This window comes from Mesorhizobium shangrilense (assembly GCF_028826155.1).
Lineage (GTDB): Bacteria > Pseudomonadota > Alphaproteobacteria > Rhizobiales > Rhizobiaceae > Arvimicrobium > Arvimicrobium flavum.
Map to the genome: position 1 here is coordinate 3136322 of NZ_JAQGPN010000001.1, position 115343 is coordinate 3251664.

Below are 115343 nucleotides of genomic sequence, written 5' to 3' on the forward strand. Positions count from 1 at the left end.
CTTGCGGATGGGGATCGGCGCAGACGGCGTGCTGACCGGCTACACCGAGAATTCCGGCTATTCGATCGTCGGCTCCATGAACGAAGACGGCAAGCGCGTCTTCGCCGCACTTGGCGGCCTGAAAACAGAACCCGATAGGGCGGAGGAGGCGCGCCGCGTGTTCGACTGGGTGCGCAAGGGCTTCACGAAACGCGAGATGTTTGCAACGGGCCAGCCGGTCGGGCAGGTGCCCGTCTATGGCGGCGCCCGCTCCACGATCTCGGTGAGAGCAAGCGGTGCGGTGAGCATCCTGACGCCGAATGAGGGCCAAGGCGACCTGGCGGCGCGCATCGTCTACCAAGGACCGATCGTGGCGCCGGTGGAGGAGGGGACCCCGATCGGCGTCCTCCGGGTCACAGCAGGCGGGCAGGTGACCATGGAGACGCCGGTCTTCGCGGCGGAAGCGATGGGCCTCGGATCCCTCCACCAGCGGGCCTTCGACGCCATCGCCGAACTCGCCGTCGGCTGGCTGCGCAACCTGTGACGCAGGAAACGTCGACGTGGACGTTTCGGCTCCGGCTGGATAGAGAGTGACCGGCAGGATCTGAATGGCTGAACCGGGTTTCTTCATAACGTTCGAAGGCGGCGAGGGCGCCGGCAAGACGACCCAGATCGCGCGGCTGGCAAGCAAGCTGCGCGAGAAGGGGTACAACGTCGTCGTCACGCGTGAGCCGGGCGGGTCGCCCGGCGCGGAAGCGGTGAGGGCGGTACTCCTGTCGGGCGCCGTCGAGCCGTTGGGTGCTCGCATGGAGGCCGTGCTGTTCGCCGCCGCACGGCTCGATCACATCGAGCAGGTCATTCGTCCGGCCGTCGAACGCGGCGCCATCGTGCTTTGCGACCGCTTCCTCGATTCGTCCCGCGTCTATCAGGGCGTGACCGGCGGCGTGGATCGCACTTTCATGGCCGAACTGGAGCACGCCACGGTGAACGGCTCCATGCCCGATCTCACCCTGGTTTTCGACCTGGATCCCGAAGTCGGGCTGGGACGCGCTTTCGTTCGACGCGGCGACCACACGCCCGATCGTTTCGAGAAGGAGGGGCTGGCCATCCACCAGGAGCGGCGCCACGCCTTCCTGGCCATTGCGGCGGCAGAGCCCGAGCGCTGTGTGGTGATCGATGCGGGGAGGGATGCCGCCTTGGTCGAGGACGACGTCACCGATGCGGTCTTTGCGGCCCTGACAGAGCGCTCGATAAAGTCGTTGAACGACGTCGCAGGGGTCTGACATGGAACGTTTGGCCCCCGAGCAGCACGATAGCCTCGACGAGACGCCGGATCCGGCGGAGAGCACGGTGCTGTTCGGCCACGAGCCGGCATTGCGAGGGCTGATCGCCGCCTACAGGGCGGGCAAGCTGCCGCATGCGCTGCTTTTCGTGGGACCGCGCGGCATCGGCAAGTCGACACTTGCGTTCCATCTTGCCCAGTACCTGCTGCGCTTCCCGTCGTCGGAAGCCGCGCCTGACGCCGTCGCCAAGCCCGATCCGGCCTCGCCGCTGTTCCGTCAGGTCGCCAGCGGCGCGCATCCCGGCGTGCTCCACCTCACGCGTCCCTTCAACGAGAAGACCAAGGCCTTCAAGTCCGTTCTGACGGTGGACGAGATCCGCAAGATCAACCGCTTCCTGTCCATGACGTCTCATGACGGGGGCTACCGCATCGTCATCGTCGATCCGGCCGACGACATGAACACGAATGCCGCCAATGCCTTGCTGAAAAATCTTGAAGAGCCGCCGGCAAGAACCCTGTTCATACTGATCGCCCATTCGCCCGGCAGCCTTTTGCCAACCATCCGCTCGCGATGCCAGGTCGTGCGCCTGCACCCGCTTGACGCGGAGGATCTGGCCCGGGTGCTCGAGAATGCGGGAATGCAGGTCGTTGCCGATGCACAATCTCGCGCGACGCTTGCCGCGCATGCCGGCGGCAGCGCCCGTCAGGCGATCCTGCTCACGCAGTATGGCGGCCTGGAGATTGCTGAGGCGCTGGACAAGATAGCGAGGGCGCCGAAGATGACGCCCGCAGAGGCACACAAGCTGGCGGACGCCGTGGCCGGCAAGGATCAGGCCATCCAGTTCGGCTTGTTCAACGAGCATGTGCTGGAACTGCTGGGCGATGCAGCGAGCGCGGCGGCCCGGGACGGGGATTTGATGCGCGCCAGCCGCCTTTCCGACGCGTGGCGCGATTTGCGCATTGCGATGGACGAGGCGGACACCTACAATCTCGACCGCAAGCAACACGCACTGAACATGATTTTTCGCCTGAACGACACGTTTCGAATGTGAAGCCGTTCGCGGCTCGGGATGGTAACCGCCGTTCCGATGCGCTATGCCCCGCACCAATTCACAGCATTCCGAACGGCTTTCCCATGTCCCGCGACAAGTTCTATCTCACGACGCCGATCTTCTATCCGAACGGCAAGCCTCATATCGGCCACGCCTACACCGTCATCGCGACGGACGTCCTGGCCCGCTTTCAGCGCCTCGACGACAAGGATGTGTTCTTCCTGACGGGCACGGATGAACACGGCCTCAAGATGCAACAGAACGCCGAGGCCGAGGGTATCACCGCGCGCGATCTGGCCGACCGCAACTCGGCGATTTTTCGCGAACTCGCCAAGGCGCTCGGCACCTCGAACGACGAATTCATCCGCACCACCGAGCCCAGGCACTACAAGGCGAGCCAGGCGATCTGGGAAAAGATGGCGGCCAATGGCGACATCTATCTCGATAGCTATGCAGGCTGGTATTCCGTCCGCCAGGAGGCCTATTTCGATGAGAAGGAAACTACCGTCGGCGAGGATGGGGTGCGCCGCGAGCCGCTCGGCTCCCCGGTCGAGTGGAACGAGGAGCAGACCTACTTCTTCAGGCTCTCCGCCTATCAGGATCGCCTGCTTGCCCACTACGAGGCCAATCCCGATTTCATCGGGCCGGCGGAGCGCCGCAACGAGATCATCAGCTTCGTGAAGTCGGGCCTGCGGGACCTTTCGATCTCGCGCTCGACCTTCAAGTGGGGCGTGCCGGTCCCCGGCGACGAAAAGCATGTCATGTACGTGTGGGTGGACGCGCTCACCAACTACATCACGGCTGCCGGTTATCCTGATGAAACTGCAGACAAATGGAGTTTTTGGCCGGCGAACATCCACGTCATCGGCAAGGATATCGTGCGCTTCCATGCGGTCTACTGGCCGGCGTTCCTAATGTCCGCGGGCATCGAACTGCCGCGTCGCGTCTATGCCCACGGCTTCCTGTTCAACCGCGGGGAGAAGATGTCGAAGTCGGTCGGCAACGTCGTCGACCCCTTCGCGCTGATCGACCACTACGGGCTCGACCAGGTCCGCTACTTCTTCATGCGCGAAGTGCCCTTCGGCCAGGACGGCAGCTATAGCCACGAGGCGATCGTCAACCGCACGAATGCCGACCTCACCAACGACCTCGGCAACCTGGCGCAGCGTTCGTTGTCGATGATCGCCAAGAATGTCGGCGGCAAGGTGCCGGCCAAGGGTGAGCTTGCCGCACAGGACCGAGCGATCCTTGAACAGGCCGCCAATGCGCTTGACGCGGCACGCAAGTCGATGGCCGACCAGCAGATCCATGTTGCGCTGGGCGCGATCTTCGCCGTGGTGGCCGAGGCAAACCGCTATTTTGCGGGGCAGGAGCCCTGGGCGCTGAAGAAGACCGATCCCGCCCGGATGGAGACGGTGCTGTGGACGACGGCGGAAACCGTGCGCCGGGTGGCGATCCTCACCCAGCCGTTCATCCCGGCGTCCGCAGCCAAGCTGCTCGACCTGCTCGCGGTCCCTGCGGACAGGCGCACCTTCGCCAACCTCGGCGAGGCGGATGCGCTCGTGTCCGGGGATGCCCTGCCTGCGCCAGAGCCTGTCTTCCCTCGCTACGTGGAGAAGGCGGAGGCGGAAGCCTGAGCCGATGCTGGTCGACAGTCACTGCCATCTGGATTTTCCGGACTTTGCCGAGGAGCGCGCTGACGTGATTGCCCGCGCGGTTGCCGCGGGCGTGGCCCGCATGGTCACCATCTCGACGCGGGTGCGCCGCTTCCAGCAGATACTCGCGATTGCTGAAGCGCATGACGAGGTTTTCTGCTCGGTCGGCACGCATCCGCACAATGCGGCCGAGGAGCTCGACGTGACCGTAGGCGAATTCGTGCGGCTCTCGCAGCACCCGAAGGTCATTGCGATCGGCGAGGCCGGACTGGACTTTCACTATGACAAGTCGCCCCGCGACGCCCAGGCACAGGGATTCCGTACGCACATCGCAGCGGCGCGCGAGACCGGCCTGCCGCTCGTCATCCACGCACGCAACGCCGATGACGAGATGATCCGGATTCTGGAACAAGAGAGCGGAAAGGGGGCCTTCCCGTTCGTCCTGCACTGCTTCTCGTCCGGCCGACGCCTCGCCGAGGCCGGCGTGGCGCTGGGAGGCTACGTGTCGTTTTCGGGCATCCTTACCTTCAAGAACTCCGAGGATATCCGCGCCATCGCCAGGGATTTGCCCCAGAGCCGTCTGCTGGTCGAAACGGACGCGCCCTACCTCGCCCCGCCTCCGCATCGCGGCAAGCGCAACGAACCCGCCTATGTCGCGCAGACAGCTGGCGTGCTCGCGGAAACGATCGGCGTTTCGACGGACGAGATAGCGCGGATCACGACGGAAAATTTCTTCCGCCTTTTCAGCAAGATGCCTAAACAGGCTGAAGCAGCGGCATAGGACGTGACGGATACCCTGCGCTTCACTATCCTTGGCTGCGGGTCGTCTCCGGGGACGCCGCGCGTCAATGGCGATTGGGGCGCATGCGATCCTGCCAATCCACGCAACCGCCGCACCCGCTGCGCGGCCATGGTGGAGCGCGTCTCGGCGCGTGGGGTGACGCGCGTGGTCATCGACACCGGACCGGATTTTCGCGCACAGATGCTGATGGCCGGTGTCGCCCACATCGACGCCGTGGTCTACACCCACCCGCACGCAGACCATATTCACGGTATCGACGATCTGCGCACCTTTGTGCTCGAGCAGCGGCGGCGCATGGACATCCACGCAGACGCCCAGACTCTCTCAAGGCTGATGGAAGGCTTTGCCTATTGCTTCCGCAAGCCCGAAGGCAGTTCGTATCCGCCGATATTGACGGCGCACGAGATCGACCCCGGCAGGGCCGTGGTGGTCGAAGGGCAGGGCGGTCCCCTCGCCCTTGAGCCGCTGCTGCAGCGCCATGGCGAGATCCACTCGCTGGGCTTTCGCATCAGCGGTCTGGCCTATTGCCCGGACGTCAGCGCCTTTCCGGATGCGACGCTGGCCCGCCTTGGCGACCTCGACGTACTCATCATCGACGCCCTGCAGTACAAGCCGCATCCCAGCCATTTTTCGATGGCCGAAGCGCTCGACTGGGTGGAACGGCTGGGACCCAAGCGCGCGTATCTCACGCACATGCATGTCCCGTTGGACTACGCGACGGTTGATGCGGAAACCCCGCAGCACGTCACACCGGCCCATGACGGGCTGGTGATCGAACTGCCATACGCGTCGCAGGCATAGGCGACGCCAGCGCAGTCAAGCTTCGGCTTAGGCGTGGCTCTCAGTTCCAAAGAGTGCGGTTTCGGTTCTGTAGCTGGGTGAGTGAGTTATCAATTGCCCCAGCATTCTGGGGAATGTAGCGCAAGGGTCGTCGTATCGCTGTTGCATCAGAGCTATATCGAGGTTTGTTGCTTACGCTGATCTGCCGCCTCGCAACAGACAGTACGCATGTAGCATACGGTCAAACGGTGTCCTGTTGCGACCTAGCGGTACTTTCCGGGTCGGCCTTGCAGTGTAGAAGGTTCCGACTGTGCAATGGCCGCCATCAGGCGCCACGCTGACGGGCGACTTTGGGGCCGGCAGCGGACTGACGGCTTCCGGTGACTGAAAAGCGAATACCAGACGTTCAACCCGACGGCGGATAGGGGCTTGAATTGGCTAAGCGTACGTCCGTAAGGCGTGGGAGCTACCGCCATTCCGCCACGAAACAGGGTCTTGACGATGCATCCTCCAAGGTGCGAATAGAGCGCGAGATGGCGTCCTTACTCTTCGCCGCCGTCTACCATGTGCTGAAGCTGCGGCTCGATCCGATCCGGCAAATCAATGAGGATTGTCTCTGGTTTGCCCAGATGCAGGTAGCTGATCGCACTGGAGTTCGCGATCGCGAGTTCTAATATCCGTTCGAGATCTGCTTTCGGAACGCCGCTTTCCTCGTACATTCTGAGAATTTCAGCGAAGGGGGCCGCATGATTGCCATTGATAGCCGCGTTCCCGCGGGACCCAACATCGTGATAGATCGCCTCGTTGATAGGATTTGCATTATCGAGGGAGTGGTAGAAATCGCTCAAGCATGCGGATCATACCGGAGACAATCTCTAGCCAAGTCAGCGATCGTTGTCGAAAGTTGATGGCAACTCGACGAAGGCCGATATGCTGGCATGCGTGCGCGGCGGAAGTGGATATTGTCCCTATCGCGCAAGGGTTTAGCCTATCTGAGTCCTGTGATTGCCACCTTAGCACCTGGCGCCGATGGTTCGGAGGACAGAGGGCTGTGCTGACAGCCATTTAGGTCCGGTGGGAAGGCGAAGCCTCGACCTCCAACACGAAGTGGACGACGTTTACTTCGATGTCGCCGGTCATTTCTCGCGTCGCGAGCGGGATGCTATGCTTGGAGACGTGATGCTTGCGAGCTCCCAGCTCTATGGAACCGGCTCGGTCCTGGCCGATTTCGGCGAGCAATGCGGTCGATATTCTCGTGCTCCAGGTCGGGGCGTCGTGATCGACGACATAGGCGACCATGCCCCCATACGAAGAAATCGTGTAGGGATTGCTGGCGTCATCGAACCGTTTCAGCCCCCGCGGCCCGAGATATTCCGCCTTGATTTCGCGCTCATTGAGTACGGTCTTGGCTTCGATGCGTAAATCAAGTTCGGATTCCCGCATCAAAATGATCGTGTAGTCGGTGGGCTTGGCTTGCTTGCTGATGCCGGGATCCAGGGGTCGCGGGGTCTCGCAAGCTATCGAGATGTGGCGGAGATCGACGTCGCCATCGGCGGGGTCGGAGAGTGCTTGCTGGGCGCGGCGATAGGCGAAAAGGTCCGCCAAGGCACGGCTCACCGCCTCTTCTTGCGGGATCCCGGTCTTGCCCTTACGGAACCAGTCTTTTTTCGCTTCGTATTTCGCCCGCCTGAGCTTCAGTTCGTCGGCAGCGACATGAAGGCCCCCTATGGCATTGCCGAGAAACTCCGCCCACTCAGCGCTCTGTACGGCACCCAATGTCGAGCGGCTCACTGGACCCAACTCCGAAGAGATCGCCTTAGGGTCGCGGCATCGGTAACGGCCTGGTCGATTGTCCATGCGCTCCTGACAGAAGTCTTGAAGATATAGGCTCCATCGCCGTCCACTGTCGGGACCACTACCGCGTTGCCGATGAAGCCGTTACCCATCGACGGCTGAACGGACTCCTCGCGGCGTATTCCGAACCGGATGCTAATCGGAAAGACCTCGCCGTCTTGTGCCTTGATGTCGACGCTCATGGGCAGGCTCTTGCCGACCGCCGCCCGGAGCTCGGACTGCAAGCGATCTACATAGCTGCGGCGCGTGGCTTCGCTTACGTTCCTTTGACTACCTTCCGGGCACTGGGCGTTGGCGAAATATTGCCGGAAATCCTTGAATTCAGAGAAGGCGGCCTTGAAATCCTTGCCGGCACCCATGGCGTCGAGGATATCCGTGTCAACCTGAGTCGACTTGCCCAATGCTAAGAACTTCTCGTCCGACCAGTCCGTGAATGGGCAAGGAATTGCCAATAGGTCGTTCTTCTCGAAGCGAGCCTTATCCATAAGGTAACTGGCGCCGTATATCGACGCGAAGTACCGCACTACGCCAGAATCGATAAAGGCACGGAACGCCGCTTCGAACCCGACAGGAAAGGGTATGCTCTTGGCGAACTCGTCCGCTTCCATCGCCACTACCTGGCTTTTCCTCACGATCACGTTGAAGGTAGATGGATAGAGCACCGGTTCGCTGAAATAGAGCGCCTGGGCCATGCTGCGCGGCACAAGAATGACCTCGCCGGCAAAGTAGCCCCTGAATTTCGGCGTTACCTTCCGCAACTGAGCTTGCGTCAAAGCCATGATCTGAACAGACTTTTCCGATCCTTCCGCTACCGGACGGCGTGAAACACCGGCATCCTGGCCACTGCGCCCTTTTCCCATCGCAAGATCCGAACGTTCCAGAAAATGCGCCAAGGTCTTGTCGTTGAAATTGGACCAAACCGTCAGGGCGTCATGCATGCGGCGATCGAAGTCGCTCAGGATGGCTTGGGTGAACCATCCGCTTTTGCCTGCCCCGAAATCCTTCGCCCTGTGGTATTGAATCTCGGAATCCGAGGCTAGGAGGCTCCAGACCTCGTTCGTTCTGCCACCGGGCAACGAAGACAGAAGCGGGCGGTAAACCGCGACTTTGTCATCGGCGTTCGGCTCGCGGTTCGTGACCACGACCACGCATGCGGAGGCTTCCACGCCCGGGAACAGCTTCCTGCGCAGATGGAACAGGCTGCCGATCCAGCGCAACGTCGTCCGACTTCCGATCGCGTGCGCGAACGGGCCGGCCAACCGACCGATGACCGACCGGGCCGGAAGGATCATGGCAACAGTCGCCTCGTTAGCGGCGAGCTTGAATATGGCGAGCCAGAAGAAAAGATCCGACAACCTCGCTTGACCGACAGGCACCTTCGCAAGGCTCAATGCCATCCGGAAGTCCGCGACGCCGGCACTTTCTCCGCCGCGACCCTGATCCCGATTAGTACGATCCTTCTGGCCGCTCGACGCCGACCATGGCGGATTGCCCACAACGTGGGTGAACTTGCGGCCGAGAAACCTGGTGGCAAACGCGCTCTCGGAAACGACGTTGTCCGAAAGGTCCGGCAGGAATTTTTCGTCGCCTGCTGCCTCTACCAGCTCGTCTATCGTCGCTCGGCCGACATAGTCCAGCAAGGTCAAGTAAAGGCTGAAGCGACATACGTTCGCGGCCTGTGCGTGTAATTCGACGCCATGGATGCCCTTGAGCAACAGTGCCTTGGCCAGCCGGATGTCCTGGGGCTTCCAGCCGTCGCGAGGCGTGTACCGTTCCATCAGTCGCCGGAACGCGCCGACCAGGAATAGCCCCGATCCGGCTGCAGGATCGACCAATTCGGAGTCGGAAGTGATCGGGACGACCGCCTCCACCCGATCCAGTACGTGGTCCACCAGGTGCGGTGGGGTATAGAATACGCCGTCGTCCCGCTTCTGCTTAATGTCTTCGATCTTGATGAAGCGTTCGTAGATGGCCGAGATCGTCTCCGTGCGCAGGATCGAAAAGGACACGTTGAAAAAGCTGTGTTGGATACCGCCGGCCGTGATGGTGTCGCCGCAACGCACCACCCGATGGACCAGCCGGCAAAGGCCATCCGTCACTAGGTCGCGCTGATCGTCTTCTATCTTAAAGACACTGCCGTTGATGGCGCCATCGACGATGTCGAAAGCGGCCAACGCATCGCTTGAGGACCACGCTCCGTGGACCTCGTCATTGGGATTTTCGGAAAAGATGGCTTCGACGAAGAGCGGGAGCGACGGGGTGTCGTTGCCGGCCAGCTTCCGAGAAAGCCAGGCCGGTGCAAGAATGCCACGGTCTGCCAGCACGTATGTGTAGAGGAACTTGCCGATTACCGCGTTGATCAGGTTCTGATGCCCTTCCAGGGCGGGAAAATTCTTCTGGGCCAGCACGTTCAGCGCTTCAATGGCATCGACCAGCTGATTGTCGACACTAGAATCCCGATGGATATCAAGGTCGCGCCAGGTCAACGACGACGCGATCCGGTTGGCGCTGTAGTACAAAAGGGCGGCGGGCAATTCCGCAACCGTTCCGGTGAGCCGCACCTTGATAGGGTCAATATCGGGCGACTGGAAACCACCGCAGACAAGCACTTCGTCCGCACAGACGATCAACAGGAATGGCACGACCCCCTGGCTCCATACCGCTCGACGCAGGTGAGCCACTTCGTCCGGAGATTCGGCACTGGCGAGATACACGATGGGCTTGAGCGACGCTGGCCGAAAACCGTCTTCGAGCGCGAAAACGCCGTGGATTTTCATGGCACTCAGGGCTTGCCTAACGACATAAGGAAGCGTCGGATGCCGGGAAAGGTCGGCCAATTCGAAATATGTCTGGCGCTGCGAATAGCCCAGCAGGTCGCGAACCGCCGTGAGGCGGTCGTGCGTTTCGGGCTGCATCGTGACCTGTTCGCTCAATTCCCTCAACCCTATGGAACCCCACGGCACTTCCACGTAACGCACGGTACTACGTCTAACCTTTTGAATCTATTAAGAAATTAAAGAAACTGAAAGCTCAGCGGGATCAATGACTTAGCGAGGTCGACACAGGTCGGAGCGGGGTGTCGATGCCATTGCCGGGGGATGCCACGATTCTGTCGAAAAAAGTTCCCTTTTTGTTTTGCCTCTGCGACCGAATAGTTGAGTAGGCATCCGGTCAGATGGGGCATCAAGACGGCTGCTTCTGGGTGATAGCCTTGATGGTCAGTACGACGGATATGCGGGCGCGTTGCTGACCGGCAGTTTGGGGGCCGAGAACGGACTGGCAGCTTCTGGCACCAAGAAAGCGATAGCTGTCATTTCATCCACTAGAACCGAAGTCTCTGGTTGACCCAATGGGTTTCATCGGTCGACGATAGTCGCTTTCTCTCTCCATTCTCGCTTGCGACTTAGTTTCCGCCCGCAGTGCGTAGCTGGCTCACTAGTCTCGCGAGCTCGGGATCGTTCGGTCGCAGGAGGGCCAAAGCTTCGGCATGTTTGAGCGTATCCCGATAGCGGTGGAGCTTGAGGCCAAGCTGAATGGCCGCGCCCAGAAGGTCTGAGTCGGCCACCCCGCTTGCAACGGCTTGATCCAACGTCTCGAAGGCGTCTTCGCTCCGGCCGACAGAGTCAAGCGCCAGCGCAAGCGTTGTCCGGTACTGGGCATTGGCGGGGGCGAGCCGGACGGATGCCTCGAGCTCTTCGATGGCGCCTGAGCGATCGTTTGCGCGAACGAGCGCCAGGGCGTGACCATAGCGGAGGAGCGGATCCTCCGGCAGTATCGCGATGGCCGCGGCATAGGTGCGTTCGGATTTCTCGTTCTGGGCGGTCGCCCTGTAGAGTTCGGCGAGATTGGCGTGCGCGCCGGCAAGGCTTCCGTCGAGCGAAATGGCGCGACGCAGCGCGGCTTCCGCTTCGTCCACTCGACGCTGACCTATGAGGAACAGGCCGTAGGTATTGTGTGCCTCGGCCATGTCGGCATTGGATTGAACGTAGGCGCGCAGGTCCTCCAGCGCAGCGTCGAAGCTGCGCCGCTGGTCGCCGAGCAGGTCGGCGGTCGGCGCGCTGCCGAGAGCCGTGGCGGCGGCCACCCGGACGGCGCGGGTCTCATCGGCAAGCAACCTGCCAACAGCATCGATCCTCAATTCAGGCGGGAGGTTACCGGCCGCCTGCGCGGCCCCCAGCCGGACAAGGGGATCGGGGTCCTCCGACGCCGCCTTCACGTCGGCAAGGGCGGCCTCGCCGCCAAGTCGACCGATCTCCGCGACCGCACTTCCCTTGACGATGCCAGCCTGCTCCCGATCGGCAAGGAGCGCACGCAACGCCTCAACCGCGGCCGGATCGTCTTTCGCTGCGCCAGCGAACGCGTGTGCGATGGTCGGGCGCTCGCGCCATGCCGTCCCGTACCATTCGTCCATCGCTGCCGCCGCCCACTCGTTCGTCTCCGCCGCATGGCAGGTCGTGCAGGGGTTCGGCGTGCCATAGGCGATTGACAAGTCGGGCCGTGGCACGACGAACGAATGGTCCCGCCGCGGATCGACCTTCATGTAGATGCGCTCCGGCATGTGGCAGTTGGCGCAAAGGCCGCCGGCGGAGCCGACCGCATGATGTGTGTGCTCGCGCGTATCGAAACTGCCGCTCGGATCAAAGCTTGTGAAACGGTCCGACTTTGTCTCGGTGTGGCACTGTGTGCATATCGCGTTACCCGCCGCCTTCAGGGTCGCCTCGTGTTGCTGGTGGCACTCGAGGCATCCGACGCCGGCCCTCGCCATCTTGCTTTGCTGGAACGAGCCGTATTCGAACACCTCGTCCAGTATCTGTCCGTCGGGAAAGTAAAGGTCCGGGCGCAGCAGGTCAGGCGAGAAATGATCCAAGAAAGTCTTGCCCGGTCCGTAGCCGTCGACAAGTTTTATCCGGCGCGAATGGCAGCCCAGGCACACATTCTGGTCGACAGGGGCCAGGCCAAAATCGGTGGTGGGCGGCGGGACTGCCGCCTCAGCCCATTCCATGTGTTTTCTGCCGCCGCCGTGGCATGACTGGCAACCAATGCTGGTCGCGACATAGGTCGACTTGTACTCGCCGGTTCCCGGCTGAAAGTTCGCCTGCGGATCGGTCGAGTGGCAGTCGATGCACGTCCTGTTCCAGCGGTAGAAGGGGCCGGTCCAGTGGGAAGTGGTACCGGGTTTAGCCGGTTTGCCGGAACCCAACCAGAACCATTCCCGCTTGTTCGCATCCCAAGCGATATCGAGCGCTTGCAGCCTGCCACCGCCGATATCGACGAGATATTGCTGCAGCGGTTCGTAGGCAAAGGTGTACTTGACCTGGAATTCGGCTTGCTTGCCGTCGGATCCCTCCGTTCGGACGAGGTATTGGCCGTCACGCACGAAAAAAGTGGTCAGGATGCCGTCATGCTCGAAGCGGGTGTCGTCAAAGTTCGCGCGCACGGTCGTTTCGTCGGCAACGGCCATCGCCTTGGCGTGGTGCGACTTGGCAAATGCTGCCGCCTGCTTCTCATGGCAGGTAGCGCATTTCTTCTCATCGACGAACCCATCATGAACGGCAATCTGCGGGTCGGACACGTGAGGACTGGTCTCCGTCGCCGATACATATCCAGCCATGGCAAACGCGAGAAAGAACCCCAGCGCTATTTGCAGCAAGACGCCTTTGCGAGGCTCAGTCATGGTGATCGGGCTCGCTCAGGGCGATCCTTATTTCCTGAAGGAAGCGCAGCAGAGCGCCCGTGAGCAGGGCCAGAGCCACGACAAACAATACGCCCGCGCCGGGTTCGTGACGATAGCCCAAAAGGCTCACCACGAACCCGAACAACAGAAGCGCGGTGATTGCGATGCCGCTGGTCACCACCAGATGCAGCGAATGGTTCAGGAGGCGTTCCCGACGCTTCAGCCTGGCAATGTCCGCTTTCAGCCAGGCGCGCGCCGCATCATCGTCCGCGATCAGGTTCAGCTTGCGCAGCCGATCGGTTACGCGCGTCATCCGGGCAATCAGGATCGAGATCAAAGCGGCGATCGCCGTGAGCAGGAATGACGGCGCCAACGCGTGCGAGATGACGATCGAAAGCTGGTCAGCATCAATTTCGGGCATCGGCCGCGTTGCTCCTGTCGGTGCCGGGCGGGGCTGAAGACGCTCGCAGCTCGAAACAGATCACCTTGCCTACGCCCCTTGTCCTGCCGCTAGGTAATGGCGTTCACTGCGCGCGCTGCGACGATCACCAAGGTCAGCAACGCAATGCCGCTCTCCAGCATCATCAGCATCTTGGCCCGCCGGCTCAGTGGGAGGACATCTGTGGGGCTGAACGCGGTCGCCGTGTTGTAGGCCAAAGAAAGATAGTCGAGGAACAGTGGCCGCCAATCCGGCGAAGCGACATCAGGCGTCGCGGCCTGCGGAAAGAGCCAGTCCGGAGAATTTTCCCCGCTCTCCCTGGCGGAAGGACCACCACGATCAAGCTGCCAGTAGAGCATCGCAAAGGCGAGCACGTTGGTGACCCAGATGGCCAGTGATGACGAGAGCAAGGAGACCGCGCGCGTCTCCGGCGGATGCAGCGTGATGATGCCGATCATGTCCGCAAGCTCCAGCGTCGTGTTCGCGACGTATCCGGCTGCGAACAGGATGATGACGATCCTCTCTGCGCGCTGCCAAAAGAGGGCGTTGCCGGCGGAAAAGGTGACGGCGGCCATCGGCACCAGAATCACCAGCGCAATGACATACGAAAACCACTTCGGCGCGATCTGGACATGATGTGGCAGCACCTCGAGCAATCCGAGCACCACGACGATGGCGAGCGCAGGAGCCCAGCGCAGTTCATGTCGAGACGGCGACCTCGCATTGGCCATGATCGTCCACCGAAGCGAACCGGTACCAAATCTATCGGAGCGGATCCGCCAGGGTCTAAGGACCTCGAGACCGTGCCTAAGCTCCGCTCGTGTTCATAACCCGACGGCCTAACGCCCCTCGGCGCGAGGGGTGCAGGACGCGAGGCGCTAGTCTCCCGGGAACACCTTCTTCCAGTCGGCCTTCATATCGACAACGGTCCAGCTGTTTACGGCCGCGGCATCGAGCGCCTTGTCGAGACGTCCGAATTCGGTGTCACGATCGTAGGCGTATTCGCGCTCTGCGTCGGTGTGGTGCACGATCAGGCCAAAGCGGGCGCCGGGGGCCATCGTAGTCCATTGAAGCATTTCAAGGTCGCCGTCGGAATTTCCGAACGCGGCGATCGGCTTGCGGCCGATGTGCTCATTGATGCCTACCGGCTTGCCGGCCTTGTCGTCGATGAAGTTGACTTGCGGCAGGCGAAACAGGGTGGGCGTGCCGTCCTTCATCTCGAATTGCGTCTTGATCGAGGAACCCACCACCTGCTCGGGCGGAACTCCGTAGACCCGCTCGGTCCAGGGGCGCATGAGCTCGATGCCGCCGCCAGAGACGATGAACGTCTTGAAGCCGTTGGCGCGCAGATAGGAAAGGAGTTCGAGCATCGGCTGATAGACGAGATCTGTGTAAGGCTTCTTGAAACGGGGGTCGCGCGCGGTCGTGATCCAGTCCGCTACGACCTTCTGGAACTCGTCCGTGGTCATGCCGGCATGAGTTGCCATGATAAGCTCCATCAGCCCCTTTTGGCCGGCTGCCGCGAGCGCCTTCATGTCCCCGTCGAGCGCCGCCTTGAACGGCTGGGTCGTCTTCCATTCCGGGTGGTTCAGCGCCTCGGCCCGCACCCGGTCGAGCGCGAAGGCAAGCTGGACGTACATCGGATGCTCGGTCCACAGCGTGCCGTCATTGTCGAACACCGCGATGCGCTCAGGCTCGGCCACGAAATCGGCCGACCCCTCCTTGGTCACTTTCTCGACGAACTCGACGATCGCAGCCTTCGGGGCTGTGTCGTTCCATGACGGCAATGGATCGGTCTGGGCGGTTGCTGCAATAGGAGACAGGGCAACCGCCAGGAGCACAATGACGGCACGCGCTGCCGTCTGGAGATGACGTGGCATGAGCATCATTTTCTCCGCCGTTTCGGTCGTCAACGCGAACAGGAGGAGGCCCGGCGCCCAGGCCTCCGGGACGGTCGGTCAGTTGCCGCTGGGCATCGTCATGGTGACGCCTTCTTTCTCGAGCTGATCGCGAACCCACTGGAACCGCTGGTAGCTCGAGATCGTGAGGGGACCGGTGTAGGTCATGCTCTGCAGCTTGCGCGGCGGATACTCCACATAGGTCTTCATGAGCTTGGTGATGGCTTCCGAGATCGTGACCATAGCCCAGGTGTGCTCGGTGAAGTTGTTCATGAAGATGTCGTAGCGCTCCTGGGGGTCCTGCAGGAGATCGAAAATCTGCGGAGCCGTCGCGACGTATTTATCGGCCCCCTTCCAGCCGAGGTTCGAGTCAACCGCCAGTCCGCCAGTCTGCGCACCATTGTCGCCGCGCAGGTTGAAAACGGCCTTGAGACTGTTGACGCGGGCGGCGCCGGGCGACAGTTCGTTCTCGGTGAAATAGAACCACTCAGTGCGCGGCGACTTGCCCGAGCCGGTCAGAACGGGCGTCATGTCGTAGCTGTCGAAGATTATCGGCTTGTCCTCCCGGTCCTTCGTCGGCAACGGTACTTTGGCTGCCGACGCAAAGGTCGCCATCAGGTCGAGACCGCCGATTATCTCATGGTTCCTGGAGCCGGGCTTGGTCTTGCCTGGCCAGACGGCGATTGCCGGAACGCGGTTGCCGCCTTCACGGACCGTTCCCTTGGTGCCGCGGAATGGCGTATAGCCGGCGTCCGGGTAGACATCCTGCCATGCGCCGTTGTCGGTCGTGTAGAAAACCAGCGTATTCTTGTCCATGCCAGTGTCGCGCAGCTTATCCATGATATGGCCGATGCGGGTGTCGAGTTCGACGACAGAGTCTGCATATTTCGACTTTGATATCGACTTGTGCTGGAATTCCGGCGCCGGCATGTTCGGCTGGTGGACCTTCATGAAGTTCACATTAATAAAGAAGGGTTGGTCCGGCGTCTTGGCTGCATCATCGAGGAACTCGATGGCCGCCTTCTCGACATAGCCGTCGAAGAAGGGGATGCCGACGACACCCTCCTTGCCGTCGATCACAGGTGTGTCGACATATTGGCCGTTGATCTTGAAGTCCTCCTTCGCGGTCTCCCCGGCATTGCCGGACAGCGACCCCTTGGTGACCTTCTGGAACATTTCACGCAGCGCCGGATCCATGCCCGGGAACCAGGTCGGATCGGCGTAGGTGTAGGCATTGAGGTGGTAGAGCCCGGCATACTTCATCACATCGTAGCCTTGGGCATTGGGCAGAGCATAGTCGGCTTCGCCCAGGTGCCATTTGCCGGTGAAGTAGGTCTTGTAGCCGCCCTGCTTGAGCACCGAGGCAAGCGTCCATTCCGCCGCCGGCAGTCCGCCGCCCTGACCCTGGAAGGCGACCGTCGTCATGCCGCTGCGGTTCGGGATGCGACCGGTCTGCATAGCGGCACGGCCGGGCGTGCAACTCGGCTGGGCGTAGAACGAGAAGAAGGTCATCCCTTCGGCTGCGAGCCTGTCGATGCTCGGCGTCGGCATGCCGCGTCCTTCGCCTCCGCCGTAGGGGCCAAGATCGCCATAACCGGTATCGTCCGAGACGATAAACAGGATGTTGGGTCTTTGCGCATCCTGTGCGAGGGCGACTGGGGTAAAGCCACTGTAGAGTGCGATCATGGCAGCCCAGGTCGCGATGCCATAGCAAGGAATTCTAGGTCGCATCTTTCTGCTCCTTCACTGGAGAATAGAAACGCCCGCCGCCCGAACCCGATGGTTCCTGCCAGTGCGCCGACTTAACCCGCTCGGCGCGCCATGAGAATGCAACGATAGTTCAGCCCACGACTTGGTGATATTGTCCATTGGGGAATTTGCTCGCAGGCAGATGCGGCGGGGCTGCTCAGGACCTACTTTCCAAAGCCTGGTACATGAGGGACAACCGCAATGTTTCGCGATCAGAGTATTCGATCGTCATTTCGAACAGCGCTAGGTCGTCTTGTCGAAACCTATGGTTTTCATGTGACCTGATACGAATCTGGCGAGGATTTCCTGGCGCGAGTGCCAAGATCCGAAGCCGACTGCATCCTCCTCGACCAGTGCATGCCGGGACTCAGCCGTCCGGATCTGCATAAGAGGCTTGCCCAGGCGACCCCCTGTTGCCGATCGTCTTCCAGACGGGCCAAGGCAACATCGCAGCAGGCGTTCAGAAGGATGGCGCCGACGATTTTATGGAGAAACCCGTCCCCTCAACGATCTTGCGGGAGGTGATCGAGCGCGCGCTCGCCCACCACATCATGGAAAAGCTCAACGTGACATCACTTGCCGCGATGGTTTCCGTCGCCGAGAAACTGGGGCGCATTCAGCTATACAGCCTCGCTGCCAATCTCTTCCCCAAAGGCCAATATATCTGCCCCCGCTAGCTCGGCTCACCATCCCGGCAGCCGCGAGTTCGCACGATCATCAGCTCTCCGATGAGCCGAAGCTAAATGCCTATTGCCTGCTGCGGTTCTCTTCGGAGGTGCGGGCCCTGACGTCGACCAATGGCGCAACCACGACCTTTGGCGTCGCCATCGTAGATGTCCGCTTCCGGGCACCGCAAAACTGATACTCTACGGCCGAGATGCGGGCATTGCTGCCATTTCCTGGCGCGCGAAGAATCCGGTAGCCTCTCTCCGCCATCTGGCGAGACCCGAGTCTGCGCCAGCTTCGGCGACGCACTACACGCGGACCACAAGCGTCGGATCGAACTTTGTGTTCTCATCCTCGTAGCCGCGCGGGTTGCACACGATGCGCATGTCGCCGACGATGTAGTCACAGCTGTCATGCGTGTGGCCATGCACCCAGAGCGCGGGCCCGCCGCTTTCTATCACGCCGGACAGGTCCGATGCATAGGCCGCATTGAGGAGGTCGCCCTGGAAGCGCGGCGGGATGGATCGGGCATGCGGCAGATGATGGGTGACCACGACCGTCTTGATGGGATCGGCTTTTAGGGCGGAGTCGATGAACAGGCGTGACTGCTGGTGCATCCGGTACGCTGTTTCGGGTACGAAGCGCTGCCACGGGTTCCGCTGTGTGGCGATCTGGCGATAATCGTTCATGCGCTCGCGCGCGTGGAACATGGCCACCTCCGGATGTCCCTTGATCCGGTAGTCGGTCCAGAGCGTGGCGCCTATGAAACGGATACCCTCGACGACGGTGACGTCATTCTCGAGGAAGTGAACATTGGGGAGTTGAGCTGCCGCCGATCGACCGTCTTCCAGTGCTTCCTTGATCGAGCCCTTGTAGAACTCGTGGTTTCCGGCGACGTAAACGCAAGGCATGGCGTGAGCGATGTGCCTGGCCAGCCAGTGCACGCCATTGGCAGGAGCGCGGCAAAGATCTCCAGCCATGACGCAGACGTCGGCGTCGGGGATGGCCAAAGGCTGCCGCAGGTCGGCATACTCGAGATGCAGGTCGGAGAGAATCCAGATTTTCATGTCAGCGAACCAGAATGTCGGTCATTCGCCGCCCGGCCTTTTGAACCGACTCCACACCAGCTGTTCCGCAGGAAGGCCCTCCCTGACGGAGATTTCCTTGCCGGTGACGGCCTGGAAACCTGCTGCATCCAGCGCCTCGCCAAAGGACTGCTTTTCAGCTGCAGCCTGAAACATCTCGACCAGATCGTAGAGCGACATGACGACGATCATGTCCTTAGACTTGTGGCCGATCAGTTGCGGCGTGCCATGGCCGGCCTGGCTGAGGATGTTGTCGAAGCGATTTCGGGCAGCCCGAACCGTATGTCGCCCGACGCCAACAGCGCGCAACGCCGAAACCAGTGCGGTTGCGGCCTCCTGCCTGTTCGTGCTGCCGACGGTCTGAAGCGCCGCCACAAGCCTCTGGTCCATCAGACACCCCCGTTCCCGCCGCTGCCACCGTTGTCGAGGATCCCTTCCGACCAACATGCTTGGCCACTGACAGCCGGGCTTGGTCCCTTCTCCGTTGGAGGGCTTGCAGCATGTGCGCCGCTCATTGCGATTCTCGGTGCCGTTCGCGGGTTTCGACAAGCGCTTCGACGAGACGCACCACCTTCCTGATCGAGCCACCCTTCCAGGCGCGGACCAGGGCCTCGATCTCGTATCCCTCAAGCGGTGTCGCCCAGCGCGGGTCGTGGCCCTGCTCGAGATAGAGCTTCTCGATAATGCGGCTCGCCAGCAGCGGAAGATGTTCCGGGCCAGGTTCTGGAAAACGAAGGATGCGGCATCGGTCGCGCAGCACGGCCGGAACGCTGTCGACTTCGTTCGCCGTCATCAGCCAGGAGATTTGCGACAGGTCGCAGTTCGACTCGACATAAGGGTCGAACCAGCGGGACGAAGTCTCCTTCTCGAGAAGTCCCACCAGGACGTCATGGACATTGCCGTTGTGGCGGCTGTTGCCCACCTTCTCGATCTCGTCGAGGATGATCGCGGGTCCGGCGCTTTCCTGGCGGCGCACCGCCATGACGGCGAGGCTCGGCTCACCGGATGACCAGCGGCGCGGGGTGCCGCCGATCGCGCTGTCGCTCAAGCCGCCGCAGGAGACCAGTTCGTAGGGAACGCCTAGTTCCTCGATCAATCTTCTCGAAAACCTCGTCTTGCCACATCCGGGCGCTCCGAGCAGGATGGTCGGCCGTATCAGCACATGATCCCTGCCGACGAGCCCCTTCAACATCTCGTCGGCTATCGACACGGCCCAGGGAAACTCCGCTGTCAGTCGCGTCCGGACGACGGAAAGGTCGGGCGCAATGGGCAACGGAAGGCGGCGCCGCGCAAATCCCACGAACTCCTTGGCGACGCGCTTCCCCTCCGTGGTCGTGTCGTTGCCGATGGAGGTGAATACGACCACCGATCCATCCATTTCGGCAGCGCCCACCGTCTCGTCTTCGAGGTCCAGCACGAAGGCATCGTCGGCAGGGACCTCCTTCTGTTCCGGCTCTCTCTTTCTCACTGCGCGCTTGATTGCCGCCTCGAAATCACGCTCGTAGCCATGCTGCGTGAGGGCGAGCGATCGTTGCGAGGCATAAAAGCCGTCGATCTTGACCGCATGGGCGAGCGTACGTGCCATCACGCCCCAGGCGAGCGCCCGACCGACCATTTGCAAGTCATCACGTTCGTTGATGTCTCCCAGAACGACCGTTGCAGCTTCGCCGGCAATCGCGGCCGCAGCATCCGGGTCGCCGAAGGAGGCCAGATAGTACTGGCACCGCAACCGACACGCCGCGACTGGCACGCCCTTCACGTCATCCACGGCATCGAGGCACCGGACCAGGGACTGCACGCCGTCTTCGCTTTGCACGACAGCCAGTTCCTCCAGGACTGCGGCGAAGGCGGCAAGCGCGAGATCGCCGCGCTTTCTCATCCTTCGTGACAGGCGCTCGGCATATTCCCGGATGTCCTCTTTAAGGTCATTGCGGAAGAAGTTCATGCCGCGCAGCAGCTCGTCCTCGCTCGGCAGGTGCAGTCCCTGCAGGGCAGCGGTCAGGCGGCGGCTGAAATGGCGGTCCAGTGAATCCTTGGAACTCATCGCCACGCCTCAGGCATTCAAGCCGGAACGCTCGGCGGGGCGGCCGAGCCGATACCAGCGCGAAAGCGTCCGCGCCCAGGCATGGTCCTTCGACAGTAGCCACAGGGCCGACGTGCCGATCAGCCTGTTCTCGCCGACAAGCTCGGGATGACCCGTCGACAGTCCGGCAAGGCAAGGCACGGTCCGCATCGCTAGGACCCATCGGTCAAGGACCGGCGCATCAACACCGGCCATCGCCTCCGGAGGCACACCACGATGAATGCGTTCCATGTCGGCGACCAGCGCGGCCAGCCGCTCCATCTCACATGCAAACTCGACCCTGGGTTCGTCGCGCTGGTTGAACAGCAGCATTAGCAAGCCTCCGTCTGTCCGCCCAAGGATTCGACCCTTTCGGATCCTTGATTCGCTGGAATCAACGAAACAGACATACGGCGCCCGCTGATCGGCGTCCAGAACGCCATTTATTGGCGTCGGTGACGTCGATTTGTGGCGACTGCATTCCTGTGGTCGAATGCCGTGTAATGAACGTCTGGCGGAAATGATTGTACCGAACGAAATCTTGCGGGCCGCGCGCGCGGCGCTGGACATGAGCCAGTCGAAATTGGCGGAGTTATCCGGTGTCGGAAAGCGAACAATCCTGCGAATTGAGAGAAACGAACGTGTCGCGGTAAGAACGCTGCAGCGCGTTCAAGCGGCACTGGAAGCGCAAGGTGTGGAATTCACTCCAAGCAACGACGACAAAGGGCCGGGATTGCGCATTCCCTTGTCGCTTCTATCGCGTGACGATCTGCGGTTCTAACCGCTTGACTAAATTGAGAAGCTGCTGCGGCGAACCAATGGACGTCGCCCCTAAAGGAACGAGCCAGCGAGAAATTGCTGGCTTGGCAAGGAAGCAGCCTCATTCCTGTCGTGCTCAAGATGCTCTGCACGCACCACCGCGGACCAGAGCAGTCATATCGAGCCAAAGGTTCGCTGGAATTCTGCTCTCAAAGCCCACCTTAGGTGGGTCCGGGCGCTTGGCACTGAAGGCACCGGAAACGAACAGCGGCGGAGACTTGCAGACGCAGTTGGGGGCGGCTTCGGCGCTATTGAATGGCGCGCCGCCCCCAACTGCTTATGACGGGAGCGAGCGGCGTGCTGTACTAGCGACAGAAAAGAGTGGGGGGATGTTTCGCATACGACTCTCCCAATAGGTCAAAAGAAGCCTTTACAGCTTTGTGTTTGGCCCCGGTCCGGATTTCTCCAATCAGGCGGTGGTTCACAGTCCTCTTCGGCGAGTGAAGTAAGCGAGTATATCCTGGTCGTTGAACTGCTTCCGGCGGATCATGGCCTTAACCAGTGCCGCTTCCCACTTCTCTAGAGCGTCGGGCGTTCTGACTGAATCTAAGAGATTCTAGCAGCTGGGTTTTCGTGATTCACTTCGGTTGGAGGTGATTTGCGATGACCCGATCCTATTCGCTTGATCTTCGTGAGCGTGTTGCGGGCTTTGTGGGGCGCGGCGGGACGTGTCATGCGGCTGCGGCCCATTTCAGCGTTTCGGTGTCGTTCGTCGTCAAGCTGATGGCGGCGTATCGTGCGAGCGGCAGCCTCAAGGCAAAGCCGGAGGGCGGCTGGCGCTACTCGAAACTCGATCCGCACCGGGATTTCCTGGTGCGCCGGATCGCCGAGCAAGACGACATCACCATGCCGGAGCTGGCTTCCGAACTGGCCGGGCGAGACACGGTCGTCGCGCCGTCCTCGATCTCGCGCTGGCTGATCCGCAACGGCTACCGCTTCAAAAAAAACGCTGTTGGCCAGCGAGCAGGACCGGCCCGACGTCGCAGCCGCGCGCCAGGAGTGGGTCGCCCGCCAGCCGAGGATGCGGCTTGAACCCCATCGCCTGGTGTTCATCGACGAGACCGGAACCACCACAAAGATGACGCGCCTGCGCGGCCGATGTCCAAAAGGCCAGCGGCTGCGCTCGAAGGCGCCGTTCGGGCACTGGAAGACCCAGACCTTCATTGCCGGGCTGAGATGCTTCGGCCTGACTGCGCCCTTCGTCGTCGACAGGCCGATGAACCGCTGCATCTTCGAAACCTATGTCGAGACCCAACTCGCACCGACGCTGTCCAAAGGCGACGTCGTCATCCTCGACAACCTCGCCGCCCACAAGAGCCCAAAGGCGCAGGCCGCCATCCGGGCGCGTGGCGCATGGATGCTGTTCCTGCCGCCCTACAGCCCCGATCTCAACCCCATCGAGATGGCCTTCTCAAAGCTGAAGGCTCACCTCAGGACGCGCGCCATCCGAACCATCGACCGCCTCTGGCAGGCCATCGGCGACATCTGCACCCTCTACCCATCAACCGAATGCCAGAACTACTTCAAGGCCGCCGGGTATGCCTGAATGCACGCCGCTCTAGGGTGTTGCCTCGCCGTCTTTGACCTTGGCTGCTCTATCACATCTTGATCGCCGCCGAGCTCCCGCTCACCGACTGGTTCGTCGTCGCCAGGGACGGGAATAACTGCGGCATGATTCTGGATCATTTCTGTTCGCTTCCCCCACCACCATGACGGCCATATAGAGGGAGTCGCGCGGCCAGCAACAGCGGGTCGCTAGATCGAGAAGGCTAAGGCGTTCCCCCGCTCAAGACTTCTCGGAGACGAGCAGACGATTTCGTTGAGATGGTCGAGATCACCCACCAGGACCACGGTTTCGATAGCCCGCGTGATCGCGGTGTAAAGCATGGTCCGGTCGAGCAGCTTTGACTGCACAACGGGGATGATGACCCGTTTGAACGCGGAGCCTTGCGCCTTGTGGACGCTGATTGCCCAGCCGTAGGTAAGTTTCTCAAGGTCCGCCGCGGTGATCGCGTCTTCCACTCCGTCGTCGAACCGAACCCAGGCACCCTTGGGATGGAGCTTGGAGACGATGCCCAATGAGCCGTTCATGAACCCTGCGCAGATCGGATTGCCCGTTACCTTGTCGACTACAGGGTCTCCTGCGGCGTCGAGCTGAGGGGACTTGGTATAGTCGTTCTTCAACCACATGATCTTCGAGCCGACGCTCAAGCCCCAGTCCTCGATGTTTGCCTGCCGGGCCATATACTCGACCTCGATGGCACGGTTCAGTTCCTTCGATCCGGCCGGGCCGTTCTTCACCTGGGTGAGTATCTGGACGTCCATCTCGTGCAGAGCTGCTGACTTGCCGTAGGCTGGCACGCGGCCACACATCGCGCGGAAGGCAGCTACGGTCTTCCCGGCCACGTCGTCTTTCGACGCCGGGAAGAAATAGACGCCAGGTGTCAATGCGACGTTCGGATCAAAGCGTCTGAGGTCGACTGCCTTCCCGATGCGCACAGCCGATGCGACGGCTGGGATGCCGGTGGCATCGTCTTGCCTGTGAACGACATCCAAGGTAACCGAAGGGATGTCCGCTGTCTTGACCATGGTGTGGAAGGGAAGGCCGGGTCCGATAGGCGGGAGCTGACCGGGATCGCCGATGAAGATCAGGTTGACCTCGATAGGCAACTGGGCGAGCACACGGTAGATCGACGGGGTATCGAGCATCGACGATTCGTCGAAGATAAGGGTTCCTGCCTCGATACGGCGACCAGCATCCTCGATGCCGTGAACTAGCCGCGAGAGGGTGCTTGCCGGGCGGCCTGTCGCTTCGCTGATCCGCCTGACGGCACGGCCTGCCAGAGCCACCTGCAGATGCTCGACGCCATGGCGTTGGGAAACTGGAAGACCATCGCGGATGGACTCCAAGGCGGTGAGGATCGCCCGGACGACGGTCGTCTTTCCCGTGCCCGCGCCGCCGCTGATCACGCAGATGCCACAGGTCGTGGCCATGAAGACCGCCTCTCGCTGCGCATCGGTGAGGGCGTAACCGATATCCTCCTCGACCTTGGCGATGGCGTCGACGACGAGCTTGCCCTCGAAGCCCGGAACCTCACGACCAATGCGCTCGCCGATCTGTCGCGCGACCTCTTCCTCCATGAACTGGCAGGCCCTCGACTGCAGAAGCTCGGCGGCTGGCGACACCACGCGACCGCTGGCCACTGCCAGATCGATGGCACTCGCCGGATCGCCGGTCCAAGATGCGAGCAGGCGTTTCACCAGCGGTTTCAGAATCGGGGAAGGGGAGGCCATGTTTCCAGCCCGGAACCGGATTGCCAGCGCCTCCTCGACGGCGGCCGACAGTCGCCTCGGATCATCGAGGGCGACGCCCAGCCGAAGCGCCCTCGCGTCCACGTCCTTCCACGGCTCCAGCAACGTCATAGTGAACGGATCGGCCTTGATGCGGTCGATCGCTCCAGAACCCCAGACACGGGCGGCAGCACCCGCCACACGAGGCGAGACGCCGTACCGATCCAGCCAGCGGAAGATTTCGACCTCCTCGGCGAGCATGCCGAACCCGTGGACGATAGCGATGGCCCGATCCGCACCAACGACGTCCGCGAGCGCCTTCAGGTCCCGATCCCGGATTACGTCGTAGATAGTCTCGCCGAAGCGATCCCAGACCTTCTCCGCCGTCGCCCATCCGATACCGACAAAGCGCTTGTCGGCGGCGAGATGCCGGATGATCGCGCGCCCCTTGGTCACCAACGGCAGGGACACCTCGGCATGGAGTTGCGGTCCGTACCGAGGATGAAGCTGGATGTAGCCCGAGACACGCCACGTCTCGCCCACGGCTGGGTCGCGCGGCGATCTCTTCGAAGGGACGAGGGCACGACGGAGCTGTTCGGTCTCGTCGCGGCCGATGATGACATGGTCACCGAACCGGCTGGCATGAACGGACGTGATCGACAGCTCCCAAGAAGACTGCTCAGAACGCTCACCAAGGACCACGGCCGTCTGCCCCTCTGCACCGCCTCGTCGCTTAGTGGTCCCTGCCACGGTGCTCGACTCTCCGTTCACTGCGGCCACCCACGACGTTCCGTCGCGGGTCCCTGCGCCTCGCTCACTGCGTGCCGCTCACCGTGGCTTTTCGGGACCGCTACGACGCGGCTCCGAGGACCAGACTTCAGCAACCCAATCATGGAAGCCTGCCAGTCTCGGCGATAACCGCGCTCAGTCTTTTCAGGCGATCCAGCTCCCGGCGGAGCGAGGCGTTCTCGGCCAGCAGGCGAAGGTTCTGTTCTTCCAGCGCCATCTGGTCGGCGTCAGTCTTTGCCTTCTGTTCCCGAACGGCCTCCGCCTGCTCTAATCGCGTGAGGTTTGCCGTGCGGTCGCGGTCGTCGGCGTCGCGGAGGATCTCGGTGCAACGTGGATTGGTGCGGAAGACCTGTCGGTCGAAGCCACACTCCTTGGCGATGATGCTCTTGTTGAGATCGACGCCGTACCTTGGGAGCGGCTCGGCCTTGTGCCGTTCCAGATATTCGATGAGCGCATCGACATGCTCCTGCGCTACCTCGAGGCCACTCTTGCCAGTGCCCCGCGCCATCAGGTGTCCCTCCGCGACGAGAGGCTGATGACGTTTACGTCGGGAAGGCTTCCCATCTTTTCCAGCCTGTCGATTGTGGCCTGGTAGCGCTCGAAGAACCGTTTCCATGTAGGAAAGCCGCCCATCTCGGCGACGGACAGGATCATGGCCCGGTGCGAGGCGATCAGCAGTTCCTTGTCGGCCCGTAGCTGTTCGATTTCGGCATTCTTGACTGCGACCAGCCGCTCCAACTCGGTCCGGGACTTCTTGCTGCTGCGATCAACTGCTGCCCGGATCGTCTCCTGCTTTTTGACGCCCGTATGGACCATCGTGCGGCGGGTTTCATTACGGGTTATGTCCGTCGCATGCTTGAAGACATCGCCGCTACGCCTGCAAACGGCTCTGACGGTGATGGTTTCATTCTCGGCAATCATCGCCTCAAGCAGTTCCTCAAGGATTTGGCTCTTATCAATCATCGAGGTCCCTCAGGCGCTTCATCGTGTCTATGATGGTGGTGCCAGCTTTCTGCTCGGCCGTGACGGACAGGTCGGTTCCGTCGGGGAACACCTGCATTCCCGGCGCTGTACCGAGCGCCGTCACGATGTTTTCGTACCGGACACGGGCGTGGGTGAGCTGGTTCGCCCAGCCGATGTTGCGGCGGTCCTCGGGCAGTGCCTCCAGCGTGATGATCACCTTCGCGAACCTGTCCCGCATGCGCTGCAGGTTTTCCTGTTCGCTGATCACGTTCGTCCGCGCTAGGTGGAGACACCCGTTGAAGCATTCGAGATGCTTGGGGCAGGGGTCGCTGGTAAAGCTGTTCATGCACAGTCCGTAGGGCGTGACATGGAGCCCGTCCGCCTCGGCGTTCAAGTAGTCAAAGGCAGCCTCGTCGCCGTATTCGAGCTGGACGCGGCGGAACTCTTCGACAACAGGACCTCGGGCCTTGTTCGCCGAGATGAGCTTGAAGACCTGCAACGCCTTGTCGCCAAGGCGCTCCTCGGCTTCTGGCGGAAGATCGATATCGGCAAGGTCCTCCGCGAGGCTGCGGTGGTCGTAGACGTGGCTCTGCTGGACACTGCGTCGGTTGAACTTCTTGGTGATGATCGTGTCGGCGACACCAAGACGGAACAGTTCGGTGTTCTGAAGGTGCCGCAAAGAGTGCGAGGTCAGCCGCAGCGCCCGGTCTTCTTCGGTCTGCCCATACCTCTCGAACAGGCTGTCTCCGCTCCCCTTGCCGCTGATCGCGTTGTTCAAGCTACCGCTATCGATTCGGCCAATCGCGGAATACATTGTGGTATCGAGGATGCCGTCGTTTCGCCCCTCGATCAGGTTCCTAACCGGCATGATGAACATGAGGTCATGGGGATAGAGTTTGGTGCCATCCGTGATCGTCGTGGGCGTCGTATCAGAGAGCTTGGTGCCCAAAACATCAACCATATGCCGTTCGACGTCACCTACACGCACATAGGCGTCCTGCCATGCGACAAGGCCCTTAATGGGCACGCCGGAAGCATTTCTGATCGCAACAGCCTTGAGATGTCCGCGATACCAATACTTCGGCATGCCCTTAGGTCGTCCAGGAACCTGCAATTGCCGGATTTCTTCAAGAAGCTCCGGATCATAGCTTTCTCGGTATCGACCTATTAGCTCTGGCGGAAGGTCAACGTCCGAGAAGACCGCATTCCCCGTCATCCGGACGTACATCTCCGAGGCAGGCACGAGGCCGTCTTCGGGATATTCCGGAAAGACCCGTCCGGCCTCAGCCTGCAGCCTCAGCCTCTCTCTTAGTGGAGCGGAAATCTTCTCGATGTGGTCGAGCGTCTGGACAAGAACATCCTCAAACATCGGCGGTACGTGCTGCGTGTTTTCGTAGAAGGACAGAACGTCCGCTCGCTCGTCTTCTTCCTGTTTCTCGGCGAAGTGGCGGATCATCAGGGATTTGGAGAAGCCCCCGCGCTCCCCGGCAGAACGCCCGTCGGCGTCCAGGTATTCACGCCATCGTTTCCAGTCCAAGGGAAGAAGGGCGGCTTCGCCTATCCGGAAGCCCATGATGATCTGCACCTTGAATGCTGCAAACCTAATCGCGTCAGAGAAAGTGCGCGGCGTTTCGGTGAAGACAATCCGTATCAGCTCCCAAAATGCGCGTTCGTCTGGTAGCTTCGAAGACGACTTCCGTTCCGCCAACTCCCGCCGCAGGCTCTGGCGGCCACCGTGGGCGTTCTGGCGTTTGCGGATGGCCTCCGCCTGCTGTTGGGCCGTTTTTGCTTCCTCATTCGCGTACGGGGTGCAGAAGCGGGAAAGGGCAGGGGTATCGGCAAGCTTCTGGCCGTCAAGAACGTTGCGAACGGTGGTGGCAAAGTCCAGTGCCAGTTTTCCCGATTCGGCAGATTGCAGGACTGCGTTATAGGCTTGCTGGACTTGTTCTGGCGTAACCGCCCAGGGAGGAGTGTCCCATGCGGCCGGAGCCAACCGTCGAATACCAGCGGCGATCTGCCTCGCGCTGACAGGCTTCGTCCGCCGAACGAGAAGCTGGTGGACGATCACCGCCTGGTACAGGTCGCGCCATGCTTGAGGCAATGGACCCGCGACCACCGGTTCCTGCCCCATCCTCTGTCTAATCTTGTTCAGCTTCACGAAGGCTGTTGGGTCCACTCCGACCTGCCCCAGCCATACGGTAGGAGGAGGGAGCATTCCCATCAGCTCCGTCAGGTTCCATCGCGTAGCACTGCTGACCTTTCCCAGGTCATCGCAGACGAGGTCCCAATTCAAACCCCGCCCGGCCGCCAACGTTTTCGCCGTCGCGATGTATTCCGCGTAGAAGGGGTTCATGCGAGATTCCGTTCTTCGCGGTCGGATTTCAGTTCCTCGACCACACGGCGCACGGCGTCGAGTGTGCCCTTGAGCTGTGCGTAGGCGGGTGACTGCTGGTTGTTCCGTGACGCGGACGCGAACTCGACGACGACTGGACGAAGACTTTCAAGCACCTCTTCGTGGATTTCAGGCTCGCCGAGCGGCATGAAGTTGGAGCAGGTGTAGCAGGCTAGAACCGGGTTCTTCATGCAGAGGCTCTGGCCGAGACCGCAACCGCCGATCCCAGCGATGGGAACGCCGTGCGGCACGGCTCCGATCTGCTGGTCGGATGGGAGGCCCAGGAGCATCGCCTTGTCGATGGTCTTTGTCTTCGCGATCTTGGCGACGTTCGAATAGATCGGCGAGATCGCCAAAGCCTCGTTGATCCGCTGCGCCTGGGCGGGCGACTTGTCGAAGTAGACGTTGGCGATCCGGTCGCTAGTCTGCCCCATGAACTCTGTAAGACCGGCATGGGAGATGCCGCCGTCGGCGAGACGCTGCGCTGCGGTGTGCCTGAGATCGGTCGGCGTCCAGGCATCACCGGTCAGTTCCTCGGTCAATTCCATGATGGCGTTGCTGACGCCTTTTGGATTGAGGCCAAAGAGCAGGCGAGGGGGCACCCCCTCCTCCGGCTGGATGGAACCACTTTCCCGGCGCTTCACCATCTCGTTGAACAACGGCCCCCACTCGCGCTTGATCCGCCTGGTCACGCGGATACGCTTGCTGCTGTCCTGCTGTTTGATCAGCGAGACGGCGACATGGACCGCGCCCGTCGAGAACAGCCTGACGTCGGCGAGTTCGACCCGGGCGATCTGGCCCGGCCGGAACGCATACTGATACGACATGACCAGCATGCAGACGTCCCGCAGTTCGCTGTCATCCAATGTGTCGCGATCGGCAGCCAGCGCCGCGCACATACTATCGATGTGGTTGACGATCATGGCCTGCTGGTCGAGCGGCAGGAAGCAATCGCCAGCCCGAACGACGCGATATTTGTCGACCTTCGGGCTTGTTAGGCCTCGAATTATCGAGGCGGCTGGAGGCATCCAGTGACCGATATTGAGGCGGCAGAGCGAGTGTAGCGCGGCTCTCAATGCATAACTTTCATCAGCCGTCACATCCGCCAGGACATATGTGTTCCAATGGGCGCGGGCGTCGAAGGGCGACGACGTGATGAGGTGGACGAGAGACGCGATCCCATGACGGGCAACATATCTCAGAAGGCTTCCGGTTTTGATGACCACCGTGGTTGGATCAAGGCGTTGCAACCAGTCAACGATGACGTGCTTAATCACGCTATCCGCAGGCTGATAGCGAGCAAGATCAATAGGAAAATGAAGCCCGTCTAGGAACAAGGAAATCGCGTCACTCTCCGCAAGATTGCGCAGAGATTGCGTCTCGTTGGTAAAATCGTCGAAGTACCTCACGACTGGCGGAAGCGGTGGCAGCTTGGCCGTCAGTCTGGTGATTTCGCCCAGCAGTTCAGGTTCCAGCTTGAATGCAGCCGCTTTCAATGGTCTCGCTCCGGATTGATGCGTCTCAAGGCGTCGACATAGGTGTCGAACTTCTCGTCCCAGACCTCGGCGAGGGGAGTTTCGAAGTAGGCCTTTGCATACAATCGGGGCATGTTAGATTTCTTCGACCAGCCAAAGAACACCCGCAGCTTTTCCTGCGCCTTGTCCACGTCAAGTCCGGCATCCTGATAACGCTTCATACGCACGACGGCCGACGTATGGCGGAGATCGTGACAGGAAACGCCCTGAAGCCCTTGCTTGGAAAGCGACTTTTTGGCTTCATCGGACAGGGCCAGCGTGGCGGTCTCGAAGATTTCGTTGAACGACCGCAACGACAAAGGCCTAGCCTTCTGCGACATGAGAAGGTGAGCGTAATTCACCCGGCCGCGATAGTTCCGGCTGTATCTTTGCTCCAGCTCGATGATCTCCTGCGGTAGCGGAAGCTGCCGCCGAGACGGCTCCGTCTTCAGTCCGGGCCGCTCGTATCGCGGGTCGCAGTCGTCGGTTTCCTCCACGTCCAGCCAGTGTACGGTTTTTCCCGCCACTGGATCGAAATCCTCCTTGAAGGAGCCTGAATGCAGCAGCGCGGCCTCGCCACGACGCAGACCGAGGCGCAGCAGCAGCATGAAGATCAGCAGATTGCGCCACCGGAGCGTCTCGGTTTTGAAGGGGTTTCGCGGTGATTCCGGGTTGAAGATTTCATACAGGTCCTCGATCACCAGCGGCGGCAGCGCACGAACCGCGGGCGTTGGCTTCTCCATGTTCGGCGCGAGTTGGCGATATAGCGCGTCAAGCCTCAGGAGTTTGGCCTCCATCTCGGCGGCACGAACACCGGACGCGTTCCCGGCGAAGCGAAGCATGTCGATCACGAAGCTTACGGCCGACGTCCAGGTGGACGTCTTGTCGACATTGGCGACGGCGGCCTCATTGCGAAGCTGCGCGAGGAAACCAACGAGGCAGTCCTCAAGACTGTCGGCATCGGCGTCGGCGATCAGACGGTCGAGGCAGTTACTGCCACGCTGGCGCTGGACGGCGTCATAGAGCCGATCCAACGCTGACAGATGCTTGCGGCGGGTCGACGGTTCCAGCGACGTCTTCAGAATGTCGCTCCAGATCGTCGCCCATAGCCCACAGAAAAAGCAACGGACTAAACCGCTTGTTATCGAGGATATCCACAACGGCGTGAACGGCGGTTTGAGTACAAAAAGCAACAGCCACGGAACCGCCGAGGTGTTCCATAATCTATCTTATGCGACTTAGGTCCCCGCTTCTCGATGCGTCAGGCGGCGTCAAGCACGGTACGGCCTCAGTAGTCCTTCTCGTAAAACAGGCCGACGCTGGAATCGCCGTCCGAGGCGACGGCGCCGCGGGCCCTCAGATTGTCGGTGATGTCGAGATTGATTGTGCCACGGGTCGTACCCTCGGCGCCGGCCTCCACGCCCAGATAGACATTGTCGCGAACGTAACGGCCTGCCCGGACGGCGGCATTACCCTCGCTGTCGGTCACCACGTCGAGGTCGTCGAGCCCCGTTGCCTCACGCAGCGATCCGAGCAGCGACGTGTTGGACCCGCCGGCGAGTTCGGCTGCTGCGGCCGCCAGCTGAGCGATCTGCAGCGGCGAGAGCTCGCCCAGGCTGCGCTTGAAGATCAGCCGCGCCAGCACCTCGTCCTCGGGCAGCGTCGGCTGCGACGAGAAGCTGATGTCGAGATCGGAGACGCGGCCCCGCACGGTGATGAACACCGTTATGTCGTCGCTGCCCGAGCGGGCGACGAAATTCACGAACGGGTCCAGATCGCCCACCAACGTCACCTCGCCTTCGTCGAAGGTGATCCGCTGGCCAAGGATCGACAGGCGGCCGCGGATCAGTTCGAAGGCGCCGACCGGCTGGATGTCGGTGACGGGCCCGGTCAGCCTGACCGAGCCTCCGATTTCCGTGTCGAGGCCGCGACCGCGGATGAAGACCTGGTTGGGTGCGTTGACCTTGACGTCAAGCCTGACAACGCTCGGCCGACCGCGGGGAACCGGAGTTCCGTCATTGGCCCTCGCCCGACGCAGGGTCTCGCGCACAGCGGCCGAGGCATTCTTGTGCTTCACGTCGATCTGCGCCGCGCCGGCGGCCAAACTCTCAGGTACCGTGATCTCGGCGCGCGCAATGTCGATGTTGCCGGCAAGCAGAGGATCGCGGGTCAGCGGCCCGGTGAGCGCCAGGTTGCCGCTCAGAGTCGCCACGACCATCTCGCCATCGGCATAGCGCGCGTTGTCGAGCACGATGCGGATGTCGGCCGGAAAGCCTGCAGCAGCATTCGTCGAGATGGTACCGCTGGCGCTCAAGCGACCGCCGGTCGACAGCGCCGCCGACGCGTTGCGGATATCGATGCGATCGCCCTCGATCGCGCCCATCACGGCGATGTCGTTCAGTTGTACGTTGGCTTCGGGATCGACGACGCGAGCTCCAACCGTGGAGAACATGCCGCGGACGGCCGGTCCTTGGATGCTGCCGGACACCGAGGCGCTTAGCGAAAGCGTGCCCGAAACCTGCGTGCCCCGCTCGGCCAGGAAGCGGTTGGCCAGCGCCAGAGGCGCTTCCCCGGATACGGATACGTCTAGCCCGGAGCCGGCGAGCGGAATGCGACCGTTGCCGCTGACGCTCAATCCCTGGGGGCCGGAAACGGTCGCGCGGTCAAGTGTGACGGCGCGCCGTGCATATGAGCCGCGCGCGGCCACTTCCAGCGGCGAGAGGCCGGCATCATCGAGCGCAGTCGCGCGCACAGCGGCACCCCTGATGTCGAAGGTCGCGGCAGGGTCGGCCAGCCTTCCGGTCACGCGTGCAGTTCCGGAGAGGGCGCCTCCGAGCCCCTGCCCTGGCGCGACGGCATTGAGCGTGGCCAGCGGGAAGGAAGCCACGTCGATGTTCAGGTCCAGATTGGCGTTGTCCAGCGGAATGCCGCCGTCGACAGACGCTCGAAGTCCTTCCGGGCTGGTCATGTTCGCGCGCACCGCGAGCCGTGTCGTCGACGACTGACCGGACGCATCGAGGCTGACCGAACTGAGGCCGGCCTGCCGAAGCGCGGCCGCGGCAACCGCATTGGCCCTCAGCGTGAAGTTGATGTCCGGCTGGACGCGCGTTCCCCGTACCGTGACCCTGCCTTCGACCGTGCCGCCGAGCTGGAGGTCGGGACGGATCGCATTCGCGATGGCAAGTGGCAACGCCCGTATGTCGACCTCGAGGTTCAGCGCTTCCGCGACGTCGCCCCTCGCCTCGATACGCCCGCCGCCAACATCCAGGGCGAGGTCGTCGATGCGGACATTTTGTCCCTGGATGAGCAGGGACGCTGGCTGCGCCAGCCGCGCCGACAGGTTGCCCTGTGTGAGTTGAAGGGTGGAAAGCGCCAGCCTGAAGCCTGCGTCGACCGGCGTCAACGCGCCCGCGACCGTAGCGTCTGCGCCATTTGCCAGCGAGGCCGTCGCCGAAAAATCGGTGGTCGTGTCCTGGCGGGTCGCCTTGCCGTCAAAGCGGGATATGTCGATGCCCCCTGCCTTGACGTTCGAGGCGCTGGCCGTGCCGTCCACGATCGGCACCCCGAACAGGTCTCCAATCGCCGCAGCGATATCGGCATTGCCAATCTCGACGGTCTCGAGGCGAAATTTCTGGATGTTCGCCTTGATATCGGCGCTCTGCTTCCCCTCGGCGGGCACGAGTGCGACTTGGGCGTCGATGGCGCCCTGCGCCTCCATGACCGCCAGCGCGGCAAGCGTCGAGATGTCGGCCGCGTCCACAGTGAGGGTGCCGTTCAGCAGGCCGTTCGCCGCCTGGGTGAGATTGCCCTTGATGGCCGCGCCGCCGGCGGTGAAGTTCAGGTCCGTCAGTCGGCGCTCGCCATTGGCGACGGCAAGGCCGCTCGACAGTTGCGCGCGCACGCCGTCCAGGAAGGCATTGCCGGTGATCTGTGCGTTCAGGTCGCCGTCCTGCAGCGTGCCCTCGAACGCCAGCTTCGTGTCGGTTAGATTCTTGCCGACGACCGAGCCATTCGCGACATCGGCTCCGAATGTCAGTCCGATGAGACCGCCGGAGCCGGATGCCCGGCCGCTGGCGGTCAGTCTGCCGGTAACGCGGTCGGAAAGCTGTGACAGGTCTTCGAGGGCAAGATCGAAGCCAAAGTTCGCGGCGCCCGTGGCAAACGTGCCGTCTGCGGTCAACGCCACCTGGTCGTTGGCGATGCGGAATTGACGCGCCACCAGCCCCTGGTCGCCGCGGGCGACGCCGCCGCTCAGGCGCGTCTCGCCCTGGAGGAGGTTGTCGGCTGCGGGGATGCCAACCTCCAGACCGCTGCCGGTACCGTCGAGCGTCAGGTCGAACCCGCCTTTCAGAGGCGACAGCGTTCCCTTGGCCTGCAGGTTCAGCCGACCAGCGAGGTTCCGACCCGCCAGGGCGGAAAATGGCGTGATGCTTGCCGCGTCAATCCCGATCGTCCCGTTGAAGACCATCTCGGCGATCGCGCCGGCGAGATTTAGGCTCAAGCCGTTCGCTGTGATGGAAGCGCGCGGCAAGTCGATCGGCTGGCCGGCTCGCCAGGAACCCTCGACATCGAGATCGACCTTTTCGCCAAGGGCCTCAGCCATCGCCGCGTCCGTGGCGACGATACCCGTGGCGCCACCCTTGGCAGAGAAGGTGACGGCTCGGTTTGCGGGGTCGTTGAGGTTGAGGGCCTCGCCGCCGAGCGTCACGTCCAGCAGCTTCGTCGCGAAGCTTTCTGTCGACAGGTCGTCGATGCGGATGCGGCCGTCCCAGGCCTCGGAGGTCCCTTCCCCGAACGAAAGGTCGACGGTGGCCTTCGTCACCGTCGTCTGACCACCGGCGATCGGAAGGAGCGTTTTGTCCTGCTGCGGATGGTCAATCACCGCATTGAGGTTGAGCCGCCTCGGAAATCCGTCCGCGGCCGTTTCGGCGGAGGCCTGGACGCTGAGCGCAGCGCTGTTCAGGGTCAGGCTGTCAAGCGTCAGGCCGCCGCCCGTCCGGGCCGTTCCGGCCGTCTGCAGCCGGGTATCTGCACCAAAGAAGCTGCGGAAACGAGCCGGGATGATGTTCGCGATCGGCCCACCAACGTCAGCGGTGAAGCGGATACCGTCCTGCGCTTGCCTGAGACTGGTCGTTCCCTCGAGCACGCGCTGCGATGCGGCGTCCATCGTCAGGGCCAGGTCGAGCGTCGCAATCGGACCGCTGCCCTTCAGCGTCATCGCGATGGGCGGCCGACCTTCGATGCCGAGCAGATTGGCGACCAGGCCGTTTTCAGGCTCGTTCAAAGACAGGTCGAGGCCAAGCACCTGTGTCTGGTTGGCGTAGCTGGCGGTGAAGTCGAACTGGCCGCCGGGACCGTCGAGCCGCTGGATCTGCAAAGCCGTATCGAGCGCGCCGCCGGAAAGGCTCATGCGTCCGCCAACGGAAATCTGGGCGGCCAGGCCGAACAACTCCTCCCCGAAAACGACCAGCGGCACCTGCAGTTGGCCGAGTTGGACCGAGACCGGCAACTCGGGAATCGCGAAGCCCGATCCGGCCTCGGGCGGAGGAAGCCCTTCGGCTGGCACCGGCTTTCTCACGACATCGATCCGATCGGCCGAAAGCGTATCGATGTTGAGGTTGCCCCGCAGCAGCGCCGTCCGCGTCCAGACGATCCGGGCATTGGTGATGCGAAGCCAGATCCCTTCGCGGTCGGCGATGGTGATCTCTCCGATCGAGGCGTTCGAAGACAGTACGCCCTGGATGTTGTTGAGCCGGATCTGCCGGTTCGGAGCCGACAGCTGTTCCTCTACGTACCGGACGAAAAAGGAGCGCTCCTCGTCCGGGGTCTCCTGCGCGATCGCGGGGGCGGAGACGAAGATCAGGAAAAGGGCGAGGAGGAAGCGGGTCAAAACGCCTGTCCTATTCCAACGTAGAAGGCGATGTCGGGATCGTCGTCTCCGGGGTTGAGAGGAACAGCCACGTCGAGGCGGATAGGCCCCAGCGCGGTAAGATAGCGCAGGCCGAGGCCGGCGCCGACCTTGATCTGCTCCGAGAAGTCCGGAAGCGAATCCGCGCCGACATAGCCGGCATCTGCGAAGGCGACGACCCCGATGGAATCGGTGACGCGGGTTCTCAATTCGGCCGAGGCTTCGATGAGAGAGCGCCCGCCCACAAGTCCGGCCGGCGTTTCGACGCCGATGTTCCGGTATTCGTAGCCGCGCACGGAACCGCCGCCCCCAGCAAAGAACAGCTTGTCGGGAGCGATTTCGGCGATGCTCGGCCCGACGATGCTTCCGACCTTCAAGCGCCCGGCCACAACGAAGCGATCGTCGGCATCCAGGGCATAGTAGGCGCGGCCCTCGGCGGTGAAGCGCGCCGCCGGATTGCCGTAGTTGAACTCGTAGAAGGGTTCCACTTCGACGTCGGCGTAGTAGCCCGAGGTCGCATCTGTGGGATTGTTACGGCTGTCATAGTTGATGCCGCCGAGGAGCCCGACGGTCTGGAACTCGCGACGGCCGAAGACGTCGTCCCAGAACTTCGCATAGCCGCCGTTGAGATAAATGCGCCCGGACAGTTCGTCGGAGAACTTGTGGGTGAAGCCGGCTGCGGCCGTGATCGCGCTGCGCGTGTAGGCGTCGAGCACCTCGCGATCGCCGATGAGCGAGGAGACGAAGTCCGTATCCGGCGTGTAGACGCCGGGCTTGGTGAAGATCGTCGCCAGGCGATAGGTCAGTTCGTCCACCTGGAACGTCTCTCCTATGCCCGAAATCTTGCCTTCGAAGCGCAATCTCTCGGCGCGGCCGAACAGGTTGCGGTGCATCCAGTACGCCTCGAGGCCCAAACCGTCGACCGTCGAGTAGCTGCCGCCGAAGCCGAAGCGCCGCGGCAGCCGCTCCTGAACGATGACCGCGACGGGCAGGCTGCCGTCGTCGCTGATCTCTTCGGCCTCCTGAATTCGAGCGGCGCGGAACACCTCCAGCCTGGCCAGCCGGTCGCTGGCTTTCTTGATGTCGTCCGGATCGTATTCGGCGCCACGTGGCAGGGCGGTCATCCACGCCACGTATTCCGGATCCATGCGCTCGACGCCCTCGACGGAGACGGCGCCGTAGTGCGCTTTGCGGCCGGGTTCGACAACGAGCGTCGCATCCACGACGTCCCGGTCGTGCGCCGCGACGACCCTGCGATCGGCAAGCTCCGCCTTTGCGAAGCCTTGCTGCCGCCATGCCTCCACGGACAGCTTGCCAGCCTGGACGATGGTTCCGGACCGAGCAATCTCACCTGGGACGAAGCCCTGCTCTTCGGGCGAGGGCACCTGATCCTTGCGGTCAAGCGTCGCCGGCGCGCGGTTGACGATGTCGGTCTCGCGGAATCGGAAGAGCGGCCCCGGATCGATGCTGACCTGGACTTTCGCCGGATTGGCGATCGTTGCGTCTGGAGCAAGGTCGGCCGCCTCGCGGCCATCGATCCGTATGCTGATGGTGCCGCCGTAGCGGCCTTCACTGTAGAGCGTCGCTAGCAACCGCCGGTAATCGCCCCTCGCCTTCGCCAGAAGTCCGGCGGCCCCCGAGGCGACCTCCTCCCGATCCTGCCAGAGCGTCGATGCGCCCTTCAGGCGCTTTTCGAGATCGGCTTCGTCGGCCGTGGGGGAAACAGCGAAATCCACCGAATAGCTGTAAGGCTCGCCGATCGTGTCCTCGGGCTCGTCCTTGCCCCCGAAAATCTTGATTCCGAAGATCTCGAACGAATGGGCATAGGTCGATCCGCCCAGCGACAAGCCCAGCGCGACCAAACACTCCAACACTGGCCAACGCCTGACTGGCGGTACTTTCACTAGATCTCCCCGACGCAACCGCCCCTTCCCTCCATCAAGGGGTTATAGCGTCCCGAACAGAATACACTACCCGAAAACCGGGCGCTGCCTCAGCCATCCGCCCTCAATCTTGAGCGAGAGATAGCGGGATTCTCTTACCGTAGCGTTGTTGCGACCGATATCGGTCTGACTTAGAAAAAAATTGCGTACGAGCCGGAACCTTCTGCGACTAACGTCGTTACGTGCAGGACGGGCATACCCCGCCCCCTGACCCCTTGCCCGTCAACTACCTTGAGCCGGCCGCAATGGCCGGCTTTTTCTTGGAAGAGGCGTAAGATCGTCCCCACACTGATTCAAACAATTGCATTCAATCCCGACGCCATGAACCTTGACGCAATATCGGTCGGCAAGTTAGGGCGGCAGCCTAGCTCGTAGCAATTCAGGAACTCCCGATGGAAATATTCACCGCCTCAGGATTTTCCGCACTGTTGCAGGTGATCGCCATCGACCTGGTGCTCGCCGGCGACAACGCCATCGTCATCGGTCTGGCAGCGGCCGGCCTGCCCCTTGAGCAGCGCAAGAAGGCCATTCTCATCGGCGTCGTCGCGGCCACCGTGCTTCGCATCTTCTTTGCCGCAATCACCGTCCAGTTGCTTGCCATCCTCGGATTGCTGCTCGTCGGCGGTATCCTGCTTCTGTGGGTGTGCTGGAAGATGTGGCGCGAGCTGCGCACGTCGTACGAAGACGAGCACGAGGCCACCGAAGCGCTGTCGGATACCGATCACAATGGGGACGGTGCGATTGCCGGCAACGCGCCTCGCAAGACACTCGGGCAGGCTACGCTGCAGATCGTCATCGCCGACGTCTCGATGTCGCTCGACAACGTGCTGGCCGTCGCTGGAGCCGCTCGCGATCACTTCACCGTCCTGATCATCGGCCTGATCCTGTCGATTGCCCTGATGGGTCTTGCCGCGACCTTTATTGCGCGTCTGCTGCACAAGTATCGCTGGATCGCCTATATCGGCCTGCTGATCATTCTCTACGTCTCGCTCGACATGATCTATCGCGGCGGGCTCGAAGTGTGGCCTTATCTCGCCGGCGCTGCCTGACGACGTCGGTCCAGCCACAAGACGGCCGCTTCACCTGCCGCTGCAGGTGAAGCAGCCGGCACAAGACGACAATGTCGGGCGGACGCCAAATTTCCGCCCGCTTTTCCCTTTTTTCCGGACCTCGTGCGACCGGTCGGCTCGCACACCGGTTATGTTCGGCGCCTGTCTTTATGTTCCTGCCGAAACTGTGCTAGTGCGCCGCCGATTCAACACCAGACACTTGGAAATCCAGCATGTCCGCCCCCCGCGTGAGCTTCGTCAGCCTCGGATGCCCGAAGGCGCTCGTCGATTCCGAGCGCATTATCACTCGTCTGCGCGCAGAGGGTTACGAGATCAGCCGCAAGCATGACGGCGCTGACCTTGTGGTCGTCAACACATGCGGGTTCCTTGATTCCGCGCGTGACGAGTCGCTCAATGCGATCGGGTCCGCGCTCTCCGAGAACGGCAGGGTCATTGTAACCGGTTGCCTGGGCGCCGAGCCGGAAGTCATTCGTGAAAAGCACCCGAACGTCCTGGCGATCACCGGTCCGCAGGCCTACGAGAGCGTGATGGCGGCGGTCCACGAGGCCGCGCCGCCCGCCCACGACCCCTATGTCGATCTGCTGCCGCCGCAGGGCGTAAGGCTGACCCCGCGCCACTACGCCTATCTGAAGATCTCCGAGGGCTGCAACAATCGCTGCACCTTCTGCATCATTCCCGCCTTGCGCGGCGATCTCGTGTCGCGCCCGGTGGCCGACGTGCTGCGGGAAGCGGAGCGGCTGGTCAATGCCGGCGTCAAGGAGATCCTGGTCATCTCCCAGGACACCAGCGCCTACGGACTGGACATCAAATATCAATCCGGGGTGTGGAAGGACCGCGAGGTCCGCGCAAAGTTCCTCGATCTGTCGCGGGAACTGGGCGAGATGGGTGCATGGGTGCGCATGCACTACGTGTATCCCTACCCCCACGTTGACGAGGTGATCCCCTTGATGGCGGAGGGCAAGATCCTCCCCTACCTCGACATCCCCTTCCAGCACGCCTCGCCGCAAGTGCTGAAGAACATGCGCCGTCCCGCTCATGGCGAAAAGACGCTGGAGCGCATCCGCCGCTGGCGCGAGGAATGTCCCGATCTCGCAGTGCGCTCGACCTTCATCGTGGGTTTCCCGGGCGAGACTGACGAGGATTTCGAGATCCTGCTCGACTGGCTCGACGAGGCAAAGATCGATCGCGCCGGCTGCTTCAAGTACGAACCGGTGAAGGGAGCGCGTTCGAACGAGCTCGCCCTTCCCGAGGTGCCGCAAGAGGTCAAGGAAGCCCGCTGGCACCGCTTCATGCAGCGTCAGCAGAAGGTGTCGGCGCAGCAGCTCAAGAAGAAGGTCGGCAAGCGCCTTCCCGTCATCATCGACGAAGCCAACGGCACGGCCGCCAAGGGCCGCACCCGCTACGACGCGCCGGAGATCGACGGTTCGGTGCATTTCACGTCACGCCGTCCGCTGCGCGCGGGCGACATCGTGACGGTGAAGATCTCCCGCGCTGACGCCTACGATCTCTACGGCGAAGCGGTGTGATTCTGGCTTCCTCGCCGCATGCCGGCGAGGATTGCGCGCGTGCGCCAATCATCGTCCTTAACCGTTCACTCGCGACTTTGATCTAGTCTGCGGACCGCCATCTCGGAGGGGGCCGTGCAGGCAAGGAATTCGCTCGACCGCATTGCGACGCTCGACCTGCTGCGCCTCGTCGCTGCGCTCGCCGTCGTCGCCTATCACTATCTCTTCCGCGGCGCGGCTGCCGACGGATATCTGGATGTCGCCTTCCCGGCGGCCGCGCCGTTCGCGATCTACGGCTATCTGGGCGTGAACCTCTTCTTCCTCATCAGCGGCTTTGTTATTGCTTGGTCGGCGGAGGGCCGTTCTTGGCAAGCGTTTGCGGTCGCTCGGTTCGCGCGGCTCTATCCAGGCTTCCTGGTTTGCATGGTTTTGACGTGGGCCGTTCTCGCGGCAGCGAACCATCCCGCCATGCCCGTTTCGACAAGGCAGCTCGTCGCCAACCTGATCATCCTGTCGCCCGCGCTCGGCGAACCCTTCGTTGACGGCGTCTACTGGTCGATCGTGCTGGAGATCGTCTTCTACGGCTGGGTGACGCTTGCCATCCTCGCCGGCGTGTTCTCTAGGCTCAAGCTCGAGCTTGTCACTGCCTGGCTGGCGATCTGCGCGCTGAACGAGTTCTACCTGGGCAGCGGCGCGCTGCGGCTCCTGTTCATCACCGAATATGGACCGCTCTTCGCAGGCGGAATTCTTGTTCACCACATCTTCTCCAGAGGCAGGTCCCCCGAAGCGATGATGCTCCTCGGTGCTTCCTTCATGCTTTCCTGCAGCATGCTGGTTGTTGCCCGCGGCTGGATGCAACAGCACTATGGCGTCGCTGCCCCGCTTCTCGGCCTCGTCGCCGCCAACATCGCGATCCACGCGCTACTTGTCGCTGCCATCGTCCTACGCGACCGGGTTGCTTCCACCGCGACGGTGCTGGCACTCGGCAGCCTGACCTACCCACTCTATCTGCTCCATCAAAACATCGGCTACGTCGCGATCGGCTCGCTGGCTCCGAAACTCGGCGCCTGGACGGCGGCGCTCGCGACGCTTCTCGTAATGCTGCTGCTGTCCTGGGCGGTCTGGCGCTTCGTCGAGCGGCCGGTGCGGCGGGGGCTCCTCGCTGCCCTCGGCCCGTTGGCGGATCGGCTTGCTGGCCGCATTCGCAAGCGGATTCCTCGGCTCGCAGTCGACTAACCTCAGGCGTAGGTCGCCTGGAGATCCATGCTGCGCTTGTAGGCAGGCCGGTTCGTGGCCCGTTGGACATAGTCGCGGAAGACCGGACGGTCCGGGATCGCCTTCAGGATATTCAGTCCAAAATGGATGCCGCTCGCGAGCTGGGTGTCGGCGGCGGTGAACCTCTCTCCCGCCGCAAACGGGCGCGACGACAGCATGCGCTCCACATTGGCCACCATGTCCTCGAACAGGCCGAAGGAGAAATTGTTGCTTTCATAGGCCCAGCCGTTTGCCCGTGCTGCCAGCGCCGGGTCGAACACCGCGTCGCAGTAGACGAGCCACGTCAGGAACGCGGGGCGCGCCGGATCGCCCACGGCAGGCGCAAGGCCCGCCTCCGGGAACGTTTCGGAGAGATACATGCATATCGCGGCGCGTTCGGTGACGATGGTTCCGTCGTGATCGATGGCAGGCACCTTCTTGTTCGGCTGGACCGCTCGATAGCTTTCCGGGAGGCCGCCCTCCGCCCGGACATGCTCGATCTCGTAGGCTTGGCCGATTTCCTCGAGAAGCCAGAGCGTGCCCGATGCTCTCGACCAGGGGGCGAAGTAGAACTTGATCATCGCGTCGCTCCATGCCGGTTGGTGAATTCCTCCGTAGCAGAAGGCTCCTGCCGCCACTCTGTCAGCAGTCTGTCACCAGGCCGCCGCCGTCAGCATATGCCGTCAGCATGGAAAAAGCCGGGGCGCGCGATAGGGTTCCGTGCTGGACGTCAGCGAAGTGCAGCGCCGAACGCTTACATGCAACGACAAGAGCGGGCGAGTCGCCTCGCCCGCCCTTCCCCGTTTCGGGATCTTACTTGGCGATGCAGCTGTCCGCCGTATCCGGCGTGCAGACGTCAAGCCCGGTGTAGGTCGGATCGGCGGGCGCCGCCTTGCCGTCCTTCATGTCCTTCAGGAAGAACATGGTCTTGTAGCCCATCTCAAACGGCCGCTGGCCGACCTGACCGAGCGACAGCCCTTCCTTCATCTGGTCCATCTGCACCGGCAGAGTGTCTGCGACAACCAGAGCCAGTTCCTTCTTGGCGATCTTGTCCTTGAAGGGCTCGACTGCGGCGCGGTTGGCGTCGGGGACGAACTGCGGGAAGCCGCCCGTCGGCGTGAAAGCGTCGACGGTCGGCATCTTCGCCATGAAGTCCTGGAACTGTTGGACGGCAAGCGGGAAGTCGTCGTTGGTGTAAAGCGGGCAGCCTTCCGCTTCCTTCCAGCCGTTCTGCCCGGTCAGAGGATCGCCCGGCGAAGCTGCAGACTGCTTGCCGGCCAGCGTGTCGCGGATGCCCTGCATACGTTCGTTGTGGTTGGCTGCCGCCGCACCGCCCGACTGGATGCAGATAGTGCCGCCATTCGGCTTGATGCCCTGCACGATCTTGGCGATGTTGACGCCGATCTCGTAATTGTGCGTGCCGACATAGGCGACCCGCAGGTCCTTGTTCTCGGGCAGAAGGTCGGAGTCCCAGGTCAGAACCGGAATTCCGGCATCCTTTGCCGCTTGCAGTGCGACTGCCATGGCGGCCGCGTTGGAGGGCGACACGGCGATGCCGTCGACCTTCTTGGCCACCAGATCCTGCACGATCTGCACCTGCTCCTCGCCGCCGCCGTGCTCGCCGGGGCCGATATACATGCATTCGAAGGCGCCGTTCGCCTCCGCTTCCGCCTTCTTGCACCCATCACGAGCCTGGTCGAAGAACGGGTTGTTCATATTCTTCGGCACCAGCGCGAAGACGTACTTCTGCTGTGCGTATGCCTGTCCTGCCATCAGCGCGGAAAGCGCTACGGCGGCCGTCAAAAGGTACTTATGCACTTGTTCCTCCACGTTGTTGTTGAGTTGACTTACATTTCCCCGGCAGCCGACGGCCGCCGGATTCCTCCCTCAGTGCCGCCAGGCAGTGAACTCGCGCAGGGTCGAGAGCAGCGACTTGCCGCTCGTCTGCATGCCAAGCAGCACGGCGAGAATGATGAACATCCCGACGAATGCGCCCTGCCAGTTGGAGTCGATTCCGGCCATCAGCAGCGCGTTGCGGATCACCTCGAGGAAGGCCGAGCCGATGACCGCCCCGAAGGCCGTGCCGTAGCCGCCCATCAAATTGGCGCCTCCGATCACGGTGCCCGCGATCACCCGCAGCTCGTATCCGGTTCCCATCGCGTTGATGGCGGAGCCGCTGTAACCGAGGAGCAAAAGCGAGGCGACCGCTGCGCAGAAGGCTGAAAAGACATAGGCCTGGAACTTGATCCAATCGACCGGCACGCCCGTCAGCCGCGCCGCCTGCTCGTTGCCGCCGATCGCGAACAGATGCCTTGCCCAGGCGGTAAAGATGAATACGAAGCCCAGGGCCAGCGCCATCACCACCATCACCCAGAAATGCGAGGACAGCGACGGGATCCAGGTCGGCAGCCAGCTGTCAGCGCTATGGACCGGCCATTTTGCCTGCCCGATCGCCTTGACGATCGGCGCATCGGGGCCGAACTGGTAAAGCATCTGGTTGCCTGACAGAACGACCGCTAGGGATCGCGCAATCGACAGCATGCCCAGCGTGACGACGAAGGATGGCATGCCGATATAGGCGACGAAGAAACCGTTGAAGGCGCCGCAGGCGAGTCCTGCCAGAAGCCCGCCACCGAATGCGACATACCAGGGATAGTGCCACGTCAGCAGAAGGCCGGCGACGATGGCGACCAGACCCATCACCGAGCCGACCGAGAGGTCGATGCCGCCGGTGATCAACACCACGGTCATGCCCAGTCCCATGATCGCAATCGGGGCAAAGTTCCGCGTGATGTTGGTGACATTGTCTGTCGTGCCGAAGCTCGGCTCGAGCCAGGTCATGAACAGCACGAGCACAAGGAGTGCGACCGCGACCCAAAAAGGCTGGCTCGTGAACATCCGCTGGAGCGGCGTCTGCTCCCGGACGGTGACGACGTCCCCGATGGAAGCGTGCGTTTCCTCGAGGGCTTCGGCTGGACTATGCTGCACGGATGGCCCCCGTGATCAGACCGGTGATCTCTTCCGGTGATGTGTTGGGCGTTTCCTTGTCGGCGACCTTCGACCCGCGGCGGAGCACGATGATGCGGTCGCAGACCGCGAATACGTCGGGCATGCGGTGGCTGATGAGCATGATCGAGACGCCCCTCGCCTTCAGGCGCTTGATCAGTTCCAAGACCTCCGCGACCTGCCGCACGGAGATCGCCGCGGTTGGCTCGTCCATCAGGACAAGCTTCGCGTTGGAGAGGCGTGTCCGGGCGATCGCGACCGCCTGGCGCTGTCCGCCGGACATCTTCTTGACGAGGTCGCGCGGCCGCGTTTCCGACTTCAGTTCCTCGAAAAGTTCGCCGGCCCGCTTGATCATCGCCTGCTTGTCGAGAATGCGGAACGGCCAGAATCCCTTCTTGGCCTCGCGCCCCAGGAACACATTCTGGGCGGCGGTCAGGTTGTCGGCGAGCGCGAGGTCCTGATAGACGACCTCGATCCCCTCGCCTCGCGCTTCGATCGGCTTGTGGAAGTGGCACAGCTTCCCGTCGACGACGATTTCGCCATCGCTGGGCGGGAAGTTGCCGGCGATGAGCTTGACCATCGTGGATTTTCCGGCGCCGTTGTCGCCCATCAGGCCGACCACCTCTCCGGGTGCGACCGAAAAGCTGACATCAGTCAGAGCCCGGATCGCTCCGAAGCTCTTGCCGACGCCGCGTACCTCGAGCAGCGACATGCCGTTCCCTCCTCGGCCCTCCAGCTTGTTCTTCTCTGGTAGGACCAGACTAGTCTAAGCAGAGAATCCGTCTGCCGTCACCCCGCGTTTTTCGGAACTTGGTCGAATTTTTTGGAGCCCCGAAACAAGTCCGTGGGCCCCAATCGGCGTGCAACAAAAAAGGCGCCCCGAAAGACGCCTTTCCGTAACCGCGAGGGCAGCCGCAGATTACTGCGGCAGCTTGTCGTCGACGCCCTTCACGTAAAAGTTCAGGCCGAGCAGCGTCCCGTTGTCCGCCACCTCGCCGGCCTTCAGCCACTCGCTGCCGTCCTGCTTCGTTATCGGACCCGTGTAGGGATTGAACTCGCCGGACGCGATCTTGGCCTGCGCGTCCTCGGCGGCTTTCTTGACGTCGTCGGGCATGTTGGTAAACGGCGCCATGACGACGTGGTGTTCCTTCATGCCGCCCCAGACGTCCTGCTGCTTCCAGGTGCCGTCGATGACCGCCTTGATGCGCTCGGCGTAGTACGGACCCCAGTCGTCGACGATCGACGTCAGCTGCGTCTCCTTGCCGAAGTTGATCATGTCGGAGGCCTGGCCGAACGCCTTGATGCCGCGCTCGGCGGCGACCTGCATCGGCGCCGTCGAATCGGTGTGCTGGGTGATGATGTCGGAACCCTGGTCGATCAGCGCCTTGGCGGCGTCGGCTTCCTTGCCGGGGTCGAACCAGGTGTTCGCCCAAACCACCTTCAGCTTGAACTCCGGATTGACCGATTGCGCACCCAGCATGAACGCGTTGATGCCGAGCACCACCTCGGGGATCGGGAACGAGGCGATGTAGCCTGCGACACCCGCCTTGGACATCTTGGCCGCGATGACGCCCTGGACGTAGCGGCCTTCATGGAATTTCGAATTGTAGGTAGCGACGTTCGGGTGCTCGCGTTTGTAGCCGGTGGCGTGCTCGAACTTCACGTCCGGGAACTTGCCGGCGACCTTGTTGAGCGCGTCCATGAAGCCGAACGAGGTGGCGAAGACGATATTGCAGCCGGAGCGTGCAAAGCGCTCGAGCGCGCGCTCCGCGTCGGCGCCCTCGGGAACGCTCTCGAGGTAGGCAAGCTCGACGTTCTCCTCGCCGCCGAGTTCCTTCTGCGCATACAGCGCACCCTGGTGGTGCTGATAGGACCAGCCGAAGTCGCCGATCGGCCCGACATAGATGAAGCATGCCTTGACCTTGGCTTCGGCCGAAACCGAGCCGAAGGCGGTGATGGTCGCCGCAGCGGCCAGCGCGAGAAGTGTCTTTTTCATTGAAGTCTATCCTCTAGAAGTTTGATTCGCGGAGCTTTCCCGTCATTGTTCTTAGCGATCTGGCACAAACGGCCGCCCCAGTGAAGCCGGTGTGTTGATCATGGTCAGACGCCTGTTTCGGGAAATTAGAACAAGAACCACGATGGTCGCCAGATAGGGCAGCGACGAAAGCAGTTGCGACGGCACGCCTATCCCCAACGCCTGCGCGTGCAACTGGCCGATGGTGACTGCGCCGAACAGATAGGCGCCGGCGAGCACACGCCACGGCCGCCAGGACGCGAACACCACGAGCGCGAGCGCGATCCAGCCGCGGCCTGCGGTCATGTTCTCCACCCACTGCGGCGTATAGACCAGCGACAGGTAGCCGCCGGCCAGTCCCGCGCACGCGCCGCCGAACATGACGGCGAGGTAGCGGATGCCGATGACGTTGATGCCGAGCGCGTGAGCCGAGGCGTGGTTGTCGCCGATAGAGCGCAGCGTCAGCCCGGCGCGCGTCCTGAACAGGAACCAGCCGACACCTGCGGTCAGGGCAATTGACACGTAGAAGATCGGGTCCTGCCCGAACACCAGCTTGCCGACCAGCGGCAGGTCGGAGAGGTAGGGAATGTAGAGGTTCCCCATCTTCACGCCCGGCAAGCCTACAAAACTCTCGCCCAGCATCCCCGAAAGGCCGAGCCCGAGAAGCGTCAGCGCCAGACCGGTCGCCACCTGGTTGGTGACGAGCGACAGCGTCAGGACCGCGAAGAGCAACGAGAACAGGGCGCCCACGATCATAGCGGCTAGAAAGCCGAGCCAAGGGGAGCCTGTCATCACGGCGACGCCGAAGCCCGTCACGGCGCCCATGATCATCATGCCTTCGACACCCAAGTTGAGGACGCCGGAGCGCTCCACCACCAGTTCGCCGACGCTGGCGATAAGCAACGGCGTGGCCGCAGTCGCGATGGTGAGCAGGATTGCCTCGATCATGCCCATCTCACGCCTCCGCAGTCTTGGCCGGCGCGGTGGAGGCCAGCCGGATCTTGTAATGGATCAGCGTGTCGCAGCCGAGCACGAAGAAGAGTAGGATGCCCTGGAAGGCGCGCACCGCCTTGTCGGAGATACCGACGGAGATCGATGCAGCCTCGCCGCCGAGATAGGTGAGCGCCAGGACAAGGCCCGCCGCCACGATGCCGAGCGGATTGAGCCTGCCCAGAAACGCGACGATGATTGCCGTGAAGCCGTATCCGATCGAGAGTTTTTCGTTGAGATGGCCGACGGCCCCGGACACTTCAGATATGCCGGCCAGGCCTGCCAGCGCACCGGCGAGGAGGAAGGCGAAGAACACCATGCGCGATGAAGAAAAGCCCGCGAAGCGCCCGGCGCGCGGGCTCTGGCCGAGCACCTTCACCTCGAACCCGCGCAAGGTCTTCGACAACATGAACCAGACGACGACCGCGGCCACGAGGGCGAAGACGAAGCCCCAGTTGGCGCGTCCGGCGGCCGGCCACAGCTCCGGCAGGACGGCATATTCGTGGAATGGTGCGGTGCCCGGGAAGCTCATGCCCTGCGGGTTCCGCCACATGCCACGGACCAGCCAGTCGTTGAAGAGCTGCGCGACATAGACGAGCATCAGACTGGTGAGGATTTCGTTGGTGCTGAAGCGGACCTTGAGGAAGGCCGGTATCGCAGCATAGGCGGCCCCGCCTGCCATGCCCATGAGCAGCATCAGCGGCAGCACGACCCAGGACTGGAATTCCGGGAACATGACCGGAAGGATCGAGCCAGCTACCGCGCCGGCGATGAACTGCCCCTCCGCACCGATGTTCCAGTTGTTGGAAAGGAAACATACCGAGAGCCCGACCGCGATCAGGATGAGCGGCGCGGCCTTGATCGCCAGTTCGTGCACCGACCACATCTCCCGCAGCGGATCGATGAAGTAGTAGTACAGCGCCTCCAGCGGGTTCTTGCCCAGCAGCGAGAACATGATGGCGCCCGCAACCAGGGTCAGCGCCAGCGCGATGAAGGGCGACAGCATGCTGAACAGCGCCGAATGCTGCGGGCGTTTGACGAGCTCGATACGCATCAGGCCACCTCCCTCTCGTGGTCGACGTGGCCAGGCTCGGCGCCGCCCATGAGCAGCCCGATCTTCTCGTAGGTGGCTTCGGCGATCGGCAGCGGCTTCGACAGCTCGCCATTGTGCATGACCGCTATGGCGTCGGAGATCTCGAACAGCTCATCGAGGTCCTGGCTGATGACCAACACTGCGGATCCGCTGCGCGCCAGTTCTATGAGCGCCTGCCGGATGCGGGCGGCTGCCCCGGCGTCGACGCCCCAAGTCGGCTGGTTGACGACCATCACGGCGGGCCGTCGATCGAGCTCGCGCCCGATGATGAATTTCTGCAGGTTGCCACCGGAAAGGGCCGCGGCTTCCGGATCGACGGCGCTCTTGCGCACGTCCATCATCTCGATGATCCGCTGCGACGCGGCAGAAATCGCGCTTGTCGCCACGACGCCGAGTGCACCCAGAAACGCCTTGCGATCCGTCTTGTGCCGCGACAGCAGCAGATTCTCCGAGAGCTTCATGCGCGGCGCTGCGCCGTGGCCGAGGCGCTCTTCAGGCACGAAGGCGGCGCCAAGCAGACGCCGTCCCGAAATTCCGGTCCGGCCGACCGGGTTGCCCCGGATCTTCACGACATCGGGGCTATCCTGCAGTGCCTCGCCCGACACCGCCTCGAAGAATTCGCCCTGACCGTTGCCGGCGACGCCGGCGATACCGAGCACCTCGCCGCCGCGGATGCTGAGCCAGATATTCTTCAAAGGCATCGAGAATGGGCCGGCAGGCTTGCGGCTCAGCCCGCATATCCCCAGCAATTCACCGCTTTCGGCCAGTTGAGGCGGCGTCCGTTCTGCGGTCTTCACCTCCGTGCCCACCATCATGCGCGCCAGCGAGGCGGCCGTCTCCTTGCGCGGATCGCAGTGGTCGACCACCTTGCCGTGCCGCATGACGGTGGCGCTGTCGCACATGCGCTTCACCTCCTCGAGGCGATGCGAGATGTAGAGGATCGATTTGCCTTCGTCGCGCAGGCGCTCCAGCGTCTCGAACAGCTTGTCCGCCTCCTGCGGGGTCAGCACCGAAGTCGGCTCATCGAGGATGATGAGGTCCGGGGTCTGGAGCAGGCAACGAATGATCTCGATGCGCTGACGCTCGCCCACCGACAGGTCGCCGACCAGCGCGTCCGGATCGAGCGGCAGCCCGTAGCTCTTCGACAGGTCGCGCGCCTTGGCCGCGATCGTGCTGATCGGGGTCTCCCTGTCGAGCGACAGCGCGATGTTCTCTGCAGCCGTAAGCGCATCGAACAGCGAGAAGTGCTGGAACACCATACCGATACCAAGCTTTCGCGCGGTGCTGGGATTGCTGATGCGGGCCGGCTGCCCGTTCCAGAGGATTTCGCCGGCATTCGGCTCGAGCGAACCGAACAGCATCTTGACGAGGGTCGACTTGCCGGCGCCGTTCTCGCCGAGAAGCGCGTGAATCTCGCCCTTGCGGATCTTGAGGTCCACATGATCGCACGCGGTGAGCGTGCCGAATATCTTTGTCAGGCCGCGCGTTTCAAGCAGGTACGCGCCTGCCGCCTCGGTGCTTGGCTGCACGCAGTCCCCCATTTCGCTTGTTGCTTCATTGGCTTGTAGTTTTGTTCCCGATCGCATCGTAGGACTGCGCGCTGTCAACCGCAACGCAGGCGGCATTTTGAAACAGCTTCAAATTATGCCGATAATTATGGGATCAGGATCGTCGTGCCCGTGGTCTTGCGCGCCTCGAGATCGGCATGGGCATGTGCCACATCGGCGAGCAGGTAGCGCTGATTGATGCGGACGTTCACGATGCCGCGCGCAATGACATCGAACAGGGCCTCGCTGGCCGTCTCGAGGTCTTCTCGCTTGGCGATGTAGGTGAACAGCGTCGGCCGCGTGGCGTAGAGCGAGCCCTTCTGCGCCAGCAGCGCAAGATGGAACGGCGCGATCGGTCCGGAGGATTGGCCGAAGCTCACGAACATGCCGAAGGGTTTCAGGCAGTCGAGCGAACCGGGAAACGTGTCCTTGCCGACCGAATCGTACACGACCTCGCACTTCTGGCTTTCGGTGATCCTGGCGACCTCGGCAACAAAATCCTGCTCGCTGTAGTTGATGACATGGTCGAAGCCGTGCTGAAGGGCCAGCGAGACCTTCTCAGGCGAACCGGCGGTGCCGATCGTCGTTGCGCCGAGGTGCTTCGCCCACTGCCCGAACAGCAGCCCCACGCCGCCAGCCGCGGCATGGTAAAGCACCGTGGCTCCCGGCTTTACCTTGAAGGTGCGCCTCAACAGGTACTCCACGGTCAGTCCCTTCAGCATGGCGGCCGCGGCCTGCTCGTCAGTGACGCCGCTCGGGATCCTGACCAGCCTGTCGGCGGCAATCACGCGCTCGGTGCAATAGGCGCCGATCTGCGTGGTGTAGGCGACGCGGTCGCCGGCCTTCAGCCCGTCGACGCCTTCTCCCGTCTCCAGCACCACGCCCGCGGCCTCGCCGCCGGGAATGAGCGGCAGGTGGGGCGCCGCGTAGAGGCCGCTCCGGTAGTAAGTGTCGAGGAAATTCAGGCCGATCGCGGTGTGCTTGACCAGGACCTCGCCCGCGCCCGGACGGCCAACGTCGACGTCATCGAAGCTGAGGACTTCCGGGCCGCCATTAACATGGATTCGAACTGCCTTGGCCATCGTACAACTCCCCGCACTCCGCCTATGCTTTCTTGGCGCCTAGCTTTGGAAACAGCTGCATCACCCCGCCTATGCAGAAAAGATAGATGCCGGTCACCGCTATCCCCGTTTTCGTTACCACGTCGACATGCTGGCCCAGCACCCCGATTCGGTCGTAGAACTCCGCCATCGCCGCCTGCGCCAGCGCCAACGCGCCGAACGCGCACCAGAGCAGCGTCACCCCGAGATTGATCGACCGCATCCGCACCACTCGCACCGGATGGATGAAGTTCATGGGCACGAAAGTAAGGATGCCCGCGATGACGACCACCCCGAACGACACCCACTCGCCGGGTTCGATGACGAACAGGGTGAAGACCACCATGTTCCAGACCACAGGGAACCCCTTGAAGAAGTTCTCCTTCGTCTTCATGCCGGTGTCGGCATAGTAGATGGCGCTGGACACAACGATGATCGCTGCGGAGAGGAACGACAGTCCCTCGCCCATGAAGCCGCGCTGATAAAGCGCGAAGGCCGGGATCAGCACGTAGGTGACATAGTCGATGATGTTGTCGAGCACCTCTCCCGACCAGGTCGGAAGGATCTCCTTGACCTCGAGCTTGCGCGCGATCGGCCCGTCGATGCCGTCGACGAACAGCGCCAGGCCCAGCCACCAGAACATCGCCGTCCAGCGCTCCTCGCTGGCCGCAACGATGGACAGGAACGCGAGGAAGGACCCCGATGCGGTGAGGAGGTGCACGGAGAACGCCCGCGCCTGCGGCCAGGTCACCTTCTTCTTGGGGCGCGGTATGCGTCCCGCTATCTTCTTGCCTGCTGCGCTCATGGTCATGGGCCGCGCCAATCCTACTTGCAGATTTCGGCGGAGCGCCCTGCGAAATTCCAGTTACGGCCGAAGGCGCGCATCTTGCTCCTGTCTGATCTTGCTATGATGATCTCGGGCGCGATTCAATACTCGGAATAGGCGATCCGGGTATTGTCTTCGCCGTTCTGGCCGGCGATGGGATAAACTCAGCGGCGAATGCGGGCGCGCAGGCGCTAGGCGCGATACGATCGCAGGGAAGGACGAAGTCTCCCCTCAACGGCCAGCTACGATCCGTCACGCCCATTCCCAACCCGACCGCGCCCATAGCATCAACGAGCCCCGCTCTCCCGAGAAGTCCTATCGCACCGGCAATCGCGTGAGCAATGGACCGGCAGCGCCCGTGTGCTCAACACCCGGTTCGACGGATTTAATGTCCGTTGAATTGGGCCGAAACGTCACGTTGATCAAGCGGGCCCGGACGGCCTAGAACGCCAGTGACAGTCGCGATCGGCTTCCAGACGGATAACCAAAGTGCCCAGTCACGATTCCCTGCCCATCCTAGTCGTCGGAACCGGCCCAGCGGGCTTGCTGGCGGCCATTGCGCTGGCGCGTGGGGGGCAACGCGTGACGCTGGTTGGTCCCGGCATCGCGCTGGATCGCCGGACGACGGCTCTGATGACCCCGGCGCTCCAGTTCCTGAATTCTCTGGACCTGCTTTCGGAAATTGCGCCCGCGGCCGCTCCTCTGCGCACCATGCGCATCGTCGACGGCACCTCGCGCCTGATCCGCAGCCCGCTCGTCACGTTTCGCGCTTCGGAAATCGGACAGGAGCATTTCGGGCTCAACATTCCCAACAGCGCCCTGCTGACCGTGCTGGAGAAAGCCGTCTCGGCCTCTCCCGATATCGATTGGCGCAAGGCCACGATCAGCGAGTGGCGGTGCGAACCCGATACGGTCCATGCGCGGCTGGACAACGACCAGGAGATCGCCGCTGCGCTGGCCGTCGCTGCCGATGGACGGCTGTCGCCGGCGCGATCCGCCGCGAGCATATCGGTGTCCACCAAGACGTACCCGCAGGCAGCGCTGGTCTTGAATTTCGGCCACAGCCGCGGCCATGGCTTTGTCTCAACCGAGTTCCACACGGAGACCGGACCTTTCACCCAGGTTCCGCTGCCGGGACAGCGGTCGAGCCTCGTCTGGGTGGTGGCGCCGGAAACCGCCAAGGAACTCGCCTCGCTCGACGACTCGGCGCTCTCGATACGGATCGAAGAGCGCATGCAGTCGATACTCGGACGCGTCAGCGTCGAGCCCGGCCGGCAGGTCTATCCGCTGTCAGCCACGCTGCCTGCGCGCTTTGCCCAGAATCGCGTCGCGCTGGTCGGGGAAGCCGCCCACGTGTTTCCGCCGATCGGAGCGCAGGGGCTCAATCTAGGCATCCGCGACGTTCAGGATATTGTTCGCGTCATTGCCGAGAACCCGCAGGATCCGGGATCGCCGCCGGCGCTGACGCGCTACGACGGCATGCGCAGGCCCGACATCCTCGCGCGATCGGCGGGGGTCAACCTTCTCAATCGATCCCTGCTGTCGGATCTCCTGCCCGCACAGCTTGCGCGGGGCCTCGGGTTGACGCTGCTTGGCAGCCTGTCTCCCCTGAGAGCATTCTTCATGCGCGAGGGGCTGAGGCCCGGCACCGGATTTCAGGGCGCAGTCTCGGACCTACGGAAACAGATCCGGCGGTAGCATTCCCGTCTTGATCAGGTAGAGCAGCATGGTCACTGTGCCGACAGAGAGCACCGTGGTCAGAAGAATGCTCGCGGAGGCGCGCTGCACCCAGACGTCATACTGCTGCGCGATGACGAACACGTTGGTCGCCGTCGGCAGTGCCGCAAGCAGCACGGCGGTGAAGACCCAGACCTCGGAAAAGTTGCCGATCCAGCTCAGCGCCACGTAGCAGATGGCCGGATGTACAACGAGCTTGAGGACCGCGATCGGACCAAGCTCGACCGGCACGCGCTTCAGCGGCCTGAGCGCCAGCGTCACGCCCATCGCAAACAGGGCGCATGGCGCGGCTGCACGCGACAAGTATTCCAGGAACCGCTCGACCGGCAACGGCGCCTGAAAATGGAACCCGGCAGCCAGCACGCCGATCGCCGTGGCGATGATGAATGGATGCAGCACGATCTTTCTCAGCACACCAGCCGCCAGACGCCAGGGCGAAGTCCTTTCTTCACCTGCCAGCGCCATCATCATCGGTGCGATGGCGAAGTGCATGATGTTCTCGAAGCAGAAGATCAGGGCGACGGGCACCGCTGCCTCCTCGCCGAAGGCCAGCAGCGCCAATCCGGGCCCCATGTAGCCGATGTTCCCGTAGGCCGATGCCAAGCCCTTGATGGTCGCTTCCCGAATGTCTCCTCCCGAGAAGACGACGGAGAGGACGAACATCAGGGAGAAGACGACATAGGTCGAGAAGACGGCGCCGAAGATGAAGGTCCATTCCGTCAATCGCTCGATCGGCGTCTTCGCCAGAAGCTGGAAGAACAGCGCCGGTAATGCGACATAAATGATGAAGGTGTTCATCCAGCCGAGCGCATCGAGCGGCTGGCGCGTGATACGCGCCACGATGAAGCCTATGAAAATCAGGCCGAAAAAGGGGATGACCAGACCGATGACGTCGGACATGCAGATTCCGTCACTGCGAAAGGCCGCGCTACGCGGCGCTCGGTCCTGCGTCAAGAGTAGGGATTGAAAAGCTGCTGTCGCTGATCCAAATAGCGGACAGCAAGAGTACAAAGTATAATGACAGACATGAAAACGGCAAAGTTCCAGATCGGTCAGGTGGTCCGCCACCGGTTGTTTCCGTTCCGTGGCGTCATCTTTGACGTCGATCCGGAGTTCGCAAACACCGAGGAATGGTATCAGGCGATCCCTGAGGATGTGCGGCCGAGCAAGGACCAGCCCTTCTATCACCTGCTCGCAGAAAACGACGAGACCGAGTACGTCGCATATGTATCGGAGCAAAACCTGCTGGACGACAGCTCAGGCCAGCCGGTGCGTCACCCGCAGCTGAGGGAAATGTTCGTCCGCACGCCGGACGGCCGCTACACGCCGAAGGCCATCGCCCGCCATTGAGGCCCACTCAGCCGTAGGGACTGCAAACAGAAAAGCGGGACGAAACGCCCCGCTTTTGTTTTTCCGGCAATCTGCTTGTTCAGGAAACCCGCCGCGATCAGTTCGCGGCCTTCGCCTTGTCCTGCTCTTCCTTGAGCTTCTTGGCGAAGTCCTCGTTGTTCTTGGACACGAACTCCTGCAGCTTCTTCTGGCGGTCCTCGATGTCGGACTGCTGCATCGCGGGGCCGTCATAGGCGCCGGTAAAGCCCTTGAGGCTAACCTTCACCGGATTCGGCTGGTTCTGGAAGTTCACCGACGTCAGGGTCAGGTCCGAACCCTTCTTGAACGAGCCGACGAGCTGGTCGCTCAGCGGCACTTCGGCAACGCAGCGGTCCGGGAAGCAGATCACATAGTCGAGCTTCTGGGTCTTGCCGCCGTCGATCTGCAGACCGATTCCCGGAGGCACGAGGCGACCGGTCGGCACCGTGACCTGAAACACCTTGCGGTTGATCTTGCCCTTGAGCTCGATGAGGCTGACGCCCGTCACGAGCTGGCCGCTGTCGGCAACGACAATGTTCTGCACGTTGCAGATATCGACCTCTTCCTGCTTGGTGCAGGCCTTGAACCAGCCGTTCGGCACCTGCGGCTGCTGCGCGGAAGCCGGCATGGCGCCCACGGCAAGAAGCGCTGTCGCGCCGGCGACCAATGCGGAAACAGAAGCAACCGTGCCGCTCAATCCGGTCATCGTCATGAATACCTCTTATGATCCGGCCGCCCAACCCGGCCTGTTCCTCGCTACCTGTTGCGGAAATGAGGCAACAGGATGACTTGGAAGCGCGTGTTACACTGGGCACTGTCCGGAATCCAGCCAAAATGACGCGGCGCCTGTTGACCGCTTGCCCCACCGCGCCCGCCGTCGCGACATGGTAGGGTCTGCACCGAATCATTCAGCCCACGACTTGGAGGGTCCGCCATGGGCCGGACATACGCCGTCTCGTTCCTTGCAGCGCTCGCCATGCTGGCCGCCAGTTCGTTGGCGCTCGCGGCCAAATCGCATGGGATAGCTATGCACGGCGAGCCCGCCCTGCCAGCCGGCTTCCAGAACTTCCCCTACGCCAACCCAGACGCGCCGAAGGGCGGCCGCGTCGAATATGCCTGGCCGGGCACCTTCGACAGCATCAACCCTTTCATTGTCCAGGGGAGCGGCGCGAGGGGCAGCATCGATCTCGTGTTCGGAAACAATGTCTTCGACACGCTCATGATGCGCTCGGCGGACGAGCCGTTCACCCTTTACCCGCTGTTGGCCGAAACGATTGAGACCGACGACGGGCGAACCTTTGCGGAGTTCACGCTCGATCCGCGCGCAAGATTCTCCGACGGCCAGCCGGTCACGCCGGACGACGTGATCTTCACGGTCAACCTGCTGCGCGACAAGGGCCTGCCGCGGTACGGCGTCACTGCGGACAAGATCGCGACCATGGAAAAGGTTGGCGAACGGGGCGTCCGCTTCACCTTCAAGCAGCCGGACCGCGAACTGCCGCTTATCCTCGGTCTCCTGCCGGTCCTGCCCAGGCATGCGATCGACGCGGTTCGTTTCGACAAGTCGACCCTGAAGCCGATGATCGGCAGCGGTCCCTATCGGCTGGTCGATGTCCGGCCGGGCGATTCGGTGACCTTCAAGCGCAACCCGGACTACTGGGCGAAGGACATTCCCTCGAAGCGAGGCTTCGACAACTACGACGAGATCCGCCTCACCTACTTCCGCGACGAGAATGCGCTCTTCGAGGCACTGAAGAAGGGGCTCGTCGACGTGTTCATCGAAGAAAACAGCGGCAGATGGGCCAACCAATACGATTTTCCGGCGGTGAAGTCGGGGGCGCTGGTCAAGGATACGATCGAAACGAAGCTGCCGTCCGGCATGTTCGGGATCGTCCTCAACACAAGGCGCCCGGCGCTCGCAGACCGCAAACTCAGGGATGCCCTCACCGCGCTCTTCGATTTCGAATGGGTGAACCGCAGCCTGTTCTCCAACAGCTACACGCGAACGCGCAGTTTCTTTGACAATTCGGAGCTTGCCTCGTCCGGCCGACCTGCCAGCGCGGGCGAGAAGGTCCTCCTTGCGCCCTTCCCGGACGTCGTGGAGCCAGACATCATGACCAAGGGGTGGCAGCCGCCGACCTCTGACGGGACCGGGCGCGACCGAGCGTTCCTGCGCGTCGGCTTCGACAAGCTGAAGGCGGCGGGCTACGAACTCGGCGACGGCCTGATGAGGGACAAGGGCGGGCGGCCGCTGACCTTCGAGATCATGCTGAAGGGCAGCGAGAACCAGCAGCTCGCCGTCGCCTTTCAGCAGACGCTGCGCAAGCTGGGGATCACCCTCGTCATCCGCTCGGTGGATGCGGCCCAGTTCCTGCAACGCCAGATCGACTACGACTTCGATATGATGTTCTTCCGCTACACGGCGTCGCTGTCGCCGGGCGTCGAGCAGGCCAGCCGCTGGGGCTCGGAGGTTCGCGACACGCCGGGGACCTTCAACTACGCGGGCGTCGCAAGCCCCGCCGTCGACGCCCTGCTCGACCACCTCATCAATGCGAGAACGCGGCCGGAATTCGTCGACGCGGTGCGGGCATTCGATCGCGTACTGCTGAGTGGCGCTTATGTCATTCCGCTCTATTTCAAGCCGGAGCAGTGGATCGTGCGCTGGAAGCGGATCGAGCGTCCCGACGCTACCCCGATCCAGGGGGCGCAGTTCCCAACCTGGTGGCGTGCAAAGGATTGAACATGTCAGAGAGACAATCCGTCAGGGTCGACGTCGTATCGGATGTGGTCTGTCCCTGGTGCTACATCGGCCAGAAGCGGCTTGACCGTGCGGTTCAGTCGCTGCCGGACATCGCCGTCGACGTGCGCTGGCGGCCCTACCAGCTGGATCCGACCATCCCGCCGGAAGGCAAGGACCGCAAGCGCTACATGCTCGACAAGTTCGGCAGTGAGGATCGCATCGCACAGATCCACGCACGCATCGAACCGCTTGGAAAAGCTGAGGGAATCGACTTCGCTTTCGATCGCATCAATGTTGCCCCCAACACGCTCGACGCGCATCGCGTGATCCGCTGGGCCGGGACGTCCGGCACTGGCGTGCAGAACGATCTGGTGCGGCGGTTGTTCGCCCTGAACTTCGAGCAAGGTCAGAACATCGGTGACCATGCCGTCCTGATCGCGGCGGCCGAGGCCAGCGGCATGGACGCATCGGTGGTCCGTACGCTGCTGCCAACGGACGCCGACAAGGCAGAAGTTCAGGGCGAGATCTCAACCGCGTCCAGGATGGGGATCACCGGGGTGCCGTGTTTCCTGCTCGAGAGCAAATACGCCGTGATGGGCGCCCAGGAATGGGAAACGCTCGCCGACGCCATCCGACAGGTCGCAGGTGCCAAGGAGCGCGGGGAACTGGACGCCTAAGAAGATGCTCAACGGGGAATCCATCGCGATTATGAAATTCTCGCGTGGACGTTGGACACTCCACGCTACGACCGCGGGCTTGCAGCTTCCACGAATGCGTCAAATATCCGGGCGCCGGGGTGACTTTTGGCGTCGAGCCTTTCGGGATGCCATTGCAAACCCATGGCAAAAGACTTCGAAGGCACCTCGATTGCTTCCACGACCCCATCCGGCCCGCGGGCTGCAACTATTACGCGGCTCGATGTCTCGACGATCGCCTCGCGGTGAAACGTATTCACGCTGAACCTCGCGACGCCAACGATATCCGCCAGTCGTGTGCCGGCCTGAATGCTGACATCGTGGAGTACGTTGCCTTGGTCGTGGTTCAGCGCGTCCGGCCATGAGGAATGCACGTCCGAAACCATCCGGCAGCCATTCAGGCATCCGAGCATCTGCATGCCATTGCAGATGCCGAGTACGGGCTTGTCGCGCGCAAGGAATTTTTCCATCAGCGCGATCTCTACGGACAGGCGCTCAGACGGAGGATACTGGGACTGATCCCCTTCGACGTACCACTTCTTGGGAAAGTTGATGCGCCCACCGATGCTCAGGAAACCATCGAACTCCTCGGCAATTTGATCGACCAGCTCGGGCACATGTGGGATGCCAACCGGAAGGGCTCCCGCACGGCTGATGGCGGAAAAGTAGTCCTTCGACGCTTCATATCGATCGCCATCGCCACTGTTGTTGTCATCCATGATCACAGCGATGATTGCCTTGCGTCGCATGGTGTTCCTACCTGGGGTTCTGGAGGTTTCACGAACAGGCATGGGCGACATGGTCACCAGGGAGGCCGGCCATCATCGGTTCAACAGCAGCGAGCATCGGGAGTGCCTAGCCTGCCACCGCGCATCTGACCCGATGGCCGTTGCCTATTTCGATCAGTTCAGAGGGTGCTGGCGCGGAGAATACGTCTGATGCCTTGGTTCCATCGGAGACAAATCGCAGGCCCGCAAGAGGCGGCGCGTCGATAATGCTGCGCTGGCTTGCCTGCGACGTGAGCGCCGCATTCGGATCGGGAATGGCCGCAATCAGCCGGCGTGTGTAGGGATGCGCAGGCGTCTCGAAGATCTCCTTCCATCCGCCCTCCTCCACGATCTGGCCGAAATACATGACGAGCACCCGGTCGCTCATGTGTTCCACCACACTGAGGTCGTGGCTGATCATCAGGTAGGAAAGGCCGAGTTTTTCCTGCAGGTCGAGCAGCAGGTTGATGATCTGCGCGCGGATCGAGACGTCCAGGGCCGACACCGGTTCGTCGAGCACGACGATCTCCGGTTCGAGGATGAGCGCGCGGGCAATGCCGATTCGTTGGCGTTGGCCGCCGGAGAATTCGTGCGGATATCGGCTCGCCTGCTCGGGAGTGAGCCCCACATTGGCGAGCATCGCCTCGATGCGGTCTGATACTTCCGACGCCGCCCTGATGCCATGCAGCCGCAGCGGCGCGGCGAGCGAGCTGCGCACCGACTGCCGCGGGTTCAGCGAGGCATAAGGGTCCTGGAACACCATCTGCACTGCCTTGGCGCGCTGCATGCGCCCCGGTGCACCCGCCCCGGTCAGCGGCTGGCCGCGGTACCGGATCGTGCCTTCAGTCGGCTCCTGGAGGCCGAGGATGGAAAGCGCCGTCGTGGACTTGCCGCAGCCGGATTCGCCGACGATCGACAGGCACTCGCCCTTTGCGAGCGAAAAGCTGATGCCGTTGACGGCGTGCAGCATGCGCCGCCCCGTGCCGAACGGTCCGCCGCCGGAAAGCGGGAAGCGAACATGCAGGTCGTCCACCTGCAATAAGGGAGCGATCATGGCTGGCCCCCTTCCGACCCGCGCGGAGCGATGAACCGGGTTTCCGTCAGCGTCGAGCGGTCGGCAATGATGCTGTCGATATCGACGAGACGCTGGCGGCCGTGCTCGCTTCGGCTGCCGAGGCGCGGCAGGGCGCCGAGGAGCCCGCGCGTATAGGTGTGTCGCGGATTTTCGAAGAGCGCTCGCGTCTCGTTCTCCTCCACGAGGCAGCCGGCATACATGACCCCAACGCGCTGGCAGATGCTGGCGATGACGCCGAGATCGTGGCTGATGAACAGGACCGCCGTGCCCCGCTCGGCGCACAATTCCTTGATCAGGCGCAGCACCTCGGCCTGTACGGTCACGTCAAGGGCAGTCGTCGGCTCATCGGCGATCAGAAGGTCTGGATTGCAGGCGAGCGCCATGGCGATCATGACGCGTTGGCGCAGGCCGCCGGACATCTGGTGCGGATAGTTCTTCGCGCGCCGGTCGGGATTGGGCACACGTACACTGGCGAGCGCACCGACCGCGAGTTTTCGCGCTTCGCCCCAGCTCTTGCCTTGATGCAGCACGAACATTTCGGCGATCTGCCGGCCGACGGTGGACAGCGGGTTCAGAGCCGTCATCGGTTCCTGGAAGATCATGGCGATGCGGCTGCCGCGCAGGCGCTGCATCTCCCGCTTCGGCAAGACAAGCAGATTCTGCCCCCTGAACAGGATCTCGCCGCGGGAAACGGCAAGCGGTTTCTTCAGGAGCCCCATCACGGCAAGTGACGTCACCGACTTGCCGGAACCGGACTCGCCGACGAGACCGTAGGCCTCTCCCGGCATGATCTGGAAGGAGACGCCCTTGAGGAGCGGGTAGCGGGCCGAACGGCCACGTGCGACGCCCAGGTGCAGATCCCTGATGTCGAGGAGTGCCGCGGTCATGGGTTGCGCGTCCTCATATGCGGGTCGAGGCTGTCGCGCAGGCCGTCGCCCAGCAGGTTGAAGCCGAGCACCGAGAGAAAGATGGCGAGGCCCGGGAAGATCGCCACCCAGGGCGCTAGCTGGATGAGCTGGCGTGCATCGGTCAGCATCGACCCCCAGCTCGGGAACGGCGGCTGGATGCCGAGGCCGAGGAAGGAGAGCGCCGCTTCCGACAGCACTGCCGAACCCATGCCGAGCGTCGCCATGACGAGGATCGGACCCATCATGTTGGGCAGGATCTGCGTGAACATGATGCGCAAATCGCCATAACCGAGCGTCTGGGCCGCCTGCACGTAGCCCTGGGACTTGAGCGAGAGCGTGGAGGAGCGGGCGATGCGGCAGGTCCAGCTCCAGTTGGTAAGGCCGAGCGCAACCAGAAGCGATGGCAGGCCGGGTCCCAGCACAGCCATCACAGCGAGCGCGAAGATCAGCGAGGGTATGGCAAGCATGACATTGGTGAGGCCGTTCACCAGATCGTCCCACCAGCCGCCCCAGTAGCCGGCAGTCATGCCCAGCGTGACGCCGATGATCGAATTGATCACCTGCGAGACGATGCCGACAGTGAGCGAGATCTGGGCGCCAAAGAGGATGCGGCTGTAGACATCCCGCCCCTGCCCGTCCGTACCGAACCAGTGTGTGGCGTCCGGCGGCAGTTCGGAACTCATGAGATCTGCATCGAGCACCGGATCGAAAGGCGCGATCCACGGGGCGAGCACGCCGGCGAGAATGACCAACGTTGTCAGCGTCGCGCCGAGCCAGAAGTTGAAGCCGAGACGCATTCCCGTCACTCCTGCTTTATGCGCGGATCGATCGCGGCATAGATGAGATCCACGGCAGTGTTGATGACGAGGAACCAGAGCACGATGACGAGGATCGTGCCCTGCACTACGGGGATGTCCCGGATGGCGACGCTATCGACCAAAAGCGAGCCGATGCCGGGCCAGGCGAAGAGCTTTTCGATGACGACGGCCTGGCCGATCAGCGAGCCGAACTGGAGGCCGACGGTGGTGACGATCAGCACAAGAGCATTGCGCGCAACATGCCAGCGCACGACCTTGGTCTCGCTCATGCCCTTGGAATGAGCGGTGCGGATGAAGTCGGCGTTCAACACATCAAGCACGCCTGCCCGCGTGGTCCGCGCCAGCAACGCAAGCGGCGTAACCCCCAACGTGATGGCGGGCAGGATGAGGTTGCGGAACGATCCGTCGCCGTAGCCGAAACTCGGCAGCCAGTTCAGTTGCAGTGCGAAAAGATACATCATCAGCAGTCCCAACCAGAACTGCGGTATGGAGAGGCCCGAGACCGCCCCGATCATCGTTACGGTGTCGAGCACCGAGCCCGGCCGCAGCGCCGCGAGGAAGCCGAGCGGCACGCCGACGACGAGCGCGAAGACCATGGCGGCGATGGCAAGTTGCAGCGAAGCCCACATGCGGTCGTTGATCAGGTCGATCACGGGCTGGCGCGTGCGGAAGGAGGTGCCGAGGTCGAATTGCGCAAGGTCGGTGACATAGGTCGCGAAACGTTCGACGAGCGGCTTGTTAAGTCCGAATTCCTCGTTGAGTCGAGCGATCATCTGCGGGTCGGCGGCGCGCTTGCCATCGGCGAAGAGGCTTGCCGCGAAGGTGCCGGGCACCACGGAGAAGATGACGAAGATGAGCAGCGCCACCACGATGACCGTAGGGATGACCTGCAGGATGCGGCGCAGGGTGAAACGAAGCATGAGCGGTTCCATGTTGGCCGCGCCGTTGCCGGAGCGACGATCGATGGGGGGCGGCGTCGTGACACCACCCCCGAACCCCTCAAGGCTTATTTGCGCGAGTCGGGAGCGTTCTCGTCGATCCAGATCTCGTCATACGGCTGGACCGCCAGTTCCGTCGCGTTCGGAACGAGGCCGTGGATCCACGGCTGATATGCCATGACGGCCTTGTTGTAGTTGAAGAACCAGACCGGCGCGTCGTCCTGCACGATGTTGTTGGCCTGACGCAGAAGATCGGTCTGCTTGGCCGGGTCACGCTCCTGCTTGGCGGCCTCATAGAGCTTGTCGAATTCCGGGCTCGCATAGCTCGTGTAGTTGCAGGCCGATTGCTGCGTCTTGGAGTAGTAGCAGCGCAGGGCGTTCAGCGGATCCGGACCGGACAGGTTCGACCAGATGAAGGCCTGGAAGTTGTTTGTCGTCACCGCCTCGCCGAGCGCGGAGCTTTCGACCGGCTTCGGCTTCACGGTGATGCCGACCTTCTTCAGCATCGGCAGGATGGCTTCCACGATCGGCACGCCCCAGCTTTCGTTCGGGCTCGCCGTCACTTCGAATTCGAAACCTTCGGCATAGCCGGCTTCCGCCAGCAGCGCCTTGGCCTTTTCCGGATCGAAGGCATAGCCCGCCTTGTCCTTGTCGAAGGCCGGCGAGGAGATCGGCAGCCAGCCGGAGGCCGGATAGGCCTTGTTCTTGACGAGGCGCTCGATGATCAGCGGCGCGTTGATGGCGTGGTTGATCGCCTGGCGGACTCGCTTGTCCTTGAAGGGTTCGAAGGCGGGGTTGAAGCCGATGTTGCGGGTATAGACCTCGGCAACCTCGAGCAGGTGGTCTTTCAACACCTCCTCGCCCTGATATGCCTGGTACTGGGTGGGACCCAGGACCGAGACGTCGATCTCCTTGTTGCGGAAGGCGACGTCGCGCGCGGCGTCTTCAGCCATCAGCACGACGTTGATGCGATCGAGATACGGCTTGCCTTCCTCGTAGTACTTGTCGAACTTTTCGACCACGACCTGCGAACCCGGAACATGCTCCTTGAAGACGAAGGCGCCGAGACCGACGGGATTCTTCGCGAAACTGGACTCATCCTCCACATTCGACGGATAGATGACCGTCGTGTTCTGCATCAGAGGGAAGCCAGGGTTGATCGGGCCGGTATAGGTGATCTCCAGCGTGTGGTCGTCGATCTTCTTGAGGCCGGCAATTTCGTCCGCCTTGCCGGCGATGTAGTCGTCCGCGCCCTTGATATTGGCGACATAGCTGGCGCCCGGAAAGGCGTTCTTCGGATTGGCGATCCGCTTATAGCTGTAGATGAAGTCGTCCGCCGTCAGCGGCTTGCCGTTGTGGAAGACGGCGTTCTTGCGCAGGTGATAGGTGTGAACGGTGCCGTCGTCGGAGACGTCCTCCGAGGTCGCAAGCTCCAGCACCGGTTTGTTCTGGATCGAATCCCAGCTGTAGAGCGCGCGGTGGATAGCCTGGGTGATGAACTCTTCCTGCGTGTTGGGGCTGGATTGGACGTCGAGCGTCGCGAAACTCGAGCCGTAGGGGGCTGTGAAAACGAGCGTTCCGCCGTGGCGTTCACCCGCGGCCAGCGCCCCGGTAGCCACGCCGAGGCTGAGCATTGCGGCCAGTGTCAGTCTTTTCAGCATTTCGTTCTCCCTCTCGTGCCGTTTTCGGCCTCGCTTCGAATTCAGTCCGGCAGGCGTTCAGCGCGCATCGTGCACGACGCGGCCTGCAAGCAGGGTCAGCAGGCAGCGCGTGCCTGAGAGAATGGTATCGGTCGGGGCCTCCAACAGGTCGTTGTCGAATACGGCGATGTCCGCCCATTGGCCGGGCACGAGCCGGCCCTTCACCGCTTCGGCCTTCTGGGACCAGGCGCCGTATTCGGTATAGGCCTGCAGCGCCTCCTCGCGGCTCAGCTTTTCGGATGCCTCCATCACCGTGCCCTTGCCGGTTTGGCGCGTGATCATGGCGTGCAGGTTCGGGAACGGATCGGGCGAGCAGACCGGAGAATCCGAGCCGGTCGACGGCTTCAGGCCGAGGCGCGCCCAGGTGCCGATCGGGTAGGACGGCTTGCCGCGCGCCTCCCCGAGCACGGAAATATAGCTGTCGCCGAAATCGTGGATGAACGCCATCTGCGGCGCCGGCAGGATGCCAGCGGCCTTCATGCGCTCATGCTGCTGCGGGGTGGAGAAACCGCAATGCTCGATGCGGTGGCGGCGGTCGGGATCAGGATTGGCGGCCAGAGCCTTCTCGTAGGCAGTGATGAGCTGTTCGATCGCCCCATCGCCGATGGCGTGGCAGACCATCTGGTAACCCCGGTCATGGCAATCCCTGACGACCGCCTCGACCGTTTCATCAGGCAGCATCTGCACGCCGATATTGTCTGGCTCGCCCTCGTACGGCTTCGTCATCCAGGCGGTGCGCCCGCCGGCCGAGCCATCGAGGAAGACTTTTACGCCGCCGACCCGCAGCATGTCGTCCCCGGAGCCCGACAGCAGCCCCGCGCGCCAACACTCTTCGACAATGGAAACACCGGGATCGCCAAGCAATGTCAGCCAGACACGCACTGGCAGCCGGCCGGCAAGCTTGGCCATCTCATAGGCCTGGATTTCGGAAAAGCCGGCGACATGGCCGACGGCCGCATCCATGCAACTCGTGATGCCGAAGCCCAGAAGGTGCTTGCCCCCACGCTCGATGCCGTCGATCAGTTCCTCGGTCGTCGCCTCGGGCATGGCGGCCTTGACGAGGTTCTGGGCGTTTTCCGCAAGGAGGCCGTTCAGCCGGCCGTCCGTGACGCCGATCACGCCGCCATCCGGCACGGGCGTCGCCTCGGTGATGCCGGCAAGCGCCAGCGCCCGCGAATTGGCGATCGAGACATGGCCGCAGGCCCGTGTCAACAGGACCGGGTGGTCGGGCGCCGCGCGGTCGAGATCGTCGCGGGTCGGATGCCGGCCTGTGTCGAGCTTGACCTGATCATAGCCGCGGGCGCGAACCCAACTGTCCCTCGGCGTTGTCGCAGCACGGTCGGAGATTCTCTTGACCAGGACGGCAAGCGTCGGCGCGGCCGCAGGCGTCGCATCGACAAAGCCCATGGCGATGCCGGTCGCAATCAGATGCAGGTGGTTGTCGATGAGGCCGGGGGTGGCAAAGCGGCCTCCCAGATCGATGACCTCGGTCGCCCTGCCCTTCAGGTTCATTACGTCGTCATTGCTGCCGGTTGCGAGAACCTTGCCCTGCCATACGGCAACTGCTTCGCAGACGCCCTCCTCCCGGCCGCGCCAGATGCGGCCATTGTGCAGGATGAGATCGGCTTCGATCCGCAATGCCATTCACAGCTCCTCCTGTAGGCGACGGCGAACCCACGCCTATGTTCTGCAATCGCAACGTGAAAGGTTGCGGCTGGCTTGGCTAATTCGCTTTTGGCAACACCCCATGCAAAATCGGCATATCTATTTCTATTGAGTGACTTATGATCATTTTCTCGGAAGAACGGGATCGGGTGGGGGAGCCGGTAGTGGAGATCAAGTGGCTTGAGGACTTCGTGACGCTGGCCGACACGTCCAGTTTTTCGCGGGCCGCCGATTTGCGCAACGTCACGCAGCCGGCATTCAGCCGAAGGATCAAGCAACTGGAAAGCTGGCTCGGCGCGACGCTCATCAGCCGCGCGACCATGCCGGCCGAACTCACGTCCGCGGGACGCAATTTCCTTCCTGTAGCGCAGGAGGCGATCCGAACCTTCTATGCTGCGCGCGAGGCATTGCGTCCGTCGCACGAACCCGGGCTTATCCGTTTTGCCGCACTGCATACGTTGACGGTCACTTTTTTCCCGCGCTGGGTAAAGGCGCTGGAAAAGGCGGGCGGCGCGTTCAGCACCTCGCTCATACCTGACCGCGGCGGCATCGAGGCCAACCTCGACGCGCTCGTCAACGACGAGGCGGATTTCTTCCTGACCTACGCCCATCCGGAAGTGCCGTTCCTCCTTGACCGCGGGCAGTTTGCCTCGCTGACCGTTGCCCATGACCGCCTGATTCCGTTGGTTTCGCCGGAGATCGTGCTGTCTGGCGTCGCACAACCAGGACGCAACCTGATCGATCGCGCCATTACCCAACCCCGGCTTGCCATCCCCTGCCTAAGCTACGGCTTCAATTCCTTTTTCGGGGTCGCGCTGTCGCGCCTTTTCCTGCGCCGTCCGCCCTTTCGGCGCCGTACGACGCACGAAAACACGATCAGCGCCGGGCAAATGAATATGGCGGTGACTGGCGCAGGTGTTTGCTGGCTGCCGGAAAGCCTGGCGCGCGACGAAATGGAGGCAGGCCGTCTCGTGCCCGCATCCGAGGACGCGGGGTGGAACCTCGACCTCGAGATCCGCCTCTATCGCCATGCCGCAAGCCGCAATCGGGAGGTCGAGGACCTTTGGCGCACAGCGCGGCAACTCCTCGAACGCGCAGCCGCCTGATCAGACCTTGAGGAACACCAGCGCCCGCAGGATCTCGGCAAATTCCTTATGTTCGAAGGCGACTGCACGGGGACCGTGTGCGCGGGCGCCGGGATACCAGCCTGCGCGGTAGGCATCGGTCGGGTTGTTGAACTCGATCACCACTTCGTAGTGATCCGCCTCGGCGGGCAACGCCTGCGCGAAATCGCCGGAAAGCGCCGCTGCGACCCCTTCGCGGATCAGGCGTCGCGACCAGGCGGGCGAGATGGACGTCGACGCGCGACCCTTGCCGTCGAGAGTCTCCACCGCCGCAAGGCCCGGCACCATCGCCCGCGCTTCCGCGCAGATGCCGTCGTCGCCGGCAACGAAGACGGAAGGCACGCCGTAGCCTGCCGCGCACAGCGCATTGACGGTGAATTCGGACGCGACCTCGCCATTGAGCAGCAGCCGCGAGATGCGCATATTTGAGGTGTGGGCGAGCGGATTGGCCTCGCTGCCCGCCTTGGAATGATAGCCAGTATAGATTGCCGCAGCGAAACCTTCGTCCAGACCGAACATCATGGCGTCCGGATGGCCGGACCAGCCGCGCACGATCCGCGCATAGTCGGGCAAGCGGTCGAGGATCAGGTTGCGGCCACTGTCGTGGGCATCCTTGATCACCACTTCCGTCGCGCCGGCGGCGCGCGCGCCTTCACAGGCAGCCACGACCTCCGAAGTCATCAGGGCGCGAAACTCGGCCCAGTCGGGATGCGTGCGCTCGGCCTCGTCCCAATGGGCGATGCCGGCTGTGCCTTCGATATCGGCGGAGATGAAGACTTTCATGGGATCGGGTTTTCCTTCAACCAGTCGGCAAGACAGGGGTAGATGCGGCCATTGCGAGCCGGCGTCGGGCGGGCCATGCAGAGCGCGTTCAGGACCGCTTCCTGCGTCGACTCGGCAGCCGCGCGAAAGGCGATGTCGATATGGTCGTCGGCAAGCCGTCGCTGCGTGGCGAACGCCGCGACCGGGTCGTGCTCGACCGGATCGGCGGTGGTGAAGCAGAGGACGACATCGCCGCTGCCATGTCCCCAGAACGCGCCGAGCCGGGCAAGGCCTGCGCCTCCTCGCCGCGCGACCCGCTGCAACTGGCGGTCGCTCAAGGGTAGGTCCGTCGCCATGACGACGATGACGGAGCCGCGCTCGGGGCTGGCAGGCACCCGCGGATGGGGTCGGCGGCCGTCCGGCAGGACGAGATCGCCCGCCGCGCCAAAATTGGCGAGCACCAGCGTGCCGAGCGCAAAATCGCGCTTGCCGATGCGCATCAGCCGCGAGGCGGTGCCGATGCCGGCCTTGAAGCCGAAGGCGGTCATGCCGGATCCGGCGCCCACCGCACCCTGCTCGACCGATCCGGGCCGTGCCGAATCCAGCGCGGCCATGGCATCGCTTGCAGTCACCGCCAGGGCCTGAATGTCGTTGATACGGCCGTCGTTGCATTCGCACACGAGCGGATTGACGGTTGAGGTTTCGCGCCCGATCGCAGGATTGTCGGCAATCGCGCGGCGGATCAGCGCTTCAGTGCAGGCTGCCACTCCGAAAGTGTTGGTGAGCAGGATCGGCGTCTCGATGGTGCCGAGTTCGGCCACCTGCATCAGCCCGGCCGACTTGCCGAAACCGTTGATCACCTCGACGGCCGCGCGTGGTTTCAGCCGGAAAAGATCACCGGGATGCGGAACTATCGCCGTCACGCCCGTGAAAATGCCATCGGCATGCAGCGACCGATGGCCGACCGAAACCCCGGGCACGTCAGTGATCGCGTTATCCGGCCCCACCGTAAGCCGGCTTTTGGGCATCAGTCCCAGTTCGCGAGCCGTCTTCATTTTCATTTGCTCCGGATGATCCCGCCTTCACTAGGACGGCACCCCCGCCGCTTCCAGATAAAGAGACTGCAGGCGTCGCGTTCTCGGGCCTGGCTTGCCGTCGCCGATCACCCTGCTGCCGATGCGCACGACCGGCATGACGAGGCTCGATGCCGAGGTCTGGAACGCTTCTGCCGATTCCTGCGCTTCTTCCGGCGTGAAAGCCCGCTCCTCGAGATGTAGCCCTTCGGTCTCACAGAGGCGGGCAATCGCGCGCTGGGTACAACCCGCCAAGGTCGCCTGCGAGGCGGCGCGGGTGAGAATGCGCCCGTCGGCGGTGATGATGTGGGCGGTCGAGGACGCGCCTTCGGTGACAAGCCCTGCCTCGACCAACCAGACATCATCGAAGCCGCGGCCGCGGGCCGCATGCTTGGCCATGATCTGCCCGAGCAGCATTGACGTTTTAATGTCGCGGCGATGCCATCGTGGATCGTCCGCGAGATCTACCGTGATGCCTTCGCGCTGCGCCCTGGTGCCTGTCAGCGTTTTGGCCTGCGTGAAGCCGACCAGTCTTGGCGTGATCGTTTCGGGATAGAGAAAGTCACGGTCGGCTTCTCCGCGTGAGACTTGCAGGTAGACGGTGCCGTCCGTGAGTCCGTTGAGGGCAATCAGTTTCGCCTGAACCGCCTCGATCTCGGCGCGAGGATGGGGAACCGGGATGTGAAGTTCTCTGAGTGAGCGTTCCAGCCTGGCAAGGTGCAAATCATTGTCGATCATCCGCCCTGCGATCACCGCCGTCACTTCGTACACCGCGTCGCCGAACAGAAAGCCGCGATCGAACAAGCCAATCCGGGCTTCCTCCTCCGGGAGAAAACGACCATGGATGAATACAGTTCGTGCCATTCCATCCTCACCGCGATCGGTCCGGACCGCTACAATTGGAGGAACACCCCGCAGGTGACCAATTCAATTTCGGCAAAAGGCCATGCAAAAAAGGCCTAATGGAAACGCCGCTTCGCATAGGCAGCTGATCGAAGAAATGTTGGGATATGACGTTGCGCGGAGGGCAGACGTTCGGCACCCAGGTTCCAGGTTGGACCGCCTGTGGGCGGGCAGCTTTGGGATCACGCAAGCATGGCAAGGATCGAAGACGGCGATCGCCGATCCCAGCTCCTCTTCATCGGCCCGTCAACCATCGCGGGGGCTATGCTGGGACGTAGGTCAACCTGATCACGTCTTTGCCGATGCGATCGCTCGCCACGAGGCGCAGCGGGGGGCGCGGCCCGGCGAAGTATGGCTTGCCGCCGCCGAGCACAAAGGGATGGAGGTACAACTGATACTCGTCGACAAGGCCCAGGTCGGTCAAACCGCCCGCCAACTCTGGTCCGGAAACTTCAATCTTCCCATCGAGCTGAGCTTTCAGCCCGCGTATCGCCGCCTCCACATCATCCTTGACCAGGGTGGCGTTCGGGCCAACCGACTTCAACGAGCGCGACACGACCCACTTCGGTTGGCTCCGCCACGCCACCGCGTAGTCACGTTGTGCCTCGTCCCACTCGGGGCGATCTTCGTCCCAATACCGCATCACCTCGTACATGCGGCGACCGTATACACTGCCGGCCAAGCCGCGCACGTCGTCGATGAAATGACGAAAAAGCGCAGCATCCGGCGCAAATGCCATGTGGTCGACATAGCCGTCCAGCGACTGATTCAATAAATAGACGAGCTTCGCCATGTGGGATCTTCTTCTCGCTACCTCATCGAAGCTGCCGAAGGTATGGGGAAATGAAGCGGGCTACAATCGGCCCGCCCACCTGCCGCCGTGACCGATCACCAGAAGTCCTCCTTCCGGCCCGTCACGCGCAAACAGTTGCCTATCGCTAGCCACCAGCTGACGCGACTGGGCGGGACAATACGAGCGGCGGTGTGCATGCAAAGGCCCATTGTTTCGGTGAATCCGCGCGCCTTGCCCGCTGTTCGAGTCCCGGAAGAGGAAGCTACCCAGGCCGGCTCACACCCGCTTTGCGGAAAGCACCTCGAAGGTCTTGCCGATGGTGGCGACCGAGCGCTCGTAGTCGGCGAGCGCGAGGCAGGCGATCAGGGCGTCGACGATAGCGAGCTGGGCGATGCGGCTCGTCATCGCCTCGGTTCGGAACTGGGTTTCCCTCGCCAGTGTGTTGAGCACAATGTCGACATGGGCCAGAAGCGGCGACTTGCCGAAATTGGTGATGGCGATGGTGGTGGCGCCAGCCGCCTTGGCCAGCCGCGTTGCGGTCAGCGTCTCGACCGTGCTGCCGGAATGGGAAATGGTGATCACCGCCACCGACGGATCGGCCAGCGACGCGGTGATCGCCTGGACATGGCTGTCGACGCTCGCCCGGGATTCGATGCCGATGCGCAGCAGGCGATAATTCATGTCCTCGGCGATGGTGGCGGCGCTGCCGATGCCGAACACTTCGACACGGCGCGCCTTACGGATCGCCTCTACCGCCTGCGCCACGGCCCGAACGTCCAGCGCCTTCTGCGTGTCCTGCAGCGCCTGTAGGTCGGAGCGGAAGATCTTTTCGATCACCGTCGCCGTGTCGTCGTCGGGGGCCAGGTCCTCGTGGATGAACTGGACCGGCTGCACCAGGTCGCGCGCAAGCGAGATCTTGATCTGCTGGAATCCCCGCGCTCCGAGCAACTGACATAGCCCGATGACGCTCCCCTCGCTCGCTTCCGCCCGCTCGGCGACTTCCGTTACCGACATGTGGACGACCTCGGCAGCGTGATCGGTTATGAAATCGGCTATGCGGCCGGCCGTCGGCGGGAGATCGCGACGGATCGCCCGGATCCTGTCCAGCACGCCTGCAACGCCCTGCCCCGTGTCAGTCTTCTCGCGATCCGCAACCATCTTTGCGCCCTCCACTCTGCCGTGCTCAGCGGTCCGGCTTCAAACCGCAACCTGCAGGAGTCGCGCTCTGCGTATCTCTCCGCGTTCCACCCGCAGAAACCGCATGCCGATCCTCCTCGATCCCAGCCCGCCGGTCTCCGGATTGTCGCCAATCATGAGAGCGTCCCGGGCAGCGATCCCCAGCCGGGCGCAGCCCATCTCGAACAGCGCCGGCTCAGGCTTTCCGATCACCCGGTACGGAATCGGCCCCACGCAGGCGAGGATCGCCGCCGCCAGTGCGCCAGTTTCCGGCACCGGCTCGCCATTGGCGCCCGGGTGGTTGCGATCGGGCGCAGCCACGAAGAGCTGAGCGCCGTCGCTGAGCGCCTCGGCGGCGGCGGCCAGTCTCGCATAGGAAAAATGGCGATCTCGGGCAACGAGCACGATGTCCGCACCCTGCACTTCGATGCGAAGGCCTCTGCGACGCGCATAGGTGCGCAGCGATGCGCTTCCCAACAGCAGAACGGACGCCCCCGGATACTCGGCGGCAATGGTGTCGATGGCCGCCGTGCCGGCCAGCAGCAGTTGATCCTTGTCGATGGCCAGGCCCATGCCGAGCAGCGTGCGGGCCAACTGGTCGGGCGTATGCTCGGCGTTATTCGAGACGATGACGAACCGGCCGCGCACCTGCTCAAGCAGCCACGTTGCATCCGGGAGCACAGTCCGGCCCGCGATCAGCGTTCCGTCCAGATCAATGAGATAGCCGTCGGCATCGAGGTCAGATTCAAGCAAGGCGGTATCCTCTTCGGGCGCCGATACCTGAATTGAGACAAGCTCAATGTCAACGAGATTGTTGTTGAGATGTTTTCATCATAGTGTCACAGAGCGGCGCTACCCCTCGGCGAACAACGTTTCCGTCAGGGCCGCCATGAAGATCGCCATCATTACCGACATCCATCACGGACCGCAGTCCCACACCAAGAAGCCGGGCTGGGACGGGCTGCCGTTGTTGGAGCGGTTCCTCGATCGAGCCAAGGCCGAGAAGGTCGATCTGGTGCTCGACCTGGGCGACCACATCTCCGACACCACTCACGAGGACGACTATCGCGTCGCCTCGGAAGTGGCGGCGGTCTTTGCCGGCTATGACGGCCCGCGCGTTCATGTGATGGGCAATCACGACGTCGCCAACCTTTCGTTGGCGGACAACGAGGCCATTTTCGGACAGTCCATGCAGAGCCGGGTCGTGGACCTCGGCGAAACGCGCCTGCTGGTATGGCAGCCCGGCGTCCAGCTCAGCCGGCAGACCGGTTTTCCGGCCGCCGCCCCGGCCCTCGGCTGGCTGGTCGATGCGCTGATGGAGGATGAGCGCCCGGCCATCATCGCCACCCATGTGCCGCTGTCCGGGCACTCCCAGATCGGCAACTACTACTTCCAGCGCAGCCCCCTTCACTCGAGCTATCCTGATCACGCGCAGGTGCGAGAGGCGGTCGAGGCCACCGGGCGCGCCGCGCTGTGGCTCTCCGGCCATGTGCATTGGAACACCGTGACCAACGTCCGCGGAATCCAGCACGTCACCGTTCAGTCGATGAGCGAGCGCTTCACGACCATGCCCGAACCGGCCGGCGCTTATGCCGACCTCGAAATCGGCAACGGCCAGTTCGCGATCACCGTGCATGGCGAGGACCCGTTCCATGCGAGGCTCCCGTTCCGCGCCTCGGGTATGCGTCCCTGGATGCGCCCGCTGGATAGACTGGAGGCGCCGTCCGCAGCTCCGGAGCTGGAGCCAGCCGGTGCTTGATTTCCTCGCCAGACGCATCCTCGGCGCCGCAGCGACGCTGCTGGTGGTCGTGGCGGCCGTGTTCTTCGCCACCCGCCTCTCCGGCAATGCGATGGACTATCTGCTGCCGCCGGGCATCGACCTCGAGACCAAGGCGGCGATCGTCGCCCGCTTCGGCCTGGACCAGCCAATGCTGGTGCAGTTCGGCAATTTCATCGCCGGGCTCTTTCAAGGCGACATGGGGCTGAGCCTCTTCGAGCGCCGCCCGGTCACCGAGATCTATGCCGAGCGCCTGCCCAATACGCTGGAACTGTTTGCCTACGCGCTGGTGCTGTCGGTCGCCGTCGGGCTGCCGCTTGGCGTCGCCGCGGCCCTGCAGCGCAAGAACGCCGTCGGCGCGGCGATCATGGGCGTGGCCTTCCTTGGCTATGCGACGCCGAATTTCGTGCTCGCCATCGTCATGATCCTGGTGTTCTCGTTCAACCTGCACTGGCTGCCGAGTTCCGGTTCGGCGACGCCGCTGCATCTCTTGATGCCGGCGATCGTGCTGGCGGCGCCGATGCTGGCAGAAATCATCCGCTTTTCCCGCAATGCCCTGCTGGACGTGATGGGCCAGGACTATCTGCGCACGGCGCGCGCCAAGGGGCTGCCCGAGCGTTTGGTCATCGGCAAGCATGCGCTGCGCAACGCGGCCATCCCCGTGGTGACGATCATCGGACTCCAGGTGGCCGGCATGGTCGCGCGCTGCGTCGTGGTGGAGGCCGTGTTCTCGACAAAGGGCATCGGCGACCTCGTCGTGTTCGCCGCCATCGGCCGCGACTATCCGGTGCTGCAGTTCGGAGTGATCCTCATCGCCGCGCTGGTGGTGACCGTCTCGCTGATCGTCGACCTGCTCTACGCCCTTATCGATCCCCGCGTGAAGGTGACAGCATCATGACCGATATCGTCTATCCTATGCCGCGCCTCGAGGGGCGCTCCCGCCCGCGCCGCGCCACCGGTATCGCCCGGCTCTGGCAGAAGGCGAACACCCCGAGCCGCATCTATCTCGCACTCTTCGCCGTGGTGTTGCTGTTGACCGTACTCGGGCCGCTGCTGGCGCCGTTTCATCCCGACGCGCAGACGCTCCTGGCGCGGCTGCGCCCGCCAGTCGGTTTCGACCGGGCGATGCCGGCGCATCCGCTGGGCACCGACCAATTGGGCCGCGACCTTCTCTCGCGCACGCTTCACGGGCTGCAACTCACCATGCTGATCGCCTTGGTCGGCAGCCTCATCAGCCTGGTGATCGGCGTCACCCTCGGCGTCATCGCCGGCTACGCCCGTGGCAGGCTGGGCAGCGCCATCATGGCGCTGGTCGACATCCAGATCGCGGTGCCCTTCACGCTGATCGCGCTCCTCGTCATCGCCATCTTCGGCAACTCGCTGCCAGTACTCATCCTGGTGATCGGCGTGTCCGGGTGGGAAGTCTATGCCCGCATCGTCCGGGCGCAGGTGCTCTCGCTGTCGCGCCAACCCTTCGTGGAAGCGGCGATCGCGGCGGGCGCCTCGCACAGCCGCATCCTGCTCAGGCATGTGCTGCCCAACGCCGCCTCGCCGATCATCGTCGTGTGGACGATGACCTTCTCGGCGGTGATCCTGCTCGAATCCTCGCTGTCCTTCCTGGGCCTGGGGGTACAGCCGCCGACTGCGACGCTCGGCTCGATGGTCGGGCTGGGACGCGACTATCTCGCCTCGAGCCCCTGGATCGCCGTGGTGCCGTCGCTGACCATCATGTTCGTTTCGCTCCTGGTGCTGCTGATCGGCGACTGGCTGCGCGACGCGCTCGACGTCAAGCTCAAGTAACACCCCCGGCGGCCCGGCCGCCGGCTCCCCGAACTTCACCTATCCAGCGCTCGGCCGGTCCCTCCCTTCCGGCCGGACGGGATGACTCTGCAAGCAAAAGGACCTCTGGCATGAAATCGAAACTGCTCTTGTCGCTCGCGGCAACACTCCTGGCGTCGACCTCGGCCATGGCCGCCGACCTGGTCGTCGGGACGCAGAACCTGCCCGCCTATGTCGATCCCGGCAAGGATCACTCGAACTCCGGTTCGCAGGTGCAGGTCAATGCCTTCGACCCGCTGATCCAGAAGGACTATTCGCAGCCCACTCCGACCTTCTCGCCCGGGCTTGCCACCAAGTGGGAGCAGACCTCTCCCACCGAAATGGTCGTGACGCTGCGCGAAGGCGTCAAGTTCCACGATGGCAGCACCATGACTGCCGACGACGTGGTGTTCACCTTCCAGCGCATCATCGACGAAGTCACGCCCGAGTTCGGCTCGATCAAGAAGCAGTTCTTCTCCAACTTCGAAAAGGTCGAGGCGATCGACACCGCGACGGTTCGCTTCACCACCTTCAAGCCCGAGCCGCTGTTCGAGATCCTGCTCAACGCGCAGCAGGGCTACATCATCCCCAAGGCCTATGTGATGGGCCTGACCGGCGACCCGCAGGTCGCCGATGTATCCGACTTTGAAGCCTTCGGCCTGAAGCCCGTCGGGACCGGGCCGTACCGCATCAGCGCTTTCCAGCCGGGCGAGACGGTCGTCTACGAGAAGTTCGCCGAGCACTACGGCGAGGCTGCCCCGCTCGACCGCGTCGAACTGCGCCGCATCGGCGAGATGGCGACGCGCCTGACCGCGCTGGCCAATGGCGAAGTCGACATCATCACCAACGTGGCGCCGGATCAGCTGGCAACGATCGAAGCCAATCCCGCGCTCAAGGTCGAGGGCAACGTCACCCCGCTCTTCCATCTGGTGTTCTTCAACACCGAGAACCCGCGCCTGGCCGACAAGAAGCTCCGTCAGGCGCTCAGCCACGCCATCGACCGCGACCTGCTCAACGAGGCGCTTTGGCTGGGCAAGGCCGTTGTTCCCTCGACCCATACCTATCCGCAGTATGGCGAGCTCTACACGCCCGAACTGAAAACGTTCGAATACGACCTGGAGAAGGCCAAGGCCCTGCTCGCCGAGTCGAGCTACGACGGCAAGCCGATCCGCTTCGACACCGACGCGGTCTACTACACCAACGGCCTGCTCGCCGCCCAGGCGATCAAGGAGATGTGGGCCGCGATCGGCGTCGAGCTGAACCTCAACGTCGATCCCAAGTGGACCGGCAACGACGCCGACATGGAAACCCGCAACTGGTCGAACCCGATGTATTTCGCCGATCCGGCCGGTTCCTACGGTACGATGTGGAGCCCGACCGGCGCCCGCATCACCAGCGGTTCGTGGAAGCCCAGCGAAGAATACACCGCGATGTGGGAGCGCTTCCGTTTCTCGACTGACGTCGCGGAGCGCAAGGCCGCCTATGCCGAGATCATGGCCTATGTGAAGGAAGAGGCGCCGTTCGTGCTGCTCTACCAGCCATACGAATCGTACGGCCTCAGCAAGAGCGTCGAGTGGAAGCCCCTGCCCGGCCACATCCCCTACGTGCTCGACTTCCGCGCCGGCAACGTCGCCGTCGCCGACTGATCCAGCCAGGCCGTCGGCGAGCGCTATCGCCGGCGGCCGCGCTCTACCCTTTTCCAGGAAACCGCCATGACCGCCCCCATGCTGCTCAGCGTCGAGAACCTGCGCATCAGCTTTGCGACCGAGCGCGGCCAGTTCGTTGCCGTCGACGACCTCTCCTTCACCGTGGCCGCGGGTGAATGCGTCGCCGTCGTCGGGGAGTCGGGCTCCGGCAAGTCGGTGACGGCGATGTCCATGCTCGGCCTGACCGCGTTCAATGGCGGGAGCATCGACGCCGGCGCCATCCGCTTCCGGCGTCGCGACGGCTCCGACTGCGACCTGACGCAATTGTCCGGAAAGTCAATTCAGCAGATCCGCGGCGACGAGATCGCTATGATCTTCCAGGAGCCGATGACAAGCCTCAATCCGGTGTTCACCGTCGGCGAACAGATCGCCGAAGTGATCCGCCAGCATCGCCGGGTCGATGCCGCGGAGGCAGCACATAGGGCGGTCGATCTGCTCAGGCGCGTGCGCATTCCCGAACCGGAACGGCGCTTTGCCCAGTATCCTCACGAGCTGTCGGGCGGCATGCGCCAGCGCGTTGTCATCGCCATGGCGCTCGCCTGCGAGCCGCGCCTGCTGATCGCCGACGAGCCGACGACCGCACTCGACGTCACCATCCAGGCGCAGATTCTCGATCTGCTGCGCGAGCTGGCGGACGCTTCGGAGATGGCTGTCCTCTTCATCACCCACGACATGGGCGTGGTCGCCGAGATCGCCGACCGGGTCGTGGTCATGCATCACGGCCGCAAGGTCGAGGAGAACACCACGGCCGCGCTGTTCGCGGCTCCATCAGAGTCCTACACCAGAAGGCTGCTGGCCGCCGTGCCCAGGCTCGGCAGCATGAAGCCGTTTGCCGGTCCGCGCCGCTTCGGCGACGAGACGCCGGATTCGGAGACCAGGGCAAAAAGAGAACCGCTGCTTACCGTGCGTGACCTGACGACGCGTTTTCCCGTGCGTACGGGGGCGTTCAAGCGGCACGTCGCCAATGTCCATGCCGTCGATGGCGTCTCGTTCACCCTCGGCAAGGGCGAAACTCTCTCGCTGGTGGGCGAATCGGGTTGCGGCAAGTCCACCACCGGCCGCTCGATCCTCAGATTGGTCGAGCCCAATTCCGGCGCCGTCGAGCTCGAGGGCGAAGACGTGCTGACCCTGACCAAGGACAGGCTCCGGGCCAGACGCCGCGACATGCAGATCATCTTTCAGGATCCCTATGCGGCGCTCGACCCGCGCCTGACCGCCTTCGAGCAGGTGGCCGAACCGCTGGTCATCCACGGAATCTCAACCGGCTCTGCCCTGCGCGATCGCGTGGTCTCGCTGATCCAGCGCGTAGGCCTGACCGAAGAGCAGCTGGAGCGCTACCCGCACGAGTTCTCCGGCGGCCAGCGCCAGCGGCTCTGCATTGCCCGGGCGCTGACGCTTTCGCCCAAGATCATCATCGCCGACGAGCCGGTTTCGGCACTCGACGTGTCGATACAGGCGCAGGTCGTCAACCTGATGATCGAGCTGCAGGAGGAGCTGGGGCTTTCCTATCTCTTCATCTCGCACGACATGGCCGTCGTCGAGCGCATGAGCCACCGCGTCGCCGTGATGTGCCTGGGGCGGATCGTCGAGATCGGCCCTAGGGCCACCGTCTTCGGCGATCCGCGGCATGACTATACAAGGACGCTGCTGTCGGCCGTCCCCAGTCCAGACCCGTCCAGGCGCCGCACCGCCGCACTGCCGGCAGGCCAGCTTCCTTCACCCATCCGTCCGGTCGGCCACGCCTTCGAGGCCCCGGTCTACGACCAGGTCGGCCCGGACCATTTCGTCCTGATGAACTGACGCATGACAGGAGACACCATGCTCGCCACCTTCGCCGCGCCGGGAAAATTCTACCGCGGCAATCTGCACACCCATTCCAACCGATCGGACGGCGGGCTGGAGCCGCAGGACGTCTGCGGGCGCTACAAGGCGGCCGGCTATGACTTCCTCTGTCTCTCCGACCATTTCCTGCAAAACTTCGATTTTCCGCTGACCGATACGCGTCCGTTCCGCGACGAGACGTTCACCACGATCATCGGCGCCGAGCTGCATGCGCCGAACACGCATCTGGGTGAGCTTTGGCACATCCTGGCGGTCGGCCTGCCGCTCGATTTCGCTGCCACGAGCGCGTCCGAGACCGGCCCGCAGCTGGCTCGGCGGGCAGCCGAGGCAGGCGCATTCGTCGGCATCGCCCATCCGCAATGGTACGGGCTCAATACCGAGGACGGGCTGTCGATCGACGCCGCCCACGCGGTGGAGATCTACAACCACACCTGCGAACTGCTGTCGGCGCGCCCGGATGGTGTGGTGATGTTCGACCATCTCCTGAACGCGGGCCGTAAGCTCACCGGCTTTGCCGCCGACGATGCGCACTTCAAGGCTGACGGCGCTTTCGGGGGCTGGGTGCAGGTCAAGGCCGAGGAACTGACGCCGGAAGCCCTGCTCGCGGCGCTCAAGGCCGGTCACTACTACGCCAGCCAGGGCCCGGAAATCCTGTCGGTGGAGCGCGACGGGGACAAGCTCCACGTCGAGACCACGCCCGCCCGTTCGATCTCGCTTGCCGGCCGTGCTTCCGCCTCTGAAGTCGTCCATGGCGAGGCCATCACCACCGCCACGCTCGACCTCTCCAAATTCGCGGGCTCCTGGTGCCGCATGGTGGTCACCGCCGCCGACGGCAAGCGAGCCTGGAGCCAACCGGAATATTTGTGACCGAGGGCATCTGGCGGCTGACAGCCGCCTACGCCGCTGCCTTCTCCACGAGGCGCGCCAGTTGCGTCATCACAACGGCCGAGCCTGCCAGCCGCTTGTCGGGCGTCGGCCAGTCGCGGATGAACACCACGCTCTGGTCGGGCCTGATCTTCGCCAGGCTTCCCTGCTCGCCGATGTAGCGGACGAGACCAACCGGATTGGAGAACTCGCGCTTGCGGAACTGGATTACGACGCCCTTCGGTCCGGCGTCGAGCTTCTCGACATTGGCCTTGCGGCACAGCGCCTTGATGAAGACGATCTTTAGCAGGTGCTTCACCTCTTCCGGCAGCGGGCCGAATCGGTCGATCAGCTCGGCCCCGAAGGCGTCGATCTCTTCCGGGGTCTCCAGTTCGCCCAGGCGGCGATAGAGCGCCAGCCTGAGCTGCAGGTCGGGCACGTAGCCTTCCGGGATCATCACGGCAGTGCCGACCGAGATCTGCGGCGACCAATCGCCGTCCGAAACCTCGCCCGTGCCCTTGATCTCAGCGACCGCCTCTTCGAGCATCTGCTGGTAGAGCTCGAAGCCGACCTCCTTGATGTGGCCGGACTGCTCCTCGCCGAGCAGGTTGCCGGCGCCACGTATGTCGAGGTCGTGGCTGGCGAGCTGGAAGCCCGCGCCGAGCGTGTCGAGCGACTGCAGCACCTTCAGCCGGCGTTCGGCGGTGTCGGTGAGCTGCTTGTTCGCCGGCAGGGTGAACAGCGAATACGCACGCACTTTGGAGCGCCCCACCCTGCCGCGCAGCTGGTAAAGCTGGGCAAGGCCGAACATGTCGGCGCGGTGCACGATCATCGTATTCGCAGTCGGGATATCGAGGCCGGACTCCACGATGGTCGTCGACAGCAGCACGTCGTACTGGCCGTCGTAGAAGGCGTTCATGATGTCGTCGAGCTCGCCCGGCGGCATCTGCCCGTTGGCGATGCCGACCTTCAGCTCAGGCACCTGCTCGTGGAGAAAATCCTTGATCTCGGCGAGATCGGAGATGCGCGGAACGACATAAAAACTCTGGCCGCCGCGATAGCGCTCGCGCAGCAGGGTCTCGCGGATCACCAGCGGATCGAAGGGCGAGATGAAGGTCCTTACCGCCATACGGTCGACGGGCGGCGTCGCGATCAGCGACAGCTCACGAACCCCCGTCAGCGCCAGCTGCAGCGTGCGCGGAATCGGCGTCGCCGAGAGCGTCAGCACGTGCACGTCGCTCTTCAGCTCCTTCAGCCGCTCCTTGTGCTTGACCCCAAAATGCTGCTCCTCGTCGATGATCAGTAGGCCGAGGTTCTTGAAAGTGATCGAGGAGCCCAGCAGCGCGTGCGTGCCGACGACAACGTCGACGGTGCCGTCCGTGATGCCCTTCTTGGTCTCGGCCAGTTCCTTGGAACCGACCAGCCGCGAGGCCTGGCGGACGGTAACCGGCAGGCCGGAAAAGCGCTGCGAGAACGTCTTGAAATGCTGCCGGGCAAGCAGCGTAGTCGGCACCACCACCGCGACCTGGAACCCTTCCATTGCAGCGACGAACGCGGCGCGCAACGCCACCTCGGTCTTGCCGAAGCCGACGTCGCCGCAGATCAGCCTGTCCATCGGCTTGCCGAGCGAGAGGTCGTCCAGCACCGCGTCGATGGCGCTCTGCTGATCGTCCGTCTCGTCGTAGGGGAAGCGCGCGGCGAACTCGCCATAGAGCCCGTCCGGCGGGTTGATTTCCGGAGCCGGCCGCATCTGGCGTTCCGCGGCGAGATTGATCAGCTGACCGGCCATCTCGAGCAGGCGGCGCTTGAGCTTCGCCTTGCGCGACTGCCATGCGCCGCCGCCGAGCTTGTCGAGCGTCGCTTCCGCAGAGTCGGACCCGTAGCGCGACAGGAGTTCGATGTTCTCAACCGGAAGGAAGAGCCGTCCGTCTCCCGCGTAGTGGATCTCCAGGCAATCGTGCGGCGCGCCCGCCGCCTCGATCGTCTTGAGGCCGATGAAGCGGCCGATGCCGTGATCAGAATGCACGACGATGTCGTTGGCCGACAGCGAGGCCACCTCTGCGATGAAATCCGCCGCGCGTTTGCGCTTCTTGCGGCGAACGAGGCGGTCGCCGAGCACGTCCTGCTCCGCGACGACGACCAACCCGTCCGTTTCAAATCCGGCCTCCATCGGCAGCACCGCGAGACCGGCCTGCCCGTCTTTCAGCCGCTCGACGTCTGCGAGTGTCGTCACCTTGGCGAGGTTGCCGAGGTGATGCTCGCCGAGGATCTGGCCGAGGCGATCGAGCGAACCTTCCGTCCAGCCGGCGATCACCACCTTGCGTTTCGCCGCGCGTTCGTCGGCGACGTGTTTCACGACGGCATCGAAGACGTTTGCGTTGGGGTCCGCGCGCTCCTGCTCGAAGCTGCGCCCCGCCCTCGATCCGCCGTGCAGTACCTTGCGGCCCGTCACCTCAGGGGCGTCGAACGGCGTGAGATCTATGCCGGTGCGCTCGCCGATCGCCTTCGCCACGTCTTCCGGCGAAAGGTAGAGCCGGTCAGGCGGGATGGGCTTGTAGGGCACCGCATCCTTCAGGGCGCTGTCGCCCTGCTTCCTGCGGGCCTCGTAGTGGTCGAGGATCAGTGCGTGGCGCTCCGTCAGCGCCTCGTGCGCCAGGTGATCAAACACGACGGGAGCGTCAGCCACATAGTCGAAGATGGTGTCGAGCCGTTCGTAGAACAGCGGCAGCCAGTGCTCCATGCCCGAGAAGCGACGTCCCTCCGACACGGCAGCATAGAGCGCGTCGTCGCGCGACGGCGCGCCGAATGTCTCGATATAGGCGCGGCGGAAGCGGCTGATCGTCTCCGGCGTCAGCGCCACTTCGCTCATCGCCTGGAGCGTCATCGTGCTGCGCTGCCCGGTCGTACGCTGGGTTGCGACGTCAAAGGCCCGGATCGATTCCAGCGTGTCGCCGAAGAAGTCGAGCCGCAGCGCCTCCGGCGTTCCCGGCGCGAATAGATCCAGTATGCCGCCGCGCACGGCGAACTCGCCGATGTCGCGCACCGTCGACACCCGGTCAAAACCGGCGCTTTCCAGCCGCGCGGTCAGCGCTTTCATGTCGATCTGGTTGCCGGGCTTAGCGCGGAAGGTCTGCGCGTCGATGATCTCGGCCGGCGGGATGCGTTGCAATAGTGCGTTAGCTGTCGTCAGCACAAGCGCGCGGTGCGGCGCCCTGGCTAGGGCGATCATCGCGCCGAGCGCATCGAGCCGCCTCGCGGCGGCGTCGGCGCCGGGCGAGACCCGGTCATAGGGTAGACAGTCCCAGGCTGGAAAGTCGAGCACGGGCAGGTCCGGCGCAACGAAGGCGAGGGCCTCGATAAGTTGGGGCAGCTTCTGTCCGTCGCGCGCGACGAAGATCATCGGCCGGTCTGCTGCGATCTCCTTCGAGATCTGGGCCAGCGCGAACGCTTCGTAGCCGTCGGCTACGCCGTCTAGGGTGAACAGCCCGGCCCTGCCCTTCGGCAGGCCGATCGTTTTCGTCAGGCTCATCGGGTCACGTTCAGAATGTCATCGCCCTTCGGAACGCGAGTATGCGCTCGAAGAGCGGTGTGTTGTGTTCGGCCGGGATTTGCCGTTCGCCGGTGACCCAGGCCAGAAGGTCGGTGTCGGGAATATCCAGAAGATGCTCATATTGGTCGATTTCAGCGTCGGTCAAGCCGTCGATCGTCGCATCCGCGAAGGTGCCCAGCACCAGGTCCAGCTCGCGCATGCCGCGATGCCAGGAGCGGAAGAGGACCTTGCGCCGCCGGATGTCCAGCCCATCGCTCGAACGTGTTGTGCCTGTCATCTTCGCCTCTCTTCAGGTGCGCGCCTATAGCGTGGATAGACGCCCGAGTCATGCTTGCATGCGGGGTGCATCCGCCTAATGTCCTCGCCATGTACGCGCTCCACCTCTCGCTCTGCCCGTCCACAACCCCTTCCAGCAGGGAGCGTAGGTGAGATGCGCCCGCCCCTCCTCGATCCGCTGTTCGCGCCCATCACCTCGCTCGACGGCGTCGGCCCCAAGGTGGCCAAACTGATCGAGAACGTCGTGCCCGCCGACCTCGGCGACCGCGCCGCGCGTGTCGGCGACCTGATTTTCACGCTGCCGCACTCGGTGATCGACCGCCGCCATCGACCCGGCATCGCGCACGCGGCCGAGGGCGCAATCGTCACGCTGGAGGTGCGCGTCGACCGCCACCAGCCGCCGCCGCGGGGAAATCGCTCGGTCCCCTACCGCGTCTACGTGCACGACGACACCGGCGAACTCGCGCTGACCTTCTTCCACGCCCACGCGGCCTATCTCGAAAAGTCGCTGCCGGAAGGCGAATGGGTGGTCGTCAGCGGCCGCATGGAATGGTTCAACGGCAGGCCGAGCATGGTCCATCCCGACCACATCGCGCGTCTCGAGGATGCGGCCAGCCTACCGCTCGTCGAGCCCGTCTATCCTCTGACGGCAGGGCTCTCCGCCAAAATCCTCCGGCGCGCGATCGGCCAGGCGTTGGCCCGGGTTCCCGCGATGCCGGAATGGATGGACCCGTCGATTGCGCGCCGCCACACGTTTCCATCCTTCGCGCAGGCGTTGCAGCGCTTGCACAATCCCGCCGACCCCTTGGATCTGTCCGCCGAGGGTGTGGCATGGCGAAGGCTCGCCTATGACGAATTCCTCGCCGGCCAGGTCTCGCTCGCGCTGGTCCGGGCGAATACCCGCCGACTTTCGGGCCGCCCTCTCACTGGCGACGGCCGGATCGAAGACGCAGTCCGTCGCGCGCTCCCCTATTCGCTCACAGCCTCCCAGGAACAGGCGCTCGCCGAGATCAATGCCGATCTGGCCGAGCCCGAGCGCATGCTGCGCCTGCTGCAGGGCGACGTTGGCTCAGGCAAGACCGTCGTTGCGCTGCTGGCCGCCGCCCGCGCCGTGGAAGCTGGCGGCCAGGCGGCTCTCATGGCGCCGACTGAGATCCTTGCCCGGCAGCACCTCGCCACTATCGCTCCACTGGCCGAGCGCGCCGGCATGCGCGCGGCGATCCTCACCGGCCGGGAGAAGGGACGCGAACGGGCAGAGGTTCTCGAGGGCCTTGCGAGCGGCGCGATCCATCTGGTGGTGGGCACCCACGCACTCTTCCAGGAAGCCGTGGCCTATCGCGACCTCGTGCTCGCCATCGTCGACGAGCAGCACCGCTTCGGCGTGCACCAGCGCCTCGCCATCACGGCCAAGGGCAACGCGCCGGACATGCTTGTCATGACGGCGACGCCGATCCCTCGCACGCTCGTCCTCACTGCTTTCGGCGATATGGACGTCTCCCGCCTGACAGAAAAGCCGGCCGGCCGGCAACCGATCAAGACCGTCACCTTGCCGCTAGAGCGCTTCGACGAACTGGTCGACCGGATGCACAAGGCGGTCTCGGAGGGGCAAAAAATCTACTGGATCTGCCCGCTCGTGGAAGAATCGGAGGAGATCAAGCTGATGTCCGCGGAGGACCGTTTCAATTCATTGAAACCTGTCTTTGGATCGGCAATCGGCCTCGTCCACGGGCGCATGAAGGGCGCCGAGAAGGACGAGGCGATGCGCGCCTTCAAGTCCGGCGAGACCCGCGTGCTGATCGCGACGACAGTCATCGAGGTCGGCGTCGACGTTCCGGACGCCACCATCATCGTGATCGAGCATGCGGAACGGTTCGGCCTCGCCCAGCTCCACCAACTGCGCGGCCGTGTCGGCCGCGGCGATCGCGCGTCGACATGCGTGCTCCTCTTTAAGGACCCGCTCGGAGAGACGGCCAAGCGCCGCCTCTCGGTCATGCGCGATACGGAAGATGGCTTCGTCATCGCCGAGGAGGATCTCAAGCTGCGCGGCGAAGGCGAGCTTCTGGGCACGCGGCAGTCGGGCACGCCGGGTTTCCAGGTGGCCCGCATCGAAAGCCATGCGGATCTTCTGGAGGTCGCCCGCGACGACGCGCGGCTGCTGCTCACGCGCGATCCGGACCTGCAGGATGAGCGCGGACAAGCGGTGCGGCTGCTGCTCTATCTGTTCGGACGCGACGAGGCGGTGCGGCTCTTGCGGGCAGGCTGAACCGCACTACTCTGCCGCCTTGCGGCGTCCTCTCAGTGCTGCCTCGGCCAACGCCTGCACCTTCGCCTCAATCTCCGGCCCCACCAGGCCAGCGGAGATCAGCAGCTTCGCGGCGTCCTCGATGCTCATGTCGAGTCGGATCAGGTCCTTCTCGTCAACATAGAGCAAATAGCCGGTGGTGACGTTGGGGGTAATCGGACGGAACACGGCGACGGTGCGGCTGTGCTCCATCGCCAGCGCGCGGTTGATTTCCGATTCCTGCTGCTTGGCGATGAAGACGATCGACCATGCGCCCTTGCGCGGATACTCGAACAGCGCCACCTCCTTGAAGAGGTCGGAACGGTTGGCGAGCACGGTCTCGAAAATCTGCTTCAGCCCGCCGTAGACGTTCCGCACCAGCGGCATGCGGTTGAGCAAGCGCTCGCCAAGACCGACGATGGCGCGGCCGACGAAACTCGCCGTGATGAACCCGATCAGCGTGATCATTACTAGGGCGACGATCAGGCCGAAGCCGGGCACGGAGAACTGCAGGTAGTTTTCCGGATTATAGCGGGCCGGGATGTAGGGCTTCACCCAGGAATCGATCCAGCCCACGACCGACCAGACCAGGTAGGCGGTGATCGCCAAAGGCGCGGTCACGATGATGCCGGTCAGGAAGTAGTTCCTGAGCCGCATCATTGCAGAGGCTTTTTGGCTGATGTCCGACATGTTTGCCCGAGATTGTGCGCTGCACTCCAATAGAGCAGCGTCACGAGGTTTGGACAATCAAATAAGTCGGAGCACCCTGGCGCTATTCGACGGTCACCGACTTCGCGAGGTTTCGCGGCTGGTCGACGTCGGTGCCCATGAACACCGCCGTATAGTAGGCCAGCATCTGGATGGGCAAAGCGTAGATGATCGGCGCGATCAGTTCCGGCACATCCGGCAGTACGATCGTCTCCATCGTCTTCACGGTCGCGTTGGCCGCCCCCTTGCGGTCGGTGATCAGGATGATCTTGCCGCCGCGCGCTGCGACCTCCTGCATGTTGGAGACGGTCTTTTCGAAAATGCGGTCGTGCGGCGCGATCACGATGACCGGCATGCTCTCGTCGATCAGCGCGATGGGGCCATGCTTCAGCTCGCCTGCTGCATAACCTTCGGCGTGTATGTACGAGATTTCCTTGAGTTTTAGCGCGCCTTCCATGGCGAGCGGGAAGCTGGTGTCGCGGCCGAGATAGAGCACGTGGCGCACCTGCGACAGCTCGCGCGCCACCTTCTCGATCTGCTCCTCCAGCTTCAGCACCTGGCTGGCGAAGCGGGGCGCCTCCGACAGCTGGCGCACCAGCGCCTTCTCTTCGTCGGCCGTGACCGTGCCCCGCGCCACCGCGGCGCGTACCGCGAGCGAGGCCAGGACCGAAAGCTGGCAGGTGAACGCCTTGGTCGACGCGACGCCGATCTCCGGGCCGGCCAGAGTCGGCAGGGTGACGTCGGATTCGCGCGCGATGGTCGATTCGCGCACGTTCACCACCGCGCCGATGGGCACGCCTTCCTTGCGGCAGTAGCGCAGCGAGGCCAGCGTATCGGCGGTCTCGCCCGACTGCGAGATGAACAGCGCAGCGCTTTGCTTGCTGAGTGGCATCTCGCGGTAGCGGAACTCCGAGGCGATATCGATGTCGACCGGCAGCCGTGCGTAGCGCTCGAACCAGTACTTGCTGACCAGACCGGCGAGGTAGGCCGTTCCGCAAGCCGAGATCGCCAGGCGATCGAGCGTTGCGAAGTCGAACGGCAGGTCGAGCGGCTTGGAAACGCCCTTGGTGAAGTCGACATAGTGCGCGAGCGTATGCGAGATCACCTCCGGCTGCTCATGGATCTCCTTCTCCATGAAGTGCCGGTGATTGCCCTTGTCGACCAGGAAGCTCGTGCCGATCGACTGCTGACGCTTGCGCTCGACCGGCTCGCCGGCCATGTCGAAGATCTGGATCTGGTTGCGGCGCACCACAGCCCAGTCGCCGTCCTCAAGATAGGTGATCGAGTTGGTGAACGGCGCCAGCGCAATCGCGTCGGAACCCAGGAACATCTCGCCCTCGCCATGCCCGACAGCGAGCGGCGGGCCGTTGCGGGCACCGACGATCAGGTCGTCGTCGCCGCGGAACATGATGGCGAGCGCAAACGCGCCCTGCAGGCGCTTCAGCGACCGATGGGCGGCATCGACAGGTCGCGCGCCGCGCCGCAGTTCGCGGGAAACGAGATGCGCCACGACTTCCGTATCCGTCTGCGAGGCGAACTCGTAGCCGTCCTTCTCAAGTTCGGTGCGCAGTTCGGCAAAGTTCTCGATAATGCCGTTGTGGACGATGGCCACGTCGTTCGAGAAATGCGGATGCGCGTTCGTCTCGTTGGGAACGCCGTGCGTCGCCCAGCGCGTGTGTCCGATACCGATAGTGCCGTCGAGTGGCTCCGCGTTCAGGCGACGCTCGAGGTTGATGAGCTTGCCCTCTGCCCTGCGTCGCGCCAGATTGCCGTGCTCGATGGTCGCCACGCCTGCCGAATCATAGCCGCGATACTCGAGCCGCTTGAGCGCATCCACAATCAGCGGCGCCACCGGCGAATGCCCGACGATACCGACTATCCCACACATGCAATTTCCTCTCGAATCCGGCAGATCTACGGGCGGCTTCTAGGCCCAGTCGCCAGCGGACAGAAATCACATTCAATGTCCGCACATGTCAGCCACGCATCCGTTCTGCGCGCAGACTAGCATCTCGAGGCTTGATGATGGGTTACTGAATTACCTGACTTTTTTGGCCGCAGCGAGCCGCTCGCGCAGCTGTTTGCCCCGGTCCGGCAGCGTCGTCTGCCTGGCGCGACCGAACGCCAGCGCATCGGCCGGCACGGACTCGACGATGGTGCTCCCCGACGCGACATAGGCGCCTGCCCCGATGGTGACCGGCGCGACCAGCGACGAGTTCGACCCGATGAACGCGCCCGGCCCGATGTCGGTGAAGAACTTGCTGAATCCGTCGTAATTGCAGGTGATCGTTCCCGCCCCGATATTGGCGCCCGCGCCGATCCGGGCATCGCCGATGTAGGTCAGGTGGTTGACCTTTGCGCCCTTCTCGACAACCGCCTTCTTCACCTCGCAGAAGTTGCCGACCTTGGCGTCGTCGCGCAGGTCCGCGCCCGGCCGCAGGCGCGCATAGGGTCCGACTTCTGCGCCCGTCGCGACGGTCGCGCCTTCAAGATGCGAGAAGGCGTGGATCACCACGCCTGCCGCAACCTTGACCCCCGCGCCGAAATAGACGTTCGGTTCGACGATCGTGTCCTGCCCGATCTCGGTGTCATGCGAGAAGAAAGCGGTTTCCGGCGCGACGAGCGTGACGCCTGCAAGCATCATCTGACGCCGCTTGCGTCGCTGCCAGATTGCCTCCGCCTCCGCGAGTTCAACTCGGGTGTTGATGCCGAGCACGTTTTCGAAGGCAACATCCTCGGCAAGCACGCGCAGCCCGCGCGCCCGCGCGATCTCCACAATGTCGGTCAGGTAGTATTCGCCTTTCGCGTTGGTGTTGCCAACCGCGTCCAGGAGTTCGAGAGCATGTTCGCCGGCGATCGCCATCAGCCCGCCGTTGCAGAACTTGATCCGACGCTCCTCCTCGGAGCAGTCGCGCTCCTCGCGGATCGCAATGAGTTCGCCCCTGTCCTCGATCAGCCGGCCGTAGCCGGTCGGGTTCTCCGTGCGAAAACCCATGACGACGACGGCAGCGCCGGACGCGAGCGGGCGTCGTGCTGCGGCCAATGCCTCGGCCTCGATCAGTGGCGTGTCGCCGAACATCACGAGCAGGTCGTCATAGCCTTCGGCGATGGCGCTGCGGGCGGCCAGCACCGCATGGGCGGTGCCCAGCCGCTGGGCCTGGACGAAGGTTCGTGCATTCGGTGCAAAGCTCTGCGCGGCGGCGTTCACCTGATCGCTGCCGTGCCCAGTGACAATGGCGACATTGCCCCCCGTGCGTGCGGCGGCGTTTGCTACATGAGCCAGCATCGGAAGCCGTGCGACCTCGTGCAACACCTTGGGCAGCGCACTTTTCATGCGCGTGCCCTCGCCGGCGGCAAGGATGATCGACAGGCAACTGCGCTCGGACATGGTGATTCAGCCTTACTTTGTGCCCAAGCGTCCTAACACCGACTGCGTTGCCAGCCAATCGGGTGCGCACCTCACCCGATGGTTTGAAGGATGGGGAACGTCTCGAGCAGCCAGTAGGAGGCGACCTGGATGCCACCGGTGATGAACAGCACGCCGGCCGCCACGAGCAGCACGCCTATCACCTTCTCGACCCGACCGAGATGCACGCGGAAGCGTGACAGGAAGCGCATGAAGGCCCCGGAGAACAGCGCAGCGATGACGAACGGTATGCCAAGGCCGAGCGAGTAGATGAGCAGCAGGAACGCACCCTCGCCCACGGTCGAGCTTCCGCCCGCCAGCGTCAGGATGGGCCCCAGCACGGGCCCGATGCAGGGCGTCCAGCCGAAGGCGAAGGCCAGGCCCATCAGGTAGGCAGCAGCCACGCTCGCCGGCTTACCCTTGGAATGGAAGCGGGCTTCCCGCGACAGCAGCGGAATGCGGATCACGCCCAGGAAGTTGAGTCCCATGATTATGATCAGGATGCCCGCGACGATCGCCAGTTGCTCCTGCCAGACGCGCAGGAAACGGCCGATCGTGGACGCGCCGGCGCCGAGCGCCACGAACACCGTGGTGAAGCCGAGCACGAAGGCGAGCGACGCCGCGAGCAGCGCCATCTTCTTGCTTCTCTCGACCACACGGACGCCGTCTTCGCGAAAATCGTCGACGCTGACGCCCGCCATGTAGCAAAGGTAGGGCGGCACCAGCGGCAGCACGCAGGGCGACAGGAAGGACAGCGCCCCCGCCCCGGCCGCGGTCAGATAGCCGACGTCAAGTTCCATGCACCCTCGCCTGCGGCATCTGCCGCGCCTTCGGATCAGCCCGCCATATAGAGGCCGGCCGCGAGAGGCGCCAATCACCCTTACGTGGAATGCTGAGGCAAGATGCCGCTCAGCGCCCGAAAAGCTGTTCGGCCGCCGTGGCCACGTCGGTATCGGAGCTCGCCGCGCAAACCCGCACGATGCGCTCGGCGTTCCGGAAGCCAGTCGGACGGTGTCGATCCCGGGTTCGGCCGAGGCGTTCTCATGGAAACCGTCCAGCCAGCTGAGAATCACCGTCATGATCGACGAGTCGGACAGCACGAAATCCGCACAGGTCATCCTGGCGAGATCAATCTGGTCCGCCGCTGCCGGCCCCGATTAGCAGGAGCGCGCCATGGCGAGACTCCAACTTCTCATCTCGACGCTCTTCGGCAGCGAACCACGGCAATCGCTGCGATATGTGGCGCGGCTGCGCGCTTCGGCAACGTCCGGAGTCGCATGATCACTGCCCCGGGACGCCGGGAAGCCATCAATCTCCAAGCCTCACTGTAGATGGTTGGACGCCTCATGTGGGTGACGCATGCACCACAACCTTTTTCGGTTGACCCGAATTGGGTCTCTCCCTATGTTCCGCCGCACTTTCGGGGGCCATCAGCGCCTCCGGGAGGGCGCAGCTCAGCCGGTAGAGCAACTGACGTTCAATCGGAAGGTCAGGACTGCTGGGAGGTTGAAAACCAACGATTTCCAAGAACAAGGAAATCGGCTAGGCGCACATACGGCGGGTCTCGATGACCTCGCGTGATGATCCGGTAGCTCAGCCGGTAGAGCATTCGACTTTTAATCGAATGGTCGTGGGTTCGAGTCCCACCCGGATCACCATTTTTCCGCATGTCAGCCCCGGAGACCAGTGTCACCAAAGATGGGGCTTCAGGCGCTGCCGCGATCGTCAGGTCAGTTCGGCTTGCAGGTCGGGCCGCGAAATCGCGCCAAGATTCAGCCGGGCCTTTATGGGGAGGTGGTCGGATGCAACCTTGGCCAAAGGCGAACTATGCACCTCGATGCTCGAAATGAGGCTCATCGGACGCGCCAGGATACGGTCGAGCGCCAACAGCGGAAACCGCGAAGGGAAGCTCGGCAGGATCGCATGCACAGGCCCGAAATGCGGCAGCAGCGTCAGCAATGACGACCGGTTGCGAACACGCCACTCGTTCAGGTCGCCGAGCAGGATCGTCGGATGCAGGACCGACCGGGTGGCCTCGAGCAGCGTCTCCGCCTGCCTGGAGCGCGAGCGACGCAGCAGGCCGAAATGCGCGGCGATAACACGGAGCGGCACCCCGTTCAGGTCGAGATCGACAATGATGGCCCCGCGCGGCTCCAGTCCAGGCAGGCGGACCTGTTTGCATTCCTTCACCACGCCGGACCGGGCCAGGATCAGGTTTCCGTGCCAGCCATGGCTGATGTCGTTGTGCGAGCGATGCAGCGGCACAAGGTCCGTCTTCTTCTGCAGCGCCACCAGGTCCAGCAGCCCCTGCCGCGAGCCCGTCCTCTCATCGACCTCCTGCAAGGCGATGATGTCTGCGTCGAGTTCGCCGACCACTGCGGCCACGCGCTCCGGCGAAAAGCGCCCGTCGGTGCCTACGCATTTGTGCACGTTGTACGAGGCGATGGTGGTGCAGTGATCCTGGTCGAATTCGATGTATTTCGGCGCCGCCTTCCGCAGAGCGGCGACCAGGGATGTCGGCAATGTGGGAGCTTGCTTGAGCATGAGACTTGGTCTTGACCTGTGCAATTCATACGGCAAGTCGCCCGCTGCCGGCCGCGGATCAGGGATGTCCCCCGGCAGGTCAACGGGTGCATTCGGCGACGGTTCCTCGCTCATTTCGGGCGAGTCCCGTCCCGAAACAAGTCCTTAGACGGTAACAATCCCATCAAACCTTGAATGCTTCGTGATCATGTCAGCGACAAAGACCGGCGAAGCGCGGGATGCGATGGCCGATCAATCGAAGCCCAAAACGAATGGCGTGCCCTCGAAGGCATCACATCCCCGACCGATGGCGCGGATGCCGTCAACCATGCGGCCGCGGCGGCCAAGCATGTCGTCGGCAAGCGCGATCAGGCGGGCGTTCGGGGTGGCGCTTGGCGAGGCCTCGCGAAGCCGCCGCGCCAGTTCGCCTTCGTCCCGGCCGGGCGCTAGCGCGGCGGCGACGATGTACGCCGCAGCCGTCGACCGGCTGATGCCGGCGTAGCAATTTATCGCCAACGGCGCGCTGCGATCCCAGGCCCGCACGAAGGCCAGCAATTCCGCCACATGTGCGGCGGCCGGCGCCACCATTCCATCCGCCTCCTCGGTGATGTCGTGCATCTGCAAGAGCAGGTGGTCGCCCGGGGCCAGCACAACGGGACGGACGAAATCCGCATCCTCGCGGAGTAACGTCACCAGCCGTCGTGCCCCGGAGCGCATCAAGGTGTCTTCAAGCTTCGACAGCGGGGTCACATAGATCATGAGACGATTCTACCTCCGCTGCCGACAGGTTCCAGCCCCGTTTGGCAGGATGATTGCTGGCCTGGCCGCCACCCGTTCAGGGCGCCCGCCAGCCGTTCCGACTCCCGCTTGCCGGCGGGAAGTCCGATGCGCAGCGCGTCGGGCAGGTCAACGAATCGGCGAACTAGAACGCCCGCGCCACCGAGGCTCTCAAACAGGCTGGGGGCCTGAGGCGTCCGAACGAAGCGAAACAGACTGGTGCCACCCTCAACGGTGATGCCGTTTTGCACCAGCAGGTCATCCAGCGCCGCAGCCTCGCGCTCCAAGCATCGTCGCATCGACGCCTGCCAGCTCCGATCGGCGAGGCCAGACAAACCGAATTCGACCGCAGGCCCGGCCACCGCCCATGGACCCAACTCTGCGCCGAGGAATTCGGCCAGACGCACCGGCGCCAGTGCGAATCCCAGCCTGACGCCGGCAAGTCCGAAGAACTTGCCGAAGGATTTGAGCACGACCGCTCCGCAACCCTCGACGTCCGCCGAAACGCTCTCGTGCAGCGGCCCGACGTCCATGAACGCCTCATCGACAACCAGCAGGCCGCCCTTGCGGGCGAGGTGCTGCGCCAGATCGACGAGCCGCCCCCGCTCGATGATTCGTCCGTCGGGATTGTTCGGATTGACGACGATGGCGAGCTGCACGTCGTAGAGAGCGTCGAAATCGCGGACATACGCCGCGTCATGGCCGGCAATCGCCGCGGCGCGGCTGTGCTCGGCATAGGTCGGTCCCAGAACGCCGGCCTTGCCCGGAGCGATCAGTGAAGCGACCCGCGGCAGCAATATCTGCGTGCCCGGCGCCGCAACCACGTTCGCAGCCGACGGGGCTCCATAGTTTTCTCCGGCGACGCGGCACAGCTCGGCGTTCTTTCCCGGCTCGGGCAGGCGCGTGAATGCGTCCGCCGGCAGGATTGGTTGCGGATAGGCGTGCGGATTGATACCCGTCGACAGATCGATCCACGGTTGCGGCGCGTTCGGGAAAAGCGAGCGTGCGGCGTCCAGGCTGCCGCCATGGTCGGTGACTGACGCAATTTTCTTCCGGACCGCCATGTCAGCTCCCCTTGCTCTTTTGTCGCTCATGCTTGAGCTCGTCTTCGGCTATCCGGAACGGGTCGTGCGAGCCATCGGCCATCCCGTGATCTGGATCGGCAAGCTGATCGACATGCTCGATCGCGCGCTCAATCATGCGGGGCATACGGCTGCGCGGCGCAAGCGTCTCGGCGTGGTCGCGCTGGTCCTGCTGGTCGCCGTTGTTTGGCTGGCGGCGTCTCTCGTGCAAGGCCTGCTGCTGCAACTCAGTTTCGGTATCGTGCTGGTGGCCATCCTCGCAAGCACGCTGCTGGCGCAGCGGAGCCTTGCTGCTCATGTGGCCGCGGTGGCGGACGCGCTCGAAGGCGAAGGGCTCGAAGCGGGACGCAGGGCGGTCTCGATGATTGTCGGACGCGATCCCGAGCGGCTTGACGAGGCAGCCGTCTGCCGCGCCGCGATCGAGAGCCTTGCCGAGAACTTCTCGGACGGCGTCGTCGCGCCGGCATTCTGGCTCACCGCCGGCGGGCTGCCGGGCGCGGCCGCCTACAAGGCGGTGAACACCGCCGACAGCATGATCGGCCACAAGAACGAGCGGCACGGCGCGTTCGGCTGGGCCGCTGCCCGCTTCGACGACCTGATCAACCTTCCCGCCTCCCGCCTGACCGCACTGCTGGTCGTCGCGGCCGCATCTTTGCTGCCGGGGGCGAACCCTGGCGAGGCATGGCGTGCGGTAAGACGCGATGCCCGGCATCATCGTTCGCCGAATGCCGGATGGCCGGAAGCCGCCTTCGCCGGCGCGCTTGGTTTGGCCATTGCAGGCCCGCGTCATTATGGCGGCGTCCTCACGCAGGATCCGACGATAGGACAAGGTCGGCGCGAGGCGACGCCGGCGGACATTCGCCGCGCACTTGCACTCTACCGGATCGCCGACGCCCTCCTGATCGCGCTGATCGGCGCAGTGGCCGCGCTCACCTGGCATTTTTGAGCAGGCCATCCAGGTCGAGATGGCGCTCCATGTGAGCGGCGAGCGCATCGAGGACCGCCTCGACCCCGTCGTCATAGTGCAGGCCTGACGGTTTGCCGTTCAGCCGCTCGATCCACGCCGCCCGTTGCGCATCGTCGCTGAAAAAGCCGTGCACATAGGTGCCGGCCACGCGGCCGCTGGCCGAAACGGCTCCTTCCGGCGAGCCGTCGGCCAGCGTCGCGAACGGGCGTTCGCGCCCTGGCCCTGCGGTCGCACCCATATGCATCTCGTAGCCACGAAAGCTCACGCCGTCGGTGGTGTGTCCGGCGGTCGCCACGAGCCGCTTGCCCTGCGTCAGTTCCGTGGCGACGTCGAGATGGCCGAGGCCCCGAACCTTCCCCGCAGGCCCCTCGGTTCCGTGAGGGTCGGCAATAGAGCTGCCGAGCATCTGGTAACCACCACACATACCCAGCACGTGGCCGCCTCGCCTGATGTGCGCGGCGAGGTCGACGTCGAAGCCCGCGGACCGGAACGCCGCCAGATCGGCGATCGTCGCTTTGGACCCCAAAAGCAACACCAGGTGTGCATCGCCTGGCAGGGCGTCGCCCGGCCAGACGCGGACGATCTCGACGTCCGGTTCCGCCTCGAGCGGATCGAGATCGTCGAAGTTCGCGATGTGCGGCAGGATCGGAACGGCAATCCTGATGGCCCCTCGCCCGTTGATCCCGGGAATCTCCCGCGACAGCCCCAGCGCGTCCTCGGCAGGCAGCTTCCTGGCATCCGGAAAGAACGGCAGCAGGCCGAACGGCGTCCAGCCGGTGCGTTCGGCAATCTCGCGCATCCCGCTGTCGAAGAGCCTCGGATCACCGCGGAAGCGGTTGACAAGAAATCCCTGGATCATGGCCGCGTCAGCTGGGTCGATGACATGCCCGGTGCCGACGAGGCTCGCGATGACCCCGCCGCGGTCGATGTCCCCGATCAGGACGACCGGGACATTTGCGGCGCGCGCAAAACCCATATTGGCGATGTCGTTGGCGCGCAGGTTGATCTCCGACGCGCTGCCGGCTCCCTCGACCAGGACCAGGTCTGCCTCTGCGCGCAACCGGGCAAAGCTGTCGAGCACGTAGGGCATGAGATTCGGCTTCACGCCCTGGTATTCAGCCGCCTTCGCCGCCCCGAACACCTTTCCTTGAACGACGATCTGCGCGCCGGCTTCTCCCTGCGGCTTCAGGAGGACGGGGTTCATGTGGACGCTTGTGGCGACCCGCGCAGCGCGCGCCTGCAACGCCTGGGCCCGGCCGATCTCGCCACCGTCCTCGGTGACGGCGGCATTGTTCGACATGTTCTGCGGCTTGAATGGCCGCACCACCAGCCCGCGATTTGCGAATGCGCGCGCTAGTCCGGCGACGACCAGCGACTTGCCGACATCGGAGCCGGTGCCCTGGAACATCAAAGCGCGCGCGGGCATGGCTAGAACTCTATGCCCTGCTGGGCTTTGACGCCGGCGGCGAAGTGATGCTTCACCGCCGTCATCTCGGTCACGAGGTCTGCGGCCTCGATGAGGGCCGGCTTAGCGTTGCGGCCCGTCACGACCACGTGGAGGTCGGAACGGCGAGCCTTCAATGCCTCCACCACCTCGTCGAGATCGAGGTAGTCGTAGCGCAGCGCAATGTTGAGCTCGTCCAGGATCACGAGACTCATCTCAGGATCAGCCAGGAGCTCCCGGGCTTTTTCCCAGGCGCGCCCGGCGGCCGCGACATCCCGTTCCCGATCCTGCGTCTCCCAGGTAAACCCCTCCCCCATGGTGTGCCACACAACCCTGTCGCCGAACGCGGCGAGCGCATCCTTCTCTCCGGAATGCCAGGCGCCCTTGATGAACTGGACCACGCCCACCTTGCGGCCGTAGCCCAGCATGCGCAGCGCCAGCCCGAAGGCGGCGGTGGACTTGCCCTTGCCCGGACCGGTGTTGACGATCAGCAGGCCCTTCTCGATGGTCTTCGACGCCACTTCGGCGTCCTGCACGGCCTTGCGCTTGGCCATCTTGGCCTTGTGGCGCTCGGCTTCGGATTGCTCGGCACTCACGTCATTTCACCTATGTCATTTCACTTTCATCGGCAGGCCGGCGATCATAAAAATCACCTCTTCTGCGATCGCCGCAATGCGCTGGTTCAATCGGCCCTGCGCGTCGCGGAAGCGGCGGCCGAGCGCATTGTCCGGCACGATGCCGAGCCCTACCTCGTTGGAGACCACGAACCAGGGCCCGCGGGGATGGGCAAGCGCGGCCTCGAGCGCCGCGCATTCATGGTCGAGATCGTTGCCCGCCAGCAGGTGGTTGGACAGCCATAGTGTAAGACAGTCGACCAGAACCGGCCGATCAACTTCCACCAAGCTCAGTACACCCACCAAGTCGAGCGGCGCGTCGAGCGTGGTCCAACGTCCGTCGCGCCTCGCCTTGTGCAGCTCGATGCGCTCACGCATCTCCGCGTCGAAGGCCTGACCGGTGGCCACATAGGTCCAGGGCGGCGGCAGCTCTTCGATCAACGCCTCGGCGTGGCGGCTCTTTCCGGAGCGCGCCCCGCCGAGAATGAAGGTCAGCCTGCCGTCAGGCAAAGCTGTTGCGAGCCCCTTGCTCCGCCGTCGAAAAGCGCGACCGGAGGTAGCCCGCGGCCGCACCGAGGACGAGCCAGAAGACGAGGTTCGTCACGGTCGAAGCCACGATGAAGCGGTGATGCAGGTCCGGCGGAACGGGCGTCTCATAGTCCGTCGGCTGCGGTGCGCCTATGATGTGTGGTGCAACCATCAGCGCCACGGCCAGGATCGCAAGCACGGGCGAACGTCCGAACGCGATCAGAGCCAGACCGGCCGCGGTGGCTGCGGCCGTCCCGATCCACCACACCTGTCTCGCGAACAGGTCGGCGGCGGGCATCGCCGGCAGTTCCGGAGCCAAGCCGAGCCCCGGAGCCAGGGTGAAGACGGCAAAGCCCGCAAAACCCCAGACCAGTCCGCTCCGCCAGTTGGCGATGCCACCGGCGAACTCGGACAGAGCGACGAGCACCAGCGCGAAGCCCATGCCGGTCACGATGTTCGCAAGCGCATTGAAGGCCGTACGCTCAAAACCGTCGGCAGGAGCCCAGCCGTCACCATGATCATGTGTCGAATGATCGTGCGACTGGACGGAGGGAGCAACTGCGACGCCCGCGTCTGGCGCGGGGCCATGGTCGTGCGCAGGTTCGGTGCCCTCGTAGGTTTCTGCCTGGAGGATCAGCGGCACCGTGGCGTAGGCCTGGAGAGCGGTCATGACGACGCCGGCCAGTAGCCCGCAGACCGCCGCGATGAACACGACGTTACGAAAATATGTCATTTGGGAAGACCTTGGTCAGTGGCAGGGAAAGTTCATCGAATGCCGGTAGTCGTGAGCGGCATTATGAACGACTTCCATCTGGGAGAATCCCGCGAAGCCAATGACGAAAAGTCCGAGAAGCGCGGCGAAGCCGAGCTGAAGGGCGCGCGACTGCGAAGAAACTGCGCCAAACGTAGTTGTGGTGTTCATATGAAATCCTTTCGCCCTCCACCCGAGGGCCCAAGCCAATATCAAGTCGACAGCAGGTCTCCTGGCTTACGGCTTTGGCGCCGCGATCCGCCTTCCCGGTTTCACCCAGTGGCATTCGGATCCGGCTCGCCGCTCACAGTTGCGGGGGCAGCCGCGGAATTGGAGCACAAGCTCCGCACCGCATTCCCTCTGGTCCTTTCGGAACCATCGACACCGGAGTCATAACCTAAATCGGACGGTGGGCAAACCGTATTTCGCTCGCCCTGTCCGCACGCGACATGGAGCTGGTCCCGCGAGGAGGAAACGGGCGCAAAGAATAGCCACGAAGCCGATGCACCATATCGCCTGCGCCGGGGCCCGCCTGACGAGGAATGAGATGGTTATCGAAACCTCTCGTGACCCGATTGCCTTCCAGGCGTTCGAACTCGACGGCTGGGATGCTGTCAGCAGCGGCTATGAACGGCATTTCGGTCGCCTCACGGCGCAGACCGTTCCCGCGATTCTCGGCGCCGCGCGCGTTGAAAAGGGAACGCGCCTGCTCGATGTGTGCACCGGGCCGGGAGTGCTCGCGCGAGCGGCGAGTGCGCGCGGCGCCGAGGTGGTCGGCCTCGATTTCTCCGGCAACGTGATCGAGGTCGCAAAACGCAACGTTCCCGACGTCCAGTTTCTTCAAGGCGACGCACAGGACCTACCGTTCGAATCCGGGACCTTCGAAGCCGTGGTATGCGGCTACGGCATCATTCACGTCGCGCAGCCGCAGAAGGCTTTGCTGGAAATGCATCGCGTGCTGAGGAGGGGTGGCCGCGTCGCCGTGAGCGTCTGGCAGGCGCCGACCCCCGCAAACGGCTTCGGCCTCCTGCTCGACGCCATCAAGGCTCATGCCGACGTCTCGGCGCCGCTGCCTCACGGGCCTGACTTCTTCCAGTTCAGCGAGCCGGAGAAGCTTGAGGAAGCGCTCCAGTCGACCGGTTTCACGAAGACAGTCATCCGCACTGTTGAGCAGACATGGGAACATGCCGAACCCACGGCCCTCGTGAGGGCTATTCTCGAAGGCGGCGTCAGACTGCGCGGTCTGCTGCTCGCCCAGAGCGACGAGGTTCGCGATGCGGTCTCCAGGGCGGTCGAGATGGAGATCGGGCGGCATCTCGGCCCGGACGGCGCCTATCGGGTGCCGATGCCGGCGCTCGTCGGATCGGGAAGGAAATGATTCCCAGCAGCGGCGCCGATGCCGGGAAGATGGATTTCCGTCCGCATCCAAGCAGTCGACAGCACGCGTTGACAGCCCCACATTGCGCGGCCTAAATGCCGGCCAGACGGTCTTCGCCCCTCAAGGGACGAGGCTAAGAGGGAATGCGGTGCGAGCAATCAAATCCGCAGCTGTCCCCGCAACTGTAAGCGACGAGCTTTACGCCGATTGCCACTGGAATATCCGGGAAGGCGGCGCAAAGCAGCGACTCGCGAGCCAGGAGACCTGCCGTCGATAAATGTTTGCCAGTGCCTGGCGGGTGTCCCGGGCAAGGAGCGCGTGTGAAAGTCGACTACGAAAACGCTGCTGCGGACGTTTTTGCGCAAGAAACATGCGCCGACGACTGCCATCCGAATGTCGTCATCGTCGTCTGCAGCTCATGCCGGGACGAAACTGGCTCCGATTCCAGGCCGCGTGCCGGCGAGCAGCTCGCCCTCGACACCAGGCGCGCCGCTGACGCCACCTCTATCCAGGTCGAAACCGTCGAATGTCTCGGCAACTGCAAGCGCCGGCTGAGCGCGGCGATCGCCAAGGACGGCGCCTGGAGCTACGTGTTCGGCGACCTCACCACGTCGAGCGGAGCCGACCTCGTGGCCGGCGCGCAGCTCTTCGCCGGTTCCGATGAGGGCGTCATGCCCTGGCGCGGTCGCCCGCAATCCCTCAAGCAGGGCCTCGTTGCCCGCATCCCGCCCATCTTCTCCCGAAAGGACCCTAGCGCATGACCGCCGTAAACCGCGTCCCCTGCACCGTCGTCACCGGTTTCCTCGGCGCAGGCAAGACTACGCTGATCCGCAACTTGCTGGAAAATGCGCGGGGCAAGCGCCTTGCCATCATCGTCAACGAGTTCGGCGACGTCGGCATCGACGGCGAAATCCTCAAGGGCTGCGGCATCGATGCCTGTCCCGAGGAGAACGTGGTCGAGCTCGCCAATGGCTGCATCTGCTGCACCGTGGCGGACGACTTCGTGCCTGCGCTCGACCAGATCCTCTCGCGAGAACCCAAGGTGGACCACATCCTGATCGAAACGTCCGGGCTCGCCCTGCCCAAGCCGCTCGTGCAGGCGTTCCAGTGGCCGGCGATCAAGGGTCGCGTGACCGTGGACGGCGTGATTGCGGTGGTCGACGGTCCGGCGCTGGCCGAGGGCCGCGTGGCGTCCGACATGGACGCGCTTGCCGCGCAGCGCGCCGCCGACGATTCCATCGATCACGAAGACCCGGTCGAGGAGGTCTTCGAGGACCAGGTGGCCTGCGCTGACCTGATCATCCTGTCGAAGAGCGATCTTCTTGACGACGATGCAGCGGCAAAGGCGCGGGCCGTGGTTGGGGGAAGCCTCGGCCGAGCCGTTAAGATCGTGCCTTCCGCGCATGGCCAGGTCGATCCGTCTGTGATGCTCGGCCTCGGCCTCGCCGTGGAGGACGATATCGAGAACCGCAAGACGCATCACGACGATGAGCTGGACCACGAGCACGACGACTTCGACAGCTTCGTCATCGAGCTGCCATCGGTGTCCAGCCCGGAGGCGCTCGCCCAAAAGGTCACAGCAGCAGCCGAAGCCGCCAATGTCCTGAGACTCAAGGGTTTCGTGCATGTCGAAGGCAAGCCCCTGCGGCTCCTCGTTCAGGCGGTCGGCCCGCGCGTGTCGCATTACTACGATCGCGCCTGGCAGACCGACGAGGACCGCCGTACGCGGCTCGTGGTGATCGGCCTCAAGGGTCTCGACCGGCAGGCGGTGGAACGAATCCTGGCGGCGTAGCGGCACGAACGAGGAGCGCGGGAGAACGGGACAGTGCACATCCTGGCCACATCGACGGCCTCACTCGACGATCTCGTCGAGCCTGTCGATTTGCGGCAGGAGCCCGCGGACATGCTTGCCCTGTCCTTCACCGACAGCGACCTGTCGGCCCTTTCGGCCGCCTGGACGGCACAGGCCGGCGTGCTACCCTCCATGCGGCAGGCGGCCCTAAGGGATCTGCGCCACCCGATGTCGGTCGATCTCTGGATCGACAAGGTCGGTCGGCACGCGAAGATAATCCTCGTGCGCCTGCTCGGCGGCTATGAATGGTGGCGCTATGGCGCCGACCAGCTTGCCGCCGCGGCCCGCGCGCATGGTTTCAAGCTGGCGCTGCTTCCCGGCGAGGGACACGACGTCGACGAGCGGCTCGCCGCACTTTCCACCCTGCCCCGCGGCGAACTCGAAGACCTGCTCGCCTATTTTCGCGAAGGCGGCCCCGCCAACATGGCGGAGTTGGTGAAGCGGCTTGGCGGCCATGCCGGCGCCGACTGTGTCGCCAGACCCGCCGAAGAACTCCCGAAATCCGGTTTCTATCTTCCCGGCGAGGGTGTGGTTGGCCGTACCCGCGCGCTGGAAAGGTGCGCCAGCGCGCAGGCGGTCGTGCCGATCCTGTTCTACCGTTCCATGCTGCTGGCGTCCGACATCGCGCCGATCGATGCGCTGCATCGCGCGCTGGCAAAGCGCGGGCTGGCCGGAATCCCCATCTTCCTATCCAGCCTCAAGGACAGGGCCGTCGCTCAATTTGTCGAAGACGCCGCCCGAGACCTGAAACCGGCTGCGCTGATTGCGACGACCGCCTTCGCGGCGGGGACCTGCGACGACGGCCGCACCTTGTTCGACAGGATCGGCGCGCCGGTGTTCCAGGTCGTGATGGCGACGACGCGCCGCGAGGCGTGGGAGAGCGGCCAGCGCGGCCTCGCGCCTGCCGATCTGGCCATGCATGTCGTGCTGCCCGAACTCGACGGGCGCATCCTCGCGGGCGCGATATCATTCAAGGCGGATGCCGCGCCCGACGCCACGCTGGGCCTCCGCGGGCAGGTCAATCGCACGGAGCCGGACCGCGTCGAGCAGGTCGCCGCGCGCATCGCAGATTTCGTGGGCCTGCAACGGACACCGCCCGGAGAGCGCCGCATCGCGATCCTGCTGCCGGATTATCCCAGCGCGCCCGGCCGCACGGGCTATGCTGTCGGGCTGGACGTTCCGGCGAGCGTCCTGGCGATCCTGGAAGACTTGAGGACTTCCGGATATCGCGTTGACAACATTCCGGAAACGCCAAAAGCGCTTCTCGCCTGCCTCGACAGCCGCACGACGGGCCTTGCGCTCTCCGACTACGCTGCGTCGTTCACGGAATTGCCTGCCCGCGTGCGGCAGCAAGTGACAGAGGCCTGGGGCGGTCCCGACGTGGGCGATTCGCGCGGTTTCTCGTTCCGGTCGGCCCAATTCGGCAACATCACGGTGGCGCTGGCTCCCGACCGCGGGCGTTCCGAAGACCGTCGCGCTGACTATCACGATCCCTCGCTGCCGCCCCGCCACGAACTCGTCGCCTTCGGCTTCTGTCTGCGGAAGGCGCTCGGCTGCCACGCAATCGTCCATGTCGGAGCGCACGGCACCCTCGAATGGCTGCCCGGCAAAACGGTCGCACTCGGGCGCGATTGTTTTCCTGAGGTCGTCACCGGCGCCCTGCCCGTCGTCTATCCCTTCATCGTCAGCAATCCCGGCGAGGCTGCGCAGGCCAAGCGCCGCATATCCGCCGTCACCATTGGGCATTTGCCGCCGCCGCTGGCATCTGCAGGGCTCGACGAACACCATCGGACTCTTGAAAGGCTCGTGGACGAGTATGCGCAGGCCGACGGACTCGATCGCCGCCGCCGAGACCGCCTCGCAAAGCTGATCGTGGAGACCGCCCAGGCGTCCGGATTGGCCAAGGAGGCGGGTGTCGCGGCCAGCGACAATCCTGATGCGGCACTTACCCAAATCGACGCATGGCTCTGTGATCTCAAGGATTTTGTTGTCAAGGACGGGCTTCACGTCTTCGGCCGGGCGCAAGCCGGCGCGACTGATCCGCTCCGCTCCTCGAGTGCTGCAGCGGAGCGTGCTGCTCTCCTATCCGCTCTCGACGGACGCCACCTGGCGGCGGGTCCTTCCGGCAGCCCGACGCGCGGACGCACGGACGTGCTGCCCACCGGCCGCAACATGTTCGCCGCCGACCCGCGAACCATGCCGACCCCGACGGCCGTCGATCTCGGCAGAATGGCCTCCGATGAGATCCTGCGCCGTTATCTGCAAGATCATGGCGAGTGGCCCCGTTCCCTGGTCATCGACCTCTGGGGCAGCGCCTCGCTGCGCACCGGCGGCGAAGAAATCGCACAGGGCCTGGCGCTGATGGGCTGCCGACCGCAATGGGAGTTCGCGACTGGCCGGGTGACCGGCATCGAGGTGCTGCCGCCTGCAGCCGTCGGTCGACCGCGTGTCGACGTGACCTGGCGCATTTCCGGTCTGTTTCGCGATATGTTCCCCACACAGATCGCATTGATGGACGCTGCCTCGGCCGCGGTGGCCGCCCGTGATGAGCCTGATGAAGCCAACCCCCTCGCCCAGACGCGCCGGGCGCTCGGAAAATGTCCACCTCGCATCTTCGGCTCCTCGCCGGGCACGTACGGAGCTGGCATTGAGAGCCTGCTTGCCGACGGCGGCTGGGAAAAGCGGGAGGAACTGGGGCGCGCCTATCTTGCGGCCACCTCGCACGCGTTCGGGGGCGCCGACGGCGCAGGCCAGGCAGTGCCGGGCGCGTTCGCCGACCAGGTCGCGGGTGCCGATCTTCTCGTCCATGCGGGCGACGACCCGGGCCGGGACATCCTCGAAGGTTCGGCAGACGTCGCCTTCATCGGCGGCTTCTCGGCCGCGCTCGCGGCGCTGGGGGGCAAGGCGGACCTTGTCGCGCTGGACACGACGGACCCGCAAAGGCCGCGCGCGCGATCGGTGGCTGAAGCGGTGACCCGGACTGTCCGCGCGCGCGCGGTCAACCCCCGCTTCATCGACGGTCAATTGCGCCACGGCCCGCGCGGAGCCTCCGAGTTCGCAGAGACGGTCGACAGGCTGGTCGGCTTCGCCGAGACGACCGAAGCGATACCGGGCGCGCTCATCGAAGCCGTCTACGACAGCTATGTCGGGGACCAACGCGTCCGCGACTTCCTGCTGGACCAGAATCCGGCCGCCGCGAAGGTCATCGCGGAGCGGTTCCTGTCTGCCCGCAACCGCGGCCTTTGGCACCCGTTGCGCAACTCGATCGATGACGATCTTTCCGCACTGATCGCGGAAGCCGAAGGCAAGCTGCCCTCGTTGGGCAGCGTACAAGCACGCCGGGAGCGCGTCGCATGAACGCGTCTCTGCGCCGCAACGCCTGCCCTTCACTGGCCGCGCCGATGCCGACCGGCGACGGGCTGCTCGTGCGACTGAGCATGGTCGCGGGCTCGATCGGGCCATCCGCACTGCGATCGGTCGCCGCGTCCGCTGCCCGCCATGGCAACGGCATCTTAGAGGTGACACGCCGGGGCAGCCTGCAGATCCGGGGGCTGACCACCGAAACCAGTTCTCGCCTTGCCGCCGACATCGAAGGTCTCGGGATCGACCTGCTCACCGGCGTGCCGGTGCAGGTCGGGCCGCTGGCAGGGCTCGACGCCGAGGAACTCGCCGATCCCCGCGCGCTTGCGGATCGGCTGCGCGCGGTGATCGTGAACGCCGGGCTGACCAACCGCCTTGGTCCGAAGGTTTCGATCGTCGTCGACGGCGGCGGCCAGCTCCCGTTGCGCGACGTGATCGCCGACGTGAGGCTGACGGCGGTGCCCGGCGCGGACGGACGGATCGGATGGGCGGTTGCAGTCCGCCCTGATGCGGAGGCCATCGCAGTCGCGGATGCGGAGGACGCCGCCGTGATGGCAGTCGCGCTGCTGAAGGCGATCGCGGCGCTCGGCCGCTCGGCGCGCGCGAAAGACCTTTCCGGCGCCGCGGTTTCGACCGCGCTCGGATGCCGTCCCACGCAGACCATTGGCTCGGCTGCAATCCTGCCACCCGCCCCGGCGCGCGCGCAACTGCCCATCGGCAGTTTCCGCCTTACGCTGGGCCGGACCGGGCTCGGCATCGGCCTCCCGTTCGGACAGGCAGACGAAACGCAGATCGGAACGATGGCGCAGGCAGCCGAAAGATGCGGCGTGACCGAGTTCCGCCTCGCGCCGAACCGCGGGCTGATCGCCATCTGCCGGACGGAGAGCGTCTCCAAGCGCCTCAGGGTCGCAGCGGAAGACCTTGGATTCGTTGTCGATCCCAACGATCCTCGGCTCGGCGTTGTTGCGTGCGCCGGCGCGCCCGCTTGCGGCTCCGCCCATATCGCGACGAAGCCGCTGGCTGCGGATATCGCAAGCGACTTCACGAGTGCCGGCCCGGTCCACATCTCTGGTTGCGAGAAGCGCTGCGCTGAACCGGACGCGCCGAGCTTCACCATCGTCGGCACGCCGGACGGAGCGGCGATCGTGGAAGGCAAGGCGAGGCGCGAGATCGACCGTATCCCTGAGAGCGAAGCAGCCGCCGCATTCCGGCGGATCATCAACCAACCGCAATCCCCCAAAGGACCAATGACCCAGCAGACCTACATCAAGGATGGCACGGCGATCTACGAGCGCTCCTTCGCCATCATCCGGGCCGAAGCGGACCTGTCGCGGTTTTCGCCAGCGGAGGCCGACGTTGCGGTGCGCATGATCCATGCTTGCGGCCTTGTCGAAGCGGCAGCGCATTTCGTCTTCTCGCCCACATTCGCCGAGGCCGGCCGCAGTGCCCTTGCCGCCGGGGCGCCGATCCTATGCGATGCCGAGATGGTCGCCCACGGCGTGACCCGCGCCCGTCTCCCAGCCTCGAACGAGGTGATCTGCACCCTCCGCGACGCGCGCACTGCAGCGCTCGCCGCCAAGCTCGGCAATACGCGTTCGGCCGCGGCGCTGGAGCTGTGGAGGGACCGGCTGGCCGGTGCGGTCGTGGCGATCGGGAATGCGCCGACCGCGCTTTTCCACCTGCTCGACATGATCGATGGCGGCGCGCCGAAGCCCGCCGCCATCATCGGCATGCCGGTCGGCTTCGTGGGCGCGGCGGAATCGAAGGATGCCCTGGCCGAAAATTCACGCGGTATTCCCTTCGCCATCGTCCGTGGGCGGATGGGCGGAAGCGCCATGACGGCGGCCGCGATCAACGCGCTTGCCAAGGCGGGCATCTAATGGCCGGAAACCTCCAGCAGGGGCGGCTCATCGGCGTCGGCACTGGCCCCGGCGATCCCGAACTGCTGACGCTGAAGGCGATGCGCGCGCTCGCTGAGGCCGATGTGGTCGCCCACTTTGCCAAGCGCAGCTCCATCGGCAACGCCCGCGCCATCGTCGACTCGCATATGAGGCCGGGGGTGGTCGAGCTGCCGCTCCACTATCCGGTGACGGTCGAGATCGACAAGGATCACGACGACTACAAGGCGCAGATCCTGGACTTTTACGAGCGCTCGGCGGCGCTCGTCGCCGGCCACCTCGCCGAAGGCCGGACGGTGGCGGTGCTGTCGGAAGGCGATCCCTTCTTCTACGGCTCCTACATGCACCTGCACGTTCGACTCGCGCACAGCTTCCCCACCGAAGTGATCCCCGGCGTCACTGCCATGTCCGGCTGCTGGTCGAGCACAGGACAACCCATCGTGCAGGGCGACGACGTCCTTTCGGTGCTGCCTGGAACGCTGGGCGAACAGGAGCTGGCGCGCCGACTGGCGGATACCGACGCAGCCGTGATCATGAAGGTGGGACGGAACCTGCCAAAAATCCGGCGCGCACTCCAGCAGACAGGAAAGCTGGAAGGCGCCCTGTATGTAGAGCGTGGCACGATGGCCAATGGCGGCTGGATGCGTCTCGCCGACAAGGCGGACGATCGTGCGCCCTATTTCAGCATCGTGCTCGTCGCCGGCTGGTCGAAGCGGCCGACCGTGACGGCTTCGGGGGTGGTGCTATGAGCGGCCGCCTGACAGTCATCGGGCTCGGGCCGGGCGACGCGGCGCAGGTGACGCCGGAGGCAACCGCGGCGATCGCTGCCGCGACCGACTTCTTCGGCTATGCGCCCTATCTCGACCGCCTCTCGCTGCGTGAGGACCAGCATCGCCACGCCTCCGACAACCGGGAAGAGCTTGACCGCTCGCGCGCCGCCCTGGAGGCGGCCGTGTCCGGCAGGCATGTCGCCGTCGTCTCGGGCGGCGACCCGGGCGTGTTCGCGATGGCCGCCGCGGTCTGCGAGGCCATCGAAAGCGGCCCGGAAGCCTGGAGGCAGCTTGACGTTTCTGTCGTGCCTGGCGTCACGGCCATGCTGGCAGTCGCAGCGCGCGCCGGTGCGCCCCTCGGGCACGATTTTTGCGCCATCTCGCTCTCCGACAATCTGAAGCCCTGGGATCTGGTTGAGCGGCGGCTCAAGGCCGCTGCGGGCGCAGGCTTCGTCATCGCGCTCTACAATCCGATCAGCCGCGCAAGGCCTTGGCAGCTCGGCCGCGCCTTCGAATGCCTTCGCGACGTGCTTCCGGCGACCGCCCCAGTCATTTTCGGTCGGGCCGCATTCCGTCCGGCCGAGCGCATCGAAGTGATGGGGCTCGCCGACGCGAACCCAACCAAGGCAGACATGGCGACATGTATCATCATCGGCTCGCCGGAAACGCGGGTGATCGATCGTGATGGCCGCGCGCCGCTCGTCTATTCGCCGCGCTCGGCCGGAGGTTTGAGCAGATGATCGAGCCTCGCCAGAGCCTCGTCGACCGATCCGGCCGCACTGCCTTGTGGGGCAGCCGGTCGCCGGACCAGGAACACGGGAATGCCCAGCATCCGCGCCGCCTCGATCTTCGCATAGGCCGCGCTTCCGCCGCTGTTCTTCGCGATGATGGCGTCGATGCGCGCGCCCTCCAGCAGGGTTTTCTCCCGCGCGAGCTCGAAGGGTCCGCGATCAAGGATGTACTCGGCGTGCGGAACATCGACGCGCGGCTCGACCGGATCGACACTGCGAATGACGTAGTGGTGCTGCGGGGCCGCTTCCAGCGGTTTGAGCTCCTGGCGTCCCAGCGTCACGAACACGCGGCGGGGCCGCTCGCCCAGCGCGGCAACGGCGGCGGGTATGGAATCTGCAAACGTCCAGTGATCGCCCGTGGTCTGCTTCCATTCCGGCCGCTGTATGACGAGCAGCGGCACCTTGGCGGCTGCGGCAGCAGCGCTCGCGTTGGCGGAAATGCGCGCGGCGAACGGATGCGTCGCGTCGACCAGCAGATCCGTCCGGCTCTCCCGCAAGAAATCGGCAAGACCTTCGGGGCCGCGGAAACCACCGATGCGAACGGGTACCGGCTGCACCACCGGATTGACCGTTCGGCCGGCCATCGACAGCGTGACCGCAAGATCTTCACGACCCGCCAGCCGGGCGGCAAACTCGCGCGCCTCGGTCGTGCCACCCAGGATCAGGATACGGAAGGTCATCATGCCTTCTAGTGCTCAGGCTCCCTCCGTATCAACCGGCAAATGGCTTTCGATCATCGGGATCGGCGAAGACGGTGTCGCCGGCCTGGGCGATGCGGCGCAACGGACCATTTCGGAAGCTGAGGTGGTGTTCGGCGGCGAGCGGCATCTGGCCTTGGCGCGTGAACTGATCCGCGGCGAGGCTCGGCCCTGGCAGATCCCCTTCGACGCCGAGATGCATGGCGTGAGGGCGCTCGCCGGCCGCAAAGTCTGCGTGCTTGCATCCGGCGATCCATTTCTGTTCGGCGTCGGGGCGACGCTGTCCAGGGTGGTGGCACCCGAAGAGATGCTCGTCATCCCCGCCCCTTCCGCATTCAGCCTCGCCGCGGCGCGCCTCGGATGGGCCCTGCAGGCGGTCGAGACGGTTTCGCTCCATGGCCGCTCCGTCGACCTGTTGCGGCCCCTGCTTCATCCGGGCCGTCGCGTCCTGGCGCTGACATCCGACGCCTCAGCGCCCGCGATCATTGCGGGCATGCTCAGCGCCTCGGGATTTGGGGGATCCCGCATCACGTTGCTCGAGGCGCTTGGCGGACCGAACGAACGGATCACCGTCAGCACTGCCGATCGATTCAACGGAAGGGATTCTAACCCCCTGAACCTGTTGGCGATCGAGATCGTGGCAAGCGCGGATGCGCGCATTCTGGCGCTGACGCCGGGTTTGGACGACAATCTCTTCGAGCATGACGGTCAGATCACCAAACGCGAGATCAGGGCGCTGACCCTGTCCTCGCTCGCGCCGCGGCGTGGAGAACTGCTCTGGGACATTGGGGCCGGCTCGGGATCGATCTCCATCGAATGGATGCTGGCGGACGCCTCCATGCGCGCCATCGCAATCGAGGCCAGGCCCGACCGTGCGCAGCGCATCCGCAGCAACGCGGTCCGCTTCGGCGTGCCAGGCTTGACCGTTATTGAAGGCGATGCGCCTACGTCATTGGAAAACTTACCAATTCCGGATGCAATCTTCATCGGTGGCGGTGGCAGCGACAACGGCGTACCAGATGGCGCCATACAGGCGTTGCGGCCCGGAGGACGTCTCGTCGCCAATGCCGTGACGCTGGAGATGGAAGCGGTGCTGCTCGACCTCCATGCAAGAAACGGCGGGAGCCTGACCCGTATCGCCATTTGTCGCGCGGAGCCGGTGGGCTCCATGCAGGGCTGGCGCCCTGCCATGCCGGTCACGCAATGGACGTGGGTGAAGCCATGATTGTCGCAGGTATCGGTTGCAGGGTGGGCGTGTCGTCCGTCGCGGTTCTGACCGCCATCGACGCCGCCCTCACCCAATTTCGGCGCGAGCGAGCGGAGATCTCGGCGCTTGCCACGGGAGCCGCCAAGCACAGCGAGACCGGCATCATCGTCGCGGCGAGCACGTTGGGCGTGCCACTGCACTACGTCGGCGCCGAAGCTTTGGCCGAAGTTCGGCCTGGTCTGTTGACCGTCTCTGAGTCCTCCGAGCGGACGACGGGCTCGCCCTCTTTGTCGGAAGCCGCAGCGCTCGCAGCGGCCGGCAAGGGCGCCCGGCTGCTGGGCCCCCGCGTCATTTCCGGGCACGTGACCTGCGCCCTCGCGACAGAGGAGGAGTTGACCGAATGACGGTGCATTTCATCGGCGCCGGTCCTGGCGCTGCCGACCTCATCACCGTGCGCGGCCGTGACCTGATCGCGGGCTGTCCCGTCTGTCTCTACGCGGGTTCAATCGTGCATCGGGACCTGCTGCTGTACTGCCCGCCGGGTGCACGGATCGTGGACACGGCGCCGATGTCCCTCGACGAGATCGAGGCGGAATATGTCGCGGCACACCAGGCTGGTCTCGATGTCGCGCGCTTGCACTCCGGGGATCTGTCCGTGTGGAGCGCGGTGGCCGAGCAGATCCGCCGCCTGGAGCGGAACGGCATCGGCTACACGCTGACACCCGGCGTTCCATCCTTCGCGGCCGCCGCGGCCGCGCTCGGGCGCGAACTGACCATCCCCGAGGTGGCGCAAAGCCTCGTGCTCACACGCGTTTCCGGACGCGCCTCGCGGATGCCCGAAGGCGAAACGCTTGCCGGCTTCGGCGCGACCGGCGCGACGCTGGCGATCCACCTCGCCATCCACGCGCTGGACACTGTGGTGGCCGAACTGACGCCGCTCTACGGCCCGGACTGTCCCGTGGCGATCGTCGCCAACGCGTCCTGGCCGGAACAGCGGATTGTGCGCGCTACGCTCTCGACCATCGAAACGATGCTGACGGATGAGCCTATCGAGCGCACCGCCATCATTTTCGTCGGACGCTCGCTCGCTGCAGCCGACTTCCGCGAAAGCTCGCTTTATGACGCCTGTTATCAGCGGCGGTTCAGGGGGCGCGAGGCGTCATGACGCTGGAACGGCGCCCGGCCGACAAGGCCACCCTCGCGGTCGAAGATCAGGATCTCGAGTTCAACGTCCGCATCGCGAAGGACCGGCACGGCGGTTCGCCACGCCCGCACGGCCACTTCGTTGCCGATCATGATTCCGCTTTCGGACGCGATATCAAATGCTTCGGCGACGGTGTTCGCAGATCCCATGCGCTCCGCCACATGCTGATCCGCACCAGCGTCCAGCGCTATCTCGGCCAACGCGGTCAGGTCCGGCGCTCCCCGGTTGGAGTGAACGTCGAGCATGCCCTGCGCGAGCTTGCTCATCTTGGCCACGCCACCTGCGATGGTCACGCGCGACACGGGATGGGCGCGGATATACTTCAACATGCCGCCAACGAAGTCGCCCATGTCGATCAGCGCGATTTCCGGCAGCCCATGATGCTTCTGGGCGGCCGCCTCGGAGGCGGAGCCGGTCGCGCCCGAGACATGCTGAAGGCCGGCGGCGCGCGCCACGTCGATGCCGCGATGGATGGAGTGAATCCAGGCCGAACAGGAATACGGCACGACGATGCCCGTCGTGCCCAACACAGAAATGCCGCCGACAACGCCAAGTCTCGCGTTGAGGGTGCGCCGAGCCATCTCCTCGCCGTCGGGCACGGAAATCTCGACTTCGAAGTCAGCCCCCTCGCCGGCCACTTCGGCGATCCCATCGGTGATCATCTTGCGGGGAACGGGATTGATCGAAGGCTCGCCGGGCGGCATCGGCAGACCCGGTCGCGTCACTGTTCCGATACCGGGGCCGGCAAGAAATGTGATGCCGCTGCCCGGCGCCCCGCGCCGCACCGTCGCGGTCATAACGGCGCCATGGGTGACATCCGGATCATCGCCCGCATCCTTGACGACCGCCGCTACCGCCTCCCCGTCCCGAAGCTCCCATCGGGCCAGGGCGAAGGCGGGACGCTGGCCGCCGGGAAGCGCGACCTCCACAGGATCAGGAAACTCGCCGGTCAGCAGCCCGGCACAGGCCGCCTTGGCGGCCGCTGCCGCGCAGGTGCCGGTGGTCCAGCCTCGACGCAAGGGGCGCTCTTCGTTGCTCATGGGCTCGTCTATAGGACCGCCCTCTACGCCCGTCACGACCAAAAAGGCCAGTCATGAGTTTGCAACACGCGATCAGTCGCCTCAGCCCGAAACTCACCGTCTTCGAGCCTGGGCATGTCTGGCTCGCGGGCGCCGGCCCAGGCAATCCGGGCGCGCTCACGCTCGACGTGGTTTCCGCTCTCTCGCAGGCGGACGCCATCGTCTATGACGCCCTGGTCGACAGCTCCATCCTCAGCGCGGCCGAGAGCGCCGAACTCCATTTCATGGGCAAACGTGGTGGTCGCATCTCGGCGGCGCAGGACGACATCACGGCGCTGCTGATTGCGCTTGCCGGACGCAAGAAGCGGGTCCTGCGCCTCAAAGGGGGCGATCCGTACGTCTTCGGCCGCGGCGGAGAGGAGGCGCTGGCCCTCGCCCGGAATGGCATCCCGTTTCGCATCCTGCCGGGCGTCACGTCTGCTTTCGGCGCGATGGCAAGCGTAGGCATCCCAGCCACGATGCGGGGTCTGAACAAGGCTATCATCCTGGCGACCGGACACGCCGCCGGAAGCGATGAAGACCTGGACTGGGCCGCGCTGGCGCATACGGGTCAGCCCATCGTCGTCTACATGGGGTTGAAGAACCTTGAGACGATTGCCGCGGCGCTGCTTGCCGGGGGGCTGCGGCCTTCCACGCCCGTCGCCGTCATCGCCTCCGCGACCACCGCCGACGAGCGCATCCTGATTTCCGATCTCGCCAACGTCACGGCGGAAGCAGATGCCGGTGGCTTCGCCTCGCCGGCGCTCATCATCGTCGGTTCGATCGTCTCGATGCGAGCCGAACTGCTCCAGTTCGCAAGGGAAATGCAAAGCGCATGACGGCTCGAGGGTTGATCGTCGGCGCGCCACGCTCCGGGTCAGGCAAGACCAGCGTCACCATCGGCATCCTGCGCGCGCTCAGGCGGCGCGGCATCGACGTGCGCGGCGCGAAGTCGGGACCTGATTACATC

The 115343-nt window shown here is 63.9% G+C and carries 98 protein-coding genes, 1 tRNA gene, 3 pseudogenes and 2 riboswitches (2 of these 104 running past the window's edge); of the genes and pseudogenes, 39 read left to right on the forward strand and 63 right to left on the reverse strand.

What is annotated here, in order from left to right; all coding sequences use genetic code 11:
- From PD284_RS15155 to PD284_RS15180, 6 genes are all read left to right on the forward strand, one after another.
- Nucleotides 1-523, forward strand: partial view of a D-alanyl-D-alanine carboxypeptidase family protein gene (locus PD284_RS15155; protein ID WP_274629013.1) — the 3' portion only. It extends 644 nt beyond the left edge of the window; only the last 523 of its 1167 coding nucleotides appear in the window; its start codon lies off the left edge, out of view; its stop codon occupies nt 521-523.
- Nucleotides 524-587: 64 nt separating this feature from the next.
- Nucleotides 588-1262 carry a dTMP kinase gene (gene tmk / locus PD284_RS15160; protein ID WP_274629014.1) on the forward strand — a complete coding sequence of 225 codons (675 nt, stop codon included), beginning with the start codon at nt 588-590 and terminating at the stop codon, nt 1260-1262.
- Between the two features lies 1 nt (nt 1263).
- Complete coding sequence (locus tag PD284_RS15165; RefSeq protein WP_274629015.1) at nt 1264-2313, forward strand: DNA polymerase III subunit delta'; 1050 nt, start codon at nt 1264-1266, stop codon at nt 2311-2313.
- 83 nt (nt 2314-2396) lie between these two features.
- Nucleotides 2397-3950, forward strand: coding sequence for a methionine--tRNA ligase (metG, locus tag PD284_RS15170; RefSeq protein ID WP_274629016.1), 1554 nt, complete (start codon nt 2397-2399; stop codon nt 3948-3950).
- Between the two features lie 4 nt (nt 3951-3954).
- The gene (locus PD284_RS15175) at nt 3955-4749 is read left to right on the forward strand and encodes a TatD family hydrolase (RefSeq protein ID WP_274629017.1); all 795 of its coding nucleotides are present in this window, start codon (nt 3955-3957) and stop codon (nt 4747-4749) included.
- A 3-nt stretch (nt 4750-4752) separates the two neighbouring features.
- Nucleotides 4753-5571 carry an MBL fold metallo-hydrolase gene (locus tag PD284_RS15180; RefSeq protein ID WP_274629018.1) on the forward strand — a complete coding sequence of 273 codons (819 nt, stop codon included), beginning with the start codon at nt 4753-4755 and terminating at the stop codon, nt 5569-5571.
- Between the two features lie 521 nt (nt 5572-6092).
- Here the strand turns inward: PD284_RS15180 and PD284_RS15185 are convergent.
- From PD284_RS15185 to PD284_RS15220, 8 genes are all read right to left on the reverse strand, one after another.
- A complete protein-coding gene (locus PD284_RS15185) occupies nt 6093-6398 on the reverse strand; it encodes a hypothetical protein (protein ID WP_274629019.1) in 306 nt (101 codons plus the stop codon).
- A 217-nt stretch (nt 6399-6615) separates the two neighbouring features.
- Nucleotides 6616-7341: a hypothetical protein gene (locus tag PD284_RS15190; protein ID WP_274629020.1), complete on the reverse strand. Its 726-nt coding sequence runs from the start codon at nt 7339-7341 to the stop codon at nt 6616-6618.
- The gene (locus tag PD284_RS15195; protein WP_274629021.1) at nt 7338-10337 is read right to left on the reverse strand and encodes an N-6 DNA methylase; all 3000 of its coding nucleotides are present in this window, start codon (nt 10335-10337) and stop codon (nt 7338-7340) included. Before PD284_RS15195 ends, PD284_RS15190 begins: the two co-directional genes overlap by 4 nt.
- Nucleotides 10338-10807: 470 nt before the next feature.
- Nucleotides 10808-13078 (reverse strand): multiheme c-type cytochrome, encoded by a 2271-nt coding sequence (locus PD284_RS15200; protein ID WP_411956217.1) that lies wholly within the window; start codon nt 13076-13078, stop codon nt 10808-10810.
- On the reverse strand, nt 13071-13499 hold the full coding sequence (locus tag PD284_RS15205) for a DUF2721 domain-containing protein (RefSeq protein ID WP_274629023.1): 429 nt from the start codon (nt 13497-13499) through the stop codon (nt 13071-13073). The genes PD284_RS15200 and PD284_RS15205 overlap by 8 nt, the downstream gene beginning before the upstream one ends.
- A gap of 89 nt (nt 13500-13588) precedes the next feature.
- Nucleotides 13589-14182: a hypothetical protein gene (locus PD284_RS15210; RefSeq protein WP_274630650.1), complete on the reverse strand. Its 594-nt coding sequence runs from the start codon at nt 14180-14182 to the stop codon at nt 13589-13591.
- A gap of 213 nt (nt 14183-14395) precedes the next feature.
- Nucleotides 14396-15403, reverse strand: a complete 1008-nt coding sequence (locus tag PD284_RS15215; RefSeq protein WP_411956218.1) for an HAD family hydrolase — start codon at nt 15401-15403, stop codon at nt 14396-14398.
- A 72-nt stretch (nt 15404-15475) separates the two neighbouring features.
- Nucleotides 15476-17101: an arylsulfatase gene (locus PD284_RS15220; protein ID WP_274630651.1), complete on the reverse strand. Its 1626-nt coding sequence runs from the start codon at nt 17099-17101 to the stop codon at nt 15476-15478.
- Between the two features lie 476 nt (nt 17102-17577).
- On the opposite strand from PD284_RS15220, the gene PD284_RS15225 reads away from it, so the two are divergent.
- Complete coding sequence (locus tag PD284_RS15225) at nt 17578-17841, forward strand: response regulator transcription factor (protein WP_338036659.1); 264 nt, start codon at nt 17578-17580, stop codon at nt 17839-17841.
- Between the two features lie 297 nt (nt 17842-18138).
- Here PD284_RS15225 and PD284_RS15230 read toward each other — a convergent pair whose 3' ends face one another.
- From PD284_RS15230 to PD284_RS15245, 4 genes are all read right to left on the reverse strand, one after another.
- The gene (locus PD284_RS15230) at nt 18139-18897 is read right to left on the reverse strand and encodes a metallophosphoesterase (RefSeq protein ID WP_274629025.1); all 759 of its coding nucleotides are present in this window, start codon (nt 18895-18897) and stop codon (nt 18139-18141) included.
- Between the two features lie 21 nt (nt 18898-18918).
- Complete coding sequence (locus tag PD284_RS15235; protein WP_274629026.1) at nt 18919-19305, reverse strand: hypothetical protein; 387 nt, start codon at nt 19303-19305, stop codon at nt 18919-18921.
- Between the two features lie 121 nt (nt 19306-19426).
- On the reverse strand, nt 19427-20959 hold the full coding sequence (locus PD284_RS15240) for an AAA family ATPase (protein ID WP_274629027.1): 1533 nt from the start codon (nt 20957-20959) through the stop codon (nt 19427-19429).
- Nucleotides 20960-20968: 9 nt separating this feature from the next.
- Nucleotides 20969-21310 carry a DUF6634 family protein gene (locus tag PD284_RS15245; protein WP_274629028.1) on the reverse strand — a complete coding sequence of 114 codons (342 nt, stop codon included), beginning with the start codon at nt 21308-21310 and terminating at the stop codon, nt 20969-20971.
- 187 nt (nt 21311-21497) lie between these two features.
- On the opposite strand from PD284_RS15245, the gene PD284_RS15250 reads away from it, so the two are divergent.
- Entirely contained in the window at nt 21498-21758 is a 261-nt protein-coding gene (locus PD284_RS15250; protein WP_274629029.1) for a helix-turn-helix domain-containing protein, read from the forward strand.
- Nucleotides 21759-22399: 641 nt separating this feature from the next.
- Nucleotides 22400-23342, forward strand: a protein-coding gene (locus tag PD284_RS15255) for an IS630 family transposase (RefSeq protein WP_274627599.1) whose coding sequence is annotated in 2 segments (ribosomal slippage) — nt 22400-22735 and nt 22737-23342 — 942 coding nt in all. Because the reading frame shifts where the segments join, the coding sequence is not laid out codon by codon here.
- A gap of 209 nt (nt 23343-23551) precedes the next feature.
- Here the strand turns inward: PD284_RS15255 and PD284_RS15260 are convergent.
- The 8 genes from PD284_RS15260 to PD284_RS15295 all read right to left on the reverse strand — a co-directional run bounded on the left by PD284_RS15260 (nt 23552) and on the right by PD284_RS15295 (nt 38524).
- Nucleotides 23552-25837, reverse strand: a complete 2286-nt coding sequence (locus tag PD284_RS15260) for an AAA family ATPase (RefSeq protein WP_274629030.1) — start codon at nt 25835-25837, stop codon at nt 23552-23554.
- Nucleotides 25838-25976: 139 nt separating this feature from the next.
- Nucleotides 25977-26384 carry a 26S proteasome regulatory subunit family protein gene (locus tag PD284_RS15265; protein ID WP_274629031.1) on the reverse strand — a complete coding sequence of 136 codons (408 nt, stop codon included), beginning with the start codon at nt 26382-26384 and terminating at the stop codon, nt 25977-25979.
- Nucleotides 26384-26839 (reverse strand): hypothetical protein, encoded by a 456-nt coding sequence (locus tag PD284_RS15270; RefSeq protein ID WP_274629032.1) that lies wholly within the window; start codon nt 26837-26839, stop codon nt 26384-26386. The genes PD284_RS15265 and PD284_RS15270 overlap by 1 nt, the downstream gene beginning before the upstream one ends.
- Nucleotides 26832-29192 (reverse strand): hypothetical protein, encoded by a 2361-nt coding sequence (locus tag PD284_RS15275; RefSeq protein WP_274629033.1) that lies wholly within the window; start codon nt 29190-29192, stop codon nt 26832-26834. Before PD284_RS15275 ends, PD284_RS15270 begins: the two co-directional genes overlap by 8 nt.
- Nucleotides 29189-30727, reverse strand: coding sequence for a tyrosine-type recombinase/integrase (locus tag PD284_RS15280; RefSeq protein ID WP_274629034.1), 1539 nt, complete (start codon nt 30725-30727; stop codon nt 29189-29191). The genes PD284_RS15275 and PD284_RS15280 overlap by 4 nt, the downstream gene beginning before the upstream one ends.
- Nucleotides 30724-31938 carry a tyrosine-type recombinase/integrase gene (locus PD284_RS15285; RefSeq protein WP_274629035.1) on the reverse strand — a complete coding sequence of 405 codons (1215 nt, stop codon included), beginning with the start codon at nt 31936-31938 and terminating at the stop codon, nt 30724-30726. The genes PD284_RS15280 and PD284_RS15285 overlap by 4 nt, the downstream gene beginning before the upstream one ends.
- A 95-nt stretch (nt 31939-32033) precedes the next feature.
- Complete coding sequence (locus tag PD284_RS15290; RefSeq protein WP_274629036.1) at nt 32034-36635, reverse strand: translocation/assembly module TamB domain-containing protein; 4602 nt, start codon at nt 36633-36635, stop codon at nt 32034-32036.
- Nucleotides 36632-38524, reverse strand: a complete 1893-nt coding sequence (locus PD284_RS15295; protein ID WP_411956219.1) for an autotransporter assembly complex protein TamA — start codon at nt 38522-38524, stop codon at nt 36632-36634. The genes PD284_RS15290 and PD284_RS15295 overlap by 4 nt, the downstream gene beginning before the upstream one ends.
- 464 nt (nt 38525-38988) lie before the next feature.
- On the opposite strand from PD284_RS15295, the gene PD284_RS15300 reads away from it, so the two are divergent.
- From PD284_RS15300 to PD284_RS15310, 3 genes are all read left to right on the forward strand, one after another.
- The gene (locus PD284_RS15300) at nt 38989-39645 is read left to right on the forward strand and encodes a TerC family protein (protein WP_274629037.1); all 657 of its coding nucleotides are present in this window, start codon (nt 38989-38991) and stop codon (nt 39643-39645) included.
- A gap of 233 nt (nt 39646-39878) precedes the next feature.
- Nucleotides 39879-41192, forward strand: a complete 1314-nt coding sequence (gene rimO, locus PD284_RS15305; protein WP_274629038.1) for a 30S ribosomal protein S12 methylthiotransferase RimO — start codon at nt 39879-39881, stop codon at nt 41190-41192.
- Between the two features lie 114 nt (nt 41193-41306).
- Entirely contained in the window at nt 41307-42407 is a 1101-nt protein-coding gene (locus tag PD284_RS15310; RefSeq protein ID WP_274629039.1) for an acyltransferase family protein, read from the forward strand.
- Nucleotides 42408-42409: 2 nt separating this feature from the next.
- On the opposite strand, the gene PD284_RS15315 is transcribed toward PD284_RS15310, so the two are convergent.
- The 11 genes and pseudogenes from PD284_RS15315 to PD284_RS27025 all read right to left on the reverse strand — a co-directional run.
- The gene (locus tag PD284_RS15315) at nt 42410-43006 is read right to left on the reverse strand and encodes a glutathione S-transferase family protein (protein ID WP_274629040.1); all 597 of its coding nucleotides are present in this window, start codon (nt 43004-43006) and stop codon (nt 42410-42412) included.
- 232 nt (nt 43007-43238) lie between these two features.
- Nucleotides 43239-44243: a substrate-binding domain-containing protein gene (locus tag PD284_RS15320; RefSeq protein ID WP_274629041.1), complete on the reverse strand. Its 1005-nt coding sequence runs from the start codon at nt 44241-44243 to the stop codon at nt 43239-43241.
- A gap of 69 nt (nt 44244-44312) precedes the next feature.
- The gene (locus tag PD284_RS15325; RefSeq protein WP_274629042.1) at nt 44313-45413 is read right to left on the reverse strand and encodes an ABC transporter permease; all 1101 of its coding nucleotides are present in this window, start codon (nt 45411-45413) and stop codon (nt 44313-44315) included.
- Entirely contained in the window at nt 45403-46143 is a 741-nt protein-coding gene (locus PD284_RS15330) for an ATP-binding cassette domain-containing protein (RefSeq protein WP_274629043.1), read from the reverse strand. Before PD284_RS15330 ends, PD284_RS15325 begins: the two co-directional genes overlap by 11 nt.
- A gap of 207 nt (nt 46144-46350) precedes the next feature.
- Complete coding sequence (locus PD284_RS15335) at nt 46351-47427, reverse strand: BMP family ABC transporter substrate-binding protein (RefSeq protein ID WP_274629044.1); 1077 nt, start codon at nt 47425-47427, stop codon at nt 46351-46353.
- A gap of 51 nt (nt 47428-47478) precedes the next feature.
- Nucleotides 47479-48399, reverse strand: coding sequence for an ABC transporter permease (locus tag PD284_RS15340; RefSeq protein ID WP_274629045.1), 921 nt, complete (start codon nt 48397-48399; stop codon nt 47479-47481).
- 1 nt (nt 48400) lies between these two features.
- Nucleotides 48401-49489, reverse strand: coding sequence for an ABC transporter permease (locus PD284_RS15345; protein ID WP_274629046.1), 1089 nt, complete (start codon nt 49487-49489; stop codon nt 48401-48403).
- The gene (locus tag PD284_RS15350; protein WP_274629047.1) at nt 49489-51069 is read right to left on the reverse strand and encodes an ABC transporter ATP-binding protein; all 1581 of its coding nucleotides are present in this window, start codon (nt 51067-51069) and stop codon (nt 49489-49491) included. Before PD284_RS15350 ends, PD284_RS15345 begins: the two co-directional genes overlap by 1 nt.
- 113 nt (nt 51070-51182) lie before the next feature.
- Nucleotides 51183-52157 (reverse strand): quinone oxidoreductase family protein, encoded by a 975-nt coding sequence (locus tag PD284_RS15355; protein ID WP_274629048.1) that lies wholly within the window; start codon nt 52155-52157, stop codon nt 51183-51185.
- A 22-nt stretch (nt 52158-52179) separates the two neighbouring features.
- Nucleotides 52180-52986 (reverse strand): phosphatidylcholine synthase, encoded by an 807-nt coding sequence (gene pcsA, locus PD284_RS15360; RefSeq protein WP_274629049.1) that lies wholly within the window; start codon nt 52984-52986, stop codon nt 52180-52182.
- Nucleotides 52987-53000: 14 nt separating this feature from the next.
- A pseudogene (locus PD284_RS27025) lies at nt 53001-53165 on the reverse strand (DUF1326 domain-containing protein); the annotation flags it as partial.
- 325 nt (nt 53166-53490) lie between these two features.
- Here PD284_RS27025 and PD284_RS15365 point away from each other — a divergent pair.
- Nucleotides 53491-54699 (forward strand): UbiH/UbiF family hydroxylase, encoded by a 1209-nt coding sequence (locus PD284_RS15365; protein WP_274629050.1) that lies wholly within the window; start codon nt 53491-53493, stop codon nt 54697-54699.
- Here the strand turns inward: PD284_RS15365 and PD284_RS15370 are convergent.
- On the reverse strand, nt 54676-55638 hold the full coding sequence (locus PD284_RS15370; protein WP_274629051.1) for an AEC family transporter: 963 nt from the start codon (nt 55636-55638) through the stop codon (nt 54676-54678). The genes PD284_RS15365 and PD284_RS15370 overlap by 24 nt on opposite strands.
- A 126-nt stretch (nt 55639-55764) precedes the next feature.
- Between PD284_RS15370 and hspQ the strand changes: the two genes are divergently transcribed.
- Entirely contained in the window at nt 55765-56088 is a 324-nt protein-coding gene (gene hspQ, locus PD284_RS15375; RefSeq protein WP_274630653.1) for a heat shock protein HspQ, read from the forward strand.
- Between the two features lie 97 nt (nt 56089-56185).
- On the opposite strand, the gene PD284_RS15380 is transcribed toward hspQ, so the two are convergent.
- Nucleotides 56186-56812, reverse strand: coding sequence for an invasion associated locus B family protein (locus tag PD284_RS15380; protein WP_274630654.1), 627 nt, complete (start codon nt 56810-56812; stop codon nt 56186-56188).
- A 228-nt stretch (nt 56813-57040) separates the two neighbouring features.
- On the opposite strand from PD284_RS15380, the gene PD284_RS15385 reads away from it, so the two are divergent.
- Together PD284_RS15385 and PD284_RS15390 are read left to right on the forward strand one after the other, a co-directional pair.
- Entirely contained in the window at nt 57041-58846 is a 1806-nt protein-coding gene (locus PD284_RS15385) for an extracellular solute-binding protein (protein ID WP_274629052.1), read from the forward strand.
- Nucleotides 58847-58848: 2 nt separating this feature from the next.
- Entirely contained in the window at nt 58849-59523 is a 675-nt protein-coding gene (locus tag PD284_RS15390) for a DsbA family oxidoreductase (RefSeq protein ID WP_274629053.1), read from the forward strand.
- A gap of 65 nt (nt 59524-59588) precedes the next feature.
- Here PD284_RS15390 and PD284_RS15395 read toward each other — a convergent pair whose 3' ends face one another.
- The 7 genes from PD284_RS15395 to PD284_RS15425 all read right to left on the reverse strand — a co-directional run bounded on the left by PD284_RS15395 (nt 59589) and on the right by PD284_RS15425 (nt 67391).
- Nucleotides 59589-60290: a gamma-glutamyl-gamma-aminobutyrate hydrolase family protein gene (locus PD284_RS15395; RefSeq protein WP_274629054.1), complete on the reverse strand. Its 702-nt coding sequence runs from the start codon at nt 60288-60290 to the stop codon at nt 59589-59591.
- 106 nt (nt 60291-60396) lie between these two features.
- Nucleotides 60397-61362, reverse strand: coding sequence for an ABC transporter ATP-binding protein (locus PD284_RS15400; protein WP_274629055.1), 966 nt, complete (start codon nt 61360-61362; stop codon nt 60397-60399).
- A complete protein-coding gene (locus PD284_RS15405) occupies nt 61359-62270 on the reverse strand; it encodes an ABC transporter ATP-binding protein (RefSeq protein ID WP_274629056.1) in 912 nt (303 codons plus the stop codon). The genes PD284_RS15400 and PD284_RS15405 overlap by 4 nt, the downstream gene beginning before the upstream one ends.
- The gene (locus PD284_RS15410) at nt 62267-63088 is read right to left on the reverse strand and encodes an ABC transporter permease (protein ID WP_274629057.1); all 822 of its coding nucleotides are present in this window, start codon (nt 63086-63088) and stop codon (nt 62267-62269) included. Before PD284_RS15410 ends, PD284_RS15405 begins: the two co-directional genes overlap by 4 nt.
- Nucleotides 63089-63093: 5 nt before the next feature.
- The gene (locus PD284_RS15415; RefSeq protein ID WP_274629058.1) at nt 63094-64029 is read right to left on the reverse strand and encodes an ABC transporter permease; all 936 of its coding nucleotides are present in this window, start codon (nt 64027-64029) and stop codon (nt 63094-63096) included.
- A gap of 86 nt (nt 64030-64115) precedes the next feature.
- Nucleotides 64116-65708, reverse strand: a complete 1593-nt coding sequence (locus PD284_RS15420) for an ABC transporter substrate-binding protein (RefSeq protein ID WP_274629059.1) — start codon at nt 65706-65708, stop codon at nt 64116-64118.
- Between the two features lie 57 nt (nt 65709-65765).
- Nucleotides 65766-67391: an amidohydrolase gene (locus tag PD284_RS15425; protein ID WP_274629060.1), complete on the reverse strand. Its 1626-nt coding sequence runs from the start codon at nt 67389-67391 to the stop codon at nt 65766-65768.
- Between the two features lie 185 nt (nt 67392-67576).
- On the opposite strand from PD284_RS15425, the gene PD284_RS15430 reads away from it, so the two are divergent.
- Nucleotides 67577-68518, forward strand: a complete 942-nt coding sequence (locus PD284_RS15430) for a LysR family transcriptional regulator (protein ID WP_338036687.1) — start codon at nt 67577-67579, stop codon at nt 68516-68518.
- Here PD284_RS15430 and PD284_RS15435 read toward each other — a convergent pair whose 3' ends face one another.
- The 6 genes from PD284_RS15435 to PD284_RS15460 all read right to left on the reverse strand — a co-directional run bounded on the left by PD284_RS15435 (nt 68519) and on the right by PD284_RS15460 (nt 73996).
- On the reverse strand, nt 68519-69319 hold the full coding sequence (locus PD284_RS15435; RefSeq protein ID WP_274629062.1) for a M55 family metallopeptidase: 801 nt from the start codon (nt 69317-69319) through the stop codon (nt 68519-68521).
- Nucleotides 69316-70353 carry a DmpA family aminopeptidase gene (locus tag PD284_RS15440; RefSeq protein WP_274629063.1) on the reverse strand — a complete coding sequence of 346 codons (1038 nt, stop codon included), beginning with the start codon at nt 70351-70353 and terminating at the stop codon, nt 69316-69318. The genes PD284_RS15435 and PD284_RS15440 overlap by 4 nt, the downstream gene beginning before the upstream one ends.
- A 30-nt stretch (nt 70354-70383) precedes the next feature.
- Nucleotides 70384-71235, reverse strand: a complete 852-nt coding sequence (locus PD284_RS15445; protein ID WP_274629064.1) for a D-amino-acid transaminase — start codon at nt 71233-71235, stop codon at nt 70384-70386.
- Between the two features lie 301 nt (nt 71236-71536).
- Nucleotides 71537-72067: a dihydrofolate reductase family protein gene (locus PD284_RS15450; protein ID WP_274629065.1), complete on the reverse strand. Its 531-nt coding sequence runs from the start codon at nt 72065-72067 to the stop codon at nt 71537-71539.
- 276 nt (nt 72068-72343) lie between these two features.
- Complete coding sequence (locus tag PD284_RS15455) at nt 72344-73225, reverse strand: MurR/RpiR family transcriptional regulator (protein WP_274629066.1); 882 nt, start codon at nt 73223-73225, stop codon at nt 72344-72346.
- Nucleotides 73226-73264: 39 nt separating this feature from the next.
- Entirely contained in the window at nt 73265-73996 is a 732-nt protein-coding gene (locus PD284_RS15460; protein WP_274629067.1) for an HAD-IIA family hydrolase, read from the reverse strand.
- Nucleotides 73997-74132: 136 nt separating this feature from the next.
- Between PD284_RS15460 and PD284_RS15465 the strand changes: the two genes are divergently transcribed.
- From PD284_RS15465 to PD284_RS15490, 6 genes are all read left to right on the forward strand, one after another.
- Nucleotides 74133-75002 (forward strand): metallophosphoesterase family protein, encoded by an 870-nt coding sequence (locus tag PD284_RS15465; RefSeq protein ID WP_274629068.1) that lies wholly within the window; start codon nt 74133-74135, stop codon nt 75000-75002.
- Nucleotides 74995-75918, forward strand: a complete 924-nt coding sequence (locus PD284_RS15470) for an ABC transporter permease (RefSeq protein ID WP_274629069.1) — start codon at nt 74995-74997, stop codon at nt 75916-75918. The genes PD284_RS15465 and PD284_RS15470 overlap by 8 nt, the downstream gene beginning before the upstream one ends.
- Nucleotides 75915-76820 carry an ABC transporter permease gene (locus PD284_RS15475; RefSeq protein ID WP_274629070.1) on the forward strand — a complete coding sequence of 302 codons (906 nt, stop codon included), beginning with the start codon at nt 75915-75917 and terminating at the stop codon, nt 76818-76820. Before PD284_RS15470 ends, PD284_RS15475 begins: the two co-directional genes overlap by 4 nt.
- A gap of 110 nt (nt 76821-76930) precedes the next feature.
- Nucleotides 76931-78484 carry an ABC transporter substrate-binding protein gene (locus tag PD284_RS15480; RefSeq protein ID WP_274629071.1) on the forward strand — a complete coding sequence of 518 codons (1554 nt, stop codon included), beginning with the start codon at nt 76931-76933 and terminating at the stop codon, nt 78482-78484.
- Nucleotides 78485-78550: 66 nt separating this feature from the next.
- The gene (locus PD284_RS15485) at nt 78551-80344 is read left to right on the forward strand and encodes an ABC transporter ATP-binding protein (RefSeq protein ID WP_274629072.1); all 1794 of its coding nucleotides are present in this window, start codon (nt 78551-78553) and stop codon (nt 80342-80344) included.
- A gap of 3 nt (nt 80345-80347) precedes the next feature.
- Nucleotides 80348-81253 (forward strand): CehA/McbA family metallohydrolase, encoded by a 906-nt coding sequence (locus tag PD284_RS15490; RefSeq protein WP_274629073.1) that lies wholly within the window; start codon nt 80348-80350, stop codon nt 81251-81253.
- 28 nt (nt 81254-81281) lie between these two features.
- Here PD284_RS15490 and mfd read toward each other — a convergent pair whose 3' ends face one another.
- Entirely contained in the window at nt 81282-84779 is a 3498-nt protein-coding gene (gene mfd / locus PD284_RS15495) for a transcription-repair coupling factor (RefSeq protein WP_274629074.1), read from the reverse strand.
- A 10-nt stretch (nt 84780-84789) separates the two neighbouring features.
- A complete protein-coding gene (locus PD284_RS15500) occupies nt 84790-85077 on the reverse strand; it encodes an FAD assembly factor SdhE (protein WP_274629075.1) in 288 nt (95 codons plus the stop codon).
- A 153-nt stretch (nt 85078-85230) separates the two neighbouring features.
- Between PD284_RS15500 and recG the strand changes: the two genes are divergently transcribed.
- A complete protein-coding gene (gene recG / locus PD284_RS15505) occupies nt 85231-87339 on the forward strand; it encodes an ATP-dependent DNA helicase RecG (protein ID WP_274629076.1) in 2109 nt (702 codons plus the stop codon).
- A 6-nt stretch (nt 87340-87345) separates the two neighbouring features.
- Here the strand turns inward: recG and PD284_RS15510 are convergent, their stop codons facing one another.
- The 5 genes and pseudogenes from PD284_RS15510 to PD284_RS26945 form a co-directional block, all read right to left on the reverse strand.
- On the reverse strand, nt 87346-88017 hold the full coding sequence (locus PD284_RS15510) for a DUF502 domain-containing protein (RefSeq protein WP_274629077.1): 672 nt from the start codon (nt 88015-88017) through the stop codon (nt 87346-87348).
- A gap of 112 nt (nt 88018-88129) precedes the next feature.
- Entirely contained in the window at nt 88130-89953 is a 1824-nt protein-coding gene (glmS, locus tag PD284_RS15515; RefSeq protein WP_274629078.1) for a glutamine--fructose-6-phosphate transaminase (isomerizing), read from the reverse strand.
- Nucleotides 89954-90103: 150 nt separating this feature from the next.
- Complete coding sequence (gene glmU / locus PD284_RS15520; RefSeq protein ID WP_274629079.1) at nt 90104-91453, reverse strand: bifunctional UDP-N-acetylglucosamine diphosphorylase/glucosamine-1-phosphate N-acetyltransferase GlmU; 1350 nt, start codon at nt 91451-91453, stop codon at nt 90104-90106.
- A 71-nt stretch (nt 91454-91524) separates the two neighbouring features.
- Nucleotides 91525-92271 (reverse strand): cytochrome c biogenesis CcdA family protein, encoded by a 747-nt coding sequence (locus PD284_RS15525; RefSeq protein WP_274629080.1) that lies wholly within the window; start codon nt 92269-92271, stop codon nt 91525-91527.
- A 237-nt stretch (nt 92272-92508) separates the two neighbouring features.
- A pseudogene (locus PD284_RS26945) lies at nt 92509-92604 on the reverse strand (HdeA/HdeB family chaperone); the annotation flags it as partial.
- 449 nt (nt 92605-93053) lie between these two features.
- Here PD284_RS26945 and PD284_RS15530 point away from each other — a divergent pair.
- Nucleotides 93054-93129, forward strand: a tRNA-Lys gene (locus PD284_RS15530).
- Nucleotides 93130-93196: 67 nt separating this feature from the next.
- Here PD284_RS15530 and PD284_RS15535 read toward each other — a convergent pair.
- The 3 genes from PD284_RS15535 to cobD form a co-directional block, all read right to left on the reverse strand.
- The gene (locus PD284_RS15535; RefSeq protein WP_274629081.1) at nt 93197-94015 is read right to left on the reverse strand and encodes an endonuclease/exonuclease/phosphatase family protein; all 819 of its coding nucleotides are present in this window, start codon (nt 94013-94015) and stop codon (nt 93197-93199) included.
- A 231-nt stretch (nt 94016-94246) separates the two neighbouring features.
- The gene (locus tag PD284_RS15540; RefSeq protein ID WP_274629082.1) at nt 94247-94753 is read right to left on the reverse strand and encodes a tyrosine phosphatase family protein; all 507 of its coding nucleotides are present in this window, start codon (nt 94751-94753) and stop codon (nt 94247-94249) included.
- The gene (gene cobD / locus PD284_RS15545; protein ID WP_274629083.1) at nt 94750-95835 is read right to left on the reverse strand and encodes a threonine-phosphate decarboxylase CobD; all 1086 of its coding nucleotides are present in this window, start codon (nt 95833-95835) and stop codon (nt 94750-94752) included. The genes PD284_RS15540 and cobD overlap by 4 nt, the downstream gene beginning before the upstream one ends.
- Between cobD and cbiB the strand changes: the two genes are divergently transcribed.
- Complete coding sequence (gene cbiB / locus PD284_RS15550) at nt 95834-96799, forward strand: adenosylcobinamide-phosphate synthase CbiB (RefSeq protein ID WP_274629084.1); 966 nt, start codon at nt 95834-95836, stop codon at nt 96797-96799. The two genes, cobD and cbiB, sit on opposite strands and share 2 nt — an antisense overlap.
- Here the strand turns inward: cbiB and PD284_RS15555 are convergent.
- Genes PD284_RS15555 through PD284_RS15575 form a run of 5 tightly spaced genes read right to left on the reverse strand, consistent with a single transcriptional unit; the run spans nt 96783 to nt 100328 of the window.
- Nucleotides 96783-98246, reverse strand: coding sequence for a cobyric acid synthase (locus PD284_RS15555; RefSeq protein ID WP_274629085.1), 1464 nt, complete (start codon nt 98244-98246; stop codon nt 96783-96785). The genes cbiB and PD284_RS15555 overlap by 17 nt on opposite strands.
- Before the next feature lie 2 nt (nt 98247-98248).
- Nucleotides 98249-98860 (reverse strand): cob(I)yrinic acid a,c-diamide adenosyltransferase, encoded by a 612-nt coding sequence (gene cobO / locus PD284_RS15560; protein WP_274629086.1) that lies wholly within the window; start codon nt 98858-98860, stop codon nt 98249-98251.
- A gap of 15 nt (nt 98861-98875) precedes the next feature.
- Nucleotides 98876-99388: a bifunctional adenosylcobinamide kinase/adenosylcobinamide-phosphate guanylyltransferase gene (gene cobU, locus PD284_RS15565; RefSeq protein ID WP_274629087.1), complete on the reverse strand. Its 513-nt coding sequence runs from the start codon at nt 99386-99388 to the stop codon at nt 98876-98878.
- Complete coding sequence (locus tag PD284_RS15570) at nt 99381-100139, reverse strand: CbtA family protein (RefSeq protein WP_274629088.1); 759 nt, start codon at nt 100137-100139, stop codon at nt 99381-99383. The genes cobU and PD284_RS15570 overlap by 8 nt, the downstream gene beginning before the upstream one ends.
- Nucleotides 100140-100154: 15 nt before the next feature.
- Nucleotides 100155-100328, reverse strand: coding sequence for a CbtB domain-containing protein (locus PD284_RS15575; protein WP_274629089.1), 174 nt, complete (start codon nt 100326-100328; stop codon nt 100155-100157).
- A gap of 34 nt (nt 100329-100362) precedes the next feature.
- Nucleotides 100363-100552, reverse strand: a riboswitch (cobalamin riboswitch).
- A 152-nt stretch (nt 100553-100704) separates the two neighbouring features.
- Between PD284_RS15575 and PD284_RS15580 the strand changes: the two genes are divergently transcribed.
- The 8 genes and pseudogenes from PD284_RS15580 to PD284_RS15615 all read left to right on the forward strand — a co-directional run bounded on the left by PD284_RS15580 (nt 100705) and on the right by PD284_RS15615 (nt 110155).
- Entirely contained in the window at nt 100705-101535 is an 831-nt protein-coding gene (locus tag PD284_RS15580; protein WP_274629090.1) for a class I SAM-dependent methyltransferase, read from the forward strand.
- A 90-nt stretch (nt 101536-101625) separates the two neighbouring features.
- Nucleotides 101626-101821: riboswitch (cobalamin riboswitch) on the forward strand.
- Nucleotides 101822-101855: 34 nt separating this feature from the next.
- Entirely contained in the window at nt 101856-102296 is a 441-nt protein-coding gene (locus PD284_RS15585) for a DUF1636 family protein (RefSeq protein WP_411956220.1), read from the forward strand.
- Nucleotides 102293-103327, forward strand: coding sequence for a cobalamin biosynthesis protein CobW (gene cobW, locus PD284_RS15590; RefSeq protein WP_274629091.1), 1035 nt, complete (start codon nt 102293-102295; stop codon nt 103325-103327). Before PD284_RS15585 ends, cobW begins: the two co-directional genes overlap by 4 nt.
- A 33-nt stretch (nt 103328-103360) precedes the next feature.
- The gene (cobN, locus tag PD284_RS15595; protein WP_274629092.1) at nt 103361-106744 is read left to right on the forward strand and encodes a cobaltochelatase subunit CobN; all 3384 of its coding nucleotides are present in this window, start codon (nt 103361-103363) and stop codon (nt 106742-106744) included.
- Nucleotides 106741-107871: pseudogene (cobG, locus tag PD284_RS15600) on the forward strand (precorrin-3B synthase); the annotation flags it as partial. The gene cobN and the pseudogene cobG, both read left to right, overlap by 4 nt.
- Before the next feature lie 123 nt (nt 107872-107994).
- The gene (locus tag PD284_RS15605) at nt 107995-108627 is read left to right on the forward strand and encodes a precorrin-8X methylmutase (protein ID WP_274630656.1); all 633 of its coding nucleotides are present in this window, start codon (nt 107995-107997) and stop codon (nt 108625-108627) included.
- The gene (locus PD284_RS15610) at nt 108627-109394 is read left to right on the forward strand and encodes a precorrin-2 C(20)-methyltransferase (protein ID WP_274629093.1); all 768 of its coding nucleotides are present in this window, start codon (nt 108627-108629) and stop codon (nt 109392-109394) included. The genes PD284_RS15605 and PD284_RS15610 overlap by 1 nt, the downstream gene beginning before the upstream one ends.
- The gene (locus PD284_RS15615; RefSeq protein ID WP_274629094.1) at nt 109391-110155 is read left to right on the forward strand and encodes a precorrin-3B C(17)-methyltransferase; all 765 of its coding nucleotides are present in this window, start codon (nt 109391-109393) and stop codon (nt 110153-110155) included. The genes PD284_RS15610 and PD284_RS15615 overlap by 4 nt, the downstream gene beginning before the upstream one ends.
- Here PD284_RS15615 and PD284_RS15620 read toward each other — a convergent pair.
- On the reverse strand, nt 110119-110889 hold the full coding sequence (locus PD284_RS15620; RefSeq protein ID WP_274629095.1) for a cobalt-precorrin-6A reductase: 771 nt from the start codon (nt 110887-110889) through the stop codon (nt 110119-110121). The two genes, PD284_RS15615 and PD284_RS15620, sit on opposite strands and share 37 nt — an antisense overlap.
- On the opposite strand from PD284_RS15620, the gene cbiE reads away from it, so the two are divergent.
- The 3 genes from cbiE to cobM are packed head-to-tail and all read left to right on the forward strand — an operon-like array spanning nt 110888 to nt 113276.
- A complete protein-coding gene (cbiE, locus tag PD284_RS15625) occupies nt 110888-112129 on the forward strand; it encodes a precorrin-6y C5,15-methyltransferase (decarboxylating) subunit CbiE (protein ID WP_274629096.1) in 1242 nt (413 codons plus the stop codon). The two genes, PD284_RS15620 and cbiE, sit on opposite strands and share 2 nt — an antisense overlap.
- Nucleotides 112108-112515: a cobalamin biosynthesis protein gene (locus tag PD284_RS15630; protein ID WP_274629097.1), complete on the forward strand. Its 408-nt coding sequence runs from the start codon at nt 112108-112110 to the stop codon at nt 112513-112515. The genes cbiE and PD284_RS15630 overlap by 22 nt, the downstream gene beginning before the upstream one ends.
- Nucleotides 112512-113276: a precorrin-4 C(11)-methyltransferase gene (gene cobM, locus PD284_RS15635; RefSeq protein ID WP_274629098.1), complete on the forward strand. Its 765-nt coding sequence runs from the start codon at nt 112512-112514 to the stop codon at nt 113274-113276. Before PD284_RS15630 ends, cobM begins: the two co-directional genes overlap by 4 nt.
- On the opposite strand, the gene PD284_RS15640 is transcribed toward cobM, so the two are convergent.
- Nucleotides 113243-114355 (reverse strand): cobalt-precorrin-5B (C(1))-methyltransferase, encoded by a 1113-nt coding sequence (locus tag PD284_RS15640; RefSeq protein ID WP_274629099.1) that lies wholly within the window; start codon nt 114353-114355, stop codon nt 113243-113245. The genes cobM and PD284_RS15640 overlap by 34 nt on opposite strands.
- Before the next feature lie 53 nt (nt 114356-114408).
- On the opposite strand from PD284_RS15640, the gene cobA reads away from it, so the two are divergent.
- On the forward strand, nt 114409-115212 hold the full coding sequence (gene cobA / locus PD284_RS15645) for a uroporphyrinogen-III C-methyltransferase (RefSeq protein WP_274629100.1): 804 nt from the start codon (nt 114409-114411) through the stop codon (nt 115210-115212).
- A protein-coding gene (locus PD284_RS15650) for a cobyrinate a,c-diamide synthase (RefSeq protein WP_274629101.1) crosses the window boundary here: on the forward strand, nt 115209-115343 show its beginning. Its footprint extends 1179 nt past the window's final position; only the first 135 of its 1314 coding nucleotides appear in the window; its start codon is at nt 115209-115211; the stop codon falls past the right edge of the window. Before cobA ends, PD284_RS15650 begins: the two co-directional genes overlap by 4 nt.

What these genes read in the sequence shown, in the direction of transcription:
- tmk (WP_274629014.1), top strand. Translation starts at nt 588, where the DNA reads ATGGCTGAACCGGGTTTCTTCATAACGTTCGAAGGCGGCGAGGGCGCC.
- PD284_RS15165 (WP_274629015.1), top strand. Translation starts at nt 1,264, where the DNA reads ATGGAACGTTTGGCCCCCGAGCAGCACGATAGCCTCGACGAGACGCCG.
- metG (WP_274629016.1), top strand. Translation starts at nt 2,397, where the DNA reads ATGTCCCGCGACAAGTTCTATCTCACGACGCCGATCTTCTATCCGAAC.
- PD284_RS15175 (WP_274629017.1), top strand. Translation starts at nt 3,955, where the DNA reads ATGCTGGTCGACAGTCACTGCCATCTGGATTTTCCGGACTTTGCCGAG.
- PD284_RS15200 (WP_411956217.1), bottom strand. Translation starts at nt 13,078, where the DNA reads ATGACTGAGCCTCGCAAAGGCGTCTTGCTGCAAATAGCGCTGGGGTTC.
- PD284_RS15205 (WP_274629023.1), bottom strand. Translation starts at nt 13,499, where the DNA reads ATGCCCGAAATTGATGCTGACCAGCTTTCGATCGTCATCTCGCACGCG.
- PD284_RS15215 (WP_411956218.1), bottom strand. Translation starts at nt 15,403, where the DNA reads ATGCTCATGCCACGTCATCTCCAGACGGCAGCGCGTGCCGTCATTGTG.
- PD284_RS15220 (WP_274630651.1), bottom strand. Translation starts at nt 17,101, where the DNA reads ATGATCGCACTCTACAGTGGCTTTACCCCAGTCGCCCTCGCACAGGAT.
- PD284_RS15230 (WP_274629025.1), bottom strand. Translation starts at nt 18,897, where the DNA reads ATGAAAATCTGGATTCTCTCCGACCTGCATCTCGAGTATGCCGACCTG.
- PD284_RS15235 (WP_274629026.1), bottom strand. Translation starts at nt 19,305, where the DNA reads ATGGACCAGAGGCTTGTGGCGGCGCTTCAGACCGTCGGCAGCACGAAC.
- PD284_RS15240 (WP_274629027.1), bottom strand. Translation starts at nt 20,959, where the DNA reads ATGAGTTCCAAGGATTCACTGGACCGCCATTTCAGCCGCCGCCTGACC.
- PD284_RS15245 (WP_274629028.1), bottom strand. Translation starts at nt 21,310, where the DNA reads ATGCTGCTGTTCAACCAGCGCGACGAACCCAGGGTCGAGTTTGCATGT.
- PD284_RS15250 (WP_274629029.1), top strand. Translation starts at nt 21,498, where the DNA reads ATGATTGTACCGAACGAAATCTTGCGGGCCGCGCGCGCGGCGCTGGAC.
- PD284_RS15265 (WP_274629031.1), bottom strand. Translation starts at nt 26,384, where the DNA reads ATGGCGCGGGGCACTGGCAAGAGTGGCCTCGAGGTAGCGCAGGAGCAT.
- PD284_RS15270 (WP_274629032.1), bottom strand. Translation starts at nt 26,839, where the DNA reads ATGATTGATAAGAGCCAAATCCTTGAGGAACTGCTTGAGGCGATGATT.
- PD284_RS15275 (WP_274629033.1), bottom strand. Translation starts at nt 29,192, where the DNA reads ATGAACCCCTTCTACGCGGAATACATCGCGACGGCGAAAACGTTGGCG.
- PD284_RS15300 (WP_274629037.1), top strand. Translation starts at nt 38,989, where the DNA reads ATGGAAATATTCACCGCCTCAGGATTTTCCGCACTGTTGCAGGTGATC.
- rimO (WP_274629038.1), top strand. Translation starts at nt 39,879, where the DNA reads ATGTCCGCCCCCCGCGTGAGCTTCGTCAGCCTCGGATGCCCGAAGGCG.
- PD284_RS15315 (WP_274629040.1), bottom strand. Translation starts at nt 43,006, where the DNA reads ATGATCAAGTTCTACTTCGCCCCCTGGTCGAGAGCATCGGGCACGCTC.
- PD284_RS15330 (WP_274629043.1), bottom strand. Translation starts at nt 46,143, where the DNA reads ATGTCGCTGCTCGAGGTACGCGGCGTCGGCAAGAGCTTCGGAGCGATC.
- PD284_RS15335 (WP_274629044.1), bottom strand. Translation starts at nt 47,427, where the DNA reads ATGAAAAAGACACTTCTCGCGCTGGCCGCTGCGGCGACCATCACCGCC.
- PD284_RS15340 (WP_274629045.1), bottom strand. Translation starts at nt 48,399, where the DNA reads ATGGGCATGATCGAGGCAATCCTGCTCACCATCGCGACTGCGGCCACG.
- PD284_RS15345 (WP_274629046.1), bottom strand. Translation starts at nt 49,489, where the DNA reads ATGCGTATCGAGCTCGTCAAACGCCCGCAGCATTCGGCGCTGTTCAGC.
- PD284_RS15350 (WP_274629047.1), bottom strand. Translation starts at nt 51,069, where the DNA reads ATGGGGGACTGCGTGCAGCCAAGCACCGAGGCGGCAGGCGCGTACCTG.
- PD284_RS15355 (WP_274629048.1), bottom strand. Translation starts at nt 52,157, where the DNA reads ATGGCCAAGGCAGTTCGAATCCATGTTAATGGCGGCCCGGAAGTCCTC.
- pcsA (WP_274629049.1), bottom strand. Translation starts at nt 52,986, where the DNA reads ATGACCATGAGCGCAGCAGGCAAGAAGATAGCGGGACGCATACCGCGC.
- PD284_RS15370 (WP_274629051.1), bottom strand. Translation starts at nt 55,638, where the DNA reads ATGTCCGACGTCATCGGTCTGGTCATCCCCTTTTTCGGCCTGATTTTC.
- hspQ (WP_274630653.1), top strand. Translation starts at nt 55,765, where the DNA reads ATGAAAACGGCAAAGTTCCAGATCGGTCAGGTGGTCCGCCACCGGTTG.
- PD284_RS15380 (WP_274630654.1), bottom strand. Translation starts at nt 56,812, where the DNA reads ATGACCGGATTGAGCGGCACGGTTGCTTCTGTTTCCGCATTGGTCGCC.
- PD284_RS15385 (WP_274629052.1), top strand. Translation starts at nt 57,041, where the DNA reads ATGGGCCGGACATACGCCGTCTCGTTCCTTGCAGCGCTCGCCATGCTG.
- PD284_RS15390 (WP_274629053.1), top strand. Translation starts at nt 58,849, where the DNA reads ATGTCAGAGAGACAATCCGTCAGGGTCGACGTCGTATCGGATGTGGTC.
- PD284_RS15395 (WP_274629054.1), bottom strand. Translation starts at nt 60,290, where the DNA reads ATGCGACGCAAGGCAATCATCGCTGTGATCATGGATGACAACAACAGT.
- PD284_RS15400 (WP_274629055.1), bottom strand. Translation starts at nt 61,362, where the DNA reads ATGATCGCTCCCTTATTGCAGGTGGACGACCTGCATGTTCGCTTCCCG.
- PD284_RS15405 (WP_274629056.1), bottom strand. Translation starts at nt 62,270, where the DNA reads ATGACCGCGGCACTCCTCGACATCAGGGATCTGCACCTGGGCGTCGCA.
- PD284_RS15410 (WP_274629057.1), bottom strand. Translation starts at nt 63,088, where the DNA reads ATGCGTCTCGGCTTCAACTTCTGGCTCGGCGCGACGCTGACAACGTTG.
- PD284_RS15415 (WP_274629058.1), bottom strand. Translation starts at nt 64,029, where the DNA reads ATGCTTCGTTTCACCCTGCGCCGCATCCTGCAGGTCATCCCTACGGTC.
- PD284_RS15420 (WP_274629059.1), bottom strand. Translation starts at nt 65,708, where the DNA reads ATGCTGAAAAGACTGACACTGGCCGCAATGCTCAGCCTCGGCGTGGCT.
- PD284_RS15425 (WP_274629060.1), bottom strand. Translation starts at nt 67,391, where the DNA reads ATGGCATTGCGGATCGAAGCCGATCTCATCCTGCACAATGGCCGCATC.
- PD284_RS15435 (WP_274629062.1), bottom strand. Translation starts at nt 69,319, where the DNA reads ATGAAAGTCTTCATCTCCGCCGATATCGAAGGCACAGCCGGCATCGCC.
- PD284_RS15440 (WP_274629063.1), bottom strand. Translation starts at nt 70,353, where the DNA reads ATGAAGACGGCTCGCGAACTGGGACTGATGCCCAAAAGCCGGCTTACG.
- PD284_RS15445 (WP_274629064.1), bottom strand. Translation starts at nt 71,235, where the DNA reads ATGGCACGAACTGTATTCATCCATGGTCGTTTTCTCCCGGAGGAGGAA.
- PD284_RS15450 (WP_274629065.1), bottom strand. Translation starts at nt 72,067, where the DNA reads ATGGCGAAGCTCGTCTATTTATTGAATCAGTCGCTGGACGGCTATGTC.
- PD284_RS15455 (WP_274629066.1), bottom strand. Translation starts at nt 73,225, where the DNA reads ATGGTTGCGGATCGCGAGAAGACTGACACGGGGCAGGGCGTTGCAGGC.
- PD284_RS15465 (WP_274629068.1), top strand. Translation starts at nt 74,133, where the DNA reads ATGAAGATCGCCATCATTACCGACATCCATCACGGACCGCAGTCCCAC.
- PD284_RS15475 (WP_274629070.1), top strand. Translation starts at nt 75,915, where the DNA reads ATGACCGATATCGTCTATCCTATGCCGCGCCTCGAGGGGCGCTCCCGC.
- PD284_RS15480 (WP_274629071.1), top strand. Translation starts at nt 76,931, where the DNA reads ATGAAATCGAAACTGCTCTTGTCGCTCGCGGCAACACTCCTGGCGTCG.
- PD284_RS15485 (WP_274629072.1), top strand. Translation starts at nt 78,551, where the DNA reads ATGACCGCCCCCATGCTGCTCAGCGTCGAGAACCTGCGCATCAGCTTT.
- PD284_RS15490 (WP_274629073.1), top strand. Translation starts at nt 80,348, where the DNA reads ATGACAGGAGACACCATGCTCGCCACCTTCGCCGCGCCGGGAAAATTC.
- mfd (WP_274629074.1), bottom strand. Translation starts at nt 84,779, where the DNA reads ATGAGCCTGACGAAAACGATCGGCCTGCCGAAGGGCAGGGCCGGGCTG.
- PD284_RS15500 (WP_274629075.1), bottom strand. Translation starts at nt 85,077, where the DNA reads ATGACAGGCACAACACGTTCGAGCGATGGGCTGGACATCCGGCGGCGC.
- recG (WP_274629076.1), top strand. Translation starts at nt 85,231, where the DNA reads ATGCGCCCGCCCCTCCTCGATCCGCTGTTCGCGCCCATCACCTCGCTC.
- PD284_RS15510 (WP_274629077.1), bottom strand. Translation starts at nt 88,017, where the DNA reads ATGATGCGGCTCAGGAACTACTTCCTGACCGGCATCATCGTGACCGCG.
- glmS (WP_274629078.1), bottom strand. Translation starts at nt 89,953, where the DNA reads ATGTGTGGGATAGTCGGTATCGTCGGGCATTCGCCGGTGGCGCCGCTG.
- glmU (WP_274629079.1), bottom strand. Translation starts at nt 91,453, where the DNA reads ATGTCCGAGCGCAGTTGCCTGTCGATCATCCTTGCCGCCGGCGAGGGC.
- PD284_RS15525 (WP_274629080.1), bottom strand. Translation starts at nt 92,271, where the DNA reads ATGGAACTTGACGTCGGCTATCTGACCGCGGCCGGGGCGGGGGCGCTG.
- PD284_RS15535 (WP_274629081.1), bottom strand. Translation starts at nt 94,015, where the DNA reads ATGCTCAAGCAAGCTCCCACATTGCCGACATCCCTGGTCGCCGCTCTG.
- PD284_RS15540 (WP_274629082.1), bottom strand. Translation starts at nt 94,753, where the DNA reads ATGATCTATGTGACCCCGCTGTCGAAGCTTGAAGACACCTTGATGCGC.
- cbiB (WP_274629084.1), top strand. Translation starts at nt 95,834, where the DNA reads ATGTCAGCTCCCCTTGCTCTTTTGTCGCTCATGCTTGAGCTCGTCTTC.
- cobD (WP_274629083.1), bottom strand. Translation starts at nt 95,835, where the DNA reads ATGGCGGTCCGGAAGAAAATTGCGTCAGTCACCGACCATGGCGGCAGC.
- PD284_RS15555 (WP_274629085.1), bottom strand. Translation starts at nt 98,246, where the DNA reads ATGCCCGCGCGCGCTTTGATGTTCCAGGGCACCGGCTCCGATGTCGGC.
- PD284_RS15570 (WP_274629088.1), bottom strand. Translation starts at nt 100,139, where the DNA reads ATGACATATTTTCGTAACGTCGTGTTCATCGCGGCGGTCTGCGGGCTA.
- PD284_RS15575 (WP_274629089.1), bottom strand. Translation starts at nt 100,328, where the DNA reads ATGAACACCACAACTACGTTTGGCGCAGTTTCTTCGCAGTCGCGCGCC.
- PD284_RS15580 (WP_274629090.1), top strand. Translation starts at nt 100,705, where the DNA reads ATGGTTATCGAAACCTCTCGTGACCCGATTGCCTTCCAGGCGTTCGAA.
- cobW (WP_274629091.1), top strand. Translation starts at nt 102,293, where the DNA reads ATGACCGCCGTAAACCGCGTCCCCTGCACCGTCGTCACCGGTTTCCTC.
- PD284_RS15605 (WP_274630656.1), top strand. Translation starts at nt 107,995, where the DNA reads ATGACCCAGCAGACCTACATCAAGGATGGCACGGCGATCTACGAGCGC.
- PD284_RS15610 (WP_274629093.1), top strand. Translation starts at nt 108,627, where the DNA reads ATGGCCGGAAACCTCCAGCAGGGGCGGCTCATCGGCGTCGGCACTGGC.
- PD284_RS15615 (WP_274629094.1), top strand. Translation starts at nt 109,391, where the DNA reads ATGAGCGGCCGCCTGACAGTCATCGGGCTCGGGCCGGGCGACGCGGCG.
- cbiE (WP_274629096.1), top strand. Translation starts at nt 110,888, where the DNA reads ATGCCTTCTAGTGCTCAGGCTCCCTCCGTATCAACCGGCAAATGGCTT.
- PD284_RS15620 (WP_274629095.1), bottom strand. Translation starts at nt 110,889, where the DNA reads ATGATGACCTTCCGTATCCTGATCCTGGGTGGCACGACCGAGGCGCGC.
- PD284_RS15630 (WP_274629097.1), top strand. Translation starts at nt 112,108, where the DNA reads ATGGACGTGGGTGAAGCCATGATTGTCGCAGGTATCGGTTGCAGGGTG.
- cobM (WP_274629098.1), top strand. Translation starts at nt 112,512, where the DNA reads ATGACGGTGCATTTCATCGGCGCCGGTCCTGGCGCTGCCGACCTCATC.
- PD284_RS15640 (WP_274629099.1), bottom strand. Translation starts at nt 114,355, where the DNA reads ATGAGCAACGAAGAGCGCCCCTTGCGTCGAGGCTGGACCACCGGCACC.
- cobA (WP_274629100.1), top strand. Translation starts at nt 114,409, where the DNA reads ATGAGTTTGCAACACGCGATCAGTCGCCTCAGCCCGAAACTCACCGTC.